The sequence below is a fragment of the Azotobacter bryophylli genome (genome assembly GCF_042643485.1).
GTDB classification, from domain to species: Bacteria; Pseudomonadota; Gammaproteobacteria; order Pseudomonadales; family Pseudomonadaceae; genus Azotobacter; species Azotobacter bryophylli.
Window position 1 is genome coordinate 111,476 of sequence record NZ_JBHRSJ010000031.1, and the last position, 101,670, is coordinate 213,145.

A 101,670-nucleotide genomic window follows, 5' to 3' on the forward strand; every position below is an offset into this window, starting at 1 on the left:
GCGCCGATCAGGTCCTGCAGGTCGGCCAGGGCGATATCCACTCCGGCCACGCCGAGAATCCGACCGCCTACCTGGATCGGCACGGCCAGGGTGGTGATCAGCATGTCCTTGCCGGCGACCGGGTAGATATAGGGCTCGATCAGCGCCGGCTTGCCGCTCTGCTTGGCCAGCAGGTAATAGTCGCCGGCGCCGGGCTTATCGTAGTCGACCAGTGGCTCCACGGTGATAGTGCCGGAGCCGCGGTTCCAGTAGGGGACGAAGCGGCCGCTGGAGTCGTGGCCCGGCTGGCCGACGTACTGGCCGTCCTGGCCGTCGAAGGCGTTGGGTTCCCAGGCGGTCCAGGTCGCGAGAAGGCCTGGGTTGCCGGCCAGCACGCCCTTGAGCAGGGCATTGGCGGCGGCACGATCGATCATGCCGTCGGCCCGCATGTTGCCCAGGGCATCGCCCATCACCCGGGCCGCATTCAGGGCTTCCTCGATCCGCGCGGTGACCTTGGCGCCGTTGTTCTCGGCCAGTTGCCGGGTGAAGGCCATGGCCGTTTCGTTCTGCATCGACGCGGCCTGCCGGCTCAGTACCGTGACCGTGACCGCCGATCCCACCACCACGATGGAGATCACCCACAACAGCAACCTGGTCCTCAGGCTGATTTTCTTCCGTTCCAATTCCTACCCCTTGGTTGATTGGTCCTCGAAATGTCGGATCGGAAGCCGGGCTGCGGGAGCGCCGTGTTCCAGTACGGGGCATCTGAGACTGCCGTGCCAGCTTCCTTTTTCCTGACTGAAAGCACAAAACATGCCGATGCACCAGGACAGGGCGAGGTGCCCGTGCCGTCTGGGCTTGAGGGAGAGGGGACGGTTCGCCTTCCGGAGCAGTTGCCCCATCGTTGGCTGGCATAATGCCATCTTGGGGCGTCCCGCGAGGTCGACTGTCCATAAACGGTGCATGGAGGCGACGCTGGCTTGCACCGTATCGGTCAGCCGGTTCGGGCGCTCTGGGACGGGTGTGAATGGTTCGCGGACAGGCGCTCTGAAAAGAGGAAGCCCGCGCGAGGCGGGCTTCGGAGGGGCCGAACTGGCGGTAGACCGACCGGAATCGACTGGTCGGGCTCAGGCGACCTTGAACACGGCGACCGCCTGGACCAGCTCCTCGGCCTGGCCCTTGAGGCTTTCCGCAGCGGCGGCCATCTCCTCGACCAGCGCGGCGTTCTGCTGGGTGGCCTGGTCCATCTGGGTCACCGCCAGGCTGACCTGCTCCACCCCGGTGCTCTGCTCGCGACTGGCATCGCTGATCTCGCCCATGATGCCGGTCACCCGCTGGATGGCGGTGACCACTTCCTTCATGGTGGTGCCGGCCTGGTCCACCAGCTCGCCGCCGGCGGTGACGCTGTGGACGTTGGCCTCGATCAGGCGCTTGATCTCGTTGGCCGCCTCGGCCGAGCGCTGGGCGAGGGCGCGCACCTCGCCGGCGACCACGGCGAAGCCGCGGCCCTGCTCGCCGGCGCGGGCCGCCTCCACCGAGGCGTTGAGGGCGAGGATGTTGGTCTGGAAGGCGATGCCGTCGATCACGCCGATGATGTCGGCGATCTTGCTGGAGCTGCCGTGGATGTCGCGCATGGTCTCGACCACCCGCCCGACGACCTCGCCGCCGCGCAGCGCCACCTGGGAGGCGTTCAGCGCCAGCTGGTTGGTCTGGCTGGCGCTGTCGGCGTTCTGCCGGACGGTGCCGCCGAGCTGCTCCATGGAGGCCGAGGTCTGCTCCAGGGCGCTGGCCTGGCTTTCGGTGCGCGAGGAGAGGTCCTGGTTGGCCTGGGAGATCTGCGCGCTGGCCACGGCCACGCTCTGGGCACCCTGGCGGACATGGGTGACCACGCCGAGCAGGCTGTCCTGCATGTGCTTGAGCTGGGCCATCAGGCTGCCGTCGTCGCCGCGGCGCAGGCGGATCGGCTCGCTCAGATCGCCCTGGGCGACGCGGTTGGCGATGGCGGCGGCGTCTTCCGGATCGCCGCCGATCGGGCGCAGCACCAGGCGTTCCAGGGCCAGGCTGAGGCCGAGGGAGACCACCACGATGCTGATCAGGGTGAGGATCGTGGCCACGGTGTTCAGCCGGGCGAGACCGGCCATGATCTCGTCCTCCGGCACGCTGGCGACCAGCGACCAGGGGGTGGTGGTGGCGCCGACCTTGACCGGCATGAACAGGCGGCGGACCTCGACGCCGAGCCGCGGGTCGGTGACGAAGTCGGCGTAGGGCTCGCCCTGCTGCAGGCGGGCGAGGATCGCCGGGGGCAGGCCGATCTTGTCCATGCCCTGGCCGACGTTGGCCGCGTCGCGGTCGCCGACGATCAGGCCGCCGTGGGACAGCAGGGTGGCGTAGCCGCTGTCGTAGATGCGAATGGCACCGATCAGGTCCTGCAGGTCGGCCAGGGCGATATCCACTCCGGCCACGCCGAGGAACTGGCCGTTAGCCATGATCGGCACGACCAGGGAGGTGATCAGCATGTCCTTGCCGGCGACCGGGTAGATATAGGGCTCGATCAGCACCGGCTTGCCGGTCTGCTTGGGCAACTGGTAGTAGTCGCCGGCGCCGGGCTTGTCGTAGTCGAGCAGGGCCTCCTGCACGATGCTTCCGGAGCCGCGGTTCCAGTAGGGAATGAAACGGCCGCTGGTGTCGTGGCCCGGCTGGCCGACGTACTGGCCGTCCTGGCCGTCGAAGGCGTTGGGCTCCCAGCCGGTCCAGGTCCCGAGGAGATCCGGGTTGCCGGCCAGCACGCCCTCGAGCAGGGCATTGGCGGCGGCGCGGTCGGCCTTGCCCTTGGCTCGCATGCTGCCCAGGGCATCGCCCATCACCCGGGCCGCATCCAGGCCCTTCTCGATCCGTGCGGTGACCTTGGCGCCGTTGTTCTCGGCCAGTTGCCGGGTGAAGGCCATGGCCGTTTCGTGCTGCATCGACGCGGCCTGCCGGCTCAGCACCGTGACCGTGACCGCCGATCCCACCACTACGATGGAGATCACCCACAACAGTAACCTGGTCCTCAGGCTGATTTTCTTCCGTTCCAATTCCTACCCCTTGGCTGATTGGCCCTCGACATGTTCGGACGGGAGGCTGGGCGATACCGGCTTCGGCCAGGCCGCCAGCGAAGGCTTGCTGGCGCGTCTTGTTCCTGTGCGGGGCGTTTGAGACGACCGTACCGGCCTCCTGTCCCTCTCCGGAAAAGCACAAAGCATGCCGCTGCACCAGGAGAGGGCGGAGAAGCCCGTATTCATTGGGTTAGAGAAAGGCGATCCGCTCGGAAAAGGGGAAATGCGCCCCGTTTTGGATAGCTAAATGCCATTATCGAGCAGCCTGAAAATTCCATGTCCATGAAGCGTGCATGGGCATGGGTAGTGGTCCGTTCGGGGAATATTCCGCCTCTGCGGAGTAGAGCCTCATGCCCGCCAGCGGCTCGGGCCGATCGCGAGCTGGACGCCGGAGGACCGAGGGCGAAGAAAAAAGTTTCGCCGCGAAGTTTTAATTCCTTACATGCAGCATGGACTCTGCCTTAATATCGCGCCGGCATCACCGGCGCAGTTCGACCGGAACATTTACAAAACGGAGTTTGTCATGTTCGAGAAGTCTATTTTCGCTGCACTTTTCGCCCTCACTTCCACCTGTTGCCTTGCCGATCCCGGCGGAGGCGACGTCGGCGTGCGCAACGTGCGTCTGGTCGACACCATGCACGAGCAGTGGATCAGCGCGACCGGCTACAACAAGACCGGCAGGACGCTGCCGGTCGTCACCGTCACCTTCCAGCTGTTCAGGAACGGCCAGGTGATCGGCACCCAGATCAGCGAATTCAGGAACATCGGCCCCGGCGATGCCTGGAGGATCTGGCAGCCCGTTTCCAGCAAGCGCGTGGATGGTCTGGCCGCCATCGATGCCCGCTCCTTCGGGGAGCAGACCGCCTCGGGCCTGACGGCCAGCGCCGCGCCCCAGTAGTTTCCGCACAGCTCATCCCTCCTGGCGTCTTCCTTCGGTTGACGCCAAGGCCCGTCCTTGCGCGCGCGAGTGCCCCGAACCCTCCGGCCTGCCCCTGACAGCGCTCATTTCCGGCTGCGGGCGGCGTCCCGGTAGGTTTTCGGCAGTTCGCCGGTCCACTGGCGGAACGCGCGGGTGAAGGCGGAAGGCTCGGAGAAGCCCAGTTGCCGGGAGATCTGGCTGATCGGCATGGACGGCTGGCTCAGATAGTGGATCGCCATGTCGCGGCGCAGGCCGTCCTTGAGGCCCTGGAAGCTGCTGCCTTCGGCGTCGAGCTTGCGTCTCAGGGTCCGCTCGGTGAGGTGCAGCGCGGCGGCGGTGTTCTGGATGGTGGCGCCGCCCAAGTCGTCGGATCGTTCCAGATGATCCAACACGCGCCGGGTGTAGACTGGGTAGTAGGCCGGGCGGGTGACCCAGTCGAAGGGCGCGCGCCGCAGGTGGTTGGCCAGAGCCTCGGGAGTCTGCACCACCGGAGCGGCGAGCATTGCGGCGTCGAACACCAGGCAATTGCTCGGCTGTTCGAACTTCGCCGGGCAGGGGAACATCAGCCGGTACTCGGCCAGGTGCTCGGGCGCCGCATGGTCGAAGGCGACGTGCTTCAGGGGGATGCGCTGGCCGATCAGCCAACTGGGAAAACGGTGCCAGAGCAGCAGGAGGAATTCCCGCAGCAGGAAGTCGGGATCCTGGGCCGGGTCGGTGAGGATCATCGAGAAGCACGCCTCGTCGCCCTCGACCTTCAGCTCCAGACGCAGCGAGTCGTTCACCAGGTTGTAGAAGTGGCCGAGCTTGTAATAGACCGAGCGCAGGCTGCGCGAGTGGATCACCTGCTTGGCCATCAGCGCGAAGAGGCCCTGCCGGCAGCGCTGCGCGCCCATGCCGAGGAACTCGTCGTCGCCCAGGCGCCAGATCGCCCGCATCAGCCGGCTGAACTGGTCGGGAGTGATGCGCAGGTGCGGGTTGTCCAGGAGCCGGCGGCTGATGCCCGCCTCGCCGAGCAGCACGTCCTCGTCGAGCCCGCGGCGGCGGGCGGCGTTCATCAGCACGCGGGCGAAATGCATGGAGATGGAATAGCGCTTGATGCTCATGGGCTCCGTCCGGCTGGAGAGGGGAGTCGGCAGTCTATCCGCAATGCCGCTGTCCGTTAATGTCAAGTTTGAGGCTGGATTCGTTATTGCCGGCTTTCGCTGGCGGAAGGAAGCTAACCGCCATTCGTGGACACCCGTCCGACACCCTCGGAAGGGCGTCTGTCCCAGGCATTCACAAGGAAGCCCATCCATGCGTGCACAAGTACAAGAAGTGGTCATCGTGAGCGGCGTCCGTACCGCCATCGGCGATTACGGCGGCAGCCTCAAGGGGCACCGGCCCACCGAACTGGCCGGCCTGGTGGTCGCCGAGGCGGTGCGCCGGGCCGGAGTCGACGCCGCCGGTGTCGGCCACTGCGTATTCGGCAACGTCATCCACAGCGAGCCGGCCGACATGTACCTGAGCCGGGTGGCGGCGATCCGCGGCGGGCTTCCCGAGCAGACCCCGGCACTGACCCTCAACCGTCTCTGCGGTAGCGGCCTGCAGGCGGTGGTCAGCGCCGCCCAGCAGATCCAGCTCGGCCTGTGCGACACCGCGGTGGCCGGCGGCGCCGAGTCGATGAGCCTCGCACCCTACCACCTGCCCACGGCGCGCTTCGGCCAGCGCATGGGCGACGGCGTGACCGTCGACCCCGTGGTCGGCGCCCTGCAGTGCCCGTTCAACCACTACCACATGGGCGTGACCGCGGAGAACGCCGCCGAGAAGTACGGCGTCACCCGCGCGCAGCAGGACGAGCTGGCCCTGGAAAGCCATCGGCGCGCCCAGCACGCCGTCGAGCAGGGCTATTTCAAGGAACAGATCCTGCCGATCGAACTGAAGAGCCGCAAGGGCTCGACCCTGTTCGATACCGACGAGCACATCCGCTTCGACTGCCGTCTCGCCGATCTCGAATCGCTGCGCCCGGTGTTCAAGCAGGGCGGTACGGTCACCGCGGGCAACGCCTCCGGCCTCAACGACGCCGCCGCCGCCCTGGTGCTGATGGAGCGCGGCAAGGCCGAGGCCGAGGGGCGCTCGATCATGGCCAGATTGGTCGATTACGCGGTGGTGGGCGTCGATCCCCGCATCATGGGCATCGGCCCGGTGCCGGCCATCCGCCAGTTGCTCGAACGCAACGGCCTGGGCGCCGACGACATCGACGTCTACGAGGTCAACGAAGCCTTCGCCGCCCAAGCCCTGGCCGTCGCCGGGCAACTGGACCTGCCCCGCGAGCGCCTCAATCCCAACGGCAGCGGCATCTCCCTGGGACATCCGATCGGCGCCACCGGTGCCATCGTCACGGTGAAGGCGATCTACGAGCTGGCCCGCATTCAGGGCCGTTACGCCATCGTCAGCCTGTGCATCGGCGGCGGGCAGGGCATCGCGGTGCTGCTTCAGCGCCCCTGATCCCGCTCCATCCCATCTTTCCGACCCGGTCGTCGCCCCGCGTGGCGACGGCAAGGATGCGCGTGGCCTGCACGGCCCGAATCACAAGGAGTATCACGGTATGTACAGCGGCAAGGCGATGAGCCTGCGGGCACTGGAAGCGGGACTGGTCGAGCTGACCCTCGACCTGCAGGACTCCTCGGTCAACAAGCTGAACCGGCAGACCCTCGACGAGTTGGCCGAGGTCATCCGGTTGCTCGAGAGTCACACCCACGAGATCGAGGGGCTGCTGATCGTCAGCGCCAAGCCGGCGTTCGTCGTCGGCGCCGACATCACCGAATTCACCGCGGCCTTCTCCCGCAGCGAGAGCGAGCTGCGCGACTGGATCCGCCAGGTGCACGCGCTGTTCGGCGCGCTGGAGGCCCTGCCGTTCCCGAGCGTCACCGCGATCAACGGGCTGGCCCTGGGCGGCGGCTTCGAGCTGGCCCTGGCGGCGGATTTCCGCGTCCTGGCCGCGGACGCCCGGGTCGGCCTGCCGGAAGTGACCCTGGGCATCTGCCCGGGCTGGGGCGGCACCGTGCGCCTGAGCCGGCTGATCGGCGCCGAGGCGGCGCTGGGGTGGATGCTTTCCGGCAAGCCCCAGGCCGCGGCCAAGGCGCTGGAGCTGGGCGCGGTCGACCGGGTGGTCGCCCCCGACGAGCTGCGCGGTGCCGCCCTGAACCTGTTGCGCATGGCCGCCGGCGGCGAGCTATCGCTCATCGGCAACCGCGCCCGCAAGCAGCAGCCCCTCGGCGACAGCCCGGAGGCGCGCGAGCGGCTGGCCATTCTGCAGCAGCACTACGGCAGCAAGCTGGACTCCCACTATCCGGCGCCGGCGGCGATCCTCGCGACCGTGCTGGAGCACGCCACGCTGCCGCTGGGCGAGGCGCTGGCGATCGAGGCGCGCACCTTCTCGGCCCTGGCCAAGTCGGACGTCGCCCGCGCCCTGGTCGGGGTCTTCCTCGGCGACCAGCTGGTCAAGAAGAAGGCCCGGGCCTGGAGCGGCAAGGCCGAGCCGGTGCGCCGCAGCGCGGTGCTCGGCGCCGGCATCATGGGCGGCGGCGTGGCCTTCCAGTCGGCTTCCTCGGGCATTCCCATCGTCATGAAGGATATCCGCGGCGAGGCGCTGGAGCTGGGCCTTAAGACCGCCGGCCAGCTGCTCGACCGGCAGGTCGACAAGGGCCGGCTGGATGCGGCCGGCAAGCAGCGGGTGCTGGACAACATCAAGCCGGCACTGGACTACCGTGATTTCGCCGAGGTCGATCTGGTGGTCGAGGCGGTGGTGGAGAATCCCAAGATCAAGGCAGCCGTGCTGGCCGAGGTGGAGAGCAAGGTGCCGGCGACCGCGGTGCTGACTTCCAACACCTCGACCATTTCCATCGATCTGCTGGCACAGAGCCTCAAGTATCCGGAGTCCTTCTGCGGCATGCACTTCTTCAACCCGGTGCACCAGATGCCGCTGGTGGAGGTGATCCGCGGCAGCCGTAGTAGCGAGGCGACCATCGCCCGCACCGTCGCCTACGCCAGCGCCATGGGCAAGACCCCCATCGTGGTCGGCGACTGCCCGGGCTTCCTGGTCAACCGCGTGCTCTTTCCCTACTTCAACGGCTTCAACCGGCTGCTCAAGGACGGCGTCGACTTCGAGCGCATCGACCGGGTCATGGAAGCCTTCGGCTGGCCGATGGGGCCGGCCTACCTGGCCGACGTGGTGGGCATCGACACCATGGTCCACGCCGACCACGTGCTCCAGGAGGGCTTCCCGGAGCGCATGGGCCACGACGGCGAGCCGATCATGGACGCGCTCCTGGCCAGCGGCGCGCTCGGCCAGAAGAACGGCCGGGGTTTCTACGAGTACACCGTGGATGCCTCCGGCCGGCGCAGCAAGCGCCCGGCGCCGGCGGCCCGCGCGCTGATCGCCGGGCGGGCGGCACAGACCGCGGAGGTCTCCGACGAGGAGATCGTCGACCGGCTGATGATCCCCCTGTGCCTGGAAGCGGTGCGCTGCCTGGAGGACGGCATCGTCGAGACGCCCGAGGAAATCGACATGGGGCTGCTGCTCGGCATCGGCTTCCCGCGCTTTCGCGGCGGCGCCCTGCGCTACATCGACACCCTGGGGCTGGACGCCTTCGCCCGCAAGGCCGAGGCCCACGCCCGGCAGGGCGCGCTCTACCGACTGACCGATGATTTCCGCGCTCGCCAGCAGGCGGGCCGCGGCTACTTCTGAGCCTGTGTGCCGAGGACGGCGCTCACCCGACAATAAGAGGAAACGACCATGAGTGACTACGTTCATCCCTACCGCGACACGGAATTCGTCCTGGGCGAGCTGGTCGAGCTGGAGCGCTTCTGCGCCGAAGCCGGTCTGCAAGACGTCAACGGTGAACTGGTTTCCGCCATTCTGGCCGAGGCCGGCCGGCTCGGCTCCGAGGTACTGGCGCCGCTCAACGCGGTCGGCGATGCCCAGGGCGCGAGCCTGGGCGAGCAGCACGTTGAGGAGACTCCGGGCTTCGCCGATGCCTACCGGCAGTTCAGGGAAAGCGGCTGGACCTCGCTGACCGCCGCCGAAGCCTGGGGCGGACAGAACCTGCCGAACGTGGTAGGTACCGCGGTCAACGAGATTTGGCACTCGGCGAACATGGCCTTCGCCCTCTGCCCGATGCTCACCCAGGGCGCCATCGAAGCCATCGCCCATCACGGTTCGGCCGAGCTGCAGGCGGCCTATCTGCCGCAGCTGGTCAGCGGCGAGTGGACCGGCACCATGAACCTCACCGAGCCGGATGCCGGTTCGGACCTGGCGGCGATCAAGACCAAGGCCGTGCCCAATGGCGACCACTATCTGATCAGCGGACAGAAGATCTTCATCACCTGGGGCGACCACCGGATGACCGATAACGTCGTCCACCTGGTCCTGGCGCGGCTGCCGGACGCGCCCGCCGGGGTCAAGGGCATCTCCCTGTTCATCGTGCCCAAGTACCTGCTCGACGCCCAGGGCCGGCCGGGGGCGCGCAACGACGTGCGCTGCGTCTCCTTGGAGCACAAGCTGGGCATCCACGGCAGCCCGACCTGCGTGATGAGCTTCGGCGACAAGGAGGGTGCGGTCGGCTATCTGGTCGGCGAGCCGCACAAGGGCCTGGCCTGCATGTTCACCATGATGAACCACGCCCGCCAGAGCGTCGGTCTGCAGGGCCTGTCGATCTCCGAGCGGGCTTACCAGCAGGCCCTCCAGTACGCCAGGGAGCGCCTGCAGGGCACCCGCAAGGACGGCAGCCGCTTCCCGATCATTGAATACCCCGACGTGCGTCGCATGCTGCTGACGATGAAGGCGTCCATCGAGGCGATGCGCGCCCTGGCGCTGGTCGCCGCCGCCGAGGTCGACCGTGTCGCCCATGCCCAGGACCCGACCGCCGCCGCCCGTCACCAGGGCCGCGTGGATCTGCTGACGCCGATCGTCAAAGGCTGGCTCACCGAGATGGCCCAGGAGGTGACCTCCCTCGGCGTGCAGATCCACGGCGGCATGGGCTTCATCGAGGAGACCGGCGCCGCCCGCCATTACCGCGACGCGCGCATCCTGACCATCTACGAGGGCACCACCGGCATCCAGGCGCTCGACCTGGTGGGGCGCAAGATCCTCTCGAACAAGGGCGAGTTGCTCGCCGACCTGCTCGACGAAATCGGCGAAACCGTCACCCGCTTGGAAAGCACCGGCCCGCTGGTGGCCCTCGGCCTGGCCCTCAGCGACGCCCTCGAGAACGGGCGCGAGGCGCGCCGTCTGCTGCTGGCCAACGCCGAGGCCGATCCGGCCCTGGCCGGTAGCATCAGCGTGAACTTCCTGATGCTGTTCGGCTACCTGTGCGGCGGCTGGCTCCTGGCCCGCTCGGCCCTGCGCGCCCAGGCCCTGCTCGAAGCCGGCAGCGGCGATCCGCAGTTCCTCGAGGCCAAGCTGGTCACCGCACGCTTCTTCGGCGAGCAGCTGCTGCCGCGCACCCAGGCCCTGCTGGCGGCGATCCGTGCCGGCAGCGGCAGCATCATGGCGCTGGCCGACGAGCAGTTCTGATTCCGGTACGCGGCTCCCGCCCGCCGGGGGCCGACAAAGACGACAACAAGGATGGCGGCCCGGCATGGCGCCGCCGCAACAGGAAATTGCACGATGAAGATACTGGTAACCGTCAAGCGGGTGATCGACTACAACGTCAAGGTGCGGGTGAAGGCCGACCAGAGCGACGTCGATCTGGCCAACGTCAAGATGGCCATGAACCCCTTCTGTGAAATCGCCGTGGAAGCGGCCGTGCGCCTCAAGGAAGCGGGCCTAGCGAGCGAGATCGTCGCCGTCTCGGTGGGCCCCTCGGCCTGCCAGGAGCAGATCCGTACCGCCCTGGCCCTGGGCGCCGATCGTGGCATCCAGATCGACACCGCCGAGCAGCCCGAACCCCTCATCGTGGCCAAGCTACTCGCCGCCGTGGTCGCGGCGGAGAAGCCCGACCTGGTGATCCTCGGCAAGCAGGCCATCGACGGCGACAACAACCAGACCGGGCAGATGCTCGCCGCCCTGCTGGACTGGCCGCAAGCCACCTTCGCCTCGGCCATCGCCGTGGAGGAGGGGCGCCTCAAGGTCACCCGCGAGATCGACGGCGGCCTGCAGACCCTGTCGCTGGCCCTGCCGGCCATCGTCACCACCGACCTGCGCCTGAACGAACCGCGCTACGCCTCGCTGCCCAACATCATGAAGGCGAAGAAGAAGCCGCTGGAGGTGAAGAGCCCCGCCGAACTCGGCGTGGCGCTGAAGGCCCACACCCGTCTGCTCAAGGTCGAGGCTCCGGCCGAGCGCCAAGGCGGGATCAAGGTCGCCAGCGTCGGGGAACTGGTGGAAAAACTGAAGCGCGAAGCGAAGGTGATCTGATGAACACTCTTGTCATTGCCGAACACGACAACCGCAGCCTCAAGGGCTCCACCCTGAACACCCTGGGCGCCGCGGCGCAGCTGGGCGGGGAGGTGCATCTGCTGGTCGCCGGCCTGGATTGCGGCGGCGCCGTCGCCGAGGCCGCCGCGCTGCCCGGCGTGAGCAAGGTGCTGGTGGCCGATGCCGACGCCTACCAGCACCAGTTGGCGGAAAGCCTCTCCCGGCTGGTCGCCGACCTGGGGAAAAACTACACCCATATCCTCGCGCCGGCCGGCTCGGCCGGCAAGAACCTGATGCCGCGGGTCGCCGCGCTGCTCGACGTGGCTCAGCTCTCCGACATCGTCGGCGTCGTCTCGCCGAGCACCTTCCGCCGGCCGATCTACGCCGGCAACGCCATCGCCACCGTGCAGTCCCTCGACCCGGTGGTGGTCGCCACGGTGCGCGTCAGCGCCTTCGACCCGCAGCCGGCCCAGGGCGGCGACGCCACCATCCAGACCCTGGATGTCGTCCACGAGACCGGCACGGTGCGCTTCGTCGGCGAGGAGCTGGCAGTCTCGGACCGTCCCGACCTCGGCAGCGCCCGCATCGTGGTTTCCGGCGGCCGCGGCCTGGGCAGCGGCGAGAACTTCGCCCTGATCGAATCCCTCGCCGACAAGCTTGGCGCGGCGGTGGGCGCTTCGCGCGCAGCGGTGGACGCGGGCTTCGTCGCCAACGACCGGCAGGTCGGCCAGACCGGCAAGATCGTGGCGCCGGAGCTGTACGTCGCGGTGGGCATCAGCGGGGCGATCCAGCACCTGGCAGGGATGAAGGACTCCAAGGTGATCGTCGCGATCAACAAGGACGAGGAGGCGCCGATCTTCCAGGTGGCCGACTACGGGCTGGTTGCCGATCTGTTCGAGGCCGTGCCCGAGCTGGAACGGGCTCTCTGAGTGGCCGGGCGGTAGCCCGCGGGACGGGAGCGGCACGTGCCCTTTCCCGCCGCGGGCAATAGCCACGGTGGAGGAGCGCAGCGCGCGTCTTCCACCCTACGAGAACAACAAGCCTTTTGGCCTTTGAGATGGAGGAACGCGCCATGCGCGAAGCCATGGAATTCGACGTGGTCATCGTCGGCGCCGGGCCGGCGGGCCTGTCCGCGGCCTGCCGGCTGATGCAGCTGGCGGCCGAGCGGAACCGGCCCCTGGAAGTCTGCGTGGTGGAGAAGGGCTCCGAGGTGGGGGCGCACATCCTGTCCGGGGCGGTGTTCGAATCGCGTGCCCTGGACGAGCTGTTTCCCGACTGGAAGGAGCGCGGCGCGCCGCTGAACACGCCGGTGGTCACGGACGAGGTCTACCTGCTGAAGGACGCCGAGCAGGCCGTGAAGCTGCCCGACGCGCTGCTGCCCAGGAGCCTGCACAACACCGGCAACCACATCGTCAGCCTCGGCAATCTGGTGCGCTGGCTCGGCGAGCAGGCCGAAGCGCTGGGCGTGCAGATCTTCCCGGGCTTCGCCGCCGCGGAAGTGATCTACGACGACGATGGCCGGGTCAAGGGCGTGGCCACCGGCGACATGGGGCTGGCGGCCGACGGCTCGCAGAAGGACGGCTACATGCCGGGCATGGAGCTGCACGCCCGCTACACCCTGTTCGCCGAAGGCTGCCGCGGGCATCTGGGCAAGCAGTTGAGCCGCCGCTACGGCCTGGCGCGCAACGCCGATCCCCAGCATTACGGCCTCGGTATCAAGGAGCTGTGGGACATCGATCCGGCCCTCCATCGGCCCGGACTGGTGATCCACGGCTCCGGCTGGCCGCTGGAGCGGGACACCGGCGGCGGCTTCTTCCTCTACCACGGGGACAATCACCAGGTGGCGGTCGGCCTGATCGTCGATCTGAACTACGCCAACCCCTATCTCAGCCCCTTCGACGAGTTCCAGCGTCTCAAGCACCACCCTGTGCTGAGGCAGTACCTGGAGGGCGGCAAGCGCGTCGCCTACGGCGCTCGGGCCATCGCCAAGGGCGGCTACAACGCCCTGCCGGAGATGGCCTTCCCCGGCGGCCTGTTGCTCGGCTGCGATGCCGGCACCCTCAACGTCGCCAAGATCAAGGGCAGCCACACGGCGATGAAATCGGGAATGCTCGCCGCCGAGACGGTGTTCGCCGCCCTTGGCGAGGAGGTCTCGGACGCCGCCTGGTCGCAGCGCTGGAAGGCCGCCTTCGAGGACTCCTGGCTGTACGAGGAACTGTACCGCTCGCGCAACTTCGGCCCGGCGCTGCACCGCTTCGGCACCCTGGCCGGCGGCGCCTTCAACTATCTGGAGCAGAACCTGCTCGCCGGGCGGTTGCCGATCACCCTGCACGACCGTCATTTCGACCATGCCCGGCTGCGTCCCGCCGCGGACTTCGAGCCCATCGTCTACCCCAAGCCCGACGGCCGCCTGAGCTACGACAAGTCCGCCTCGGTGTTCCTCTCCAACACCAACCACGAGGAAAACCAGCCGTGCCATCTGGTCCTCAAGGACGATGCGCTGCCGCTGAACAAGCACCTGCCGCTCTACGCCGAACCGGCGCAGCGCTACTGCCCGGCCGGGGTGTACGAGGTGCTCGGGACCGAGCAGGGCAAGCCGCGGCTGCAGATCAACGCGCAGAACTGCCTGCACTGCAAGACCTGCGACATCAAGGACCCGTCGCAGAACATCGTCTGGGTGACCCCCGAAGGCGGTGGCGGTCCCAACTACCCGAACATGTAGGCGCGAAGCGCCTCGCGGATGTATTCCCGGCTCCGATCGAGAGCCGGGTTCCAGCGTTCCTCCCACAACAATCAGAATTTAGAGGTACCGAGCTATGCATTCCGAGCGTATCCGGCTGGCTTCCCTGCTCGACAGGATCGTGAGCGCCGCACAGGCGGTGGAGCTGATCGAGGACGGCATGACCGTCGGCATGAGCGGTTTCGGCGGATCGGGCGACGCCAAGGCCATTCCCCTGGCGCTGGTCGAGCGCGCGAAGCGGGAGCCCCTCAAGATCAACCTGATCACCGGCGCCAGTCTCGGCAAGGGCCTCGACGGGCTGATGACCGAGGCCGGCGTGCTCGCCCGGCGCATGCCGTTCCAGGGCGATCCCATCCTGCGCCGAGCCATCAACGCCGGCGAGGTCATGTTCATCGACCAGCATCTGTCGGATGTCGTCGAGCAGATGCGCGACGGCCATATCCCGACGCCGGATGTCGCGGTGATCGAGGCGGTGGCCATCACCGAGCGGGGGCACATCGTGCCGACCTCCTCGGTCGGCAATTCGGCCAGCCTGGCCCTGGCGGCCAAGCGGGTGATCGTCGAACTCAACCTCGGCTGCAATCCGCTGCTGGAGGGGATGCACGACATCCACATTCCGAGGGAGCGGCCGGATCGCCAGCCGATCCCGCTCGTCCGGCCCGACGACCGCATCGGCAGCCCGACCATCGAGATCGACCCCGAAAAGATCGCCGCCATCGTCGTCTGCGATACTCCCGAAACGGCCTATCCGATCCTGCCGCCGGACGACGAGACCCAGGCCATCGCCAACCATCTGATCGGATTCTTCGAGCGGGAAGTGGCGAGCGGCCGGCTGGCCAGCAATCTGGCACCGCTGCAGGTCGGCGTCGGTACCATCGCCAATGCGGTGATGTACGGTCTGGTCGATTCGCCGTTCAGCGATCTGGTGCTGTATTCCGAAGTGCTGCAGGACTCGGCCTTCGCGCTGTTCGACGCCGGCCGGCTGAAGTTCGCCTCCGGCTGCTCGATCACCCTGTCGGGGGACTGCGGTCGGCGCGTCTTCGCCGATCTGGGCAAGTACCGCGACCGCGTGGTGCTGCGCCCGCAGGAGATCTCCAACCATCCGGAGGTCGCCCGCCGGCTCGGTATCATCGGCATCAACACGGCGCTGGAGTTCGACATCTACGGCAACGTGAACTCGTCCCACGTGGGCGGCACCCACATGATGAACGGCATCGGCGGTTCCGGCGATTTCACCCGCAACGCCCGTCTGGCGATCTTCGTCAGCAAGTCCATCGCCAAGGACGGTGCCATCTCCAGCGTGGTGCCGATGGTCAGCCACGTGGACCATACCGAGCACGACGTGGACATCCTGGTCACCGAGCAGGGGCTCGCCGACCTGCGCGGCCTGGCGCCCCGCGAGCGGGCGCGCCGGATCATCGACAACTGCGTGCATCCGTCCTACCGCGCGGCGCTGAACGGCTACTTCGAGCGTGCCTGCGCCCGCGGCGGCCAGACCCCGCACCTGCTCGAGGAAGCTCTCGCTTGGCACATCAACCAGCAACGGCGCGGACACATGCTGGCGGACGGCTGAGCGGCGGTGCCCGGCGCTCGCCGCCGGGCATCCTCAGTCGAGGCCCTTGAACCAGCGTGGGGAGAGGGCGAACCAGGCCGTGACCGGGTAGCAGGCGTAGTGCAGGAAGAACAGCAGCAAGCCCATGCTCCCGGGGCCGTCGCGGCTTTCCATCAGCGCCAGCAAACCGAGATAGAGCACGCCGAGCCCCAGTCCGTAGAGAGCGACCAGGCCGATGCGCTCGCCCGGGTAGGGGGCACGACGCACCCGCCAGCGGAAGGCGAGGGCCAGGCCGGCGGCGATCAGTGCGGAGATCAGCAGGGTGGCGAACGGGCCGCCGAGCTTGACGAAAGTGCGCAGCAGGAAGTTCAGCAGGATGCTGGCGACGATGCCGCCGAGGGCGTAGTGGCCGAGTCTTGGCGCGTCCGACATGCGGGTCTCCTGATGCGATGGGACGGCGTCCCCGGTACGAGCGTCCGCCTGTACGGTTTTATCCCTGATATCGCTTCGCTACGCCAGCCCCGGAGGACTCTCGCGAGGGAGCGGGGAAGGGGAAAGGCGGAAAAACGAAAAAGCCCGCACTAGGCGGGCTTTTTCTTACTCACTCTTTAGGTGAGCGGGATATGGTCGGAGCGACTGGATTCGAACCAGCGACCTTCTCGTCCCGAACGAGACGCGCTACCAAGCTGCGCTACGCTCCGAAGATGGCGCGCATTCTACCGAAAAACTTCGCTTGCACAAGGGGTTAGAAGAAAAAAATTCTAGGGGGTGGAGATGGAGGGAGTTCGGAGGAGGAATCGCCACATCCCTGTGGCGGGTGGTCAGAGTTCCTTGATGGACTGCACCTGATCTCTGTTGACTTGGGTGCGAGAGCCATCCCACTGCTTGTATTCATAGAACCCGGATTGAATGTCGTACCACGGTACATCCACTGCTTGTATTTCACGACCGTCTTTCAGGGTGATGATTGCGGGTGTTGAACAGCCAGCCAGGGAAAACAGGCCTAAAGCAAGCAAGCCGGCGATTAGGTAGCGTTGCAGCATCATTGGCAGGTCTCCTTGTGAGGCAGCAGGGGTATGCCGCTTGGGTTGGATTCTGCACTGGAGTCTCAAGTTCGCTTCCGTTCGTCGATTCCGGCTTCTGTCAACAGGGTAGGAGTGTTCAGGTTGGCCAGGCGGGGATCGTCCGGCGGGCACTGCAGCACGCTTACGGCATCGGCCAGGAGAATTTTCCGCGGGCTGCGCTCGCCGGCCTGCCAGGCCTGTTCCAGAGTCGGCAGCAGGCTTTTCGGCAGCAAGCAGAACAGCGGCTCCCACTGCTCCCCCTGGCGCACCAGCAGGGGGCGGTCCGGGTGGCGGGCGGCGATCCGGCGCATGCTCTGTAGCAGCTCGGCATCGAGCCGGGGGCAGTCGCAGGGCAGTACCAGCAGCCAGGCGTGACGGGCGGCCTGCAATCCGGCGCGGACGCCGGCCAGCGGGCCGGGGAAGTCGGAGCTGTCGTCCTGCACCAGACGATCGGCATAGGCTGTATAGCGGTCGAGGTTGCGGTTGCAGGAAATGATCAGGTCGTCGGTCAGCGGGCGGGTCAGGGCATGCAGATGGGCGATCAGCGGCTTGCCGCGCCATTCCAGCAGCCCCTTGTCCTGGCCGCCCATGCGCTGACCGCGGCCGCCGGCGAGCAGCAGGATGGAGCAGGCGGGCAGGGAGTCGTCGTCTCGCATGGGGCGCTCCGGCGGGAAAGCGCTGTGATATAACACCGCTCCCAGCGCTGCTACAACTTTGGATTGGTCATATGAGCCATAAGGCCGAAGCGGCTTTCGTGCCGCTGAACATCGCTGTCCTGACCGTCAGCGACACCCGTACCCTGGAATCCGACACCTCCGGCCAACTGCTGGTCGACCGCCTGACCGCCGCCGGTCACCGGCTGGCGGCGCGGGTGCTACTCAAGGATGACCTGTACCGGATTCGCGCCCAGGTCGCCGCCTGGATCGCCGAAGAAGAAGCGCAGGTCGTGCTGATTACCGGCGGCACCGGCTTCACCGCCCGCGACAGCACGCCGGAGGCAGTCGCCTGCCTGCTGGACAAGCAGGTCGACGGGTTCGGCGAGCTGTTCCGGCAGATCTCCGTGCCCGACATCGGCACCTCCACGGTCCAGTCCCGCGCCCTCGCCGGGCTGGCCAACGGCACCCTGGTGTGCTGCCTGCCCGGCTCCACCAACGCCTGCCGCACCGCCTGGGACGGCATCCTCGCCGAGCAGCTGGACGCCCGCCACCGCCCGTGCAACTTCGTGCCCCATCTGAAGCAGGCGCCGCTCTGCGCCAGCCGCGGGTGAATCCATGAGCCCGCCTGCGCTGATGCCGGTCGAGGCCGCCCTCGAACGGCTCTTGCGGCTGGCCGAAGCCGCCCCCATCGAAGACTCCGAACGGGTCGCCCTGGAGGCCGCCGACGGGCGGGTCCTGGCCGAGCCGCTGGTCGCCGGCCTGGACCTGCCGCCCTGGCCTAACAGCGCCATGGACGGCTACGCCCTGCGCCTGGCCGACTGGACCGGCGAGCCGCTGGCGGTCAGCCAGCGCATCTTCGCCGGGCAGGCTCCCGGCCCCCTGCAGCCCGGCACATGTGCGCGGATCTTCACCGGCGCGCCGCTGCCGGAGGGCGCCGATTGCGTCGAGATGCAGGAGAACGCCGAGGTGCTGGCCGACGGCCGGGTACGCTTCACCGAGGCTCTGCGCCCGCGGCGGAACATCCGCGAGCAGGGCCACGAAGTCCGCCGCGGAGAAACCGTGCTCGCCGTCGGCACCCGGCTCGGCCCCATCGAGCTGGGCCTGGCCGCCTCGCTGGGCGCGGCCGAGCTGCCGTTGCGCCGGCGGCCGCGGGTGGCGCTGCTGTCCACCGGCGACGAGCTGATCGAGCCGGGCCGGCCGCTCGGCCCGGGGCAGATCTACAACAGCAACCGCACGCTGCTGAAGGCCTGGCTGGAACGCGCGGGCTGCGTGGTCACGGATGCCGGCATCCTGCCCGACGATCTGGAGCTGACCCGTGCCCGCCTGGGCGAGCTGGATGCGGTGGATCTGATCCTCTCGACCGGCGGGGTCTCGGTGGGCGAGGCCGACTTCCTCGGTCAGGTTCTGCGCGAGGCTGGGGAGCTGGCGCTGTGGAAGCTGGCGATCAAGCCGGGCAAGCCGCTGACCGTCGGTCATTTTCGTGGTGTGCCGGTGATCGGCCTGCCGGGCAATCCGGCGGCGACGCTGGTGACCTTCGCCCTCTTGGTCCGCCCCTATCTGCTGCGCCGGCTCGGCGTGGCCGAGGTCGAGCCGCTGGCCTTCGCGGTGCCGGCCGGCTTCGCCTGGAACAAGCCCGGCGAGCGCCGCCAGTACCTGCGCGCCCGGTTGGATCAAGGCCGGGCGATGCCTCATCCCGACCAGAGTTCCGCCGTGCTGCGCAGCGCGGCCTGGGCCGAGGGGCTGGTCGAGGTGCGCGAAGGCGCGACCCTGGCCGAGGGCGATCCGGTGCGCTTCATCCCGCTGAGCGAAATGCTCGGCTGAGTCGTCGATGCAGCCGCACGCTGCGCTCCGTTGTCCAACGGGAAAGGGCATCCCTGTGACGAGGTGAGCGATGGGCAGACCCAAGGCATGGCTGATCCTGCATGGCAAGCAGGCGGAGAACGACGAGCTGCGCACCGCCATCGAAGCCCGGCGCGAGGACGGTTGGGAACTGGCGGTGCGCCTGACCTGGGAGGCGGGCGATGTCCGCCGGTTGGTCGAGGAGGGGCTGGCGGCCGGGTTTCCCGCGATCGTCGCCGGTGGCGGCGACGGCACCTTGCGCGAGGTGGCCGAGGCCCTGGCGCTGGCCGGCGGCGGCGCCAGCCTGGCGATCCTGCCCCTGGGCACGGCCAACGACTTCGTCCGGGCGGCCGGGGTGCCGCTGCTGCCGGTGGAGGCCCTGGGGCTGCTCGACCTTCCGCCCGTTCCGGTCGACCTCGGCGAGGTGGACGGCCGGCTGTTCCTCAACATGGCCACCGGCGGCTTCGGCTCCAGGGTCACGGCCAGCACGCCGGAGGAGCTGAAGAAGGCCCTCGGCGGCGCCGCCTACCTGCTCGCCGGCCTGAGCCGTTTCTCCGAACTGAAAGCCACCTTCGCCCGCTTCCGCGGTCCAGACTTCCGCTGGGAGGGCGAGTTCCTCGCCTTCGGCATCGGCAACGGCCGCCAGGCCGGCGGCGGCTACCCGCTGTGTCCCGAGGCGCTGGCCGACGACGGGCTGCTCGACCTCTGCATCCTGCCCGCCGCCGAGGATGCGGTGGGCGCGCTGGGCACGCTGATCTCCGGCCGTCTGCGCGGGGTGGAGAGCGTCGCGGTCGGGGCGCGGCTGCCGTGGGTCGAGATTGAGGCGCCACAGGGGCTGGATCTGAACCTGGACGGCGAACCGCTTGAACTCCGGGCCCTGCGCTTCACGACGCGACCGGCGGCCCTGCGCGTGCACCTGCCGACGGATTCGCCCGTGCTGCGTGGCAACGCGCCGCCCTCGGCGGTCTGAGCGGTCCGCGCCGGAGCTGTCATTCGCCCGCGTGGCGTTGGTAAGCTCCTGCGAACCTTTTCCCGTACCGATTCAAGGAAGCTGGCCCATGCATCTCTCCGCTCTCTATCGCTACCCCCTCAAGTCCGCCCGCGGCGAGTCGCTGCAGCGGGCGCAACTGGACGCCCTGGGGCTGGCCGGCGACCGGCGCTGGATGGTGGTCGACGCGCCGCGGGGGCGTTTCCTCAGCCAGCGGCAACTGCCGCAGATGGCCCGGCTGCAGGCGCGCTGGCAGGGTTCCGACCTCGTCCTCGACGCGCCCGGCATGTCCGAGCTGACGGTCGCGATGCCGGCAGTCGATGCGCCGCTGCGGGAGGTCAGCGTGTGGGACGACAGCCTGTCGGTGCCGGATGCCGGGGAGGCGGCGGCCAACTGGCTGAGCGAGTGGCTCGGCCGGCCGTGCCGGCTGGTGCAGGTGCCGGAGCAGCGGGCCCGGCAGGTGGATACCGAATACGCGCAGCCGGGCGACAAGGTCGGCTTCGCCGACGGCTTTCCCTTCCTGCTGATCGGCCAGGGTTCCCTAGACGATCTCTGCGCCCGGGTCGGCCGGCCGCTGGAGATGGAGCGCTTTCGGCCGAACCTGGTGGTGACCGGCAGCGAGCCCTACGCCGAGGACGGCTGGAAGCGGATCCGCATCGGCAGCGTGGAGTTCCGGGTGGCCAAGCCCTGTTCGCGCTGCGCGATCCCCACCCTCGATCCGCTGACCGGCGAGCGCAGCCCGGACCACGAGCCCATCGCCACGCTCAAGACCTACCGCAAGGGCGAGGGCGGGGTGTTCTTCGGCCAGAACCTGATCGCCGACGGAGTCGGCGAGCTGGCCGTGGGGATGCCGGTCGAGGTGCTGGAGTAGCTCTCCGGCCGGGCCGACCGGGCCGTGCGGCCCGGCCGGCTCTCGCTCACTGGTCGTCGAAATAGCGCTCGTGCCATTCCACCAGGGGCTGCGGGGCGTTGAGCTTGTGCCCGTAGATCACCGAGTAGGACAGCACGTTCTGCACGTACTGGCGGGTCTCGTCGAAGGGGATGGTCTCCACCCAGACGTCGAAGGCCAGGTGGTCGGCGCCGCGCAGCCACTGGCGGACGCGGCCGGGACCGGCGTTGTAGGCGGCGGAGGCGAGCACCCGGTTGCCGTTGAACTGGGCGTGCACCTGGCTCAGGTAGGCGGCGCCGAGCTGGATGTTGGTGTCCGGCTCGAAGACCTGGTTCGGCGAGCGCAACTGGATGCCGAACTTGCGCGCGGTCTCCTTGGCGGTGCCTGGCATCAGCTGCATCAGGCCGCCGGCGCCGACCCCGGAGCGGGCGTCGCTCATGAAGGCGCTTTCCTGGCGGGTGATGGCGAACACCCAGCTCGAATGCAGGCCGCGGGTCCGCGCGGCGCGGGTCAGGCTGTTCTGGTGGGCCATCGGGAAGCGGATGTCCAGATCGTCCCAGTACTGGGCCTGGCTGATGGTGCGGATGGCCGGGAAGTACCAGCCCATGTCGTAGGCGATCCTGGCCTGGGCGACCAGTTCTTCGCGGCTGAACAGGCGGCTGACGTGGTACCACTCGCGGCGCCCGTCGACGATCTGGCCGCGGGCGTGCAGCTCCAGAGCGCGGCGGACGCCGGCGGTGTTGCGCACCTTCTGCACAATCTTGGGATCAAGGGCCAAGGGCTTGTGGTTGAGCTGGTAGGGCACCTGCAGGCGGTCGGCGGAGAGGAAGCCGTAGAAGTCGCGTTCGCGGGCGACCGGCTGGTACAGGGCGACCGGCTGCTTGCTCTGCGGCTGGGCCAGTTGCAGGCTGCGCGCCTGCCAGTAGCGCCAGCGGTTGCTGGTGGCCAGCTCCTCGGGCAACTGGCGGGTCAGTTGGTAGGCCTCGTCCCAGCGGCCCAGGCGCAGCAGCAGGCGGGTGCGCCATTCGGCCACGGTCTTGTCGCGCAGCTCCGGGTCGTACTCGGCCATCACCTGCAGGGCGCGGCTGTCGAAGCGCTTGGCCAGGGTCAGGCCGATCTCCCGGGCGATCGCCACCTTCTCGTCGGCGGAGAACTTCATGCGCCGGGCGTAATCCTCCAGCAGGTCGAGGGCCTGGTCCGGATTCTCCCGGGCCAGGCGCCGCAGGCCGAGGCCGACCACGTCGGCCATGGCCGGGCTGGCGGGGTAGAAGCGGCCGGTCTGGATGATCAGGTTCGGCTTCTGCGCCACGTCCAGCATCAGCATGCCTTCGTTGCGCAGGCCGGAGAGGCTTTGCACCAGATGGGCGGCCAGGCCGTAGTTGCGTGCCTCGGCGGCCAGCTTGAGGCGCTTCCAGCGCAGCTCCTCGCTCAGCTGTCCGGCTGTCGCCCAGCGCTCGAAGAGGGCGTCGCAGGCCTCTGGCTGCGACTTGCCGACCAGCCAGAGCTTCTCGATGTGCGCATTGGCCTTGGTCCGGTCGGCGTGGCCGAGCTGGTACTGGCCGTAGAGGCAGTCCAGTTCGGTGAACTTCAGCGCCGGGTCGTAATACTTGAGGAAGGTCTGCCAGTCGCCGCGGTCGGCCAACTGGCGCAGCCAGCGCAGCTTCATCCAGCCGATCTGCGGCAGGTCGCCATGCTCGGTGAGGAATTCCTCGACCTCCCGGTTGTCGGCGCTTTTCAGACGGGCGGTCAGCTCGTCGTAGGCCAGGTAGGGCTCCAGCGGATAGTCGCGCAGGGCCTGACGGGTGCGCAGGTAGGGGCCGGAGTCGCCCTTGGCCAGGGCCCGCTTGGCCTGATCGTAGAGGGCGCGCTGCTCGCTGAGCGAGGCGGCGAGGGCGTCGGTGACGGCCAGGGTGGTCAGGGACAGGCAGCAAAACAGGGTCAGGAGACGACTGCGCATGATTCGTCCAGGGAAGGAGTACAAGGGGGTGTTCCCATGCCTAGGGAACTTATCGCTAGTTTAGCTGTAGCCCCCTCTTCATGACAGGTGGCGGAAAAGATATCCGTCGCTCGATCGGCGGGCGGTCCTCCCGTCGCGGCCTGCTAGAATGCGCGCCGATTCCCTGGAGGCTGCGATCCCATGACCCTGCTCAAGTTCACCGACGTTTCCCTGGCCTACGGCGCCATGCCGCTGCTCGACCACGTGTCCTGGCAGATCGAGCGGGGCGAGCGGGTCTGCATCATCGGCCGCAACGGCACCGGCAAGTCGAGCATGCTACGCCTGGTCAAGGGCGATCAGCACGCCGACGACGGCGAAATCTGGCGCGCGCCGGGGCTGAAGATAGGCGAACTGCCCCAGGAACTGCCGCGGGCCGACGAGCGGACGGTGTTCGACGTGGTCGCCGAGGGGCTGGCCGGGGTCGGCGCGCTGCTCGCCCAGTACCACCACCTGAGCCAGAACATCCACAGCGACGCCGACCTGGAGAAGCTCACCCGCGTCCAGCAGGAGCTGGAAGCGAAGGACGGCTGGCGCCTGCAGCAACTGGTCGACAGCACCCTGAGCCGCCTGCAGTTGCCGGCCGACAAGACCCTCGCCGAACTCTCCGGCGGCTGGCGCCGGCGCGTGCTGCTGGCCCAGGCGCTGGTCTCCGAGCCCGACCTGCTGCTGCTCGACGAGCCGACCAACCACCTGGACATCGGCGCCATCGCCTGGCTGGAGGAGGCGCTCTCCGGCTTCAACGGCGCCGTGCTGTTCATCACCCACGACCGCGCCTTCCTGCAGAACCTGGCCACCCGCATCCTCGAACTGGACCGCGGCCACCTGATCGACTGGCACGGCAACTACGCCAGCTTCCTAGTGCACAAGGAACAGCAGCTGGCCGCCGAGGAGACGGCCAACGCCCTGTTCGACAAGCGCCTGGCCCAGGAGGAGGTATGGATCCGCCAGGGCATCAAGGCCCGCCGCACCCGTAACGAGGGCCGCGTGCGCGCGCTCAAGGCGATGCGCGCCGAGCGCTCCGAGCGCCGCGAGCGGCAGGGCAAGGCCAGCTTCCAGGTGGAGACGGCGGAGAAGTCCGGCAAGCAGGTGATAGTCGCCGAGCACGTCGGCTTCGCCTATCCGGGCGAGGCGCCGCTGATCCGCGACTTCTCCATGGTCCTGCAGCGCGGCGACCGCATCGGCCTGCTCGGCGCCAACGGCACCGGCAAGACCACCCTGCTCAAGCTGTTGCTCGGCGAGCTCGAGCCCACCAGCGGCAGCATCAAGATCGGCACCAAGCTGGAAGTGGCCTACTTCGACCAGCTGCGCAACCAGCTGGAGCCGGAGAAGACGGTGATCGACAACATCTCCGAGGGGCGCGAGTTCATCACCATCAACGGGCAGAACCGCCACGTGCTGAGCTACCTCGGCGACTTCCTGTTCAGCCCGCAACGGGCGCGGACCCCGGTCAAGGCCCTGTCCGGCGGCGAGCGGGCGCGTCTGCTGCTGGCCAAGCTGTTCAGCAAGCCGGCCAACCTGCTGGTGCTGGACGAACCGACCAACGACCTGGACGTGGAAACCCTGGAGCTGCTGGAGGAGATCCTGCTGGACTTCCCCGGCACCGTGCTGATGGTCAGCCACGACCGGGCCTTCCTCGACAACGTGGTGACCAGCACCCTGGTGTTCGAGGGCGACGGCCGCGTGCGCGAGTACGTCGGCGGCTACCAGGACTGGCTGCGCCAGGGCGGCTCGCCGCGCCTGCTCGGCGTCGGCGAGGACAAGCCGGCGAAGAAGGAGGCGCCGGCCCCTGTCGCGGATGCTTCCGCGAGCGCCGGCAAGAAGAAACTGAGCTACAAGCTGCAGCGCGAGCTGGAGGCGATCCCCGGACAGATCGACGCCGTGGAGGCGGAGCTGGCCGAGCTGCACGAGCGGATAGGCGATCCGGCCTTCTATCAGCAGCCGGCGGCGCAGTCCGGCCCCGTGCTGGCGCGCATCGAAGCACTGCAGCAGGAACTGGACCGCCTGCTGGAGCGCTGGGCCGAGCTGGAAGCGTGACGGGGCGCACGGTGGGCGGAATTCATCGTTGTTTCAATGGCCTGCGATTGCCAGTTGGAGATTCGAATGGCCATTGAGTACCAGATCCGTCTGGATGACGAGCACGAGTTCAGCTATCGCATCGAGCTGGACCGACAGTACGACCCCGAGCAGACCCGCCAGGCGGCCAAGTGGACCCGCCTGGAGCACCAGCAGTGCAGCAACTGTCCGCTCAGCCGCGATCAGTACAGCCATTGCCCGGCGGCGCTGGACCTGCAGGGGGTGATCGAGGACTTCCACGGGTTGCCGGCGTTCCAGAAGGCGCTGGTCTGGGTGCGCATGCCGGAGCGGGAATACCGCAAGCAGGTCAGCCTGGAGGAGGGCGTGCGCTCGCTGCTGGGCGTGATCATGGCCACCAGCGCCTGTCCGCGGCTGGCGCGGCTGAAGCCGATGGCGCAGCAGCACCTGCCGTTCGCCAGCCAGCAGGAGTTCGCCCTGCGCGCGGTTTCGCTCTACCTCACCCGGCAGTACTTCAACTTCCGCGAGCAGCGCCATGCCGACTGGGAGCTGAAGGGCCTGGTGCGCCTGTTCCAGCAGCTGCAACTGGTGAATCAGGCGTTCTGGCAGCGCATCCACGACACCTGCAACGGCGATTCCAATTTGAAGGCCTTCCTGACCTTCTTCTCCATGGCGTCCAGCATGAGCTATTCGCTGGAAACCCAGCTGCAGAAGATCCGCCCGCTGGTCATGAGCGCCGGCGAGTCCTGCGACTGACCCGCCGTCCCATGCGCCACCCGCCGAGGGTGGCGCTCCCCTGTCACTTGCTCGGCTGCTTGTTCAGATGCACGGCCAGCACGTCGCAGAACGCGCCGTGCAGGACGTCGTTGGAAGTGGAGCCCAGCAGCAGGGACAGACCGTGACGGCCATGGCTGCCGACGACGATCAGATCGCATCCCAGTTCCGAAGCCAGGCGATGGATCTCCTGACGCGGCTGGCCGTAGGCGATATGCCGGCGGTCCTGCGTCAGCTCCGGATAGCCCACGCAGAAGTGGTCGATCCTCTGGTGCGCCTGCTCGAGCTGCTGCTCCTGCAGGGCCGACAGATCCATCGGCACGTCGCCGCCGAAGGCCATGGCCATCGGTTCGACGGTGTGGGTCAGCGACAGTTGGGCCTGGAAGCACTGGGCCAGATCCCGTGCGCGCTGTATGACCGCGTGGCAATCCTCGGTGAGATCCACGGCGATGAGAATGTGTTTGTAGGGCATGGTCGTATCCTGAGTAGTGAGCCTGCGCCAAGTATGACGCGCCCGTGTGAACAGGGAAGTCTCCGACGGTACTAACGTGCGATTCCTTGCGCCAGCGCAACCCCCTACGGGGCGGGTCGGACGTCATGCTCCAGCGCTGCGGGCGCTTGAATATTATGTTTTTTAACTATTAGCCGCCCGCTCCCTATAATCCCATGGTCGTTGACGCTGCCGGGAGCCTCTGCTGAAATGCGCCTGCCTCATGGTTAATGAAATTAACTAATCTGGCTTCCGTATAACAATCGATAAGAAAGGAAACGACCATGACGAAGCTGGCTTTGCTTGCCTGGCGCCTGCCGTGCGCCGCCTCCCTCCCTCTCCGCCTCCCCGGCACGGCTCGACTCGGGGCTGCTCCCTTTCCGCTACCCAATCCGTAACCCGGCGATCACGCCTCGCGATCACGCCTCGCGATAGCGGCGGTCGACGCGGTAATCCTTGATCTTCCCGGGTGCCGGCATGGCCCGGGCGGACGGCCGCCTGTCCGAATCCTGCAAAAGGTGGTTTTCGATGAAAACGGTAGGGAAAGAGTCCTCTCGTACTTACACGACCATTGCCTTGTGTTTCGTCGTCGCGCTCCTCGAGGGCATGGATCTGCAATCGGCCGGCATCGCCGCGCCCGGTATCGCCGCCCGGTTCGGCCTGAGTTCGACGATGATGGGCGCGGTGTTCAGCGCCAGCATCCTCGGTCTGCTGCCCGGCGCCCTGGGCGGCGGCTGGCTGGCCGATCGCGTCGGCCGCAAGCGCGTGCTGATCGGCGCGGTGGCGCTGTTCGGCCTGTTCTCCATCGCCACCGCCCAGGTCTGGGATCTGAACAGCCTGCTGGCGGCGCGTTTTCTGACCGGCGTCGGCCTGGGCGCGGCGCTGCCCAATCTGATCGCCCTGTCCTCGGAGGCGGCGGACGCCCGTTCCCGCGGCATCGCGGTCAGCCTGATGTACTGCGGCGTGCCGCTGGGCGGGGCGCTGGCGGCGCTGGTCGGCATGGCCGGCTTCGCCAGCGGTTGGCAATCGGTGTTCTACGTCGGCGGGATGGCGCCGCTCTTGGTCGCGCCGCTGCTGGCCCTGTGCCTGCCCGAGTCGGCGGCCTTCCGCGAGCAGCAGAACGCCGGGGGCGGCGGGGCTTCGTCAATGCGCGTCTCCCTCCGGCAGGGGCTGTTCCAGGAGGGTGCGGCCACGCCGACCCTGCTGCTGTGGATCAGCTACTTCTTCACCCTGATGGTCGTCTACATGCTGCTCAACTGGCTGCCCACGTTGCTGGTCGGCCAGGGCTTCACGCGTCCCCAGGCCGGTGTGGTGCAGATCCTCTTCAACCTCGGCGGCGCCACCGGCTCGCTGCTGCTCGGGTTGCTGCTGGACCGCTGGCGGCCGCCGGCGCTGGTGGCGCTGACCTACGCCGGCATCCTCGCCGCCCTGGCCGGACTGGGCCTGTCCGAGACGGTCGGCAGCATGCGGCTGGCCGGGTTCGCCGCCGGCTTCTTCGCCATCGGCGGGCAACTGGTGCTCTATGCGCTGGCGCCGCTGTTCTATCCCACCTCAGTGCGCGCCACCGGTGTCGGCGCCGCGGTGGCGATCGGCCGCCTGGGCTCGATGAGCGGGCCGCTGGTGGCCGGGCAGATGCTGGCGATGGGCACCGGCGCCACCGGCCTGCTGCTGGCTTCCGCGCCCGGCATCGTAGTGGCCGCGGCGGCGGTGTTCTACCTGCTCGGCCAGCGTCGCGCCGAGGGCGTGCCTGTCTGAGTGCGAGGACATCGGTTCGGCAAGATAATTAATTGACATAACTAATTTGCTGGCGCTAGCTTAGGCCTCACACCAATAACAACTCGAAGGTGAACCGCATGAACAAGTACGAAGGCCGCTGGAAGACCGTGCTGGTGGAGATCGAGGGCGGTATCGCCTGGGTCACCCTGAACCGTCCGGAAAAGCGCAATGCCATGAGCCCGACGCTCAACCGCGAGATGCGCGACGTGCTGGAAACCCTGGAGCAGGACGCCGACGCCCGGGTGCTGGTGCTGACCGGCGCCGGCAGCGCCTGGACCGCCGGCATGGACCTCAAGGAATACTTCCGCGAGGTCGACGCCGGTCCCGAGATCCTCCAGGAGAAGATCCGCCGCGAGGCCTCCGAGTGGCAGTGGAAGCTGCTACGCATGTACGCCAAGCCGACCATCGCCATGGTCAACGGCTGGTGCTTCGGCGGCGGCTTCAGCCCGCTGGTGGCCTGCGACCTGGCGGTCTGCGCCGACGAGGCGACCTTCGGCCTGTCGGAGATCAACTGGGGCATCCCGCCCGGCAACCTGGTCAGCAAGGCCATGGCCGATACCGTCGGCCACCGCCAGGCGCTCTACTACATCATGACCGGCAAGACCTTCGACGGCCGCAAGGCGGCGGAGATGGGCCTGGTTAACCAGAGCGTGCCGCTGGCCCAGCTGCGCGAGACGGTGGTCACCCTCTGCCAGGACCTGCTGGACAAGAACCCGGTCGTGCTGCGCGCGGCGAAGAACGGCTTCAAGCGCTGCCGCGAGCTGACCTGGGAGCAGAACGAGGACTACCTGTACGCCAAGCTCGACCAGTCGCGCCTGCTGGATACGGAGGGCGGACGCGAGGAGGGCATGCGCCAGTTCCTCGACGAGAAGAGCATCAAGCCGGGCCTGCAGGCCTACAAGCGCTGACCGCGGCAGGACGGGGAGGGCGCCTGCCGCCCGCCCGTCCGGGGCGACAAGAACAATAATGACGAGACAAGGATTTCCCCATGCTTGACGTGCCCTTGCTGATCGACGGGCTGGCCAGGCCGGCCAGCGACGGACGGACCTTCGTGCGACGCAATCCGCTGAGCGGCGAGATCGTCTCGACCGCCGCCGCGGCCACCCCGGAAGACGCTGATGCCGGGGTCGCCGCGGCGCAGCGCGCCTTTCCGGCCTGGGCCGCGCTGGCGCCGAGCGAGCGCCGCGCGCGCCTGACGAAAGCCGCGGACCTGCTGGAGAGCCGCACGGCCGATTTCATCGCCCTCGCCGGCGAAACCGGCGCCATGGCCAACTGGTACGGCTTCAACGTGCAGCTGGCCGCCGCTGTCCTGCGCGAGGCGGCGGCCATGACCACGCAGATCGTCGGCGAGGTCATTCCTTCCGACATCCCCGGCAGCTTCGCCATGGCGCTGCGCCAGCCCTGCGGCGTGGTGCTCGGCATCGCGCCCTGGAACGCGCCGGTCATCCTCGCCGCGCGCGCCGTGGCCATGCCGCTGGCCTGCGGCAATACCGTGGTGCTCAAGGCCTCGGAGAACAGTCCCGCGATCCACCGCCTGCTCGGCCAGGCGCTGCAGGACGCAGGTCTGGGCGACGGCGTGGTCAACGTGCTCGGCAACGCGCCGGAGGACGCCCCGGCCATCGTCGAGCGGCTGATCGCCAACCCGGCGGTGCGCCGGGTCAACTTCACCGGCTCGACCCACGTCGGGCGGATCGTCGGCGAGCTGGCGGCGCGCTACCTGAAGCCGGCGGTGCTGGAGCTGGGTGGCAAGGCGCCGTTCCTGGTGCTGGACGACGCCGACCTGGACACCGCGGTCGCGGCGGCGGCCTTCGGCGCCTACTTCAACCAGGGACAGATCTGCATGTCCACCGAGCGGCTGATCGTCGATGCCAGGGTGGCCGACGCCTTCGTCGACAAGCTGACGCAGAAGGTCGCCACGCTGCGGGTCGGCGATCCGGCCAGCGCCGAGGCGGTGCTCGGCTCGCTGATCGACGAGGGCGCGGCACGGCGCATCCAGGCCCTGGTGGACGACGCCCTGGCCAAGGGCGCGCGGCTGCTCTGCGGCGGCCGTAGCGACGGCAGCCTGATGCAGGCCACCCTGCTCGACAACGTCACCGCCGACATGCGCCTGTACCGCGAGGAGTCCTTCGGTCCGCTGGCGGTGGTGCTGCGCGCCGAGGGCGACGAGGAACTGCTGCGCCTGGCCAACGATTCCGAGTTCGGCCTCTCCGCGGCGATCTTCAGCCGCGACGTCTCCCGCGCCCTGGCGCTGGCCCAGCGCATCGACTCGGGGATCTGCCACATCAACGGACCGACGGTGCAGGACGAGCCGCAGATGCCCTTCGGCGGCGTCAAGGCCAGCGGCTACGGCAGCTTCGGCGCCCGTGCCGCGATCGAGCAGTTCACCCAGCTGCGCTGGATCACCCTGCAGAACGGGCCGCGCCACTACCCGATCTGAGCACCATCCCCGGCCGGCGTGCGCCGGGGCGAGCGATCTTCCGGAACAACAAGAACAACACAGGGCCGGCCACGGCCGGTCCGCGCCCCGCACCTGCGGCGGCGTCCTGCGGGAGGAGTGCAATGAACAGCAAGGTCTGCGAGTCCCCTTTCCCTGTGGCGCAGCCGCGCCTGCGTCCAGTGGCGATCGGCCAGCCGGGCGTCGCCTTCGACACGGCGAACGGCTGCCTCTACCTGCGTCCCCTGGAACCCCTGGCGCCCTTGCCGGTGCGCCTGCTCGACCGCCTGCGGCACTGGGCGCGGCTGACCCCCGAGCAGACCCTGGTCGCCCGGCGCGGCGCCGACGGGGCCTGGCAGCGCCTCGGCTACGCGCAGATGCTGGACAGCGCCCGGACCATCGGCCAGCACCTGCTGGAGTACGGGCTGAGCGCCGAGCGGCCGCTCTTGATCCTCTCCGGCAACGGCCTGGACCACCTGAAGCTGGCGACCGCCTGCCTCTACGTGGGCATTCCCTACTGCCCGGTGTCGCCGGCCTATTCCACCCTGTCGCAGGATCTGGCCAAGCTGCGCCACATCGTCGAGCGCCTGCGCCCCGGCCTGGTCTTCGCCGCGGACAGCGCGACCTATGCCCGTGCCATCGGGAGCGTGATCCCGCCAGACGTGCCGCTGCTGTTCAGCGAAGGCGCGCTGCCCGGTCGGCCCTGCCGTACCTTCGCCGAGCTGGAGCGGCCGACCGACACCGCCGCGGCGGATGCTGCCTTCGTCCGGGTCGGGCCGGAGAGCATCGCCAAGTTCCTCTTCACCTCGGGCTCGACCAAGCTGCCCAAGGCGGTGCCGACCACCCAGCGTATGCTCTGCGCCAACCAGCAGATGCTGCTGCAGACCTTCCCGGCGTTCGCCGAGGAGCCGCCGGTGCTGGTCGACTGGCTGCCCTGGAACCACACCTTCGGCGGCAGCCACAACGTCGGCATCGCCCTCTACAACGGCGGCACCCTCTACATCGACGACGGCAAGCCGACGCCCGAGGGCTTCGCCGAGACCCTGCGCAACCTGCGCGAAATCTCGCCGACCGCCTACCTGACCGTACCCAAGGGCTGGGAAGAGCTGGCCGGCGCCCTGGAGCAGGACGCCGGGCTGCGCGAGCGCTTCTTCGCCCAGGTCCGGCTGTTCTTCTTCGCCGGCGCCGGGCTGTCGCAGTCGGTGCGCGAGCGGCTGGACCGGGTGGCCGAGGCGCATTGCGGCGAGTGCATTCGCACGATGGCCGGGCTGGGCATGACCGAGACGGCGCCGTCCTGCACCTTCAGTACCGGGCCGGTGGACCTGCCCGGCTACGTCGGCGTGCCGGCGCCGGGCTGCGAGCTGAAGCTGGCGCCGGTGGGCGGCAAGCTGGAGGCGCGCTTTCGCGGCCCGCACGTGATGGCCGGCTACTGGCGCGAGCCCGAGCTCAGCGCCGAGGCCTTCGACGAGGAGGGCTACTACCGCTCCGGCGACGCCCTCCGGCTGGTCGACCCCGACCGTCCCGAGCTGGGCCTGCTGTTCGACGGGCGCATCGCCGAGGACTTCAAGCTGTCCTCCGGGGTCTTCGTCAGCGTCGGGCCGCTGCGCGCCCGCATCATCCTGGCCGGCGCGCCCTATATCCAGGACGTGGTGGTGACCGGGCCGAACCGCCCCGAGCTGGCCCTGCTGATCTTCCCGCGCCTGCCCGAGTGCCGGGCCCTGGCCGGCCTGCCGGAGTCGGCGCCGGCCGCCGAGGTGCTGGCAGCGCCGGTGGTGCGCACCTGGCTGAGAGCACTGCTGGACGAGCTCAACCGCACCGCGACCGGCAACGCCAGCCGCCTGGCCTGGGCCTGCCTGCTCGCCGAGCCGCCGTGCATCGACCGCGGCGAAGTGACCGACAAGGGCTCGATCAACCAGCGCGCGGTGTTGCAGCAGCGCGAGGCGCTGATCGACGCCCTGTACGCCGGTGAGGATACCGGGCGGGTGCTCGCATGAGTCGCGCGGCCGGACTGTATTCGGCGTTCGACGAGGTCTGCCTGGTGGATGCCCTGCGCACTCCCTGGGTCGATCTGGGCGGCGCGCTGGCGCAGGTCTCGCCCATCGACCTGGGGATCGCCGTCGCCCGCGGGCTGTTCGCCCGCAGCGGCATCGAGGCGGCGGCGGTGGATTCGGTGATCGCCGGCTCCATGGCCCAGGCCAGCTTCGACGCCTATTTCCTGCCGCGCCACATCGGCCTCTACAGCGGCGTGCCGCAGGCGGTGCCGGCGCTGGCGGTGCAGCGCATCTGCGGCACCGGCTTCGAGATTCTCCGGCAGGCCGGCGAACAGATCGCCCGCGGCAGCGCCGCGCTGGCGCTGTGCGTGGCCAGCGAGTCGATGTCGCGCAACCCGATCGCCGCCTACACGCATCGCGGCGGCTTCCGCCTCGGCGTGCCGGTGGAGTTCAAGGACTTCCTCTGGGAGGCGCTGTTCGATCCGGCGGCCGGCATCGACATGCTGCAGACGGCGGAAAACCTCGCGCGTATCCACGGACTCGAGCGGGAGACGGTCGACCGCTTCGCCGCCCGGAGCTTCGCGCGCGCCCTGGCCGCGCAGGAGGCCGGCTGGTTCGCCGGCGAGATCCTGCCGCTCGAACGCGCCCGCTTCTCCCTGGAGGGCGGCCGCGAGCGCGCCCTCGACCTGCCGCGTGGCGTCGAGACGGTGGAGCGCGACAGCCATGTGCGCGCCTCCTCGTTCGAGGCCCTGCAGCGCCTGCGTCCGGTACATGCCGGCGGCGTGCAGACCGCCGGCAACAGCTGCGCGGTGGTGGACGGCGCGGCCGCCGCGCTGGTCGGCGCCTGCCGCGACTTCCCCGGCGCCCGCCCGCTGGCCTGGCTGCGCGCGGTCAGCGCCTGCGGGGTGGCCCCGGAGCGGATGGGCATCGGCCCGGTGGCGGCGATCCGCCTGCTGCTCGAACGCAGCGCCCTGACGCTGGCCGACATCGGCCGCTTCGAGATCAACGAGGCCCAGAGCGCGCAGGTGCTCGCCGTGCAGCGCGAGCTGGAGATCGACACGGAATGCCTGAACGTCCACGGCGGGGCCATCGCCCTCGGCCATCCGCTGGTCGCCACCGGCCTGCGCCTGACCCTGACCCTGGCGCGCCAGCTGCGCACCGCCAAGCTGCGCTACGGCGTGGCGGCGGCCTGCATCGGCGGCGGCCAGGGCATGGCCATGCTGATCGAGAACCCCGACTACCGGGGTTGAGCATTCACTGGAGGATTTGCCATGTGGCACTACCAAGCCCCGCTGCGCGACATGCGCTTCGTCATCGAGGAATGGCTGGCGGCGCCGGCCGACTGGCGGCGGATGCCGGCCTTCGAGAGTCTGGATAGCGAACTGGCCGCCCAGGTGGTCGAGGAGGCGGGACGCTTCGCCAGCGGCGTGCTGGCGCCGCTGAACGCGCCCGGCGACCGCCAGGGCTGCCGCTTCGACGACGGCCGGGTCAGCACCCCGGACGGCTTTCCCGCCGCCTACCGGGCCTTCGTCGACGGCGGCTGGGCGGCGCTGGCCTGCGCCGCGGAGGACGGCGGCCAGGGCCTGCCGCAACTGCTCAACGCCGCGCTCTTGGAGATGATCTATTCGACCAACCATGCCTGGGCGATGTACCCGGGCATCGCCCACGGCGCCTACGAATGCCTGCGCGCCCACGGCTCGCCCGAGCTGCGCGAGCGCTACCTGGCGGCCATCGTCAGCGGCGAGATCCTGCCGACCATGTGCCTGACCGAGCCGCAGGCCGGCAGTGACGTGGGCCTGCTGCGCAGCCGCGCCGAGCCGGCCGCGGACGGCAGCTACCGGATCAGCGGCAGCAAGCTGTTCGCTTCCGGCGGCGAGCACGACCTGACCGAGAACATCCTGCATCTGGTGCTCGCCCGCCTGCCCGACGCGCCGCCCGGCAGCCGCGGCATCTCGCTGTTCCTGGTGCCCAAGCGCTTGCCCGACGGCCGCCGCAACGCGGTGCGCTGCGACGGCATTGAGCACAAGCTGGGCATCCGCGGCAGCGCCACCTGCACCCTGAGCTTCGAGCAGGCCGAGGGCTGGCTGCTCGGCGAGCCGCACAAGGGCCTGGCGGCGATGTTCGTGATGATGAACTCGGCGCGCCTGCACGTCGGCCTGCAGGGCCTGGGGCATGCCGAGGCGGCCTGGCAGAACGCCGCGCAATACGCCGCCGAGCGCCGCCAGATGCGCGCCGTGCGTCGTCCGGAGGGACGCGCCGAGGCGCCGGCCGACCCGATCCATTACCACCCGGCGATGCGCCGCACCCTGCTCGAACTGCGCACCCTCACCGAGGGCATGCGCGCCCTGGGCTACTGGACCGCGCACCTGCTCGATGAGGCCGAGCAGGGCGCCGATCCGGCGCTGCGCGCCCGGGCGCAGGGCCGGGCCATGCTGCTGACCCCGCTGGTCAAGGCTTTCTTCACCGAGCAGGGGTTCCGTCTGGCCAGCGCGGCGCTGCAGGTGTTCGGCGGCTACGGTTACGTGCAGGAGTACGCCATCGAACAGACCCTGCGCGACAGTCGCATCGCCATGATCTACGAGGGCAGCAACGAGATTCAGGCCAACGACCTGCTGCTGCGCAAGGTGCTGGGCGACGGCGGCACCGTGCTGTGCGATCTGCTGGAGGACTTCCGCGCCGAGGCGGAGATCGCGGCGGTCAGCCCGGAGTGCGGTGCCTTCGCCGCCGCCCTGGGGCAGTACTGCGACCGCCTGACCACCGCAACCGAAGGGCTGGCCGCCGCCGCGGCGCGGGACCCGGAGCGGCCCTACCGGGCGGCGGGCGACTTCCTGCGCCTGCTCGGCCTGGTCGCCCTGGCTTTCGCCTGGACGCGCAGCGCGCGCCTGGCCGCCGGGCGCACGGACGATCCCTTCTATGCCGGCAAGCTGGAATCGGCGGCCTTCTTCTTCGCCTACCTGCTGCCTGAGGCGGACCACCGCCTGGCGCTGATCGAAGCCAGCCGCCAGCCGCTGCCGTTCCTGCCCGAGTGAACCCCTTCTGCGAGATCGCCGTTGAAGAGGCGGTACGTCTGAAGGAGCAGGGCGTCGCCAGAGAGATCGTCGTCGTCTCCATCGGCCCAGGCCAAGCAGGTGTCTGACCCAGCAAGAGGCCCGCTCATCGAGCGGCTTCTTGCTACTGGGGGCCGGCATCCTTACCGGATCGCTGCGCCATTCCCCGCCGATTGCAGGGGGGAGCGGCGGGGCCTGGTCGTTGATAATCACCTCGCGATTCGTCGAATATGGCAACGGTAGACCTGTCGATCCAAGAGAGGGACGACGGATGACGGCGTTTGGCCCCGAGTGGACCACGCCCGCATGGCCGACGGCTTTTTCCTCCTGATGGCGAGCAGTCCATGACAGCGATGATCCCGATGAATGACTGGCGCAGACGGATGCTCTGCTGCGTCCTGGCCGGCCTGCTTGCGGCATGCTCGTCGACGGGGCCGGAGCGGACCCGGCAAGCCGGGGCTCCGCAACCGGCCGCCGCCGCCCTGGCGCCGTGGGAGGCCGAGATGTTGCCGGTGGTTTCCTGGAGCCTGTCGCCCGGTCCGGTCGAGAGCCGTGCGATCGATGTTCCAAGCCTGCGGCCGGTGTTCCTGGTCGGCGACGACAGCCTGTCCAGGAGCTGGCTGAGGCTGCAGCGGGACAAGCTGCGGCGGCTGAACGCGCTCGGTCTGGTGGTGAACGTCGCTTCGCCTGCGGGCCTTGCGGAATTGCGCCAGCTGGCGGAGGGGCTGCAGCTGATCCCGGTGACCGGCGACGATCTGGCGGCCCTGCTGGGGTTTTCCCACTACCCGGTGCTGGTCACCTCCAGCTTCCTCGAACAATGAGCATTGTCCCCGGCGCCCCGTCCGCCCGGGAAAGTCCTTTGCCGGGCGGGGCGGCTTATTCGATGCGCCGGGCTCAGGCGACCTCTTCGTAGGGCAGGCCGACGTAGTTCTCGGCGATGGTCACGCGCCCGGCCTCGGAGTCGAGGAAGTACTCGCGGTCGGCCAGCTGCATGCGCTTGTCGAAGGCGTCGCTGCCGGCGAAGTCGTGCAGCAGGTTGGTCATGAACCAGCTGAAGCGCTCGCCCTTCCAGACCCGGCGCAGGGCCAGCTCGGAGTACTTCTCCAGGAGGTCGGTGCGGCCTTCCCGGTAGACCTTGGCCAGGATGCGGAACAGGTAGCAGACGTCGCTGCCGGCCAGGTTGAGGCCCTTGGCGCCGGTCGGCGGGACGATGTGCGCGGCATCGCCGACCAGGAACAGCCGACCGTACTGCATGGGCTCGACCACGTAGCTGCGCAGCGGCGCGATGCTCTTCTCCAGCGCCGGCCCGGTGATCACCTTCGCCGCCACGTCGCCCGGCAGGCGGCGCTTGAGTTCGCTCCAGAAGCGCTCGTCGGACCAGTCCTCGACCTTCTCGCTCAGCGGCACCTGCAGGTAGTAGCGGCTGCGCGTCGTCGAGCGCTGGCTGCAGAGCACGAAGCCCTGGTCGGTGTGCGCGTAGATCAGCTCCTCGTGGACCGGCGGCGTGTCGGACAGCAGGCCGAGCCAGCCGAACGGGTAGACGCGCTCGTAGTGCGACAGCACCTCGGCCGGAATGCTCTTGCGCGACACGCCGTGGAAGCCGTCGCAGCCGGCGATGTAGTCGCAGTCGAGGCGGTGGGGCTGGCCGTCTTTCTCGTAGGTGACGTAGGGCGTTTCCTCCTTGAGGCCGAACAGCTGCACGTTCTGCGTCTCGTAGACGATCGGCGCGCCGCTGGCCCGGCGCGCGTCCATCAGGTCGCGGGTGACTTCGGTCTGGCCGTAGACCATCACCGTCTTGCCACCGGACAGCGCCTTGAGGTCCAGGCGGATGCGCCGGCCCGAGCAGACCAGCTCGATGCCCTCGTGGACCAGGCCTTCCCGGTCCATGCGCTCGGCCACGCCGGCCTCGCGCAGCAGGTCGACCACGCCCTGCTCGAGCACGCCGGCACGGATGCGGCCGAGCACGTAGTCGGGGCTCTGGCGTTCGAGGATCACGTTGTCGATGCCAGCCTGGTGCAGCAACTGGCCGAGGAGCAGGCCGGACGGGCCGGCGCCGATGATTGCCACTTGAGTCTTCATTCTTATTGTCTCTCCGGTTGGGACCGGCCCGCCTGCGCAGGGCCGGCTTCGCTGATGGCCTCTGCATTTTTGTTTGGCGGATTGGGGAAAATAAGGTGATTTAAGCGGTATTGCTGGTACTTTTGGATGATCCGTTCGCTTATCGAACCAGAGGAGGTCGCCCATGAGGCCGAGCGTACCCGAGGCCCCGGTGTTCAAGCTGTACGGGGAGCAACTGGCCTGGCCGACGCCGGACCTGCTGCACTGCGAGTCGATCGCGCAGCGCAGCAGCCTGCATCACTGGGAGATCAAGCCGCACCGCCATGCCGACCTGTTCCAGTTGCTCTACCTCCAGGAGGGCGAGGCGCTGGCCCAGGTGGAGAACCGGCAACTGCGCCTGACCGAGTCGGCGATCCAGGTGGTGCCGCCGCTCTGCGTGCACGGCTTCCGCTTCTCCGAGGACGTCCAGGGTTACGTGCTGACCCTGGCCGCGCCCCTGGTGGTGCATCTGGAAGAGCTTCTGGGGCATCACCTGGGCGTGCAGGGCGGATTCGCCTGCTACCCGGTCGGCACGGACCGCGCCTGGCTCGATCTGCTGTTCGGGACGCTGTTTCGCGAATACCAGGGGCACGAGCCGGGGCGCGAGCTGCAGCTGCAGTCGCTGGTCAACCTGCTGATGGTCTGGCTCGGTCGCCGCGAGCGCCAGCACGCCGCCTCGCTCGGCGCCAGCCAGCGCAACCGCCAGTACCTGATGCGCTTCATGCGACTGGTCGAGCAGCACTACCGCGAGCACCTGTCGGTGGACGAGTTCGCCCACCGCGTCGGGCTCTCCGGCGTCCACCTGAACAGCCTGTGCCGCCAACTGGTCGGGCAGAGCGCCCTGCAGGTGATCCACCAGCGTCTCTTGCTGGAGGCCAAGCGCAACCTGGTCTACACCACCATGACCGTCAACGAGCTCTCCGACGCGCTCGGCTTCAGCGACCCGGCCTACTTCTCGCGGTTCTTCCGTCGCCTCGCCGGGCAGTCGCCGAAGGCCTTCCGCCAGAGTGCCGCCGCGGGCGCCGGGGCGATGCCCGGTCAGGAGGACGAGGGTTTCGGCAAGGGCGAGTTCATCGGCGACGCTTCCGCCGATGAGCGCGGATGAGGCCGCTCACGGTCCGGCCGACACGGGGCAGGGTGGAGGAGCGGCGCGGCGGCCGGCGGCGGTTCAGCGGTAGATCTTGTGCAGCAGCCCGATCAGCTGCTGGCGCTCCTCGGCGCTGAGCGCGGCGGTGGCCTCCTGGTCGCTCTGCGCGGCCACCTCGTGCAGCTCCCGGAGCAGCGTCTCGCCGGCCTTGCTGAGGAAGATGCCGTAGGAGCGCTTGTCCGGCTTGCAGCGCACCCGCACCGCCAGCCCGCGGCTCTCCAGCTTGTTCAAAAGGACCACCGCCTGCGGCGGTTCGATGGCCAGCGCGCGGGCCAGGTCGGCCTGCATCAGGCCGGGGTTCTGCTGGATGATCGCCAGGGCGGTGAACTGCGCCGGCCGCAGGTCGAAGGCCACGAGGCGGCTGACCAGGTGCTGGAAGACCTTGAGCTGGGCGCGGCGCAGGGCATAGCCGAGCAGGTCGTCGAGGGAGCTGTCCAGCGGGCCGTCGGCCGGTTGGGCGATGGCCTGCGGAGCGACGGCCGGGGAGGGGCTGGACTTGCTGGACATGGGCGTGCGCTGCTTCCGATTAGTTAACCTGCATAAAAATTCTGCAGTGCCCGGCGCCCGGAGGCAATCTTTCGCCGCTGCCGGCCCTTGCCCGAGGGAGCGGGCAGGTGCCGGATGCGCGCATGAGCCGTTGTCGGACATTGCCCGGCGGCCATGCCCGATGGCCGGCCCCGTGCCGTGCAACTATCCTGAAACCGGCACTGGCCGAATCTGTCCGCAGAATGCGCGGCTACGGCGTCGGTTGGCGTAACGCGCGGCCGGTTCAGCTTCCACTGGGAGAATCAGTCGATGATCTATAAAGGGAAAGCCATCCGGGTCCAGGCCCTGGGGGATGGCATCGCCGAGATGCAGTTCGACCTCGAGGGCGATTCCGTCAACAAGTTCAACCGCCTCACCCTGAACGAATTCCGTCAGGCCGTCGACGCGCTGCGGGCGGAGACCTCGCTCAGAGGCGTGCTGGTCACCAGCGCCAAGGGCATGTTCATCGTCGGCGCCGACATCACCGAGTTCGTCGGCCTGTTCCGCGCCCCGGAAGAGCAGCTGATCGGCTGGTGCGGCGAGGTCAACCGGATGTTCTGCGATTTCGAGGACCTGCCGCTGCCCACAGTGGTCGCCATCAACGGCATGGCGTTGGGCGGCGGCTTCGAGATCTGCCTGGCCTGCGACTACCGGGTCGTGGCCGAATCGGCTCGGGTCGGTCAGCCGGAGGTCAAGCTGGGCATCATCCCGGGCTTCGGCGGCACCGTGCGCCTGCCGCGGCTGATCGGCAGCGACAACGCCATCGAGTGGATCGCCAGCGGCAAGGACTACGGCGCCCGGGATGCGCTGAAGTTCGGCGCGGTGGATGCCGTGGTCGCTGACGAGCGGCTGCGCGAGGCGGCCCTCGATCTGCTGAAGCGGGCGGCCGCCGGCGAGCTGGACTATCGCGCCCGCCGCCAGCCCAAGCTGGAGCCGCTCAAGCTCGACAACATCGAGCAGATGATGGCCTTCGAGAGCGCCAAGGGCCTGGTGGCCGCCCAGGCCGGGCCGCACTACCCGGCGCCGGTGGCGGCGGTGAGATGCATCCAGAAGGCGGCCAACGCCCGGCGCGACGAGGCGCTGAAGATCGAGAGCGCGACCTTCGCCAAGCTGGCCAGGACTCCGGTGACGGCCAGCCTGGTCGGGCTGTTCCTCAACGAGCAGGTGCTCAAGCACAAGGCCAGGCAGTACGAGAAGGCCGCCCGAGCGGTGAATCAGGCCGCGGTCCTCGGTGCCGGCATCATGGGCGGCGGCATCGCCTACCAGTCAGCGCTCAAGGGCACGCCGATCCTGATCAAGGACATCCGCGAGGAAGCCATCCAGCAGGGCCTCGCCGAAGCCGCCAAGCTGCTGGAGAAGCGCGTCGAGAAGGGCCGCCTGACCCCGGCGCAGATGGCCGAGGCGCTCAACGGCATCCGGCCGACCCTGTCCTACGGCGATTTCGGCCAGGTGGACCTGGTGGTCGAGGCGGTGGTGGAGAACCCCAAGGTCAAGCAGGCGGTGCTGGCCGAAGTGGAGGGGACGGTGAAGGACGACTGCATCCTCGCCACCAACACCTCGACCATCTCCATCGGTTTCCTCGCCCGTTCGCTGAAACGCCCGGAGAACTTCTGCGGCATGCATTTCTTCAACCCGGTGCCGGTGATGCCGCTGGTGGAGGTGATCCGCGGCGAGCAGAGCAGCGAGCGGACCATCGCCACCACTGTCGCCTTCGCCCGGAAGATGGGCAAGAACCCGATCGTGGTCCGCGATTGCCCGGGCTTTCTGGTCAACCGCGTGCTCTTTCCCTACTTCGACGGCTTCGCCCGGCTGCTCGGCGCCGGTATCGACTTCCAGCGCATCGACCGGGTGATGGAGGCCTTCGGCTGGCCCATGGGGCCGGCCTACCTGCTCGACGTGGTCGGCATCGACACCGCCCACCATGCCCGCGGCGTGCTGGCCGAGGGTTTCCCTGAGCGGATGAAGCAGGAGCGGCGCACCGCCATCGATGCGCTCTACGAGGCCGGGCGCCTGGGGCAGAAGAACGGCAAGGGCTTTTACCGCTACGAGTCGGACGCCGGCGGCAAGCCGAAGAAGCTGGCCGATCCGGAGGTCGCCGGGGTGCTCGCGCCGATCGTCTTCGAGCAGCGCGAGCTGAGCGACGAGGACATCGTCCACTCCCTGATGCTGCCACTGTGCCTGGAAAGCGTGCGCTGCCTGGAGGAGGGCATCGTCGGATCGGCCGCCGAGGTCGACATGGGACTGGTCTACGGCATCGGCTTCCCGCCGTTCCACGGCGGGGCGCTGCGCTACATCGATAACGTCGGGGTGGCCGAGTTCGTCGCCCTGACCGATCGCTATGCCGACCAGGGGGCGCTGTACCGGCCGACCGAGAAACTGCGGGAAATGGCCAGGAACGGCCAGACCTTCTTCGCCTGAGCCCAGGGGAACCATCCATGAGTCTGAATCCGAGAGATGCCGTCATCGTCGATGCCGGTCGCACCCCCATGGGCCGCTCCAAGGGCGGCATGCATCGCTCCACCCGGGCGGAGAACCTGTCGGCCCAGCTGATCACCGCGCTGCTGGCGCGCAACCCGCAGATCGATCCGGCGGAGGTCGAGGACGTCATCTGGGGCTGCGTCAACCAGACCCTGGAGCAGGGCTGGAACATCGCGCGCATGGCTGCCCTGCTGACGCCGATCCCCCACAGCAGCGGCGCGCAGACCGTCAGCCGCCTGTGCGGCTCCTCCATGAGTGCGCTGCACACCGCGGTGCAGGCGATCCAGACCGGCAACGGCGAGGTCTTCGTCGTCGGCGGCGTCGAGCACATGGGCCATCTGCCGATGACCCACGGGGTCGATCCCAATCCGCGGCTGTCCCTGCACGTGGCCAAGGCCGCGGGCATGATGGGGCTGACCGCGGAGATGCTCGGGCGCATGCACGGCATCAGCCGTCAGCAGCAGGACGCCTTCGCCGTGCGTTCCCACCGTCTGGCGCACCAGGCCACGGTGGAGGGTCGCTTCAGGGACGAGATCGTTCCCACCGAGGGCCATGACCAGGACGGATTTCTCCGGCTGTTCGATTACGACGAGACCATCCGCCCGGACACCACCCTGGAAAGCCTGGCCGCGCTCAAGCCGGTGTTCGATCCGAAGAACGGCAGCGTGACCGCCGGGACCTCCTCGCAGATCACCGACGGCGCTTCCTGCATGATCGTGATGTCCGCCCAGCGCGCCCGGGATCTCGGCATCCAGCCGCTGGCGGTGGTGCGGGCCATGGCGGTGGCCGGCGTCGATCCGTCGATCATGGGCTACGGTCCGGTGCCGGCGACCTGGAAGGTGCTGCAGCGTGCCGGCCTCACCATGGGCGACATGGACTACGTCGAACTCAACGAGGCCTTCGCCGCCCAGGCGCTGCCCGTGCTCAAGGATCTCGAACTGCTCGACAGACTCGACGAGAAGGTCAACCTGCACGGCGGCGCCATCGCCCTGGGCCATCCTTTCGGTTGCTCGGGCACGCGGATCTGCGGCACCCTGTTGCACATCATGCGGCAGCGGGGCGGCCGTTTCGGCCTGGCGACCATGTGCATCGGCCTCGGGCAGGGCATCAGCACCGTGTTCGAGCGGGTGTGAAGATCGCCCGGCCGGCGCAGGCCGGCCGGGCGATCGGTGTCCGCGGGTTTCGCCGCCGCACTCGTTGCCGCGTCATTTCGTCTCCCCCGGAGCGGGCGAGCTGAGCTTGTCCGCTGCCCTGCGTATTTCCCGTCCAGCCGAGAGAAAGATCATGACTGTACAACCCGGTCTCTACCGCCATTACAAGGGTGCCGAATACCGCGTGTTCGGGGTGGCGCGGCATTCCGAGACGGAGGAGGAGCTGGTGGTCTATCAGGCGCTTTACGGCGAATTCGGGCTGTGGGTCAGGCCGCTCTCGATGTTCGTCGAGAGCGTCGAGGTTGACGGACGGACGGTGCCGCGCTTTGCTTTGATCCGTGCCGAATCTCCGGTTTTCCCGCAACCCTGAATGGCGCTTGCGCTTGACCGCACGTCGGCCGCCACTATATATAGCGCCGGGTCAACAGGTCGCGAAACACTGCCGCGTAGCCGATAGCGCATGGAAAATGGCTTCAAAATGCCGATTTATAGTGCTTAAGCCGCATTTTTCAGCCATTTTTGCCTTGTCCTGGCGGCCTCTCCGGGTTTGTCGACGGCCTCTCGGACGTCTCCTGCCTCCCTTTTCTCGAATTAGGAACTAACCGATCCATGGGCAAATCGCTGGTCATCGTGGAATCCCCGGCCAAGGCCAAGACCATCAACAAGTACCTGGGCAACCAGTACGTGGTGAAGTCGAGCATCGGCCACATCCGTGACCTTCCCACCAGCGGCTCGGCCAGCACCGCCAAGGAACCGGCCAAGCGCGGCAAGAGCGCGGCGGAAGCGCCGGCGTTGTCGCCCAAGGAGAAGGCCAAGCGCCAGCTGTTCGCCCGCATGGGCGTCGATCCCGAGCACGGCTGGAAAGCCCATTACGAGGTCCTGCCGGGCAAGGAGAAGGTCGTCGAAGAGCTGCGCCGTCTGGCCAAGGAAGCCGACACCATCTATCTGGCCACCGACTTGGACCGCGAGGGGGAGGCCATCGCCTGGCACCTGCGCGAGTCCATCGGCGGCGACGACGATCGCTACAAGCGTGTGGTGTTCAACGAGATCACCAAGAAGGCGATCCAGGAAGCCTTCGCCCATCCCGGCGAGCTGGACATCAACCGGGTCAACGCCCAGCAGGCGCGGCGTTTTCTCGATCGCGTGGTCGGCTACATGGTTTCGCCGCTGCTCTGGCAGAAGATCGCCCGCGGCCTGTCCGCCGGCCGCGTGCAGTCGGTGGCGGTCAAGCTGATCGTCGAGCGCGAGCGCGAGATCCGTGCCTTCATCCCGGAAGAGTTCTGGGAGATTCACGCCGACCTGGCCACCACGAAGGGCGCCAAGGTCCGCTTCGAAGTGGCACGGGAGAACGGCGAGGCCTTCAAGCCGATCAACGAGGCCCAGGCCATGGCCGCGCTGGAGCGGCTCAAGTCTTCGAGCTACACCGTGGCCAAGCGCGAGGACAAGCCGACCCGCAGCAAGCCCACGGCGCCCTTCATCACCTCGACTCTGCAGCAGGCGGCGAGCAACCGGCTCGGCTTCTCGGTGAAGAAGACCATGATGATGGCCCAGCGCCTGTACGAGGCCGGCTACATCACCTACATGCGTACCGATTCGACCAACCTCTCGGCCGATGCCGTGGCCATGGCCCGTGGCTTCATCGAGAGCGAGTTCGGCGACAAGTATCTGCCGGCCGCGCCGAACGTCTACACCAGCAAGGAAGGCGCCCAGGAGGCGCACGAGGCGATCCGCCCCTCCGACGTCAACCTGCGCCCGGCCCAGCTGTCCGGCATGGAGCGCGACGCCGAGCGCCTCTACGACCTGATCTGGCGCCAGTTCGTCGCCTGCCAGATGCCGCCGGCGGAATACCTGTCGACCAGCGTCAGCGTCGCCGCGGGCGCCTTCGAGCTGCGCGCCAAGGGTCGCATCCTCAAGTTCGACGGCTACACCCGCGTGCTGCCGCAGCTGGCCAAGCCCGGCGAAGACGACGTGCTGCCGGACATGACCGAGGGCGATCTGCTCGAGCTGCTCAAGCTCGATCCCAGCCAGCACTTCACCAAGCCGCCGGCCCGCTACAGCGAAGCCAGCCTGGTCAAGGAGATGGAGAAGCGCGGGATCGGTCGTCCGTCCACCTACGCGGCGATCATCTCGACCATCCAGGAACGCGGCTACGTGACCCTGCACAACCGCCGCTTCTACTCGGAGAAGATGGGCGACATCGTCACCGAGCGTCTCTCGGAAAGCTTCGCCAACCTGATGGACTACGGGTTCACCGCCGGCATGGAGGAGAACCTGGACGACGTGGCCCAGGGCGAGCGCGACTGGAAGCACCTGCTCGACGAGTTCTATGGCGATTTCCGGAAGAAGCTCGAGGTCGCCGAGTCCAGCGAAGCGGGCATGCGCGCCAACCAGCCGACCCTGACCGACATTCCCTGCCGCGAATGCGGCCGTCCGATGATGATCCGCACCGCCTCGACCGGCGTGTTCCTCGGCTGTTCGGGCTATAGCCTGCCGCCCAAGGAGCGCTGCAAGTCGACCATCAACCTGATCCCCGGGGACGAGATCGCCGAGGACGACGAGGGCGAGTCGGAGTCCCGCCTGCTACGCAACAAGCGTCGCTGCGCGAAGTGCGGCACGGCGATGGATGCCTACCTGCTCGACGAGAAGCACAAGCTGCACATCTGCGGCAACAACCCGGACTGCTCCGGCTACGAGATCGAGGAAGGCCAGTTCCGCATCAAGGGCTACGAAGGACCGAGCCTGGAGTGCGACAAGTGCGGCAGCGAGATGCAACTGAAGACCGGCCGTTTCGGCAAGTTCTTCGGCTGCACCAATCCCGCCTGCAAGAACACCCGCAAGCTCTTGAAGAGCGGCGAGCCGGCGCCGCCGAAGATGGATGCGGTGAAGATGCCCGAGCTCCGGTGCGAGAAGGTCGACGACACCTACGTGCTGCGCGACGGCGCCTCGGGCCTGTTTCTCGCCGCCAGCCAGTTCCCGAAGAATCGGGAAACCCGCGCTCCCCTGGTGCTCGAACTGCTGCCGCACCGGGACGAGATCGATCCGAAGTACCACTTCCTGCTGGACGCGCCGACCAAGGACCCGGAAGGGCGCCCGGCGGTGATCCGCTTCAGCCGCAAGACCAAGGAGCAGTACGTGCAGAGCGAGGTGGAGGGCAAGCCCACCGGCTGGCGCGCCTTCTACAGCAACGGCGCGTGGCAGGTCGAGGACAAGCGCTGATCCCGGCCTCGGCCGGGCAGGGGGCGAGCGCTTCCGACTGCCCGGCCGGCTTCCATTCCCGAGACCTGTCCCGAAGGCGGCTCGTCCGCTCTCGGGCCGGGTTCGCCTTTCAGCTGTCCGTCGGCCCTGATCCCGTCGTCATGGGTATATAGTGGCCGCATTGATCCGGAGGGTGCCGTCATGGCTCATGAGCTCTATACCCGTACCAACCAGAAAATCCATTTCGCCGGCCTGGCCCTCAAGGCCTGGCGTCAGGCCGAGGCGAGCGGGGGCATGAACGCCCAGGCGCTCATCCAGGCGGAACGCGAGGCCGTGCTCTTCCATCTGTACGGGGCGCTGCTAGGGCTCTGCCATGAGATCGCCGGTTTCTACCGTCTGCCCGAGGCCAGGTCCCCGCGCGTGGAACAATTGCTCAGCTCCGCGGTGCTGGAGGCGGCTCCGAGTCCGGAGTTGGCCGAGCTGGTTGAACTGGCCCAGCAACCGGAAACCTGGCTGGCGCAACTGCTGGCCGAACATGCCCGTCTGTTCCTGCCGCCGCAGGCGCCGAGCAAGGCCAAGGTCGATCCCTCTCTGCCGTTGATCGAGGCGGTCAGCCTGGACGAGGAGGAAGAGCGGGCCCTGAAGCCCGAGCAACTGGAAGAGTGGCGCCAGCATCTGAAAGACATGGCCTTGCGCTTCCGTGGGTCTCTGACCGAGTGGTGAGCCGGCCCGGCCATTCTTCGGAGCGAGCCGGGGAGGGGCCTCGGCGCAGGCTTCTCGATCCTTCGCGCGAAGTGGGATTCTGTCGGGCGGCTTGGTCACCCCGGCATGAGGTATAGGGGCGAGCGGTTTCGACTGTTACAATGGCGGTCTTTTTTTGAAGAGCCGAGCCTTATGCCTACCTCCTTCCTGGAAATCGTCGAACTGCCCGATGGTCGCATAGCACTGCGTCGCGCGGATGACGAGGAGGAATTGGTGATTCTCGACTTTTCCGAAAGCGCCAAGGAATTTTTGCAGGGCTACCACATCGAGGTTGCCAAGGCCATGCTCAACGTCGGCGTGCAGATGGCCGGGCGCCTGGCCTCGGGCGATTTTGACGACGAAGAGCTGCCGCGGGTCCTGCACTGACCGGGGCTACCGATCGGGCTGCTCGCGGGCGAGCCTTCTTCCACGGTCCATGCATCCGATGCGATGCACGTCGTTTGCCCCCTCTCTCTTCCGCGCCCGGCAAGCCCTCGCTTCTCGGGGCGGAGCCGCTCACCCCAGACGGATATTCAGGCTCTGGGCATTGCCCAGGCTGGCCGCCTGCAGCAGCTTCCGGCGAGTCGCCTGATCCATCTGATTGAACCAGCTGATCACCGTGTGGCTGCGGCCCAGGCGCAGGGCCTCGCAGGTCAGTTCGGTGACGTCCTGCCCGGGGCGGGGTTGCAGCAGTAGGATGCGTTCGCGGTTCAGGCCTGCATCGCGCAACCAGCCCTGGGTCAGGCTGGCGGGAGGCGCGACCAGGGTGAGCCAGCGGCCGGCATCCCCCTGGCTCAGTTCGCGAAGGACGGGGGCCAGCAGAAACAGGCAATTTCCAGCGGCGCCGCGCAGGGTCAGTTCGCTGAAGGCATCCTGCTCCAGGATGCGAGAGGACTCCGTCTTCTCCTTCGCTCTCACCGCTCTCGGTTGAGCGATGAAGGCTTCGAACAGGGATAGTTGGGACTGGGACGCTTGCACGGGCTGCTGGAACTGCATATTGCCTCCTAGCGGCGAATCACGCCGACGCTCAAACCTTCGATGATGAGTTCCTGCTCTTTCAGATCGATTTCGATCGGTGCGAATTCGGGGTTCTCGGCGATCAGCCAGACCTTGTCGCCTTCGCGCTTGAAACGTTTGACGGTGACTTCGTCGTTCAGTCTGGCTACCACGATCTGCCCGTTGCGTGCTTCGCGGGTGGTGTGCACGGCCAGAAGGTCGCCGTCGTTGATCCCCACGTCCTTCATGCTGGTGCCGTGCACGCGCAGCAGGTAATCGGCGCGAGGATGGAAGAAGCCGGGATCGATCCGGCAGGCTTCCTCGATGTGCTGTTGTGCGAGGATGGGGGCGCCGGCAGCCACCCGGCCGACGATCGGCAGGCCATCGGTCGTCTCGCTGTCGACTTCGGCGCCGGGAATGCGTATTCCGCGTGAGGCGCCCGGCGTCATTTCGATCGCGCCCTTGCGGGCCATCGCTTTCAGATGTTCTTCGGCGGCATTGGGCGATTTGAAGCCGAGCGCCTTGGCGATTTCCGCCCGGGTCGGAGGGTAGCCATTGTCTTCGAGGCAACGCTTGATGAAAGCGAGGATTTCGACTTGGCGGGGCGTCAGTTTGGACATGGGGCGGTCCTGGTTTTTTATACAATGACTGGGATTATATACAGCCCCTGCCGATTGGCAACCGTTCGGCTCCTTCGCTGTCCCCTGGGCAACCGGTAGCGGACTCGCCGGTCAACATCCCTTGCAGCGAACAGCTCGAGCAAGCTGGAAGTCTTCAGTATCGTCGTTGGCTTGGAGTGAGTACGGCAGCAATAGCGTCTTCACATCGGTAAGCCAGGATGGGAGCATGGAGGGCGGCCAAGGACCGGTGCCTGAACAGGAACGATGCTCAGACAGGCGGAGGAAACATGACCTATTCGGAAACCGTCGAAAGGATCCTGGATACCGCGGAGAGGCTGTTCGCGGAGCGGGGGTTCAGCGAAACCTCGCTGCGCCTGATCACCAGCAGGGCCGGGGTCAATCTGGCTGCGGTCAACTATCACTTCGGCTCGAAGAAGGCGCTGATCCAGGCGGTCTTCTCGCGTTTTCTCGGCCCCTTCAGTCTCAGTCTGGAGCGGGAGCTGGATCGCCGCCAGGCCGGCCAGGAATACCATCCCGGGCTCGAGGAACTGCTGGACATGCTGGTGGATCGGGCGCTGGCGGTGAAGCCGCGCAGCGGGAACGACCTTGCCACCTTCATGCGGCTGGTCGGTCTGGCCTTCAGCCAGGGGCACGGATATCTGCGCAGTTACCTCGAGGACATGTACGGCAAGGTGTTCCGCCGCTACCTGCTGTTGCTGCAGCAGGCGGCTCCTGCCATTCCGCCCATCGAGCTATTCTGGCGGGCGCATTTCATGCTCGGCGCCGCCGTTTTCAGCATGTCCGGACTCAAGGCGCTGACCCTGATGGCCGAGGAAAATTTCGGCGTGCAGACCTCCACCGAACAGCTATTGCGCCTGCTGGTGCCCTTCCTGGCCGCCGGCTTGCGTGCGGAGAGCGCCGTCCATGACGAGATGCTGGCCAGTGCCCGTCTCAAGACGCGCGACAAGGAGGCGGCGCCGATCCGGCGCATGCCGGACCCGGGCCTGATGGCCGGAGGACGATAGGGAGCAAAGGAAACGGAGCGCCAGCCAGTGGGCGCCGCCGGTTCGATCGGCTAAGCTAGCCGCCCTATGCGATTTCTCGACCTTCTCCATATCTCCCTTGCCGATCAGGCCCTGTATGGGCTGACCGGCGGCTCGCTGGTCCTGCGTTTTCCCGTGTCTACGGCGCTGAACGGGCCGGGCGAGCGCTCCGGCTCCGGCTGCACGCCGCGCGGCCAGCACCGGGTGCGGGCGAAGATCGGCGAGGGTCTGCCGCAGGGGGCGGTTCTGCGGGGCAGACGCTGGACCGGCGAGGTCTGGTCACCGGCCCTGCACGAGCAATTTCCCGGTCGCGACTGGATCCTGACCCGCATTCTCTGGCTGAGCGGCTGCGAGCCGGGAGTCAACCGGCTCGGCGAGGTCGACACCTTCCGCCGCTACATCTATATCCATGGCACGCCGGACAGCGAACCCATGGGCGTACCGCTCTCTCATGGCTGCGTGCGCCTGCGCAATGCCGACCTGCTCGAACTCTATCCGCGGGTGCCGGTCGGCTGCCCGGTGCGCATCGACGAAGCGCCCTGTCCCGACTGGGCCGCGGCCCGGCTTGATTAAGGATCTCCCATGCAAGGCTCTCTGATGCTGGACATCGCCGGCACCTGGCTGACGGTCGAGGATCGTCGGCTGCTGCGTCAGCCCGAGGTGGGCGGGCTCATCCTGTTCGCCCGCAATATCGAACACCCCACCCAGGTTCGCGAGCTTTGCGCGGCGATCCGCCGGCTGCGCCCGGATCTGCTGCTCGCGGTGGACCAGGAGGGCGGTCGTGTACAGCGCCTGCGCCAGGGCTTCGTGCGACTGCCGGCGATGCGTACCTTCGCTGCCCATGAGGACGCCGAGCAACTGGCCGAGCACTGCGGCTGGCTGATGGCGACCGAGGTGCTGGCGGCCGGGCTGGACCTCAGTTTCGCCCCGGTGCTCGACCTCGATCATGGCCGCAGCGGAGTGATCGGCTCCCGTGCCTTCGAGGGCGATCCAGAAGCCGCCGCACGGCTGGCCGGCGCCTTCATCCGCGGCATGCACGCCGCCGGCATGGCCGCCACCGGCAAGCATTTTCCCGGACACGGCTGGGCCGAGGCCGACTCCCACGTGGCCATTCCCACCGACGATCGCGGCCTCGAGGAGATCCGCGAGCGGGACATGCTTCCCTTCCGGCAACTGAGGGGCGAGCTGGATGCTCTGATGCCGGCGCATGTCATCTATCCGAAGGTGGACGAGCGTCCGGCCGGCTTCTCCCGCCGCTGGCTGCAGGACATCCTGCGTGGCGAGCTCGGTTTCGACGGGGTCATCTTCAGCGACGACCTGTCCATGGCCGGCGCCCACGTGGCCGGCGACGCCGCGGCGCGCATCGAGGCGGCGCTGCGCGCCGGCTGCGACATGGGCCTGGTCTGCAACGACCGGGCGGCGGCGGAGCTGGCGCTTTCCGCCCTGCAGCGCCTGGGTGCCAGCCCCGCACCGCGGCTCGCGCGCATGCGTCGCCGGGCCTTTCCCGGCATCGAATACAAGCAACATCCACGCTGGCAGCGCGCGCTCGAGAGTCTGCGCCGCGCCCAGCTGATCGACTGAGGATAAAGATGACTGTCTACGCGATCATCGGCGGCACCGGCCTAACCCAGCTGGAGGGATTGACCATCCGCCAGGCCCTGCCGCTGGAGACCCCCTACGGCAAACCTTCCGCCGACGTCCTGCGCGGCGAATACGCCGGACGCGAGGTGCTGTTCCTGGCCCGGCACGGCCATCCGCACCGCATCCCGCCGCATCAGGTGAACTACCGGGCGAACCTGTGGGCATTGCGCGAGGCCGGAGCCGAAGCCTTCCTGGCGGTCAATGCCGTCGGCGGCATCCATGCCGCCATGGGCACCGGGCATCTGTGCGTGCCGCATCAGATCGTCGACTATACCTACGGCCGCGCTCACACCTACTTCGAAGGTGAGCTGGATGCGGTCACCCATGTGGACTTCAGCTATCCCTACGACGAGGCGCTGCGCCAGAAGCTGATCGCCGCGCTGGGCGCCGAGGGCTGTGCCTGGAGCGGGCACGGGGTCTATGGCTGCACCCAGGGGCCGCGTCTGGAGACGGCCGCCGAGATCACCCGTCTGGAGCGCGACGGCTGCGACATCGTCGGCATGACCGGCATGCCCGAAGCCGTGCTGGCGCGGGAGCTGGACCTGCCCTACGCCTGTCTGGCGCTGGTGGTGAACCCGGCGGCGGGCAAGAGCCACCAGCTCATCACCATGGCCGATATCGAGCGGGCCCTGAGCGAGGGCATGGGGAGAGTCAAGTCGGTATTGGGACGCCTGTTGGCATCTCACTGAGCGACGAACGAAAAAGACCGCCAGAGCGGTCTTTTTCGTTTCAGGGGCAGGGTCAGAGCGGATTCACGCGGATCAGCACGCCGAGGTTGCCGTGGTCGAGGAAGGTCAGCTCCCCGGCCTTGACCCGGGCGGCCTGCTGCAGGCGTTCGCTGCCGGTTACGAAACCCTCGGCGCTGAAGTGGTTGATCCAGAAGTCGGTCTGGACATCGACGAAGCGGGCCTGGGTCAGGGCCACGGTGCCTTCCACCGGGGAGTGGCCGAACTGCTGCTTGCCGGCGCTCAGGGACATCTTGCTCGGGCTTTCGCCCAGGCTCTGCTGCCAGGCCTGATGCAGCAGCACGCGGTAGCCGTCGGCTTGCGCCAGCTTGGCAGCCTGATCGTTCAGGGCGGGGGTCCGCTGGTTCTCGGCATTGATCTTCTGCGCCCCGGCAGCCCAGTCTTCCGGAACGGTCTTGCCTGCGAGCAGCGGGTCGCCGGGCTGGCGGAACAGGATCAGCTCGATCTGATACAGGCCCTCGGCGAACGCGGATGGGACGAGCAGAACGAACAGCAGGGGGAGCAGGCGTAGCGCACGCATTGGGGGTCTGTCCTTAAGCGGGTTGTGGGTGGAGGCGCTCGAGCAGCGCTTCCAGGGTGTTGAAGCGGTCTTCCGGGCGCTCCATCGGCACCTGGAACTTGAGCACGGTCGCGCCTTCGAACTTGTAGCGCTTGGGCTGGGACTGGATCAGCTTGATCAGCACCATGGGGTCGACGCTGGTGTGCGCGGCGAATTCGATGCGTCCGCCCTGGGGGCCGGCGTCGATCTTGGCGATGCCCAGCTCCTCCGCCTGCAGCTTGAGAAGGGTCAGGCGAATCAGGTGCTTGGTCGGCTCGGGCAGCAGGCCAAAGCGATCGATCATCTCCACCTGCAGTTCCTTGAGCTCCTCTTCGCTGGGCGCCGAGGCGATGCGCTTGTAGAGGATCAGGCGCGCGTGCACGTCCGGCAGGTAGTCCTCCGGGATCAGCGCCGGCACCCGCAGGTTGATGTCGATGCCGGTGCCCAGCGGTTGCTCGAGGTTCGGCTGTTCGCCCTTGCGGATGGCCTTCACCGCGCGCTCGAGCATCTCCATGTAGAGGGAGAAGCCGACCGCCTGGATCTGGCCGCTCTGCCCTTCGCCGAGCAGCTCGCCGGCACCGCGGATCTCCAGGTCGTGGGTGGCGATGACGAAGCCCGCGCCGAGGTCCTGGGCGCCGGCGATGGCTTCCAGGCGCTTCTGCGCGTCCTCGGTCATCTGCTTGCGCGGCGGCGTGAGCAGGTAGGCGTAGGCCTGGTGGTGGCTGCGGCCGACCCGGCCGCGCAGCTGGTGCAACTGGGCCAGGCCGAACTTGTCGGCGCGCTCGATGATGATGGTGTTGGCGCTCGGCACGTCGATGCCGGTCTCGATGATGGTCGAGGCCACCAGCACGTTGAAGCGCTTGTGGTAGAAGTCGCTCATCACCTGTTCCAGTTCGCGCTCGCGCATCTGCCCGTGGCCGATGCCGATGCGCGCCTCCGGGACCAGTTCGGCCAGGTCGCGGGCGCACTTCTCGATGGTCTTCACCTCGTTGTGCAGGTAGTAGACCTGGCCGCCGCGCAAGAGCTCGCGCAGCAGAGCCTCCTTGATCACCGCGTTCTGCTGCTCCATGACGAAGGTGCGCACCGACAGCCGGCGCGCCGGCGGGGTGGCGATGATCGACAGGTCGCGCATGCCCGCCACCGCCATGTTCAGGGTGCGCGGGATCGGCGTGGCGGTGAGGGTGAGGATGTCCACCTGGCTGCGCAGGGATTTGAGCTGCTCTTTCTGGCGTACGCCGAAGCGGTGCTCCTCGTCGATGATGACCAGGCCCAGGTTCTTGAAGCGGACATCGTCCTGCAGCAGCTTGTGGGTGCCGATGACGATGTCGACGTTGCCCTCGGCCAGCTGCTGGATCGCGCCTTCGACCTCCTTGGCCGATTTGAAGCGGCTCATCACTTCGACCTTCACCGGCCAGTCGGCGAAACGGTCGCGGAAGCTGTTGTAGTGCTGCTGGGCGAGCAGGGTGGTGGGCACCAGCACCGCCACCTGCCTGCCGCTGTGCACGGCGATGAAGGCCGCGCGCATCGCCACCTCGGTCTTGCCGAAGCCGACGTCGCCGCAGATCAGGCGATCCATGGGCTTGGGCGCCAGCATGTCGGCGCGCACGGCGTCGATGGCGGTCTGCTGGTCCGGCGTCTCCTCGAAGGGGAAACCGGCGCTGAAGGTCTCGTAGTCGGCGGCCGGGTCAGTGAAGGCGAAGCCTTCGCGGGCGGCGCGACGGGCGTAGATGTCGAGCAGCTCGGCGGCGACGTCGCGGACCTGTTCGGCGGCCTTGCGCTTGGCCTTCTGCCATTGTTCAGAGCCGAGCCGGTGCAGCGGCGCCAGGGCATCGTCGCTGCCGGTGTAGCGAGCGATCAGATGCAGGTTGGCCACCGGCACGTAGAGCTTGGCCTGGTCGGCGTATTCCAGGGCGAGGAACTCGGCGCTCTGGCCCTCGATCTCCAGGGTGATCAGCCCGAGATAGCGGCCGACCCCGTGGTCGATGTGCACCACTGGGGCGCCTTCGTGGAGTTCGGTGAGGTTCTTGATGACATTGTCGGCAGCGCTGTCGCGGGCTTTTTCCCGCCGACGCCGCTGCAGTACCCGCTGACCGAACAGCTGGCTTTCCGCAATCAGGGCAAGATCGTCGACGAACAGGCCCTCATCCAGGGGGGCGACGGTGATGCCGAGGCGCTCGGAGCCGGCGACGAATGTCGGCCAGCCCTCGACCTCGGCGGGCTTGAGCTTGAGCCGGGCGAGCATTTCCAGCAGCACTTCGCGGCGCCCGGCGGATTCGGCGCTGAACAGCACCCGGCCCGGATATTCCTCGATGAAGCGGCGCAGGGCGGCCATGGGTTCGGCGGTCTTGGCTTGGACCGCCAAGTCCGGCAGGGGCCGGGTGTCGAAGCGCGTGCGGCCGACGCCAGGCTCGATGTCCTGCTGGCTGACGATCACCCGCGGCCAGCCCTTGAGACGGGCGAAGCAGTCCTCGACCGGCAGGAACAGTTCGGTCGGCGGCAACAGCGGTCGCTCCGGATCGTAGCGGCGATCCTCGTAGCGATTGCGCACGTCGCTCCAGAACTGCTCGGCGGCCTGCTCGATACCGGGCAGGGAAAACACCTGGGTGCGTTCCGGCAGATAGTCGAACAGGGTGGCGGTCTCGTCGAAGAACAGCGGCAGGTAGTATTCGATGCCGGCCGGGGTGATGCCGCTGGACAGGTCCTGATAGATCGGGCAGCGGCGGAAGTCCACGTCGAAGCGCTCGCGGAAGCGGGCGCGGAAGCCGGTGACCGCTTCCTTCTGCAGCGGGAATTCGCGGGCCGGCAGCAGGCGGATCGATTCCACCTTGTCGATCGAGCGCTGGGTTTCCGGATCGAAGGTGCGCAGCGTCTCGATCTCGTCGTCGAACAGATCGATGCGATAGGGCAGGTCGCTGCCCATCGGGAAAAGGTCGATCAGGGCGCCGCGCACGGCGAACTCGCCATGCTCGTAGACGGTCTCGACGCAGCGGTAGCCGGCTGCCTCCAGGCGCAGGCGCATCTGCTCCACGTCGAGACGCTGGCCGACGTCCAGCACCAGGCTGCTGCCGAGCAGGAAGCTCGTCGGCGCCAGGCGATGCAGGGCCGTGGTGATCGGCACCACCAGCACGCCGTGGCTCAGTTCCGGCAGGCGGTAGAGGCTGGCGATGCGCTGGGAGATGATGTCCTGGTGCGGTGAGAAGAGGTCGTAGGGCAGGGTTTCCCAATCGGGGAACTGCAGCACCGGCAGCGACGGGGCGAAAAAGGCGAGCTCCTGCTCCAGCCGTTCGGCGCTCTGGCTGTCGGCGGTCAGGAGCAGAGTGAAGTTTCGGGCGGCACTGGCGGCTTCGGCGATCGCCAGGGAAAGCGTGGCGCCCTGCAGGTTGCCCCAATGCTGTTTGCCGGCGGCAGCCGGAAGGGTCGGAAGACGCAGTACGGACACGAGGCGGCACGGCTCCGGTCGGATGGATGGATCGGCGGATTGTAACTATCCGTGCGCTTCGCTGTCAGTGTTTAGTCTGCTGCAGATTGCCGGCGAATAGCCGCGCCGTCATAATGTAGCCCTTTTTTTCAGCCTCTACATGTGGAAGGTATACTCCGTGAATCAGAAGCTCGACCAGTGTCTTGGTGAATGGATCGATCGTGAAGCGCTCGCGGAGGCGATGATTCCGCTGATTGGCCAGCTCTACCGCAACAACAACGTGGTGACTTCGATCTACGGCCGCAGCCTGATCAACCGCTCCGTCATCGCGATCATCAAGGCCCACCGTTTCGCCCGTTATCGTCAGGACGATGAAACCGAGCTCTCCGTGCATGACACCTTCCCGATCCTCAAGGCGATGAGCGAGCTGAAGCTCGGTGCCGCCTCGGTCGACCTCGGCAAGATGGTCATCAAGTACAAGGCAGAGGGTGCCGGCCGCTCCATCGAGCAGTTCGTTGCCGAAGAGCTGGCCGACATCGCCGGCAAGCAGAACAGCGCACCGCGCAAGAGCACCGATGTGGTGTTGTATGGTTTCGGCCGTATCGGCCGCCTGGTCGCGCGCATCCTGATCGAGAAGACCGGCGGTGGCGACGGCCTGCGCCTGCGCGCGATCGTCGTGCGCAAGGGCGCCGAGAACGACCTGGCCAAGCGGGCCAGCCTGCTGCGTCGTGACTCCGTGCATGGCACCTTCGATGGAACCATCACGGTCGACGAGGAGAACAACACCATCCTCGCCAACGGCAACCTGATCCAGGTGATCTACTCCAACGATCCGGCCGGCATCGACTACACCCAGTACGGCATCGAGAACGCCATCGTGGTGGACAACACCGGCAAATGGCGCGACGCCGAAGGTCTCGGCCAGCACCTGCGGTGCCCGGGCGTGGGTCGCGTGGTGCTGACCGCACCGGGCAAGGGCAAGCTGAAGAACATCGTGCATGGCATCAACCATCGCGACATCACCGACGAAGACAAGATCATCTCCGCGGCTTCCTGCACCACCAACGCCATCGTGCCGGTGCTCAAGGCGGTCAACGACCAGTTCGGCATCGTCAATGGTCACGTGGAGACCGTGCACTCCTATACCAACGACCAGAACCTGATCGACAACTTCCACAAGGGCAACCGCCGTGGCCGCAGCGCTCCGCTGAACATGGTGATCACCGAGACCGGCGCAGCGACCGCCGCCGCCAAGGCTCTGCCGGAACTGGCCGGCAAGCTGACCGGCAACGCGATCCGTGTGCCGACCCCGGATGTGTCCATGGCCATCCTCAGCCTGAACCTGGAGAAGTCCACCAGCCGCGACGAGATCAACGAGTATCTGCGTCAGGTGGCCATGTTCTCGGAACTGCACAAGCAGATCGACTTCACCAACTCGCAGGAAGTGGTGTCCACCGATTTCGTCGGTTCCCGTCATGCCGGCATCGTGGATTCCGAGGCGACCATCTGCAACGATAACCGCGTGATTCTCTATGTCTGGTACGACAACGAATTCGGTTACAGCTGCCAGGTCGTACGCGTTCTGGAAGACATGTCGGGCGTCAACCCGCCGGCCTTTCCGCGCTGAGCATAGCGATTAATCGCAAGTCGACCGAACGGGAGCCAATGGCTCCCGTTTTTGTTTGTTCTTGTGGCTTTTGCTACAGGATAGTTTCGCGATTGTTGCTTGTGGTCTGTTGGATGACTTCCGGCCTCACAAATAATTTCTTTAGAAATCAATGGCCTGAATACCCGTCAGGGCTGGCCTGAGTTGTGCTTTCGAAGGGGCAGTCTTTTTATGCGGCATTGGCGTCATGCAGGAAAAGTCTCTGGGTAGCTAGTAATTGGAAGGGATCTTTATAATCCTGCGGCTCTATTTACTTATCCCCGCTCTTGTGTGAGCCGATCGATTCGGTCTGCTCCAGCATCCGCAACGTCAAGTTTCAAAGTCAGTGATGGGTTTGACCCTATGATCAAAATCAAACGTGGGCTCGACTTGCCTATAACGGGCGCGCCTACGCCACGCATCGAACCGGCGAGGGCGGTGCTCAGCGTCGCCGTCATAGGCTTCGATTATCACGGCATGAAGCCGACCATGAATGTTCAGGTCGGCGACAGGGTCCGGCTCGGTCAGGTCCTCTTCACCGATAAGAAGTCTCCCGGGGTGCAGTACACCGCGCCGGGAGCCGGTGTGGTCAGTGCCATCCATCGCGGCGAGAAGCGGGCCCTGCAAGCCTTGGTCATCGACCTTGAAGGGGACGAGCAGGAGACCTTCGCCCAGTACCCCAGCGGGCAACTTGAGGGGCTGGCCGACGCACAGGTGCGCGACAACCTGCAGCGCTCCGGGTTGTGGACGGCGCTGCGCACCCGCCCATTCAGCCGGGTGCCGGCCATCGAGGCGACCCCCAGCTCCATTTTTGTCACCGCCATCGATACCCATCCGCTGGCTGCGGATCCCGCGATGATCATCGGCGAATATGCCGCCGACTTCGAGAACGGTCTCAAGGTGCTCGGCAATCTGGCCAGGATCTACCTGTGCAAGGCCGAGGGGGCCGTTCTGCCGGGCGAGCAGCTGGCCAAGGTGCGGACCGAGTCCTTTTCCGGACCGCATCCGGCCGGGCTGGCGGGGACCCACATCCATTTTCTCGATCCGGTCAGCGCCTCCAGGCACGTCTGGACCATCAACTACCAGGACGTGATCGCGATCGGCAAACTGTTCACCACCGGCAAGCTCTGGGTCGAGCGGATCGTCTCCCTGGCAGGGCCGGTGGTCGAACGTCCACGCCTGCTGCGTACCCGCCTGGGGGCCAATCTGGACGAGCTGACGGCCGGCGAGCTGCAGCCCGGCAACAACCGGGTAGTTTCCGGCTCGCTGCTCGGCGGACGTACTGCCCGCGGCGCTTTCGCCTATCTGGGGCGTTATCACCTGCAGGTCTCCTGCCTGCGCGAGGGGAATGACCGAGAGATGCTGCATTACCTGCGCCCCGGGGTGGATAAATATTCGGTGCTCAACGTCTTCGTTTCCCGGCTGATGGGGGAGAAGAAATTCCCTTTCACCACCACTACCAACGGCAGTCCGCGCGCCATGGTGCCCGTCGGCAACTACGAACAGGTGATGCCGCTGGACATCCTGCCGACCCAGTTGCTGCGCTACTTGATCGTGGGCGATACCGAGATGGCTCAGAAGCTCGGCGCCCTGGAACTGGACGAGGAGGATCTGGCACTGTGCAGCTACGTCTGCGCCGGCAAGTACGAATATGGCCCGATCCTGCGGGACAACCTCACCCGTATCGAGAAGGAGGGCTGACCCATGGGGCTGCGTGCGTTTTTCGACAAGATCGAGCCTCATTTCGAGAAGGGCGGCCGCTACGAGAAGTGGCATGCCTTGTACGAGGCGGTCGATACCTTCCTCTACCGCCCGGCCAGCGTGACCAGGACAACCGCCCACGTGCGCGATGGCATCGACCTCAAGCGGATGATGATCATCGTCTGGCTCTGCACTTTTCCGGCGATGTTCTTCGGCATGTGGAACACCGGTCATCAGGCCAACCTGATCCTTTCCGCCAAGCCCGATCTGCTGGCGGCCCAGGATGGCTGGCGCTTCGCCCTGATCGGCGCGCTGGCAGGCTTCGATCCCAACAGTCTGTGGGACAACTTCGTCCAGGGCGCGGCCTATTTTCTGCCCATCTACGCGGTGACCTTCATCGTCGGCGGCTTCTGGGAAGTGCTCTTCGCCATGGTGCGCAAGCACGAGGTCAACGAAGGCTTCTTCGTCACCTCGGTGCTGTTTTCGCTGATTCTGCCGCCGAGCATTCCTCTCTGGCAGGTGGCGCTGGGCATCAGCTTCGGCGTGGTGATCGGCAAGGAGGTGTTCGGTGGCACCGGCAAGAACTTCCTCAACCCGGCGCTGGTCGGGCGCGCCTTCCTGTTCTTCGCCTATCCGGCACAGATGTCCGGGGATGCGGTATGGACCGCAGTGGACGGTTACAGCGGTGCCACCGCGCTGAGCCTGGCGGCGGCCGGCGGCATCGATAGCGTGGTGGGGCAGGGCGCGACATGGTTGGACGCCTTCCTCGGGTTCGAGCAGGGATCGATCGGCGAGACCAGCGCCCTGGCCATTTTCCTCGGCGGCGCCGTGCTGCTGCTCACCAGGATCGCGGCCTGGCGTATCGTCGCCGGAGTCATGCTGGGCATGATCGGTCTCAGTGTCCTGTTCAACCTGATCGGTTCGGCAACCAACCCGATGTTCGCCATACCTTGGTACTGGCACCTGGTACTGGGCGGTTTCGCCTTCGGCATGATCTTCATGGCTACCGATCCGGTATCCGCGTCCATGACCGACACCGGCAAGTGGGTGTACGGCTGCGTCATCGGCATCATGGTGGTGCTGATCCGGGTCATCAATCCGGCCTTCCCCGAGGGAATGATGCTGGCGATTCTCTTCGCGAACCTGTGTGCACCGCTGATCGACCACTTCGTCGTTCAGGCCAACATCAAGCGGAGGCTGGCACGCAATGTCTAACCAGAAAGAGTCCACCGCCCGCACGCTGACCGTGGCACTGCTGGTTTGCCTGGTCTGCTCGGTGTTCGTCGCCGGAGCCGCCGTGGCGCTGAAGCCGATCCAGGTCGACAACCGTCTGCTGGACAAGCAGCGCAGCATCCTCGCGATCGCCGGGCTGGGCGATCCGGGGATGTCCGCCAGCCAGGTCAAGGCTCTGTTCGACGAGCGCATCGTCGCCCGGGTGGTGGATCTGCAGAGCGGTACCTTCACCGATGCCCAGGACCCGCGAACCTTCGATCCGCTCAGGGCAGCCAAGGATCCCAAGTTGTCCGATAGCCTGCCCAGCGAACAGGACATCGCCTCGATCAAGCGTCGCGAGCGTTTCAGTACCGTCTATCTGGTCGAGCGGAACGGCCGGCTGGACACCCTGATCCTGCCGGTGCGCGGCTACGGTCTGTGGTCGACTCTCTACGGCTTCATGGCGATCAAGGGGGACCTGAATACCGTGGCCGGCATGGGCTTCTACCAGCATGCCGAGACCCCTGGTCTCGGCGGCGAGGTGGACAACCCGAAATGGAAAGCCCTGTGGCGCGGCAAGACCCTGTTCGATGACCACGGCAGCCTGGCCGTGAAAGTCGTCAAGGGGGGCGTCGATCCGCAGAATCCCAACGCAGGGCACCAAGTCGATGCCCTGGCCGGTGCGACCCTGACCAGCAATGGGGTGAACAACCTGCTGCATTTCTGGCTGGGCGAGCAGGGTTTCGGTCCTTTCATCGCTAAATTGCGCGCAGGGGAGGCTTGAGGATGTCGCAACCGACCATCAAGGAAGTCCTGTTCAATCCGGTTCTGAACAATAACCCCATCGGTCTGCAGATCCTCGGCATCTGCTCGGCCCTGGCGGTCACCTCGAATCTGAAGACCGCTCTGGTGATGTCCGTCGCCCTGACCCTGGTGACGGCGTTCTCCAGCATGTTCATCTCGATGATCCGCAGCCAGATCCCCAGTTCGATCCGCATGATCGTGCAGATGGTGATCATCGCTTCGCTGGTCATTGTGGTGGATCAGTTGCTCAAGGCCTACGCCTTCGCGCTCTCCAAGCAGCTCTCGGTGTTCGTCGGCCTGATCATCACCAACTGCATCGTCATGGGGCGTGCCGAAGCATTCGCCATGGCCAATCCGCCGGTTCTGTCGTTCTTCGACGGTATCGGCAACGGCCTGGGCTACAGCGCGATGCTGATCGTCCTCGGCGTCATCCGCGAGCTGTTTGGCGCCGGCAAGCTACTGGGCTATCCCGTCATTCCGGTGGTCAATGATGGCGGCTGGTACCAGCCCAACGGTCTGCTGTTGCTGCCGCCCTCGGCCTTCTTTCTGATAGGTCTGATCGTCTGGGCGTTGCGCAGCGTCAAGCGGGAGCAGGTGGAAAAACCGAGCTATCGGATGGCGCCGCAGGTATCCAGCGAGGAGGCCTACTGATGGAGCACTACATCAGCCTGTTCGTCCGCTCCGTGTTCGTCGAGAACATGGCCCTGGCGTTCTTTCTCGGCATGTGCACCTTCATCGCCATTTCCAAGAAGGTGGAAACCGCACTCGGCCTCGGCGTCGCCGTGATTGTGGTGCAGGCGATCACCGTGCCGGCCAACAACCTGCTGTTCGCCTACCTGCTCAAGGACGGCGCGTTGGCCTGGGCCGGACTGCCCGAAGTCGATCTGAGCTTCCTCGGCCTGCTCAGCTATATCGGGGTGATCGCTGCCATCGTGCAGATTCTCGAGATGCTGCTCGACAAGTATGTGCCCTCGCTCTACAACGCCCTTGGCGTGTACCTGCCGCTGATCACGGTGAACTGCGCCATCATGGCTGGCTCCCTGTTCATGGTCGAGCGCGACTACAACTTGGCGGAGAGCACCGTCTACGGCGTCGGCTCCGGCCTGTCCTGGGCGCTGGCCATCGCCCTGCTGGCCGCGATCCGCGAGAAGCTGAAGTACAGCGACGTCCCCGAGGGTCTGCAGGGGCTAGGTATCACCTTCATCACGATCGGTCTGATGTCCCTGGGCTTCATGTCGTTTTCCGGCGTGCAGTTGTAAGGAGAAGACAGCATGAGTTTCGAGATTTTTCTCGCCATCGGCATGTTCACCGCCATCGTTCTGGCGCTGGTGATCCTGATCCTGGTGGCGCGCGCCAAGCTGGTTTCGACCGGCGATGTGAACATCGACATCAATGGCGAGAAGACCATCGCCGTGCCGGCCGGCGGCAAGTTGCTACAGACCCTGGCGGCGAACAACATCTTCCTGTCGTCCGCCTGCGGCGGTGGCGGCACCTGCGGGCAATGCAAGTGCATCGTCGAGAGCGGTGGCGGCGAGATGCTGCCTACCGAGGAACCGCACTTCACCCGGCGCCAAGCCAAGGAGGGATGGCGCCTGTCCTGCCAGACCCCGGTCAAGCAGGACATGAAGATCGAGGTAGCGGAAGAAGTCTTCGGGGTGAAGAAGTGGGAGTGCACGGTGGAGTCCAATCCCAACGTCGCGACCTTCATCAAGGAGCTGACCTTGCGCCTGCCGGAGGGCGAGAGCGTCAATTTCCGCGCCGGCGGTTACGTGCAACTGGAGTGCCCGCCGCATACGGTCAACTACAAGGATTTCGATATCCAGCCGGAATTCCGCGGTGACTGGGACAGGTTCGACATGTGGCGCTATGTATCGAAGGTGGATGAAACCACCATCCGCGCCTACTCCATGGCGAACTACCCGGAAGAGACGGGCATCGTCAAGTTCAACATCCGCATCGCGTCTCCGCCACCGGGGCGGGAGGACATCCCGCCGGGCAAGATGTCCTCCTATGTGTTCAGCCTCAAGCCGGGCGACAAGATCACCGTCTACGGTCCGTTCGGCGAGTTCTTCGCCAAGGACACCGATGCCGAGATGGTCTTCATCGGCGGCGGTGCCGGCATGGCACCGATGCGCTCGCACATTCTCGACCAGCTCAAGCGCATCAAGACCAAGCGCAAGATCAGTTTCTGGTATGGTGCACGCTCGCTGCGTGAAGCCTTCTACGTCGAGGAGTACAATCGCCTGCAGGCCGAGAACGCCAACTTCGTCTGGCATTTGGCGTTGTCCGACCCCCTACCAGAGGATAACTGGTCTGGTCCGACGGGTTTCATTCACAATGTGCTGTACGAAAACTACCTGAAGAATCATTCGGCCCCGGAAGATTGCGAGTATTACATGTGTGGCCCGCCAATGATGAACGCCTCGGTGATCAAGATGCTGACTGACCTTGGCGTCGAACCGGAGAATATCCTGCTTGATGATTTCGGCGGATAACTATGCGTCTTGCAGTATTCAAGCCCGTTCTCGCGGTTGCCTTGGCGACCGTGTTGACGGGCTGTTTCGTTTCTGAACGGGTCGAGAGTTTCGGCGGACCCACCATGGGCAGTACCTATTCGGTGAAGTTCGTGTCCGGGAAGGGCGTGCCCGCCAAGGAAGTGCTGCAACACGAGACCGAGGCCATTCTGGCCGAGCTCGACCAGCAGCTCTCTACCTATCGCAGCGACTCCGACATCGCTCGCTTCAACGACTTGCCAGCAGGCCGCTGTGAAACCGTGCCTGCCACAATCCGGGAGCTGGTAGCGGCGGGCGAGCGACTCTCCAACGAAAGCGACGGTGCGCTGGATCTGACCGTCGAGCCTCTGCTCGATCTGTGGGGCTTCGGCCCCCATGGCCAGGGCGAGCGGGTTCCTGACGCCGGGGAGATCGCCACGACGCGTCAGCGGATCGGCCATCAACACTTGCGAATCGAGGGCGAGCGCTTGTGCAAGGACGTTCCTCTGCAGGTGGATTTCAACAGCATCGCTGCCGGACATGCGGTCGACCTCGTCTCGGCTCGTCTCGAGTCGCTGGGTGTCGGCAGTTATCTGGTGGAAATCACTGGTGAACTCAAGGCCAAGGGACGGAAGCCGGATGGTGCTCCCTGGCGCATAGCCATCGAGGCGCCGCGGGAGGATGAGAGAGCTGCCCAGAAGGTCATCGACCTCGACGGCTATGCGATATCCACCTCGGGGGACTACCGCAACTATTTCGAGCGCGACGGCAAGCGCTATTCCCATACCATCGACCCGCAGACTGGCGCTCCCATCGATCACCGGCTGGCCGAGGCGACGGTCGCCGATCGCTCCGGACTGAGAGCTGATGGCCTCTCGACCGTATTGATGGTCATGGGAGAGGAGCGGGGGCTGGCCTTCGCCGAACAGCAGGGCATCCCCGCATTCCTGGTGATCCGCCAGGGGACCGAATTCATCACGAAGAGCACCTCGGCCTTCGATCGGTTGTTCGGCAAGGGAGAAGGGCATTGACCTGGCTACTGGTTTTTCTGGTGATGCTGACGGTGGTATTCGGCATGGCGATCGGCGTGATCATGGGGCGCAAGCCCATTGCCGGCTCCTGCGGTGGAATCGCCAATCTGGGGATAGAAAAGGATGACTGCCCGATCTGTGGCGGCAGTCGGGAGAAGTGCGAGGAAGCCAACGCCAAGACCGGCAAGGGCTCCCTCGCGTACGATGCGACCGGAGGCTAGCCATTCCGATGCTTGGCGGGCTGTCATGGCATCGGCATCCGCACCATGGGGATGTGGCGTACCTCACGAATTCGTTAACGACGCGGTGGATCGATTTCCTCCGCGTTTTTAGGAGTACATATGGCTGTCTATAACTACGATGTGGTGGTAATCGGCACAGGGCCTGCCGGAGAGGGTGCGGCGATGAACGCCGTGAAGGCCGGGCGCAAGGTCGCCGTGGTGGATGACCGCCCGCTGGTCGGGGGCAACTGTACCCACCTGGGGACCATTCCTTCCAAGGCGCTGCGCCATTCGGTGCGCCAGATCATGCAGTACAACAACAACCCGCTGTTCCGCCAGATCGGCGAGCCGCGCTGGTTCTCCTTCCCCGATGTGCTGAAGAGCGCCGAGAAGGTCATCGAGAAGCAGGTCACTTCGCGCACTGGCTACTATGCCCGCAACCGCATCGATACCTTCTTCGGTACCGCCAGCTTCTGCGACGAGCAGAGCATCGAAGTGGTCTGCCTCAACGGCATGGTCGAGAAGCTGGTGGCCAAGCAGTTCGTCATCGCCACCGGCTCGCGTCCGTATCGCCCGGCTGACGTCGACTTCACCCATCCGCGGATTTACGACAGCGATACCATCCTGCACCTGAGCCATACCCCGCGCAAACTGATCATCTATGGCGCAGGCGTTATCGGTTGCGAATATGCATCCATCTTCAGCGGTCTGGGCGTGATGGTCGATCTCATCGACAACCGTGACCAGTTGCTCAGCTTCCTCGACGACGAGATCTCTGACGCCCTCAGCTATCACCTGCGCAACAACAACGTGCTCATTCGTCACAACGAGGAGTACGAGCGGGTCGAGGGGCTGGACAACGGCGTGATCCTGCACCTGAAGTCCGGCAAGAAGATCAAGGCCGACGCCTTCCTCTGGAGCAACGGCCGCACCGGCAACACCGACAAGCTGGGGCTGGAGAACATCGGCCTCAAGGCCAACAGCCGCGGTCAGATCCATGTCGACGAGCATTACCGTACCGATGTCGGCAACATCTATGCGGCAGGGGACGTGATCGGCTGGCCGAGCCTGGCCAGTGCCGCCTACGATCAGGGCCGCTCGGCAGCCGGCAGTATCACCGAGAACGACAGCTGGCGCTTCGTCGATGACGTTCCGACCGGCATCTACACCATTCCGGAGATCAGTTCGGTCGGCAAGACCGAGCGCGAACTGACCCAGGCGAAGGTTCCCTACGAAGTCGGCAAGGCCTTCTTCAAGGGAATGGCCCGTGCCCAGATCGCCGTCGAGCCGGTGGGGATGCTGAAGATCCTGTTCCATCGCGAGACCCTGGAAGTGCTGGGCGTGCACTGCTTCGGTTACCAGGCTTCGGAGATCGTCCACATCGGCCAGGCGATCATGAACCAGAAGGGCGAGGCGAATAGCCTCAAGTACTTCATCAACACCACCTTCAACTACCCGACCATGGCCGAGGCCTATCGGGTGGCGGCGTACGACGGCCTCAATCGGCTTTTTTGAAGGGCTCCGATCGGTGGCCTGAGCCGGTCGGAGAGGATGAATTCAGCCTTTCCCGAGAGTGGCAATGGCCAAACCGGGAAAGTCTGTGATCAGGCTGTCTACGCCGAAATCGGCGAGCCGGCGCATCAGCGCCGGCTCGTTCACTGTCCATACCGAGACGTGCAGTCCCTGTTGCTGGGCCTTCAGCAGGCGTTCCGGGGTGCAGAGCGTCCAGTTCAGCGCAAGCAGATCGCAGCCGTAATTCTTGGCCACCTTCAACGGATCGAGCCAGGCATATTCGGCCACCAGTCCGCGTGACAGATCCGGGGTCAGCTGTTCAAGGGCGCGTAGCACCGTCCGCGAACTGGAGGTGACGGTGATCTTTCGCAGCAGCTCATAGCGTTCCGCCAGTTCCCGGATGGCCAGTACCATGCGTTCGGCACGCACCCGTGATGCGCTTTTGACTTCCAGTTGCCAATGCTCGAAGTCGCATTTCTCGAACAGCTCCGCCAGGCGTGGAATGGGACAGGACTGGACCCAGCCGGGACCGCCGAGGCGCGCGTCATAAGTCATCAGCTCCTGCGCATCGTGTTCGGAGACCTTGCCGCGGCGGCCGGTCGTGCGCTTCAGGGTGGGGTCGTGGATGACCATCAGTTCTCCATCTTGGGACAGATGCAAATCCAGTTCGCAGCGACGTACCCCGCGTTCGAGGCAGCGCCGAAAGCTGGTCAAGGTGTTTTCCGGTGCTTCGCCCTTGGCGCCGCGATGGCCATAGATGAGGGTCACTATCGTTCCTTCCTGGATGAATTGCCCGGCTGATGACGGTGAGCGTGTCGATGATCCGGGAATCTGCAATGAATCGCTCGAGCCGGCAAGGGGGATGAGAGCCGGCTCTTGAAAGAGGATGCGTACGTCGTATCCCCAAACGATGGAGAAGAGGCGATGCGCCGTATGAACTTCTTTTTCCAGGGGGCATGCGCCGCCAGTCCTTCGCGCCGGCGACGAAGCCTTTTCTGTGAGCTGCATCGGACAATGTGGCTTGCTCTGGCGCCCGCCAAGGGCGGGAATTCCAGTGTCATCCCGTCCTCGATAGGGTAGTATGCCCGACGATTTTCACCTCTCGCGGCGTGTTCCGGTACGGCCGACCGGTTCGCTCGCAGGTTGTCCGCCAAGGCCGGCCTTCGAGGTGTTCTCCTTTTGCCGACGGTAACAATCCTTTTTTATGTATAGACCGCTGTCCGTCTTTCTCGGCATGCGTTACACGGGTGCCAAACGTCGCAGCCATTTCGTTTCGTTCATTTCACTGACCTCGATGATCGGACTGGCGCTGGGCGTGCTGGTGATGATCGTGGTGCTGTCGGTGATGAATGGTTTCGACCACGAAATGCGCACTCGGGTGTTGGGCATGGTGCCCCATGCGACCATCGAGAGCCCGGTGCCGATAGACGACTGGCCCGGTCTGGCCGTACGGGTGGAACAGCATCCGGGGGTTGTCGCGGTAGCGCCCTTCACCCAGATGCAGGGTTTGCTGACGCACGACGGCCAGGTGCAGAAGGTGTTGATCAACGCCATCGAACCGCAACTGGAGCCGAGCGTGTCGATCATTGGCGACTTCTTTCGCGAAGGAGGGCTGACATCCCTCGAGCCCGGCGGATTCGGCATCCTCATCGGGGACAAGGCGGCAGCCAAGCTGGGCGTGGGCGTCGGCGACAGGGTCACCTTCGTCGCACCGGAGGTGACGGTCACTCCCGCGGGCATGTTCCCGCGCATGAAGCGCTTTACCGTGAAGGGCATTTTCCATGTCGGTGCCGGTGAGCTGGATGGCTATGTGGCGATGGTGCACCTCGACGACCTGGCGCGCCTGCACCGCTGGAAGAGCGGGCAGGTCCAGGGGCTGAGACTCAAGCTCGCCGATCTGTTCCAGGCGCCGCAGACGGCCTGGGACATCGCCGACGATCTGGGCCGCGAGGATTTCTACGCCCGCGACTGGACCCGCACCCACGGGAACCTGTACCAGGCGATCCGCATGGAGAAGACCATGATCGGTCTGCTCCTGCTGCTGATCGTCGCGGTGGCGGCTTTCAACATCATTTCCACCCTGGTCATGGTGGTGACCGACAAGAAGGGCGATATCGCCATCCTGCGCACCCTGGGGGCCACGCCGGGGCAGATCATGGCGACCTTCATGGTTCAGGGCACGGTGATCGGCGTGATCGGGACTTTGGTTGGCGGCGCTCTCGGCATTCTCGCCGCACTCAACGTCAGCGACGGGATCGCCGCCCTCGAAGGGCTACTCGGGCACAAGTTCCTCAGCGCCGACGTTTACTTCATCGACTACCTGCCTTCGCAACTGATGAGCGAGGACGTCGTGCTCGTTTGCGGCGCGGCGTTGTTGCTGAGTTTCTTTGCCACCCTGTACCCGGCCTGGCGTGCGGCGCGTACCCAGCCCGCGGAGGCCCTGCGTTATGAGTGAGATCGCTATGAAAGATCGGGCCGTGCTCAGTTGCCGCAATCTGGGCAAGTGTTACGAGGAGGGGCCGCAGTCGGTGGTGGTGCTCTCCGGTCTGGAGCTGGAGCTGCACCCGGGCGAGCGGGTGGCCATCGTCGGCAGTTCCGGCTCCGGCAAAAGTACCCTGCTGAACCTGCTCGGCGGTCTGGATACGCCGAGCGAGGGCAGCGTCTGGCTGGCCGGTGAGGAGCTCTCGGCGCTCAACGAGAAGGAGCGGGGCCTGCTGCGCAACCGTGCGCTCGGTTTCGTCTACCAGTTCCACCATCTGCTGCCCGAATTCACCGCCATGGAGAATGTCTGCATGCCTCTGCTGATCGGCCGCACGCCGATCGCCGAGGCCCGCCAGCGTGCCGGCGAACTGCTCCAGCGGGTCGGTCTGGGGCATCGCATGAACCACAAGCCGGCGGAGCTCTCGGGCGGTGAGCGTCAGCGGGTAGCCATTGCCCGCGCGCTGGCCAACCGGCCCGGATTGGTGTTGCTCGACGAACCGACCGGCAACCTCGATCAGCACACGGCGCAGAGCATCCAGGAGCTGATGCTGGAGCTCAGTGTGTCGCTGCGCACGGCCTTTCTGGTGGTGACTCACGATCCCCAGTTGGCCCGGCAGATGGATCGGGTATTGCGTCTGGAAGATGGTCGACTGATAGCGGAGTGAGCATGTTTCGTCCCCTGGCGGTCTTCATCGGTGCCCGATATACCCGGGCCAAGCGGCGCAACCACTATATTTCCTTCATTTCCCTGACCTCGATGCTCGGGCTCGCTCTTGGCGTTCTGGCGATGATCGTGGTGCTCTCGGTCATGAACGGCTTCCAGAAGGAGATGCGCGTCCGCATCCTGGGGCTGGTGCCCCATGCCGGTATCGCGGGCCTCCAGCCCCTCGACGACTGGCGTCCCCTGGCCGAGGCTGCGCTAAGGCATCCCGAGGTGCAGGCGGTAGCCCCGCTCACCGAACTGGAGGGAATGCTGTCCTACAAGGGCAGCATGCAGCCTATCCAGGTCCAGGGCATCGATCCGCAAGAGGAGCCCAAAGTATCCATCGTCGGCGAGCACATGCAGCAGGGGCACCTGGATGCGCTGATCCCCGGCGAGTTCGGTGTCGTCATCGGCGAGATAACGGCCCGGCGCTTCTCCCTGCAGGTCGGCGACAGGCTGACCCTGATCGTGCCCGAGCTGAGCGACACCCCGGGCGGCATCACTCCGCGTATGCAGCGCCTGACGGTGGTGGGGATATTCAAGGTCGGTGCCGAGCTGGATGGTTCGCTGGCATTGATTCACATGGCCGATGCCGCGCACCTCCAGCACTGGCAGTCCGGCCAGGTGCAGGGGATACGGCTGGCCATGAAGGATCTCTACCAGGCGCCCCAGGTCGCGGCGCGCATCGCTGCGGAGCTGGGCTCGGGATATAGGGCTAGCGACTGGACCCAGACCCAGGGAAGCCTGTTCAGCGCCATGAAGATGGAGAAGACCATGATCGGTCTGCTCCTGCTGCTGATCGTCGCGGTGGCGGCTTTCAATATCATCGCGACACTGATCATGGTGGTCGCCGACAAGGGGGCCGATATCGCCATTCTGCGTACGCTGGGGGCGACGCCCAGGCAGATCATGGCCATCTTCATGGTCCAGGGCACGGTGATCGGCTCGGTCGGTACATTGGTCGGAGCGGTGCTGGGAGTGCTCGCCGCGCTCAACGTGAGTGAGCTGGTCGGCTGGTTGGAGCGCTTCAGCGGTCAACGGATACTGAGTTCCGATGTCTACTTCGTCAGCTATCTACCGTCCGATCTGCAGGCGCTGGATGTGCTGCTGATTTGCACGGCGGCCTTCGTCCTGAGTTTCCTTGCCACGCTCTATCCATCCTGGCGCGCCGCGCAGATCGAACCGGCCGAGGCCTTGCGGTACGAATAGATCAGAGCACCGGTTTGCGCCGGCGCTGCTGGCGCTTCAGCCAAGCGCGCCGGACCCACCAGCGCCAATAGATCATGGTCGCGAAGTAACCGACGATCCCGAGGACGATGCCGGTGACGATCGATCCGACCAGCATCGGCTCCCAGAGTGTGGTAAGCCGTTCTGTGATCCAGTCCATGGTTATTTCACTGGGCAGATGCAGCGGCGGGGTATCCAGCACCCAAGAGCCTACTTTGTAGGTACAGTAGAAAACCGGAGGCATGGTCAGGGGGTTGGTCAGCCAGACCAGGCCGATGGAGATCGGTAGATTGGCACGAACCGGAATGGCCAGGCTGGCGGCGAGCAGCATCTGCATCGGCAGCGGGATGAAGGCGCTGAACAGACCCACGGCCATGGCGCGTGCCACCGAGTGGCGATTCAGGTGCCAGAGGTTGGGATCGTGGATCAAGCTACCGAGAAAGCGCAGGGATTTGTGCTCCCTGATGCTATCCGGATGCGGCATATAGCGCTTGAAGATACGACGAGGCATGACGGGGCTCATAAGATCTGAAGCGTCGCTATTATGCACCGATTGGTGACAAGATGCCTGCCGTCCGGCTCTGTTTCGCCTCGGATTCCCCGTGCCCCTCGGGAGACGACGGGCGGTAGTTGAGGGCATGCCATGCGCACAAGGATGTTGGCGCTCGCTGCAGGACTGCTCGTCCTGCGTTTCCTTCCGGCTTTGCCACCCACATGGCTATGGCTGCTGTTGCTGCTGGTCGGATTTGCGTGTCTGTTCTTTCGTCGTGTCTTGCCTGCCCTGTTCCTGCTGGGGGTGGGCTGGGCCTGCCTGTCCGCCCAGTGGGCGCTGGAAGATCGCCTGGCGGTCGATCTGGATGGCCGCACCCTGTGGCTGGAGGGGCGGGTGGTCGGACTGCCCGAGGTGCGCGACGGTACGGTACGCTTCCAGTTGGAGGATGCGCGTTCGCGCCGTGCCGATTTGCCGCAGCGTCTGCGCCTGACTTGGCGCTCCGGGCCACCGCTGCACGCCGGAGAGCGATGGCGTCTGGCGGTCGCTCTTGAGCGACCGCGGGGACTGGTCAACCCTCATACCTTCGATTATGAAGCCTGGCTTCTGGCACGGCGCGTCGGTGCGACCGGAACGATCAAGGCTGGCGAGTTGCTGAGTCCGGCGCAGGGCGCGGGCAGTTGGCGGGATGAGATCCGTCGGCGGCTGCATGGAGTCGAAGCATTCGGGCGCGAGGGGGCCATCTCTGCCCTGGTGGTGGGAGATGGTTCCGGGTTGTCCACGGCGGACTGGCGGCTGTTGCAGGACACCGGCACGGTGCACCTCATGGTCATCTCCGGGCAGCATGTGGCCCTGCTCGCCGGCGTGCTCTACGGCCTGGTCGCTTGCCTGGCGCGTCTTGGCCTATGGCCGCGGCGCTTGCCATGGTTGCCCTGGGCCTGCGGTCTGGCCTTCGCCGGCGCATTGGGCTACGGCTGGCTCGCGGGGTTCGAGGTGCCGGTGAGGCGCGCCTGCGTGATGCTCGGCATGGTTCTGATCTGGCGTCTGCGCTTTCGTCATCTTGGCGTCTGGCTGCCCTTTCTCCTGGCCCTGGATACGGTATTGCTGCTCGAGCCGCTGGCCAGTTTGCAGCCGGGGTTTTGGCTGTCCTTCGCCGCAGTGGCGATTCTCGTCTTGGCCTTTGGCGGGCGCCTGGGCGTTTGGCCATGGGCACAGGCCCTCTGGCGCGCCCAGTGGGCAACCGCGCTCGGCCTGCTGCCACTGTTGCTGGCACTGGGACTGCCGATCAGCGCCAGTGGCCCCCTGGCCAATCTAATCGCGGTGCCCTGGGTCAGCGTCGGCGTGGTACCGCTGGCTCTACTCGGCACCCTGTTACTGCCGGTACCCGTTGTCGGGGAGAGCATGCTGTGGCTGGCTGGAGCACAGCTCGAGGGGGTGTTCCGGCTGCTGGGGATGATCGCCGAAGCCTCGCCGGCCTGGTTGCCACATGCCGTACCGCTCTGGGGCTGGCTGCTCGCCGCGCTCGGCACGCTGCTGCTCCTGCTTCCGGCAGGATTGCCCCTGCGGGCATTGGGGCTGGCTCTGCTTCTGCCCTTGGCCTTTCCGCCCGTGGATCGGGTGCCTCGCGCCCGCGTCGAGGTATGGCTGCTGGATGTGGGGCAGGGCTTGTCCGTACTGCTGCGCACCCGTAACCATGCCTTGCTCTACGATGCGGCTTCGCGCTTCGGCGAGTTCGATCTGGGCGAGCGGGTCGTAGTGCCCGCGCTGCGTGGTCTCGGGGTAAGGAGTCTTGACCTTCTGCTGCTCAGCCACGCCGACGGGGATCACGCCGGAGGCTCCCTGGCCGTGCAGCGCGGACTCCGGGTAGGCGAGGTGCTTGCCGGGGAGGCCGCCGCATTACCCGCATCGCTGGCCGCTCAGCCCTGTACCGCTCGGCAATGGCGATGGGATGAGGTAAGTTTTTCCATATGGCACTGGCCACAGGCGGGAAATGGCAATCAGGCCTCGTGCGTGCTGCTGGTCGAGGCCAACGGCGAGCGTTTGCTACTGACCGGCGATATCGACACCGCTGCCGAGCGGGTATTGGTCTACAGCCGATTTTCTCCACCGGTCGACTGGTTGCTGGCGCCACATCATGGCAGTCGCAGCTCTTCCTCCATGGACCTGTTGCAGGCGCTGGCGCCGCGTGCGGTGCTGATCTCCCGCGGTTGGCACAACGCTTTCGGGCACCCTCATCCGACCGTTCTGGCCCGTTATCGCAGCCTCCCGGCGGAGGTCTACGACACCGCCCGCCTGGGGGCCGTGCATTTGCGTCTGGGGGATCGGGGAGCGGCTATCGGTTTGCGCGAGCAACCCCGCTTCTGGCGGGAAAAATGAGAACGGCGGCCGTCGGCGGTAGGGTAGGCCTGTGCTAGAGTTGCGCCACTTTTTCCAGGGGGATCTGCCACGTGTGGGAGCTTGTTAAAGCCGGCGGTATCATGATGCTGCCGATCATTCTCTGTTCCATCGTTGCTGTGGGCATCATCGCCGAGCGCTTGTGGACCTTGCGGCCAAGCCGCATCACGCCGCCGCATCTGCTCGGTCAGGTTTGGCGCTGGATCAAGGACAAACAGCTGACCAACAGCAAACTGAAGGAGCTGCGGGCGAATTCCCCGCTGGGGCAGATCCTCGCTGCCGGCCTGGCCAACTCCAAGCATGGCCGCGAGGTCATGAAGGAGTGCATCGAGGAGGCCGCCGCCCGGGTCATCCACGATCTCGAGCGTTATCTCAATGCTCTGGGCACCATCGCCGGCATCGCTCCCTTGCTCGGCCTGCTCGGTACCGTGCTAGGAATGATCGAGATCTTCGGCAGCTTCATGGGGTCCGGTATGGCCAACGCCTCGCAGCTCGCCGGCGGCATCTCCACCGCTCTGATCACTACCGCCGCCGGCCTGTTCGTGGCCATCCCGTCGTTGTTCTTCCATCGCTATCTGCAGCGCCGCGTCGATGAGTTGGTGGTCGGCATGGAGCAGGAAGCGATCAAGCTGGTGGAAGTGCTACAAGGGGATCGCGAGGTCGATCTCAGCGAGGGCAAGGCGTGAAATTCCGGCGCAAACCGCGGGAGAACGTCGAGATCAATCTGGCATCCCTGATCGATGTCGTGTTCATCCTGCTGCTGTTCTTCGTGGTCAGTACCACCTTCAACCGCGAAACCCAGCTCAAGGTCGATCTGCCTGAGGCGGCCAGCGGTACGCCGCCCGAGCAGAGCGAGCAGAAGCAGCTGGAGGTGCTGATCGATGCCAATGGCGGCTACTCGGTGAACGGGCAGGCGCTGCACGAAAGCAATCTGGACAACCTGATGCGTGCCTTGCAGAAGGAGTCGGCGGGCGACAGCCATCTGCCGCTGATCATCAGTGCCGATGCCAAGACTCCGCACCAGGCGGTCATCACCGCCATGGACGCTGCCGGCAAGCTCGGCTTCGCCCATCTGCGTATCACCACAGTCGAGGCCCAGGCGGCGCCCTGATGGCTTTTTCCGACCGACTGGTCGATGCCTGGTATCGGGGGCATCCATCCCTGATCCTGCTGCGTCCGCTGGAGGCGCTCTACCGGCAAGTGGTGCGAGGTCGGCGCGAGCGTTTCCTGCGAGGCCAAGGCGACATCTATCGCGCGCCGGTGCCAGTGCTGGTGGTGGGTAATATCACCGTCGGCGGCACCGGAAAAACCCCGTTGATCCTCTGGCTGATCGAGCATTGCCGTCGCCGTGGACTCAGGGTTGGTGTGGTCAGTCGTGGTTACGGGGCCAGGCCGCCGCGCCTGCCCTGGCGAGTAACCGCCGAGCAGTCGGCCGAGCAGGCCGGCGACGAGCCTCTACTGATCGTTCGGCGCAGCGGCGCCCCCCTGGTGATAGATCCGGACCGGGCGCGCGCCGTACGGGCACTACTTGCGGAAGAGCCGCTCGATCTCATCCTCTGCGACGACGGTCTGCAGCATTACCGGCTAGCCCGCGACCTGGAGCTGGCGCTCGTCGATGCGGAGCGCGGCTTCGGCAATCGTCGCTGCTTGCCGGCGGGGCCTTTGCGCGAGCCGATCGAGCGGCTCGACGGCGTGGATGCCGTACTCTTCAATGGTGTCGGTGAAGCTCTGCCAGGGAGCTACGCTTTCCGCCTGCAGCCGACAGCCCTGGTTCATCTCTCCAGCGGTGAGCGCAGGTCCCTCGAGCATTTCCCTGCCGGTCAAGTGCTTCATGCAGTAGCCGGTATCGGCCATCCCCGGCGTTTCTTCGCGACGCTCGAGGCGCTACACTGGCGCCCGATTCCGCATGCCTTCGCCGACCATGCCCGCTATAGCGCCGAGCTGCTGCATTTCAGTCCCGCGCTGCCGATCGTCATGACGGAGAAGGATGCGGTGAAGTGCCATAGTTTCGCCACCGACGATTGCTGGTATCTGGCGGTCGATGCGCTCCCCTCGCCAGTCTTCGTCGACTGGCTCGATACCGCGCTGATCCGTCTGCTGCCAGCGCGCTGAGCCTGCTGCGTGCCGGGTTCGTAGCAGCCGTCGTTGCCTACTCTCCATCGCCTTCAAGGATTCCTCATGGACCCCAAACTTCTCGACATTCTCGCCTGCCCGCTCTGCAAGGGGCCGCTGAAGCTGGCCGATGACAAATCCGAGCTGATCTGCAAGGCCGATGGCTTGGCTTTCCCGGTGCGTGACGGCATCCCGGTGATGCTGGAGGGGGAGGCGCGCACCCTGAGCGTCGACGAGCGCCTGGACAAATGAGCACTGTCTTCAGCGTGGTGATTCCGGCTCGCTTCGCCTCCAGCCGATTGCCGGGTAAGCCGCTTCAGACCATTGCCGGCAAGCCGATGATCCAGCACGTCTGGGAGCAGGCTTGCCAGAGTGCGGCGCAACAAGTGGTCGTCGCCACCGACGATGCGCGTATCGTTGAGGCTTGCCGTGCGTTCGGAGCCGAAGTGCTGCTGACCAAGAGTGAGCACAATTCCGGCACCGACCGCCTGGCGGAAGTGGCCGGTCAGTTGGGCCTGGCCAGTAATGCCATCGTGGTCAACGTGCAAGGGGACGAGCCGCTGATCCCGCCGGCGATCATCGATCAGGTTGCGGCCAATCTCGCGGCTCATCCGGAGGCTGCTATCGCCACCTTGGCCGAGCCTATCATCGATGTCGAGACGCTCTTCAATCCCAACGTGGTGAAGGTGGTGTCCGATCTGAACGGGTTGGCCCTGACCTTCAGTCGGGCGCCCCTGCCCTGGGCGCGGGATGACTTCGCGAGCGGGCGCGCGCTGCTGCCGACCGGCGTGCCATACCGCCGGCACATCGGAATCTATGCCTATCGGGCGGGTTTTCTCCACGACTTCGTCGCCTGGGGGCCATGCTGGCTGGAAAATACCGAGTGCCTGGAGCAGTTGCGTGCGCTCTGGCACGGCGTGCGCATTCACGTGGCCGACGCCCTGCAAGCGCCGCCGGCCGGGGTCGATACGCCGGAAGATCTGGAGCGCGTGCGGCGCCTGCTGGAGGCCTGATGCGCATCCTCTTCGTTTGTCTCGGCAATATCTGCCGTTCGCCAACTGCCGAAGGGGTTTTCCGCCAGCGGGTGAGGGCGGCGGGACTCGAGCAGCGTGTCCTCGTCGACTCGGCTGGCACCGGTGACTGGCATGTCGGCAAGGCACCGGACAACCGGACCCGGCGGGCCGCCCTACGGCGTGGTTACGATCTGTCGGGCCAACGTGCCCGTCAGGTCTGCCGGGAGGACTTCTCCCGTTTCGACCTGATCCTGGCCATGGACCGTGCCAATCTGGGCGATCTGCGGGCGCTGCGTCCGCAAGGGGCATCGGCCGAACTGGATCTCTACCTGCGTCGTTATGCCTTGGAGCGGGATGAGGTGCCGGATCCCTACTACGGCGGGGAGGACGGTTTCGAGCAAGTGCTGGACCTGATCGAGCAGGCCAGCGACCGGTTGCTGGCGGAAGTCCGGGGGTGTCTGTGACGCTGCTGGTGCAGGAAAAGATTTCCCTCAAACCCTTCAATACGTTCGGAATCGATGCGCAGGCACGCTTGTTCGCCGAAGCGCATGACGACGATGACGTGCGTACCGCGCTGAGGTTGGCAAAGGAGTACCGGCTTCCGCTGCTGGCGATCGGAGGTGGCAGCAATCTGCTGCTCACCGGCGATGTCGAGGCTTTGGTGCTACGCATGGCCGGCCGCGGTATCCGTGTTCTGCATGATCGGGACGAGCAGGTGATCATTGAGGCGGAGGCAGGTGAGCCCTGGCATCCCTTCGTACTGCGTACCCTGGGGATGGGTTTGGCAGGGTTGGAGAACCTCAGCCTGATCCCGGGCACGGTCGGGGCGGCGCCGGTGCAGAACATCGGGGCCTATGGCGTGGAACTGAAGGATCGTTTCGCCGGACTCACGGCGCTGGATCGCCAGACGGGCGAGTTGTGCGAGTTCATTCCGCAGAACTGTGCCTTCGGTTATCGCGACAGCCTGTTCAAGCGCGAAGGCGGGCGCTGGCTGATCCTGCGCGTGCGCTTTTCTCTGCAGCGTACGGCGCGGCTGCACCTGGAATACGGCCCCGTGCGCCAGATGCTGCTGGAGCAGGGCATCCAGTCGCCGACGCCAGCCGATGTGAGCCGGGTGATTTGTGCCATTCGCCAAGCGAAGCTGCCCGCCCCCTCGGTGCTGGGCAATGCTGGCAGCTTCTTCAAGAATCCCGTGGTCGACGCAGAACAGGCCTCGCGCTTGCGCGGCGATTACCCGGGTCTGGTGACTTATCCCCAGGCCGATGGCCGGTTCAAGCTAGCTGCCGGTTGGCTGATCGAGCGGGCCGGCTGGAAAGGTTATCGGGATGGTGACGCCGGTGTTCACGGCCTGCAGGCGCTGGTGCTGGTCAACTATGGCCAGGCAAGCGGCCGGCAAGTGCTGGAGCTGGCCGAGCGCATTCGTGCAGATATAAGAGACCGCTTCGGCGTCTGGCTGGAAATCGAGCCTAACGTTATTTGAGCCTGTTCCCAGTCTGTTCTTTGCTTCAACCTCTCATCCTGTTTCCATATCGCTGAAACTGCCTCGTTTCGCGGCCAACAGATTTCATTCGGTAACGATTTCTCAGGCAAATAAAAAAGGGGATGCTCTCGCATCCCCTTTTCTGGAGCCTGGTCTCTATCAGGCGTGCGGCTTTGCCTCTACCTTGGCCGGCTGTTCGTCGGCGTCGAGTCCAGGCTGTACAGCTTCTTTGCTTTCACCTTGCGGCTCGCTCTTCACCTCGGCAGGCTGCTCGGGTTCGATAACGGGCATGACTTCAGCCTTGGGTGCCTCGTCTTCAGCGACCGTTTCCGGTTGTTCCTCCCGCGGGAGCGGTGCCTGAGTAAGCGGCTCGACCTCTGCCGCCTGAGTGGTCTGGATCGGCTGCTCGATGGTTGCCATCTTGGCACCGGTTTCGGGTTCCGGCTGCTCAGCTGACTCTTGGATCGCTGCCTGCTCTACGGCCGCAATCGGCTCGGGAGTGGTTACCCGCTCTGCCTCGGCGATCTTCGCGGCTTCGGCCGCCTCGCGGGCCAGGCGCTCGGCCTCGCGCCTGCGACGGCGCACTTCACGCGGATCATTGGCGGCACGTCCGCTGCTCGGTTGTTCCTGCGGAGCCGGTTCAGCCGCTTGAGGGGGCGTTGCGGCTTCCTCTACTGCAGGTGCAGGTTGGGGAGCTGGCTGTTCGATCACAACGGGCGCTATTTCAGCCGGTGGGGCCGGCTGTTCCCCGGAAACCTCCAGCTCGGCAGTCTGGGACTCAGCCGAAGCTTGTTCTGCCGAGGCTGCAGGTGCCTGGGTGGTCTCCGCTGCCACTGCGATTTCGTGGGCGATACTCGGCTCAATGGCCACTGCTTCCGCTTCCTGAGGCTTGGCGATATCGGTTTCCGCGGCTGCCGTGGTGGCTTGCTCGGCCTCGGTCGACAGGCTCTCGACGGCGACGGCGGTTACCATGGCTGCGGCCGGCTCGACGACGGTCGGCGCTTCCTCGCCAACTTCGATCTCGTTGCCCAGGCTGTCGCGCTGGCGTTCGCGACGGTTGCTGCGACGGCGCTGGCCGCGCGAGCGACGGCGCGGACGCTCTTCTTCGCCGGCCTCCTGGTCCGCAGTTTCCAGAGTTTCCTCAACAGCGGGTTGGGCTTCCTCTTCGGTCAGCTCTGCAGTTCTCTGCAGGCGCTCTTCGCGTGGCGGGCGCGGCTGGCGTTCTTCGCGGGGGGGGCGCTGTGGGCGCTCTTCCGTCGAGGTCTCCTGAGTGTCCAGCGGCTCGCGCAGTTCGCGCTTGCGCTCTTCGCGACCGGGCCGAGGTTGACGCTCTTCGCGTGGAGGACGCTCGCGACGCGGTTCCTGGGGCTCCCGGGCCTCGACGGCTTCGCGCGGTTGGCGCTCCTCGCGGAACTGGCGTTCGCGGCGTGGCTCCTGGGTTTCGCGGGCTTCGATGGTTTCGCGCGGTTGGCGTTCTTCACGCACTTGACGCGGCAGGCGCTCCTCGCGAGTCGGGCGCTCCTCCCTCGGCTTGCGTTCCTCTTCCCGGCCTGCGCGGCCTTCACGGCGGCGGTTCTGCTGGCGGGAGCTGCGGCGCTCCTCGCTGCGTGCCTGACGCTCGACCTCGGCTGCCGGTTTTTCGATGATGGCAGGTTTGGCTGCTTCCTTGCCGGCGAACAGGCTGACCAGGGACTTCACCAAGCCTCGGAACAGGCTCGGCTCGGGCGCACGTTGCGGGACTGCAGGGGCCGGGGCGGGGATCGGAGCAGGGGCCGCTTCGACTGGAGTCGGAGCCGGTGCGGTGCGCTGCGGGGCGGTCTTCACAGCGGCCTCTTGGCGCACCAGCGTGCGGGTGGCGCTGATTGGCTGGGTTTCTTCCACCTCGGACGGCGTCATCTCGTAGCTGGACTGGCCGCTCAGGACTTCTGGGCTATCGTCGCGCAGGCGCTGCACTTCGAAGTGCGGGGTTTCCAGGTGGTCGTTGGGCAGGATGACGATGCGTGCGCGGGTGCGCAGTTCGATCTTGGTGATCGCGTTGCGCTTCTCGTTGAGCAGGAAGGCGGCAACCGGGATCGGTACTTGGGCGCGCACCTCGGCGGTACGGTCCTTCAGGGCCTCCTCCTCGATTAGGCGCAGGATGGCCAGGGAGAGGGATTCGACATCGCGGATGATGCCTTGGCCGTTACAGCGTGGGCAGACGATGCCGCTGGTCTCGCCGAGGGATGGACGCAGGCGCTGGCGGGACATTTCCAGCAGGCCGAAGCGCGAGATGCGACCGACCTGCACGCGGGCACGGTCGGCCTCCAGGCACTCGCGTACGCGGTCTTCCACGGCACGCTGGTTCTTCGCCGGGGTCATATCGATGAAGTCGATGACGATCAGGCCGCCGATGTCGCGAAGGCGCAGTTGGCGGGCGATCTCTTCGGCCGCTTCCAGGTTGGTCTGCAGCGCCGTTTCTTCGATGTCGCCGCCCTTGGTGGCGCGCGCCGAGTTGATATCGATGGAGACCAGAGCCTCGGTCGGATCGATGACGATCGAGCCGCCGGATGGCAGTTTCACTTCACGCTGGAAGGCGGTTTCGATCTGGCTCTCGATTTGGAACCGGTTGAACAGCGGTACGCTGTCCTCGTACAGCTTGATCTTGCTGGCATACTGCGGCATCACCTGGCGGATGAAGCTCAGGGCTTCTTCCTGGGCCTCGACGCTATCGATCAGCACCTCACCGATGTCCTGGCGCAGATAGTCGCGAATCGCGCGGATAATGACGTTGGATTCCTGGTAGATCAGGAAAGGGGCAGAGCGGTCGAGGGAGGCTTCCTTGATCGCGGTCCACAACTGTACCAGGTAGTCGAGGTCCCACTGCAGCTCCTCACTGGAGCGTCCGAGGCCTGCAGTGCGCACGATCAGGCCCATGTCGGCAGGGGCGTTGAGGCCGTTCAGCGCCTCGCGCAGCTCGTTGCGCTCTTCGCCCTCGATGCGACGGGAAATGCCGCCGGCTCTCGGGTTGTTCGGCATCAGCACCAAGTAGCGGCCGGCGAGGCTGATGAAGGTGGTTAGGGCCGCGCCCTTGTTTCCGCGCTCTTCCTTCTCGACCTGGACAATGACTTCCTGGCCCTCGCGTAGCACTTCCTTGATGTTGACGCGCCCTTCCGGGGTCTTGGTGAAGTACTCGCGGGAGATTTCCTTGAGGGGCAGAAAGCCGTGACGCTCTGCGCCGAAGTCCACGAAGGCGGCTTCCAGGCTTGGCTCGATACGCGTAATGCGGCCCTTGTAGATGTTGGCCTTCTTCTGCTCACGCGCGCCCGACTCGATATCTAGGTCGTACAGGCGTTGGCCGTCGACCAGGGCAACACGCAACTCTTCGGGCTGAGTCGCGTTAATCAGCATTCTTTTCATGTAGTACCGTTCGGTTTCCGGGCTGCCGGAAACGGCGACAGGCACACACGACTCTCGCGGTCGGTGACAGGGGCGTTCAGGAAAGGCTGTCAACCATTCCCGTGTCTAGCAACGCACGGCTGGTGGCCGGGTCGCGACTACGTCTCCTGCTTTACTGTTGTGGCAGAAAGCAATCTATCAGGAGGAGGAATCGATCATCGGCAGCGGACGCCTGAGTGCGTCTTGAATCAAGCTTGCAGCTACGCAATCCGATGACTGTGCATCTCCACCCTGCACGTATCCTTTGAAAATCGGGTGCCGTTCGCAGAATCCGCAGCGAGTTGGCATTTACGCAGGCTCCTTGGAGCGTGCGCTTTAGCTCGGGCTATTTTTGGGGCTTCGCGAGCATGCGGCGATGGCCCTTTGGACGGCCTTACGTCCTGGATCGGGTAGCATGCGGCTGGGATGGCTGTCTTGCTTTCCGCCCATCCACTGGCCTGGCCGCTTCTTGGCGGCGTTCGCGACTATAGCAGTAATCAATAAGTGCTTCAATTCCATTAAAAATTGCTATGATATTCGGATGACTAATCCCATCTCTCCGATCTCTGGCGTTCAATTGCTTGAGGTTGCGCCGGAGTTTGCCGGCCAGCGTATCGATAATTTCCTCCGTACCCAGCTCAAAGGAGCGCCCAAGACCCTGATCTACCGCATTCTGCGCAAGGGCGAAGTGCGCGTGAACAAAGGTCGGGTCAAGCCTGAATACAAGTTGCAGGCCGGGGACGTCGTGCGTGTTCCGCCTCTGCGCCTGGCGGAGCGCGACGAGCCGGCGCCGGTGGCGCAGGGATTGCTGGAGCGGCTTGATGCATCCATCGTCTACGAGGACAAGGCGCTGATCGTGCTGAACAAGCCGGCCGGCATCGCTGTCCATGGCGGCAGCGGGCTTAATTATGGCGTGATTGAAGCATTCCGCCAGTTGCGTCCCGAGGCGAAGGATCTGGAGTTGGTGCATCGTCTCGATCGAGATACTTCCGGGCTGTTGATGATCGCGAAGAAGCGCAGCATGTTGCGTCACTTGCACCAGGCTTTGCGTGGGGATGGCGTCGACAAGCGCTATATGGCGTTGGTGCGCGGGGCGTGGCCGTCTGCCAAGAAACAGGTCAGTGCGCCGCTGCGGAAGAACAATCTACGCTCTGGTGAGCGTATGGTTGAGGTCAGTGACGAGGGTAAGGAGGCGCTGACAGTCTTTCGTGTTCTACGTCGTTTCGGTGATTTCGCCACGCTGGTGGAGGCTCGCCCGGTGACCGGCAGGACGCACCAGATTCGTGTGCATGCCAAGTATGCGGGGCATTCCATCGCTGGTGATGCCAAATATGGCGATGATGAATTTACTCGCGAGATTCGTGTGTTGGGCGGCAAGCGTCTGTTCCTCCATGCCTACTCGTTGGTCGTGCCGCTGCCTGATGGGGGCGAGCTTCGACTTGAGGCGCCTGTGGATGAAATGTGGGAGCAGGCCTTGGAGCGTCTGAGTGTCTGATTACCAACTGCTGATTTTCGATTGGGATGGCACCCTGGCCGACTCCATCGGTCGCATTGTCGAGTCTATGCGTTTGGCTGCGCGAGCTTGCGATCTGGAGCTGCGTACTGACGAAGAGATAAAAGGCATCATCGGGCTGGGACTGCCCGAGGCAATTCGCGCCCTGTATCCGGAGACGTGTGATCCGCAGGTGCTGCGGCGTGTCCAGTTGCTGTACGGCGAGCATTATCTGTCTCTGGAAGGTCAGCCTTCGGCGTTATTCCCTGGGGTGGTCGAGTCCCTGGAGGCATTCCGCTCAGCGGGCTATCGCCTGGCGGTCGCGACCGGTAAGACCCGGCGCGGGCTCGACAGGGTTCTGGCGAACTACGGCTGGCTGGATTACTTCGATGTGACCCGCTGTGCGGACGAAACCGCGAGTAAGCCGGATCCGCGCATGTTGCACGAGATTCTTGCTCATTGCCGGGTGTCACCTGGAGGCGCCCTGATGGTGGGGGATTCCGCTTTCGATCTGCAGATGGCTCGACAAGCCGGTATGGGGGCGGTGGCAGTAGGGTATGGGGCGCAGCCCCTGGATATGTTGCGTTTGTATGAGCCATGCCTGGCTATCGAGAGCTTTCTGGAGTTGCGGGCCTGGCTTGAGGTTCAGCAATTGGGTGTCGACGTTGGAGTGAGCTGAGTATGGCGGACGAGTGGAAGGCGCCGAAGGATGATGGCGATGGCAAGAGCTGGAGGCTTCTCGAGAAGACCCTGCTGGCGGGAATTCAGGAGCAGCGGCGATCGCGGCGCTGGGGGATCTTCTTCAAGCTGCTGGCTTTTGTCTATCTGTTCGTTGCGTTGGTGCTGTTTGCTCCGGTGCCTACCCTCAGGGAGGCTGCGCACGGTGGTGCTCACACGGCGCTGATCGAAATTCGCGGCATGATCGCCGATGAGGAGCCGGCTGGTGCCGACAATATCGTCACTAGCCTGCGGGCGGCCTTCAAGGATAAGCAGACCAAGGGGGTGGTGCTGCGTATCAACAGCCCTGGCGGCAGCCCCGTGCAGTCGGGCTATATCTATGACGAAATTCACCGTCTGCGCGGCAAGTATCCGGAAGTCAAGGTCTATGCGGTGATTTCGGATCTCGGGGCTTCCGGGGCCTACTATATCGCCAGTGCGGCTGACGCCATCTATGCCGACAAGGCTAGTCTGGTCGGGTCGATCGGCGTTACCGCTGCTAGCTTCGGTTTCGTCGAGACGATGGGCAAGCTGGGGGTCGAGCGTCGCGTCTATACGGCCGGCGAGCACAAGGCCTTCCTCGATCCGTTCCAGCCGCAGAAGGAAGATGAGGTGCGCTTCTGGCGTGGGGTGCTGGATGTCACCCATCGGCAGTTCATCGAAAGCGTCAAGCGAGGGCGGGGGGATCGCTTGAAGGATGCTGAGTATCCCGAACTGTTTTCCGGGTTGGTCTGGTCCGGTGAGCAGGCTGTGCAGTTGGGGTTGGTCGATGGGTTGGGGAGTGCCAGTTATGTGGCTCGCGAGGTGATCGGGGAGGAGGAGCTGGTCGATTTCACCGTGCATGAGAGCCCGTTCGATCGCTTTGCCAAGAAGATCGGTACCAGTGTGGCGGAGCGGCTTGCGCTGTGGATGGGCTTCCAGGGGCCTGTATTGCGCTAGTTCTGGATTGATTCTGAGGAGGCCTGGTTAATCCGGGCCTTTTGCGTTTGTCGGCTATTGGCGGTTCAGGGGATCTGGATGCCTTCGGCGAGTAGCATGTCTACTAGGCGAATCAATGGCAGTCCTATGAGGCTGGTTGCGTCCTCACCCTCCGTGCTGCGGAATAGGCTGACCCCCAGTCCTTCGGACTTGAAACTGCCGGCGCAGTCGAAAGGCTGTTCCGCCTTCAGGTATCGCTCAATGCGTCTCTCGTCCAGTTGGCGGAAGTTCACTCTGAATGGGATGCTGTCAACCTGTAATCTGCCGCTGGCGCTGTTCAGCAAGGCTAGTCCTGTTAGGAAGGTTACGCTGCTGCCGCTGGCGGCCGTCAGTTGAGCTTTCGCTCTCTGGAAATCATGAGGCTTGCCGAGAATCTGTTCGTTCAATACCGCTACCTGGTCCGAGCCGATGATCAGGTGCCGTGGATAGCGCTCAGCGAGAGCCTGGGTCTTTTCGATGGAGAGCCTTCTGACTAGTCTCTCTGCGCTTTCTCCTGGGTGTGGCATCTCGTTGATGGAGGGGGTGGCGTGGGCGAAGGGGATGCGGAGGCGAGCGAGCAACTCCCGGCGATAGCTTGAGCTGGAGGCGAGCACGAGGGGTGGCATGTTGTTCTCCTTCAAAAGGCCTAATTCTAACTGTGTCGCCAGTTGGCGGGCAGGACGGAAATTTCTTTGACAGCGCCTCGGGGCATCCCTAGAATGCCGCCCCTATGTTGAATGGGCCGATTCCACCTCACGTTGATCCTCGCAAGCTGGCTGATCGTGGCGTAACTCTTAGGGGTGAGCTACAGCTGGCTGATTTGCCGCGTCTCTGCGATCCGCTCGCGGAGCATGCAGGTGTTGTTCGCGCACAGATTCACTTTGAGCGTGACGAGCGCATGACAGCGGTGATTCACAGCGAGCTCGACGTGGAGGTCAAAATGGTTTGCCAGCGCTGTCTGGAGCTGGTCGCCCTGCCGATCCACAGCGAATGCGACTATGCCGTGGTGAGGGAGGGGGCGAACACTCAGTCGCTTCCCAAGGACTACGACGTGCTGGAGGTTGGGGAAGATCCCTTGGATCTGCTGGCGTTGGTCGAGGATGAGCTGTTGCTTGCCTTGCCCATCGTTCCTCTCCATGACCCTGATGTTTGCCAGCCGCCGGCTGGGCTTGAAGAGCCCTCGCCGAGTGAGGACGAGGTATCTCGGTCCAACCCGTTCAGCGTACTGGCGCAGTTAAAGCGTGATCCAAACGTTTAGGAGTTAATCAGTTATGGCTGTTCAGCAGAACAAAAAATCCCGTTCCGCACGCGACATGCGTCGCTCCCACGACGCTCTCGAAGCCAATGCTCTGTCTGTCGAGAAGAGCACTGGCGAAGTGCATCTGCGCCACCACGTGTCTCCGGACGGTTTCTATCGTGGTCGCAAAGTCATCGACAAGGGCTCCGACGAGTAATCCTTGTCCGCTTTGGTCGTTGCTATAGATGCCATGAGTGGGGACTTCGGTCCCCACTGCATTGTTCCGGCCTGCGTCTCCTCCTTGGCCGAAATCCCCTCGCTGCATTTGGTTCTCGTTGGTCAGGCTCCCCTTCTCGAAGAATTGATCGCCCGTCATCCTTCAGTGGATCGTGCGCGTTTACGGATCGAGCATGCCAGTGACGTAATCGCCATGGGCGAGCGGCCTGCGCAGACTCTACGCAACAAGCCGGACGCTTCCATGCGAGTGGCGTTGGAATTGCTCCAGGAGGGGCGAGTTCAGGCCTGTGTCAGTGCCGGTAATACTGGCGCATTAATGGCTCTTTCCCGGCATATTCTGAAAACCCTGCCTGGCATCGATCGTCCGGCAATGGTTGCTACCATTCCTACCTCGCGTGGCATCTGTCAGTTGTTGGACGTAGGGGCCAACGTGGATTGCACTGCCGAGCAGCTTTACCAGTTTGCGGTTATGGGCTCGGTGGCCGCGCAAGCTCTTGGTATGTCGCGCCCTCGAGTGGCTCTGTTGAACGTCGGTACCGAAGACATCAAGGGCAATCAGCGGGTCAGGATGGCTGCTTCGCTGCTTCAGCGAGCTACAGCGCTGAACTACATCGGCTTCATTGAGGGTGATGGGGTCTATCGTGGCCTGGCCGATGTGGTCGTCTGCGATGGTTTCGTCGGTAACGTCCTGGTGAAGTCCAGCGAGGGGTTGGTGGCTATGATCAACGGAGAGATCAAGGCGCAGTTCGGGAGGAATATCGGAGCGCGATTGGTCGGCGCTTTGGCTTTGCCGTTTTTTCGGCGGCTGAAAACCGAGTTGCGCTCAGGTGCATATAACGGCGCCAGCTTTTTAGGGCTGCAGGGGATAGTAGTGAAGTGCCATGGGGCATCCGGTCCCAAGGAGTTCCAAGGGGCGATTCGGCGCGCCTTGGCTGAGATCCAGCAGAACATGCCGCAGCGATTGCATGGTCGGCTCGAAGGCTTTTTAACCAATCATTGATGTGACCGCTCTGGGCGTGTTGTCATCCAACGGGTACATGTGTCCGGTTATGCCGGATGTTTCCCCGACGATAGATCATTAGGGATCCGTTACATATGTCTGCCTCCCTCGCATTCGTTTTTCCTGGCCAAGGTTCCCAATCGCTTGGCATGCTGGCCGGTTTGGGCGAGCAGCAGAAGCTGGTCATCGACACCTTTGCCGAGGCTTCGGACGCCCTCGACTACGATCTCTGGGCGTTGGCTCAGCAAGGTCCGGAAGAGCGGCTCAATCAAACCGACAAGACCCAGCCGGCGATCTTGGTTGCTTCGATCGCTCTCTGGCGTCTCTGGCAGGCGGAGGGTGGCCCCCGTCCGGCCTTCGTCGCTGGTCACAGTCTCGGCGAGTATTCGGCGTTGGTGGCCGCGGGCAGTCTCGGCTTTGTCGATGCGGTGCGGTTGGTCGAGCGCCGTGGACAGTTGATGCAGGAAGCCGTGCCTGCAGGGCAGGGCGGCATGGCAGCGGTCCTTGGTCTCGAGGATGCCGATGTACTGGCGGCTTGTGCCGAAGCCGCTGAGGGAGAGGTCGTCAGTGCGGTGAACTTCAACGCGCCTGGCCAGGTGGTGATCGCTGGCGCCGCTGGGGCGGTCGGTCGGGCCATCGAAGCGTGTAAGGCGCGGGGTGCCAAGCGTGCCATGGCGCTGCCGGTCAGTGTGCCTTCGCATTGCGCTCTGATGCGTCCTGCTGCGGAGCGCTTTGCGGCTGCGGTCGAGGGGGTCAAGTGGCAAGCGCCGCAGATTCCGCTGGTGCAGAATGCCAGCGCATCGGTGGTGGCGGATCTGGAAACTCTCAAGTGCGATCTGCTGGCGCAGCTCTACAGCCCGGTGCGCTGGGTGGAGTCGATGGTCTGTCTGGCCAGTCAGGGTATCACCGATCTGGTCGAATGCGGTCCGGGTAAGGTGCTCTCGGGACTCAACAAGCGTTGTGTCAAGGGCATTAATACTCACAATCTGGATACCCCCGAGGCTTTCGCTGCCGCTCGTGCCGCGTTGGCCTGAACAGGAGATTGAAGATGAGTTTGCAAGGTAAAGTGGCGCTGGTGACCGGTGCCAGTCGTGGCATCGGTCAGGCGATCGCTCTGGAGCTCGGGCGCCAGGGTGTCGTCGTGATCGGCACTGCCACTTCTGCGGGTGGTGCCGAGCGTATTGCCGAAACCCTGAAGAGCCATGGCGTCGAAGGGGCCGGTCTGGTACTGGACGTATCCAGCGACGAATCCGTAGCCAGTACGCTGGAGCATATCCATCAGCATCTTGGGCAGCCGGCAATCCTCGTAAATAACGCCGGTATCACGCGCGATAATTTGATGCTGCGTATGAAAGATGACGAGTGGAGCGATGTCATCAATACCAACCTGAGCAGTCTCTATCGTTTGTCCAAGGCTGTCCTTCGTAGCATGACCAAGGCTCGCTGGGGGCGTATCATCAATATCGGCTCCGTGGTCGGTGCTATGGGGAATGTCGGTCAGGTCAACTACGCCGCGGCGAAGGCCGGGGTAGAGGGTTTCAGCCGCGCTCTCGCTCGCGAGGTCGGTTCGAGGGGGATTACCGTCAATACGGTGGCGCCTGGCTTCATCGATACGGATATGACTCGTGAGCTGCCGGAAGCCCATCGCAATGCGCTCTTGGCTCAGATCCCTCTCGCTCGTCTGGGGCAGGCCGAGGAGATCGCTCAGGTGGTCGCGTTCCTCGCTTCGGATGGTGCGGCCTATGTCACTGGAGCTACCATCCCGGTGAATGGTGGAATGTACATGAGTTGATGTGACCGGCGCCTTCCGGGCGCAGTCAAAGAGATAGTCTAAAGCCGGAATCGAGCTGCAACGATCGATAGACAGATCGTCGGGGCAGTCCGAACGCGCACGGCTTCAGCTTGAAAAGCAGAAATGCCTTTCTATAAACTAAGCCGCTGTTCATCTGCCTGATTTGTCCATAGGAGTGAAAACAAGGTATGAGCACCATCGAAGAACGCGTCAAGAAAATCGTTGCTGAGCAACTTGGCGTCAAAGAAGAGGAAGTTACCAACAGCGCTTCCTTTGTCGAAGACCTGGGCGCCGACTCTCTTGACACCGTTGAACTGGTGATGGCTCTCGAGGAAGAGTTCGAAACCGAGATCCCGGACGAGCAGGCCGAGAAGATCACCACTGTTCAGGAAGCCATCGATTACATCAATGCGCACGCGCAATAAGTAATCGTCGACTCCCGACCTGGAAAAGCCGCACTGCCCACAAGGCGTGCGGCTTTTCTTTAAAGGCTGCGAATGTTTCACCGCTGCAATCCGTGGACACGTGGCAGGATTTTCATTGGGCGCCGATCGCGCCAGCATGCCTTCAGGCATGCGAAGTAACGAAGTAAAGAGGAGATTGCTGTGTCGCGTAGACGCGTCGTGGTCACCGGTCTGGGTATGTTGACGCCCTTGGGCACCGATGTACCGAGCAGCTGGCAGGGCATTCTTGCTGGTCGTAGCGGCATCGCTCCGCTCGAGCACATGGATCTGTCTGCCTATGCCACCCGTTTTGGCGGCTCGGTAAAGGGCTTCAACGTCGAGGAATACCTGACGCTCAAGGAGGCCCGCAAGCTTGACCTGTTCATTCAATACGGGCTGGCGGCCAGCTTCCAGGCGGTACGTGACTCCGGTCTGGAAATCACCGATGCCAATCGTGAGCGTATCGGCGTTGCCATGGGCTCCGGTATCGGCGGCCTGACCAATATCGAGAACAACTGCAGGGCGCTGATCGAGCAAGGGCCTCGGCGCATTTCGCCATTCTTTGTGCCCGGCTCGATCATCAACATGATTTCCGGCTTCCTGTCCATCCATCTGGGCGTTCAGGGGCCTAATTACGCCATGGCCACGGCTTGTAGCACTGGCACCCATTGCATCGGCATGGCTGCCCGCAACATCGCCTATGGCGAGGCCGACGTCATGGTTGCCGGTGGTGCCGAGATGGCGGCTTGCGGTCTGGGGATCGGTGGCTTCGCTGCTGCCCGTGCCCTGTCCACCCGCAACGACGACCCGGTGCACGCCAGCCGGCCCTGGGACAAGGGGCGTGATGGCTTCGTGCTGTCCGATGGTGCCGGTACGTTGGTTCTGGAGGAGCTGGAGCACGCCAAGGCGCGTGGCGCGCATATCTATGCCGAAGTGGTCGGTTTCGGTATGAGCGGCGATGCCTTCCACATGACTGCGACGCCGGAGGACGGTGCGGGTGCGGCTCGATGCATGGCCAGTGCCTTGCGCGATGCCGGTTTGAATGTCGACCAGATACAGTACGTCAATGCTCATGGCACTTCGACGCCGGTCGGTGATCTTGCCGAAGTGGCGGCGCTGAAGAGGGTGTTCGGCGACCACGCCTACCGGCTATCGGTAAGTTCTACCAAGTCCATGACCGGGCATCTGCTGGGGGCTGCGGGAGCGGTCGAGGCTATATTCAGCATACTGGCAATCCGCGATCAGGTCGCTCCGCCGACCATCAATCTGGAAGAGCCTGATGAGGGCTGCGACCTGGACTTCGTTGCGCACCAAGCGAAAGCCATGTCGATCGATGTGGTGCTATCCAACTCGTTCGGTTTTGGCGGTACCAACAGCTCGCTGGTGTTCCGTCGGTTCGTTGGTTGATGCTCAGCTGGGTTGATGGCCTGCCTTGCGATTTCTTGTCCCTCAGGGATCGTGGGCTTGCTTATGGCGATGGTCTGTTCGAGACCGTCGCCGTCCGACAGGGGCGGCCGCTCCTGCTGGATCGTCACATGGCGCGCCTGGCTGAGGGCTGTTCGCGCCTGTCCATGCCCTTGGACGGGTCGCTGATTCGCGCTGAACTGCAAGCCTTCGCGCTCGAGCTCGGTGAGGGCGTTGCCAAGCTGATAGTGACTCGTGGCGACGGTCTGCGGGGCTATGCGCCGCCGCAACCCACGCTGCCGCGCCGCATTCTGCAGGGCAGCCCATGGCCTGCTTATCCTCCGGCGAGTGCGGAGCTAGGCGTTGAGCTCTTTCCTTGCCGCACCCGTTTGGCTGAACAGCCCCTGCTGGCGGGACTCAAGCATCTGAATCGATTGGAGCAGGTACTCGCCCGCGCCGAATGGCAGGGAGGCGAGTATGCCGAGGGTCTGATGCGAGACGTTTCCGGTCGGGTGATCGAAGGTGTGTTCAGCAATCTGTTCCTGGTGAAATCCTCTCAACTACTGACCGCAGATCTGAGCCGTTGCGGTGTCGCCGGTGTGATGCGCGCTGAGATTCTGACTCTAGCTGCGGGGAATGGGCTTGCCGTAAAGGTGCGCGACATTGCTTATGACGAATTTCTCGGTGCCGACGAGGTATTCCTCTGCAATAGCCTTTATGGGATCTGGCCGGTGCGCAGGTTCGATGGGCACGACTGGCCGGTCGGCCCGCTCACTCGTAAACTGCAAGCACTTGTCCACCACTTGCAGGATTCCTGAAACGTGAGACGAAAATGGCTGCTGGTAGTCAGTGTGGGTCTGTTGCTGACCGGCCTGGGCCTGCTTTCTGCTGTTTGGCAGCAACAGTCCGCCCTCGATCAGCCCCTCAACCTGAGTGAGGAGCGTCTGCTGGAGGTCCCGGCAGGGGCGACTCCTGGCGGTCTGCTGAACCGTCTGGAGGGCGAGGGTGTACTGCGCAAGGCCCGCTGGCTGCGTCTGTACTGGCGCTTCAATCTGGCGGACAAGACCCTGCATAGCGGCGAGTATCGTCTGGCTCCGGGGATGACCGTGGCCGACCTGCTCGGTCATTGGCAACGTGGCGATGTGGTGCAGTACAGCCTGACCTTGGTCGAAGGCTGGAACTTTCGCCAGGTACGTGCCGCCCTTGCCGCTGCGGGAAAGCTGGAGCAGACCCTGACCGGAGTGTCCGATGCCGAGCTCATGGCTCGTCTCGGTCAGCCGGATGCGCACCCTGAAGGGCGCTTCTTTCCCGATACCTATCGTTATGTCCGTGGCATGAGCGACTTCGAACTGCTCAAGCAGGCCCATACGCGCCTGGAGCAGGTGCTGGCCGACGAGTGGGCGCAGCGTGCGGAGGCGCTGCCCTACAAGGATCCCTACCAGGCGCTGATCATGGCCTCAATCATCGAGAAGGAAACCGGCGTTCCCCAGGAGCGGGAGCAGATCGCCGGTGTCTTCGTGCGCCGACTGGAGCAGGGCATGCTGCTGCAGACCGATCCTTCGGTCATCTACGGCCTAGGCGAGCGTTATACTGGCAAGATCGCCCGTGCCCATCTGCTCGAGGAAACGCCTTACAACACCTACGTCAGGCCCGGTCTGCCGCCGACGCCCATCGCGCTGGTCGGGCGCGACGCGATTCATGCGGCGCTGCACCCGGCAGCTGGGCAAAATCTTTATTTCGTCGCCCGTGGCGACGGCAGTCACGTCTTTTCCGCCACTCTCGAAGAGCACAATCGGGCGGTACGCGAATACCAGCTCAAGCGGCGTGCTGACTATCGCTCCAGCCCATCCCCGGAAGTGCTCGAGCGAAGCGCGGCGGACAGCAAGGAGAATCCGTGAGCGGCCTGTTCATTACCCTGGAGGGTCCCGAAGGGGCCGGCAAGAGTACCAATCGCGAATACCTGGCGGAGCGCTTGCGCGAGCACGGCGTCGACGTGGTGCTGACCCGCGAGCCGGGCGGAACGCCTCTGGCAGAGCGTATCCGAGCGCTGCTGCTCGATCCGACTGCCGAGCCGATGGCCACTGATACCGAGCTGTTGCTAGTCTTCGCGGCCCGTGCCCAGCATCTGGCACAGGTCATTCGCCCCGCCCTGGCGCGAGGGGCTGTGGTCCTCTGCGATCGTTTCACCGATGCCACCTATGCCTATCAGGGCGGTGGGCGGGGAGTATCCGAGTCGCGCATCGCGCAATTGGAAAGCTTCGTGCAGGGCGATCTGCGACCCGATCTGACGCTGGTCTTCGATCTGCCGGTCGAAGTCGGTCTCGCCCGCGCCGCTGCTCGGGGCCGCCTGGATCGATTCGAGCAGGAGGGCAGGATGTTCTTCGAGGCGGTGCGCCAGACCTACCTACACCGTGCCGCCCGCGAACCTGTGCGTTACCGGGTGGTGGATGCGGCACAGCCCCTGGATCAGGTCCAGCGAAGCCTCGACTCCTTGCTTCCGCACTTGCTGGGGGCGTGTCTTGGCTGACTGCTATCCCTGGCAGCAGGGCCTCTGGCAGCGGCTGGCTGGCCGCGAACAGCATGCCCATGCTTATCTGCTGCACGGGCCGGCCGGGATCGGCAAACGGGCTTTGGCCGAGCGCCTGGTTTCCCGCCTGTTGTGCCAGAGTCCACGGGGACTGGAGGCCTGCGGCCAGTGCAAGTCCTGCCATCTGCTGCAGGCCGGTACTCATCCGGATCATTTCGTGCTGGAGCCGGAGGAAGCGGATAAGGCGATCCGCGTCGACCAGGTGCGCGAGTTGGTCAATTTCGTGGCGCAGACGGCCCAGTTGGGGGGGCGCAAGGTCGTCCTGCTGGAGCCGGCCGAAGCGATGAATCTCAATGCGGCTAACGCGCTGCTCAAGAGTCTGGAGGAGCCCTCTGGAGATACCGTGCTGCTGCTGATCAGCCATCAGCCCAGCCGGCTTTTGCCAACCATCAGGAGCCGCTGCGTGCAGCAGGCATGCCCCTTGCCCGGCAGCGGCGAGAGCCGGGCATGGCTGCATCAGGCGCTGCCAGGGGTTGCCGAAGAGGAGCGGGTCGAACTGCTGATGCTCGCTGGCGGTTCGCCGCTGACCGCAGTGCGACTGCATGCCGAAGGCGTGCGCGAGCAGCGGGCGCTGGTGGTGGATGGCATCAAGAAGCTGCTCAAGCAGCAGGCCGGCGCCAGCCAACTGGCCGAGTCCTGGAGTGACGTTCCGTTGTTGCTGCTGTTCGACTGGTTCTGCGATTGGATTCAGCTGATCCTGCGCTACCAGTTGACCCTCGATGAGCAGGGGCTGGGTTTGGCGGACATGGCCAAGGTCGTCCGTTATCTGGCGGACAAGAGCGGGCAGTCCAGCGTGCTGGCCATGCAGGATTGGCTGCTGGAGCAACGGCAGAAAGTACTCGGCAAGGCCAATCTCAATCGTGTTTTGCTTCTCGAAGCCCTGCTCGTCAAGTGGGCAAGCCTGCCCGGGCCAGGCTAGAATCCGGCGCTGGATCAGCATGTCGGGAGTGAGTCTATGAACATGCCAACTAATCTCGGAGCTCGAAGCGGCATCCTGCCCCTGTCCATCAAGGACAAGTCGGTTCTGTACGCTTCCTACATGCCCTTTCTGAAGAATGGCGGTCTGTTCATTCCCACCAGCAAGCCCTACAAGCTCGGCGACGAAATCTTCATTCTGCTCACCCTGATGGACGAGCCGGAGAAGATCCCGGTTCCCGGCAAGGTCGTCTGGATCACGCCGACCGGCGCCCAGGGCAACCGCGCCGCCGGCATCGGCGTGCAATTCGGCGATGGCGACAACGTCGCCCGCAACAAGATCGAAACCTACCTGGCCGGTGCCCTCAAGTCCGATCGGCCGACCCATACGATGTAACCATTCCTCATGCTCGTCGATTCCCACTGTCATCTCGATCGTCTCGACCTGTCCGCCCACGGCGGCTCCCTGGATGCAGCATTGGCCGCGGCCCGGGCCCGGGGCGTCGGACATTTTCTCTGCATCGGCGTCAGCGCCGATAACGCCGCGGCAGTGAAAAGCCTCGCCGAACGCTATGCCGACGTCGATTGCTCGGTGGGCGTGCACCCGCTGGATATCGAGCCCGGGTCTGCTCCCGCGCTCGACTGGCTGCTCGGCGAACTGGATCATCCGCGCGTGGTCGCCATCGGCGAGACCGGCCTCGACTATCACTACCAGCCGGAGGCCGCGGCTTTGCAGCAGCAGGCTTTCCGTCTGCATCTGGAGGCGGCGCGTATAAGCGGCAAGCCGGTCATCGTGCATACCCGCGAGGCACGGGCCGATACCCTACGCCTGCTGCGCGAGGCGGCCCTGCCACAGGCCGGCGTGCTGCACTGCTTCACTGAGGACTGGGAGATGGCGAAGGCGGCCCTGGATCTGGGCTTCTACATTTCCCTTTCCGGCATCGTCACCTTCCGGAATGCCGCAGCGCTGCGCGAGGTGGCCAGGCAGGTTCCGGCGGATCGGCTGCTGGTGGAGACCGATTCGCCCTATCTAGCTCCTGTTCCTCATCGCGGCAAGGCCAATCTGCCGGAGTACGTTCGAGAGGTCGCCGAGTTCCTGGCCGAGCTGCGGGGTGTCGCGTACGAGTCCCTGGCCGAGCAGACGACCGACAACTTCAGAAGGCTGTTTCCCTTGGCGCATGTCCGGGGTTGAATGGGGCTGTCATCCCTTGAGGCTGGCGCAAAACAAAAAAAACCCGGAATCTGGGGGAGGAGTCCGGGTCAAGAACATTAGGAGCAAAACGAAGGTACGCTCTCCGCGAGTACCTTCGGCCGGCGAGGTACTTGGGGGAAATACCCCGCCAGTACTTGGAAGTATTGGTCAGGATTGGTTCTCGTCCAGCGCCGGCCACTCTCCTTTTTAAACGGTTTTGGAATACCTGTGCCGCTGCTGAGCACTTAGCCAGCAGCTATCTGACGCAGTACCGATAATGTCTCGTCGATCACCGAGACCGGCGTATAGAAGTGGGGCGAGAGACGGATGCCAGGACCCCGCTGGGCACAGACGATCTGTTCCCGCTTGAGGATTTCGAAGAGCGAGGGGTGGTCGTATCCAGCGAGGCTGAAGGTCAGGATACCTGCACGCCGGGCCGGGGCGGACGGGCTGTGCAGACTGATGCCGGCAATCGACCTGAGACCGTTCTCCAGCCAGCCCATGCGCTCCTCTAGCGCCGAGGCCACGTTCTCCATGCCGACCTGCTCCAGCAGGGACAGGCTGCTCTCCAGGGCCACGCAGCCGAGCATGTTCGGGCTGCCGCATTCGAAGCGCCTGGCGCTGCGAGCCGGCTGCCACTCCGCTTCATCGTAGTCGCCGACGTTCTCGACCATGTGCCAGCCGTACTCGTGCAGCCTCAGTTGCTCGCGCAGGTCGCTGCGGCAATAGAAGACGCCGAGGCCTTCGGGGCCCATGAGCCATTTGTGTCCATCGGCCATGGCGAAGGCGCAGTCGCTGGCCCGCACGTCGAAGGGCAGGGCGCCGAGGTGCTGGATCGCATCCACGCACAGCAGCACGCCGCGCTGCCGGCAGCCCTGACCGAGCCGCTCCAGATCCAGGCGCAGGCCGCTGGCGTATTGCACGGCGCTGATCGACAGCAGGCGAGTGCGCGGGCCGCAGGCGGCTAGCAGATCGGCTTCCGGGTCCTTGCCCTTGAGATTGACCTGGATGACCTCGACCCCCAGCGGCTCGAGTGCCTCCCAGACGATCCGGTTGGAAGGGAATTCCTCGTCGCTGATGACGATCTGCTCGCCGGCCTGCCAGTTCAGGCCGAAAGCGACGAAGGACAGCGCCTCGGAAGTATTCTTCACCAAGGCGATATCCGCCGTGGAGGGGGCGTTGAGCAGACGTGCCAGTCGCTCCCGCAGGCGCCGTTCGATCCCCATCCACAGCGGATAGTCGCGTGCGCCGATGTGCACGTTCTGCTCGGCGAAGGCCGCGACCGCTTTGCCGGTCCGTTTTGGCCAAGGAGCGACGGCAGCGTGGTTCAGATAGCGCAGCCCGGCCAGCTGCGGAAATTCATCGTGAATGGCAAGCATGGGTGCTCCTTGCAATCGTGTGGTCAGGCATCATATTCGATACCAGTCAGGGGCGCCGCCACCACCGAGGAGATTATATGAGCGAATCAGGCAAGGCCGACGACCTGTTGGCGCAGATTCCCGCGGGCGAAAGGAAGGGGCCTCCCCCTGTGCACCTGTGGAACCCGCCGTTCTGCGGCGACATCGACATGCGCATCGCTCGGGATGGCAGCTGGTACTACCTGGGCTCGCCGATCGGACGCAAGCCGTTGGTTCGGTTGTTCTCCGGCATCATCCGCCGGGATGGGGACCGGTACTTCCTGGTGACCCCGGTCGAGAAAGTCGGGATACGGGTCGATGACGCGCCTTTCGTAGCCACCGCCCTGGAGGCCGAGGGGGAGGGCGAAAGCCAGCTGCTGCGCTTCACGACCAACGTCGAGGACAAGGTCGAGGCCGGAGTCGAGCACCCCCTGCGTTTCGTGCTCGACCCGGTCACCCAGGAGCCGGCTCCTTACGTCCTCGTGCGGGACAATCTGGAGGCGCTGATCGGCAGGAGCGTGTTCTATCAGTTGGTGGAGCTGGCGGTGCCGCGACAGATCGAGGGGCGCGGCTGGCTGGGTGTCTGGAGCGGCGGGGTGTTCTTCCCCATCGGGTCGCAGGAGTAGCGGGCCGAAAGCAGCGGGGCTCCCGAAGGAGCCCCGCTGGAGTGCGCTTACATGTTGGGGTAGTTCGGGCCGCCGGAGCCTTCCGGTGCCACCCAGGTGATGTTCTGGGCCGGGTCCTTGATATCGCAGGTCTTGCAGTGCACGCAGTTCTGCGCGTTGATCTGGAAGCGCTTGCTGCCGTCCTCCTGGGTCATCACCTCGTAGACGCCGGCTGGGCAGTAACGCTGCGCCGGTTCGTCGTAGATCGGCAGGTTTCTCAGGATCGGAATGGACGGATCGGCCAGTTTCAGGTGGCAGGGCTGGTCCTCTTCATGGTTGGTATTGGAGAGGAACACCGAGCTCAGCTTGTCGAAGCTGATCTGGCCATCAGGCTTGGGATAGTCGATCCACTCGGACTCTTCCGCCGGCTTCAGGCAGGCGTAATCCGGCTTGTTGTCGTGCAGGGTGAAGGGCAGCTTGCCGTCGAACAGGTTCTGATCGACGAAGTTGAAGGCACCGCCCAGGAGAGAGCCGAACTTGTGGATCGCCGCGCCGAAATTGCGGCTGCGGAACAGCTCGTCGTACAGCCAGCTGGACTTGAAGGAGGCGACGTATTCGGTCAGTTCGTCACCGCCCGCACGGCCCGCCGCCAGGGCATCGGCGATGGCGTCGGCGGCCAGCATGCCGGACTTCATGGCCGTGTGGCTGCCCTTGATCTTGGCGAAGTTCAGGGTGCCGAGGTCGCAGCCGATCAGCGCAGCGCCGGGCACCACCATCTTCGGCAGCGAGTTCAGGCCGCCCTTGCAGATCGCGCGCGCGCCGTAGGAGATGCGCTTGCCGCCTTCCAGGTATTGGCGGATCACCGGATGGTGCTTGTAGCGTTGGAACTCGTCGAACGGCGAGAGGAAGGGGTTGCTGTAGGACAGGTCGACGATCAGGCCGACCACCACCTGGTTGTTCTCCAGGTGATAGAGGAAGGAGCCACCCGGGTTCTCGTCGTCCAGCGGCCAGCCGGCGGTGTGCACCACCAGACCCTGCTCGTGCCGGAGCGGATCGATTTCCCAGAGCTCCTTGATGCCGATCCCGTAATGCTGGGCATCGGCTTCGGCGTCGAGACCGTACTTCTTGATCAGCTGCTTGCCGATATGGCCGCGGCAGCCTTCGGCGAACAGGGTGTACTTGGCGCGCAGCTCCATGCCCGGGGTGTACACGCCATCCTTCGGCTTGCCTTCGTGATCGACGCCGAGATCGCCGGTGATGATGCCGCGCACTACGCCGCTCTCGTCGATCAGGGCCTCCTGAGCGGCGAAGCCCGGATAGATCTCGACGCCCAGAGCCTCGGCCTGCTGCGCCAGCCAGCGGCAAAGGTTACCCAGGGAGATGACGTAGTTGCCTTCGTTGTGCATGGTCTTCGGCACAAGGAAGTCGGGAATCTTGCGGGCGGCCTCGCCGCTCTGGAACAGGTAGATGTCGTCGCGCTTGACCGGCGTATTGAGCGGGGCGCCGAGCTCCCGCCAGTCGGGGAATAGTTCGTTGAGCGCGCGCGGCTCGAAGACGGCGCCGGAGAGGATATGGGCGCCGACCTCGGAACCTTTTTCGACCACGCACACGCTGATTTCCTGTCCAGCGGCCGTGGCCTTCTGCTTCAAGCGGCAGGCGGCTGACAGACCTGCGGGGCCGGCACCGACGATGACGACGTCGAATTCCATGTATTCGCGTTCCACAAACTATCTCCTACTCAAGGCACGCTTCGTGTGACTGTTGATGGGAGCTAGGCTCATCCCTGGCCTGAGCGGGCGGGCATTATATCTGGCCTGGCCAGTCGGACCAACGGTAACGCTCTCTGGCATGGATGGCCCGGAAAATGGGGTGTTGCGAGGCCTTCTTATTGACCGGGAGGGGGGCTGCAGTCAAGATACGGCCTATTTTCGCTCGCCGCACGGGCTGGCGTCGGCTCCGGCCGTCAACACAAGCCAAGCTTGCCTTGGCGACATTCTATTTACCGGAGAGTACGAGGAATCATGAAGGTTCTTGTAGCTGTCAAACGAGTGGTCGATTACAACGTCAAGGTCCGCGTCAAGGCGGACCACTCCGGCGTCGATCTCGCCAACGTGAAAATGTCGATGAACCCTTTCTGCGAGATCGCCGTTGAAGAGGCGGTGCGTCTGAAAGAGAAGGGCGTCGCCAGCGAGATCGTCGTCGTCTCCATCGGCCCGGCCCAGGCCCAGGAGCAGCTGCGCACCGCCCTGGCTCTCGGCGCCGACCGCGCCGTGCTGGTCGAAACCGCCGAGGAGCTGAATTCCCTGGCCGTGGCCAAGTTGCTGAAGGCCGTGGTGGACAAGGAGCAGCCGCAACTGGTCCTGCTCGGCAAGCAGGCCATCGACAGCGACAACAACCAGACTGGCCAGATGCTCGCCGCCCTAACCGGCTACGCCCAGGGCACCTTCGCCTCCAAGCTGGAGCTGGAAGGCAGCAAGGCCAAGGTCACCCGTGAGATCGACGGTGGCCTGCAGACCGTGGAGCTGGCCCTGCCGGCCATCGTCACCACCGACCTGCGCCTGAACGAGCCGCGCTACGCCTCCCTGCCCAATATCATGAAGGCCAAGAAGAAGCCGCTGGAGACCGTCATTCCGGACGCCCTCGGCGTGTCCACCGCCTCCACCATGAAGACCGTCAAGGTTGAGGCCCCGGCAGGGCGCCAGGCCGGCATCAAGGTCAAGTCCGTGGCCGAACTGGTCGAGAAACTGAAGAACGAAGCGAAGGTGATCTGACAATGGCAATCCTGGTTATCGCTGAGCACAACAATGCGGTCCTGGGTGCCGCGACCCTGAATACCGTGGCCGCCGCCCAGGCCATCGGCGGCGACATCCACGTGCTGGTCGCCGGACAGAACTGCGCCGCGGTCGCCGAGGCCGCCGCCAAGGTCGCCGGGGTGAGCAAGGTGCTGGTGGCCGACGAGGCCGCCTACGCCCACCAGCTGCCGGAAAACGTCGCGCCGCTGATCGTCGGGCTGGCCAAGTCCTACAGCCACGTGCTGGCCCCGGCCACCACCAACGGCAAGAACTACCTGCCGCGCGTGGCGGCCCTGCTGGATGTGGACCAGATCTCCGAGATCGTTGCGGTGGAAAGCGCCGACACCTTCAAGCGGCCGATCTACGCCGGCAACGCCATCGCCACCGTGCAGTCGAGCGCTCCGGTCAAGGTGATCACCGTGCGCACCACCGCCTTCGACGCCGTGCCGGCCGAAGGCGGCGCCGCAGCCATCGAAGCGGTGGCGGGCCAGGGCGATGCGGGCAAGTCCGCCTTCGTCGGCGAGGAGCTGGCCCAGTCCGACCGTCCCGAGCTGAGCGCGGCGCGGGTGGTGGTCTCCGGCGGTCGCGGCATGCAGAGCGCCGAGAACTTCCAACTGCTGTACCAACTGGCGGACAAGCTGGGTGCCGCGGTGGGCGCTTCGCGCGCGGCGGTGGACGCGGGCTTCGCGCCCAACGACATGCAGGTCGGCCAGACCGGCAAGATCGTGGCGCCGGAGCTGTACGTCGCGGTGGGTATCAGCGGGGCGATCCAGCACCTGGCGGGGATGAAGGACTCCAAGGTGATCGTCGCGATCAACAAGGACGAGGAGGCGCCGATCTTCCAGGTGGCCGACTACGGCCTGGTCGCCGACCTGTTCGAAGCGGTGCCGGAACTGGCCAAGCAGGTCTGACCCGGTAGTCGCCTAGCAGCAAGAAGCCCGCTCGCTCCAGCCGCTATCACGTGGCTGTTGGCGAGCGT

At 65.6% G+C, this 101,670-nt stretch carries 92 protein-coding genes, 1 tRNA gene and 1 pseudogene (1 of these 94 running past the window's edge); 73 read left to right on the top strand and 21 right to left on the bottom strand.

Annotated elements, in window-relative coordinates:
* Both ACFOJE_RS15385 and ACFOJE_RS15390 read right to left on the bottom strand, forming a co-directional pair.
* A protein-coding gene (locus tag ACFOJE_RS15385) for a methyl-accepting chemotaxis protein (protein ID WP_377815356.1) crosses the window boundary here: on the bottom strand, positions 1-662 show its 5' portion. 1,285 nt of this gene lie to the left of the window's left edge; only the first 662 of its 1,947 coding nucleotides appear in the window; it begins with the start codon at positions 660-662; the stop codon falls past the left edge of the window.
* Between the two features lie 444 nt (positions 663-1,106).
* Positions 1,107-3,053, bottom strand: a complete 1,947-nt coding sequence (locus ACFOJE_RS15390) for a methyl-accepting chemotaxis protein (protein ID WP_377815357.1) — start codon at positions 3,051-3,053, stop codon at positions 1,107-1,109.
* Between the two features lie 544 nt (positions 3,054-3,597).
* On the opposite strand from ACFOJE_RS15390, the gene ACFOJE_RS15395 reads away from it, so the two are divergent.
* Positions 3,598-3,972 (top strand): FxLYD domain-containing protein, encoded by a 375-nt coding sequence (locus ACFOJE_RS15395; RefSeq protein ID WP_377815358.1) that lies wholly within the window; start codon positions 3,598-3,600, stop codon positions 3,970-3,972.
* A gap of 104 nt (positions 3,973-4,076) precedes the next feature.
* On the opposite strand, the gene ACFOJE_RS15400 is transcribed toward ACFOJE_RS15395, so the two are convergent.
* On the bottom strand, positions 4,077-5,096 hold the full coding sequence (locus ACFOJE_RS15400; protein WP_377815359.1) for an AraC family transcriptional regulator: 1,020 nt from the start codon (positions 5,094-5,096) through the stop codon (positions 4,077-4,079).
* 190 nt (positions 5,097-5,286) lie between these two features.
* On the opposite strand from ACFOJE_RS15400, the gene bktB reads away from it, so the two are divergent.
* The 7 genes from bktB to ACFOJE_RS15435 all read left to right on the top strand — a co-directional run bounded on the left by bktB (position 5,287) and on the right by ACFOJE_RS15435 (position 15,702).
* Positions 5,287-6,477, top strand: a complete 1,191-nt coding sequence (bktB, locus tag ACFOJE_RS15405; protein ID WP_377815360.1) for a beta-ketothiolase BktB — start codon at positions 5,287-5,289, stop codon at positions 6,475-6,477.
* A gap of 100 nt (positions 6,478-6,577) precedes the next feature.
* Positions 6,578-8,719, top strand: a complete 2,142-nt coding sequence (fadB, locus tag ACFOJE_RS15410; RefSeq protein ID WP_377815361.1) for a fatty acid oxidation complex subunit alpha FadB — start codon at positions 6,578-6,580, stop codon at positions 8,717-8,719.
* Between the two features lie 48 nt (positions 8,720-8,767).
* Positions 8,768-10,546 carry an acyl-CoA dehydrogenase C-terminal domain-containing protein gene (locus ACFOJE_RS15415; protein ID WP_377815362.1) on the top strand — a complete coding sequence of 593 codons (1,779 nt, stop codon included), beginning with the start codon at positions 8,768-8,770 and terminating at the stop codon, positions 10,544-10,546.
* 93 nt (positions 10,547-10,639) lie between these two features.
* Positions 10,640-11,389, top strand: coding sequence for an electron transfer flavoprotein subunit beta/FixA family protein (locus ACFOJE_RS15420; RefSeq protein WP_377815363.1), 750 nt, complete (start codon positions 10,640-10,642; stop codon positions 11,387-11,389).
* Positions 11,389-12,318 carry an electron transfer flavoprotein subunit alpha/FixB family protein gene (locus ACFOJE_RS15425; RefSeq protein ID WP_377815364.1) on the top strand — a complete coding sequence of 310 codons (930 nt, stop codon included), beginning with the start codon at positions 11,389-11,391 and terminating at the stop codon, positions 12,316-12,318. The genes ACFOJE_RS15420 and ACFOJE_RS15425 overlap by 1 nt, the downstream gene beginning before the upstream one ends.
* A 143-nt stretch (positions 12,319-12,461) precedes the next feature.
* A complete protein-coding gene (locus tag ACFOJE_RS15430; protein ID WP_377815365.1) occupies positions 12,462-14,111 on the top strand; it encodes an electron transfer flavoprotein-ubiquinone oxidoreductase in 1,650 nt (549 codons plus the stop codon).
* Positions 14,112-14,205: 94 nt separating this feature from the next.
* Positions 14,206-15,702, top strand: a complete 1,497-nt coding sequence (locus ACFOJE_RS15435) for an acetyl-CoA hydrolase/transferase family protein (RefSeq protein WP_377815366.1) — start codon at positions 14,206-14,208, stop codon at positions 15,700-15,702.
* Between the two features lie 33 nt (positions 15,703-15,735).
* On the opposite strand, the gene ACFOJE_RS15440 is transcribed toward ACFOJE_RS15435, so the two are convergent.
* The 4 genes from ACFOJE_RS15440 to mobA form a co-directional block, all read right to left on the bottom strand.
* A complete protein-coding gene (locus ACFOJE_RS15440; RefSeq protein WP_377815368.1) occupies positions 15,736-16,113 on the bottom strand; it encodes a hypothetical protein in 378 nt (125 codons plus the stop codon).
* A 192-nt stretch (positions 16,114-16,305) separates the two neighbouring features.
* Positions 16,306-16,382 (bottom strand) — tRNA-Pro (locus ACFOJE_RS15445).
* A 120-nt stretch (positions 16,383-16,502) separates the two neighbouring features.
* A complete protein-coding gene (locus tag ACFOJE_RS15450) occupies positions 16,503-16,724 on the bottom strand; it encodes a YgdI/YgdR family lipoprotein (RefSeq protein WP_377815503.1) in 222 nt (73 codons plus the stop codon).
* Positions 16,725-16,789: 65 nt separating this feature from the next.
* The gene (gene mobA, locus ACFOJE_RS15455) at positions 16,790-17,401 is read right to left on the bottom strand and encodes a molybdenum cofactor guanylyltransferase MobA (RefSeq protein WP_377815369.1); all 612 of its coding nucleotides are present in this window, start codon (positions 17,399-17,401) and stop codon (positions 16,790-16,792) included.
* Between the two features lie 71 nt (positions 17,402-17,472).
* Between mobA and moaB the strand changes: the two genes are divergently transcribed.
* From moaB to ACFOJE_RS15475, 4 genes are all read left to right on the top strand, one after another.
* Entirely contained in the window at positions 17,473-18,012 is a 540-nt protein-coding gene (moaB, locus tag ACFOJE_RS15460) for a molybdenum cofactor biosynthesis protein B (protein WP_377815370.1), read from the top strand.
* Positions 18,013-18,016: 4 nt separating this feature from the next.
* Positions 18,017-19,222: a molybdopterin molybdotransferase MoeA gene (locus tag ACFOJE_RS15465; protein WP_377815371.1), complete on the top strand. Its 1,206-nt coding sequence runs from the start codon at positions 18,017-18,019 to the stop codon at positions 19,220-19,222.
* A gap of 70 nt (positions 19,223-19,292) precedes the next feature.
* Positions 19,293-20,210 carry a lipid kinase YegS gene (gene yegS / locus ACFOJE_RS15470; protein WP_377815372.1) on the top strand — a complete coding sequence of 306 codons (918 nt, stop codon included), beginning with the start codon at positions 19,293-19,295 and terminating at the stop codon, positions 20,208-20,210.
* A gap of 88 nt (positions 20,211-20,298) precedes the next feature.
* Complete coding sequence (locus tag ACFOJE_RS15475) at positions 20,299-21,099, top strand: MOSC domain-containing protein (protein WP_377815373.1); 801 nt, start codon at positions 20,299-20,301, stop codon at positions 21,097-21,099.
* Positions 21,100-21,145: 46 nt separating this feature from the next.
* Here ACFOJE_RS15475 and ACFOJE_RS15480 read toward each other — a convergent pair whose 3' ends face one another.
* Positions 21,146-23,074, bottom strand: a complete 1,929-nt coding sequence (locus ACFOJE_RS15480) for a transglycosylase SLT domain-containing protein (protein WP_377815374.1) — start codon at positions 23,072-23,074, stop codon at positions 21,146-21,148.
* A gap of 180 nt (positions 23,075-23,254) precedes the next feature.
* Here ACFOJE_RS15480 and ACFOJE_RS15485 point away from each other — a divergent pair, with 180 nt between their 5' ends.
* Complete coding sequence (locus tag ACFOJE_RS15485; RefSeq protein ID WP_377815375.1) at positions 23,255-25,147, top strand: ATP-binding cassette domain-containing protein; 1,893 nt, start codon at positions 23,255-23,257, stop codon at positions 25,145-25,147.
* 66 nt (positions 25,148-25,213) lie between these two features.
* Entirely contained in the window at positions 25,214-25,900 is a 687-nt protein-coding gene (locus ACFOJE_RS15490) for a DUF6901 family protein (RefSeq protein WP_377815376.1), read from the top strand.
* Positions 25,901-25,943: 43 nt separating this feature from the next.
* On the opposite strand, the gene ACFOJE_RS15495 is transcribed toward ACFOJE_RS15490, so the two are convergent.
* Positions 25,944-26,390, bottom strand: a complete 447-nt coding sequence (locus ACFOJE_RS15495; protein WP_377815377.1) for a universal stress protein — start codon at positions 26,388-26,390, stop codon at positions 25,944-25,946.
* Between the two features lie 546 nt (positions 26,391-26,936).
* Between ACFOJE_RS15495 and mhpT the strand changes: the two genes are divergently transcribed.
* From mhpT to ACFOJE_RS15535, 8 genes and pseudogenes are all read left to right on the top strand, one after another.
* A complete protein-coding gene (gene mhpT / locus ACFOJE_RS15500) occupies positions 26,937-28,163 on the top strand; it encodes a 3-(3-hydroxy-phenyl)propionate transporter MhpT (RefSeq protein WP_377815378.1) in 1,227 nt (408 codons plus the stop codon).
* Positions 28,164-28,261: 98 nt separating this feature from the next.
* Positions 28,262-29,092 carry a p-hydroxycinnamoyl CoA hydratase/lyase gene (locus ACFOJE_RS15505; RefSeq protein WP_377815380.1) on the top strand — a complete coding sequence of 277 codons (831 nt, stop codon included), beginning with the start codon at positions 28,262-28,264 and terminating at the stop codon, positions 29,090-29,092.
* Positions 29,093-29,172: 80 nt separating this feature from the next.
* Positions 29,173-30,621: an aldehyde dehydrogenase gene (locus ACFOJE_RS15510; protein ID WP_377815381.1), complete on the top strand. Its 1,449-nt coding sequence runs from the start codon at positions 29,173-29,175 to the stop codon at positions 30,619-30,621.
* Positions 30,622-30,743: 122 nt separating this feature from the next.
* Entirely contained in the window at positions 30,744-32,612 is a 1,869-nt protein-coding gene (locus ACFOJE_RS15515; RefSeq protein WP_377815382.1) for a feruloyl-CoA synthase, read from the top strand.
* Positions 32,609-33,859: a thiolase family protein gene (locus tag ACFOJE_RS15520; protein WP_377815383.1), complete on the top strand. Its 1,251-nt coding sequence runs from the start codon at positions 32,609-32,611 to the stop codon at positions 33,857-33,859. The genes ACFOJE_RS15515 and ACFOJE_RS15520 overlap by 4 nt, the downstream gene beginning before the upstream one ends.
* A 21-nt stretch (positions 33,860-33,880) precedes the next feature.
* Positions 33,881-35,638 carry an acyl-CoA dehydrogenase C-terminal domain-containing protein gene (locus ACFOJE_RS15525; protein ID WP_377815384.1) on the top strand — a complete coding sequence of 586 codons (1,758 nt, stop codon included), beginning with the start codon at positions 33,881-33,883 and terminating at the stop codon, positions 35,636-35,638.
* Positions 35,632-35,736: pseudogene (locus ACFOJE_RS15530) on the top strand (electron transfer flavoprotein subunit beta/FixA family protein); the annotation flags it as partial. The gene ACFOJE_RS15525 and the pseudogene ACFOJE_RS15530, both read left to right, overlap by 7 nt.
* A 264-nt stretch (positions 35,737-36,000) precedes the next feature.
* Positions 36,001-36,477: an integrating conjugative element protein gene (locus ACFOJE_RS15535; protein WP_377815386.1), complete on the top strand. Its 477-nt coding sequence runs from the start codon at positions 36,001-36,003 to the stop codon at positions 36,475-36,477.
* Between the two features lie 73 nt (positions 36,478-36,550).
* Here ACFOJE_RS15535 and pobA read toward each other — a convergent pair whose 3' ends face one another.
* Positions 36,551-37,735: a 4-hydroxybenzoate 3-monooxygenase gene (gene pobA, locus ACFOJE_RS15540; RefSeq protein WP_377815387.1), complete on the bottom strand. Its 1,185-nt coding sequence runs from the start codon at positions 37,733-37,735 to the stop codon at positions 36,551-36,553.
* A 163-nt stretch (positions 37,736-37,898) separates the two neighbouring features.
* On the opposite strand from pobA, the gene ACFOJE_RS15545 reads away from it, so the two are divergent.
* Positions 37,899-38,858 (top strand): helix-turn-helix domain-containing protein, encoded by a 960-nt coding sequence (locus ACFOJE_RS15545; protein ID WP_377815388.1) that lies wholly within the window; start codon positions 37,899-37,901, stop codon positions 38,856-38,858.
* Between the two features lie 63 nt (positions 38,859-38,921).
* On the opposite strand, the gene ACFOJE_RS15550 is transcribed toward ACFOJE_RS15545, so the two are convergent.
* Positions 38,922-39,407 (bottom strand): MarR family winged helix-turn-helix transcriptional regulator, encoded by a 486-nt coding sequence (locus tag ACFOJE_RS15550; RefSeq protein WP_377815389.1) that lies wholly within the window; start codon positions 39,405-39,407, stop codon positions 38,922-38,924.
* A 288-nt stretch (positions 39,408-39,695) separates the two neighbouring features.
* Between ACFOJE_RS15550 and fadB (ACFOJE_RS15555) the strand changes: the two genes are divergently transcribed.
* The 6 genes from fadB (ACFOJE_RS15555) (at position 39,696) to ACFOJE_RS15580 (ending at position 47,377) form a co-directional block, all read left to right on the top strand.
* Positions 39,696-41,843: a fatty acid oxidation complex subunit alpha FadB gene (gene fadB / locus ACFOJE_RS15555; RefSeq protein WP_377815390.1), complete on the top strand. Its 2,148-nt coding sequence runs from the start codon at positions 39,696-39,698 to the stop codon at positions 41,841-41,843.
* Between the two features lie 17 nt (positions 41,844-41,860).
* Positions 41,861-43,036, top strand: coding sequence for an acetyl-CoA C-acyltransferase FadA (gene fadA / locus ACFOJE_RS15560; protein ID WP_377815392.1), 1,176 nt, complete (start codon positions 41,861-41,863; stop codon positions 43,034-43,036).
* Positions 43,037-43,187: 151 nt separating this feature from the next.
* Positions 43,188-43,424, top strand: coding sequence for a DUF1653 domain-containing protein (locus tag ACFOJE_RS15565; protein ID WP_377815393.1), 237 nt, complete (start codon positions 43,188-43,190; stop codon positions 43,422-43,424).
* 239 nt (positions 43,425-43,663) lie between these two features.
* Positions 43,664-46,270, top strand: coding sequence for a type I DNA topoisomerase (topA, locus tag ACFOJE_RS15570; RefSeq protein WP_377815394.1), 2,607 nt, complete (start codon positions 43,664-43,666; stop codon positions 46,268-46,270).
* A gap of 180 nt (positions 46,271-46,450) precedes the next feature.
* On the top strand, positions 46,451-46,972 hold the full coding sequence (locus ACFOJE_RS15575; protein ID WP_377815395.1) for a DUF6586 family protein: 522 nt from the start codon (positions 46,451-46,453) through the stop codon (positions 46,970-46,972).
* 171 nt (positions 46,973-47,143) lie between these two features.
* On the top strand, positions 47,144-47,377 hold the full coding sequence (locus ACFOJE_RS15580) for a hypothetical protein (RefSeq protein ID WP_377815396.1): 234 nt from the start codon (positions 47,144-47,146) through the stop codon (positions 47,375-47,377).
* A gap of 129 nt (positions 47,378-47,506) precedes the next feature.
* On the opposite strand, the gene sulA is transcribed toward ACFOJE_RS15580, so the two are convergent.
* Together sulA and lexA are read right to left on the bottom strand one after the other, a co-directional pair.
* Positions 47,507-47,986: an SOS-induced cell division inhibitor SulA gene (gene sulA / locus ACFOJE_RS15585; RefSeq protein ID WP_377815397.1), complete on the bottom strand. Its 480-nt coding sequence runs from the start codon at positions 47,984-47,986 to the stop codon at positions 47,507-47,509.
* A gap of 8 nt (positions 47,987-47,994) precedes the next feature.
* Positions 47,995-48,606 (bottom strand): transcriptional repressor LexA, encoded by a 612-nt coding sequence (lexA, locus tag ACFOJE_RS15590; RefSeq protein ID WP_377815398.1) that lies wholly within the window; start codon positions 48,604-48,606, stop codon positions 47,995-47,997.
* A gap of 287 nt (positions 48,607-48,893) precedes the next feature.
* Here lexA and ACFOJE_RS15595 point away from each other — a divergent pair, with 287 nt between their 5' ends.
* The 4 genes from ACFOJE_RS15595 (at position 48,894) to ACFOJE_RS15610 (ending at position 51,979) form a co-directional block, all read left to right on the top strand.
* Positions 48,894-49,631 carry a TetR/AcrR family transcriptional regulator gene (locus tag ACFOJE_RS15595; RefSeq protein ID WP_377815399.1) on the top strand — a complete coding sequence of 246 codons (738 nt, stop codon included), beginning with the start codon at positions 48,894-48,896 and terminating at the stop codon, positions 49,629-49,631.
* A 66-nt stretch (positions 49,632-49,697) separates the two neighbouring features.
* Positions 49,698-50,222: a L,D-transpeptidase family protein gene (locus ACFOJE_RS15600; RefSeq protein ID WP_377815400.1), complete on the top strand. Its 525-nt coding sequence runs from the start codon at positions 49,698-49,700 to the stop codon at positions 50,220-50,222.
* A gap of 9 nt (positions 50,223-50,231) precedes the next feature.
* On the top strand, positions 50,232-51,230 hold the full coding sequence (gene nagZ, locus ACFOJE_RS15605; protein WP_377815402.1) for a beta-N-acetylhexosaminidase: 999 nt from the start codon (positions 50,232-50,234) through the stop codon (positions 51,228-51,230).
* 8 nt (positions 51,231-51,238) lie between these two features.
* Positions 51,239-51,979 (top strand): S-methyl-5'-thioinosine phosphorylase, encoded by a 741-nt coding sequence (locus ACFOJE_RS15610; RefSeq protein ID WP_377815403.1) that lies wholly within the window; start codon positions 51,239-51,241, stop codon positions 51,977-51,979.
* Between the two features lie 52 nt (positions 51,980-52,031).
* On the opposite strand, the gene ACFOJE_RS15615 is transcribed toward ACFOJE_RS15610, so the two are convergent.
* Positions 52,032-52,556: a CsiV family protein gene (locus ACFOJE_RS15615; RefSeq protein WP_377815405.1), complete on the bottom strand. Its 525-nt coding sequence runs from the start codon at positions 52,554-52,556 to the stop codon at positions 52,032-52,034.
* 13 nt (positions 52,557-52,569) lie between these two features.
* On the bottom strand, positions 52,570-56,013 hold the full coding sequence (gene mfd / locus ACFOJE_RS15620) for a transcription-repair coupling factor (protein ID WP_377815406.1): 3,444 nt from the start codon (positions 56,011-56,013) through the stop codon (positions 52,570-52,572).
* 139 nt (positions 56,014-56,152) lie between these two features.
* Between mfd and ACFOJE_RS15625 the strand changes: the two genes are divergently transcribed.
* From ACFOJE_RS15625 to sthA, 10 genes are all read left to right on the top strand, one after another.
* A complete protein-coding gene (locus ACFOJE_RS15625) occupies positions 56,153-57,619 on the top strand; it encodes a glyceraldehyde-3-phosphate dehydrogenase (protein WP_377815407.1) in 1,467 nt (488 codons plus the stop codon).
* 381 nt (positions 57,620-58,000) lie between these two features.
* Positions 58,001-59,338 carry a Na(+)-translocating NADH-quinone reductase subunit A gene (locus ACFOJE_RS15630; RefSeq protein WP_377815408.1) on the top strand — a complete coding sequence of 446 codons (1,338 nt, stop codon included), beginning with the start codon at positions 58,001-58,003 and terminating at the stop codon, positions 59,336-59,338.
* Positions 59,339-59,341: 3 nt separating this feature from the next.
* Positions 59,342-60,553 carry an NADH:ubiquinone reductase (Na(+)-transporting) subunit B gene (locus ACFOJE_RS15635; protein ID WP_377815410.1) on the top strand — a complete coding sequence of 404 codons (1,212 nt, stop codon included), beginning with the start codon at positions 59,342-59,344 and terminating at the stop codon, positions 60,551-60,553.
* Complete coding sequence (locus ACFOJE_RS15640; protein WP_377815411.1) at positions 60,546-61,334, top strand: Na(+)-translocating NADH-quinone reductase subunit C; 789 nt, start codon at positions 60,546-60,548, stop codon at positions 61,332-61,334. Before ACFOJE_RS15635 ends, ACFOJE_RS15640 begins: the two co-directional genes overlap by 8 nt.
* Positions 61,331-62,005 carry an NADH:ubiquinone reductase (Na(+)-transporting) subunit D gene (locus tag ACFOJE_RS15645; protein ID WP_377815412.1) on the top strand — a complete coding sequence of 225 codons (675 nt, stop codon included), beginning with the start codon at positions 61,331-61,333 and terminating at the stop codon, positions 62,003-62,005. Before ACFOJE_RS15640 ends, ACFOJE_RS15645 begins: the two co-directional genes overlap by 4 nt.
* A complete protein-coding gene (gene nqrE / locus ACFOJE_RS15650; protein WP_377815413.1) occupies positions 62,005-62,613 on the top strand; it encodes an NADH:ubiquinone reductase (Na(+)-transporting) subunit E in 609 nt (202 codons plus the stop codon). Before ACFOJE_RS15645 ends, nqrE begins: the two co-directional genes overlap by 1 nt.
* 12 nt (positions 62,614-62,625) lie before the next feature.
* The gene (nqrF, locus tag ACFOJE_RS15655) at positions 62,626-63,849 is read left to right on the top strand and encodes an NADH:ubiquinone reductase (Na(+)-transporting) subunit F (RefSeq protein ID WP_377815414.1); all 1,224 of its coding nucleotides are present in this window, start codon (positions 62,626-62,628) and stop codon (positions 63,847-63,849) included.
* A gap of 2 nt (positions 63,850-63,851) precedes the next feature.
* On the top strand, positions 63,852-64,877 hold the full coding sequence (locus tag ACFOJE_RS15660) for an FAD:protein FMN transferase (protein ID WP_377815415.1): 1,026 nt from the start codon (positions 63,852-63,854) through the stop codon (positions 64,875-64,877).
* The gene (nqrM, locus tag ACFOJE_RS15665; protein ID WP_377815417.1) at positions 64,874-65,098 is read left to right on the top strand and encodes a (Na+)-NQR maturation NqrM; all 225 of its coding nucleotides are present in this window, start codon (positions 64,874-64,876) and stop codon (positions 65,096-65,098) included. The genes ACFOJE_RS15660 and nqrM overlap by 4 nt, the downstream gene beginning before the upstream one ends.
* 120 nt (positions 65,099-65,218) lie before the next feature.
* The gene (sthA, locus tag ACFOJE_RS15670) at positions 65,219-66,613 is read left to right on the top strand and encodes a Si-specific NAD(P)(+) transhydrogenase (protein WP_377815418.1); all 1,395 of its coding nucleotides are present in this window, start codon (positions 65,219-65,221) and stop codon (positions 66,611-66,613) included.
* Positions 66,614-66,655: 42 nt separating this feature from the next.
* Here the strand turns inward: sthA and ACFOJE_RS15675 are convergent, their stop codons facing one another.
* A complete protein-coding gene (locus ACFOJE_RS15675) occupies positions 66,656-67,378 on the bottom strand; it encodes a glycerophosphodiester phosphodiesterase (protein WP_377815419.1) in 723 nt (240 codons plus the stop codon).
* A 436-nt stretch (positions 67,379-67,814) separates the two neighbouring features.
* Between ACFOJE_RS15675 and ACFOJE_RS15680 the strand changes: the two genes are divergently transcribed.
* The 3 genes from ACFOJE_RS15680 to ACFOJE_RS15690 are packed head-to-tail and all read left to right on the top strand — an operon-like array spanning position 67,815 to position 71,003.
* Entirely contained in the window at positions 67,815-69,065 is a 1,251-nt protein-coding gene (locus tag ACFOJE_RS15680; protein ID WP_377815421.1) for a lipoprotein-releasing ABC transporter permease subunit, read from the top strand.
* On the top strand, positions 69,058-69,756 hold the full coding sequence (gene lolD, locus ACFOJE_RS15685; RefSeq protein WP_377815422.1) for a lipoprotein-releasing ABC transporter ATP-binding protein LolD: 699 nt from the start codon (positions 69,058-69,060) through the stop codon (positions 69,754-69,756). Before ACFOJE_RS15680 ends, lolD begins: the two co-directional genes overlap by 8 nt.
* A 2-nt stretch (positions 69,757-69,758) precedes the next feature.
* A complete protein-coding gene (locus ACFOJE_RS15690) occupies positions 69,759-71,003 on the top strand; it encodes a lipoprotein-releasing ABC transporter permease subunit (protein ID WP_377815424.1) in 1,245 nt (414 codons plus the stop codon).
* 1 nt (position 71,004) lies between these two features.
* On the opposite strand, the gene ACFOJE_RS15695 is transcribed toward ACFOJE_RS15690, so the two are convergent.
* Positions 71,005-71,532: a DUF2062 domain-containing protein gene (locus ACFOJE_RS15695; RefSeq protein WP_377815426.1), complete on the bottom strand. Its 528-nt coding sequence runs from the start codon at positions 71,530-71,532 to the stop codon at positions 71,005-71,007.
* Positions 71,533-71,676: 144 nt separating this feature from the next.
* On the opposite strand from ACFOJE_RS15695, the gene ACFOJE_RS15700 reads away from it, so the two are divergent.
* The 8 genes from ACFOJE_RS15700 to murB all read left to right on the top strand — a co-directional run bounded on the left by ACFOJE_RS15700 (position 71,677) and on the right by murB (position 78,510).
* Entirely contained in the window at positions 71,677-73,887 is a 2,211-nt protein-coding gene (locus tag ACFOJE_RS15700) for a DNA internalization-related competence protein ComEC/Rec2 (RefSeq protein WP_377815428.1), read from the top strand.
* A gap of 71 nt (positions 73,888-73,958) precedes the next feature.
* A complete protein-coding gene (locus ACFOJE_RS15705; RefSeq protein ID WP_377815429.1) occupies positions 73,959-74,591 on the top strand; it encodes a MotA/TolQ/ExbB proton channel family protein in 633 nt (210 codons plus the stop codon).
* Entirely contained in the window at positions 74,588-75,016 is a 429-nt protein-coding gene (locus tag ACFOJE_RS15710; RefSeq protein WP_377815430.1) for an ExbD/TolR family protein, read from the top strand. The genes ACFOJE_RS15705 and ACFOJE_RS15710 overlap by 4 nt, the downstream gene beginning before the upstream one ends.
* Entirely contained in the window at positions 75,016-76,017 is a 1,002-nt protein-coding gene (gene lpxK / locus ACFOJE_RS15715) for a tetraacyldisaccharide 4'-kinase (RefSeq protein WP_377815431.1), read from the top strand. The genes ACFOJE_RS15710 and lpxK overlap by 1 nt, the downstream gene beginning before the upstream one ends.
* Positions 76,018-76,083: 66 nt before the next feature.
* Positions 76,084-76,269 (top strand): Trm112 family protein, encoded by a 186-nt coding sequence (locus ACFOJE_RS15720; protein WP_377815432.1) that lies wholly within the window; start codon positions 76,084-76,086, stop codon positions 76,267-76,269.
* Positions 76,266-77,030, top strand: coding sequence for a 3-deoxy-manno-octulosonate cytidylyltransferase (gene kdsB, locus ACFOJE_RS15725; protein WP_377815433.1), 765 nt, complete (start codon positions 76,266-76,268; stop codon positions 77,028-77,030). Before ACFOJE_RS15720 ends, kdsB begins: the two co-directional genes overlap by 4 nt.
* Entirely contained in the window at positions 77,030-77,494 is a 465-nt protein-coding gene (locus ACFOJE_RS15730; RefSeq protein ID WP_377815435.1) for a low molecular weight protein-tyrosine-phosphatase, read from the top strand. The genes kdsB and ACFOJE_RS15730 overlap by 1 nt, the downstream gene beginning before the upstream one ends.
* Positions 77,491-78,510 carry a UDP-N-acetylmuramate dehydrogenase gene (murB, locus tag ACFOJE_RS15735; protein ID WP_377815436.1) on the top strand — a complete coding sequence of 340 codons (1,020 nt, stop codon included), beginning with the start codon at positions 77,491-77,493 and terminating at the stop codon, positions 78,508-78,510. Before ACFOJE_RS15730 ends, murB begins: the two co-directional genes overlap by 4 nt.
* Before the next feature lie 159 nt (positions 78,511-78,669).
* Here murB and rne read toward each other — a convergent pair whose 3' ends face one another.
* Positions 78,670-81,906, bottom strand: coding sequence for a ribonuclease E (rne, locus tag ACFOJE_RS15740; protein WP_377815437.1), 3,237 nt, complete (start codon positions 81,904-81,906; stop codon positions 78,670-78,672).
* A 559-nt stretch (positions 81,907-82,465) separates the two neighbouring features.
* Between rne and rluC the strand changes: the two genes are divergently transcribed.
* From rluC to ACFOJE_RS15755, 3 genes are read left to right on the top strand one after another with little or no spacing between them, the layout of a single operon-like run.
* A complete protein-coding gene (gene rluC, locus ACFOJE_RS15745) occupies positions 82,466-83,419 on the top strand; it encodes a 23S rRNA pseudouridine(955/2504/2580) synthase RluC (protein ID WP_377815438.1) in 954 nt (317 codons plus the stop codon).
* Positions 83,412-84,095 (top strand): HAD-IA family hydrolase, encoded by a 684-nt coding sequence (locus tag ACFOJE_RS15750; RefSeq protein WP_377815439.1) that lies wholly within the window; start codon positions 83,412-83,414, stop codon positions 84,093-84,095. The genes rluC and ACFOJE_RS15750 overlap by 8 nt, the downstream gene beginning before the upstream one ends.
* A 2-nt stretch (positions 84,096-84,097) precedes the next feature.
* Positions 84,098-85,072 (top strand): S49 family peptidase, encoded by a 975-nt coding sequence (locus ACFOJE_RS15755; RefSeq protein ID WP_377815440.1) that lies wholly within the window; start codon positions 84,098-84,100, stop codon positions 85,070-85,072.
* A 65-nt stretch (positions 85,073-85,137) separates the two neighbouring features.
* Here ACFOJE_RS15755 and ACFOJE_RS15760 read toward each other — a convergent pair whose 3' ends face one another.
* Positions 85,138-85,716 (bottom strand): Maf family protein, encoded by a 579-nt coding sequence (locus tag ACFOJE_RS15760; protein WP_377815441.1) that lies wholly within the window; start codon positions 85,714-85,716, stop codon positions 85,138-85,140.
* Between the two features lie 104 nt (positions 85,717-85,820).
* On the opposite strand from ACFOJE_RS15760, the gene ACFOJE_RS15765 reads away from it, so the two are divergent.
* The 13 genes from ACFOJE_RS15765 to ACFOJE_RS15825 all read left to right on the top strand — a co-directional run bounded on the left by ACFOJE_RS15765 (position 85,821) and on the right by ACFOJE_RS15825 (position 95,897).
* On the top strand, positions 85,821-86,348 hold the full coding sequence (locus tag ACFOJE_RS15765) for a YceD family protein (protein WP_377815443.1): 528 nt from the start codon (positions 85,821-85,823) through the stop codon (positions 86,346-86,348).
* Positions 86,349-86,361: 13 nt separating this feature from the next.
* Positions 86,362-86,544, top strand: coding sequence for a 50S ribosomal protein L32 (gene rpmF / locus ACFOJE_RS15770; RefSeq protein WP_007160601.1), 183 nt, complete (start codon positions 86,362-86,364; stop codon positions 86,542-86,544).
* A 3-nt stretch (positions 86,545-86,547) separates the two neighbouring features.
* Entirely contained in the window at positions 86,548-87,564 is a 1,017-nt protein-coding gene (plsX, locus tag ACFOJE_RS15775) for a phosphate acyltransferase PlsX (RefSeq protein ID WP_377815444.1), read from the top strand.
* Between the two features lie 95 nt (positions 87,565-87,659).
* Positions 87,660-88,598: an ACP S-malonyltransferase gene (fabD, locus tag ACFOJE_RS15780; RefSeq protein ID WP_377815445.1), complete on the top strand. Its 939-nt coding sequence runs from the start codon at positions 87,660-87,662 to the stop codon at positions 88,596-88,598.
* Between the two features lie 14 nt (positions 88,599-88,612).
* The gene (fabG, locus tag ACFOJE_RS15785) at positions 88,613-89,356 is read left to right on the top strand and encodes a 3-oxoacyl-ACP reductase FabG (protein ID WP_377815446.1); all 744 of its coding nucleotides are present in this window, start codon (positions 88,613-88,615) and stop codon (positions 89,354-89,356) included.
* A gap of 188 nt (positions 89,357-89,544) precedes the next feature.
* Positions 89,545-89,781, top strand: coding sequence for an acyl carrier protein (acpP, locus tag ACFOJE_RS15790; protein ID WP_003283670.1), 237 nt, complete (start codon positions 89,545-89,547; stop codon positions 89,779-89,781).
* 180 nt (positions 89,782-89,961) lie between these two features.
* Complete coding sequence (gene fabF / locus ACFOJE_RS15795) at positions 89,962-91,206, top strand: beta-ketoacyl-ACP synthase II (RefSeq protein WP_377815447.1); 1,245 nt, start codon at positions 89,962-89,964, stop codon at positions 91,204-91,206.
* Positions 91,206-92,021, top strand: a complete 816-nt coding sequence (gene pabC / locus ACFOJE_RS15800) for an aminodeoxychorismate lyase (protein ID WP_377815448.1) — start codon at positions 91,206-91,208, stop codon at positions 92,019-92,021. Before fabF ends, pabC begins: the two co-directional genes overlap by 1 nt.
* A 3-nt stretch (positions 92,022-92,024) precedes the next feature.
* Complete coding sequence (gene mltG, locus ACFOJE_RS15805) at positions 92,025-93,101, top strand: endolytic transglycosylase MltG (protein ID WP_377815450.1); 1,077 nt, start codon at positions 92,025-92,027, stop codon at positions 93,099-93,101.
* Entirely contained in the window at positions 93,098-93,730 is a 633-nt protein-coding gene (gene tmk / locus ACFOJE_RS15810; protein WP_377815451.1) for a dTMP kinase, read from the top strand. The genes mltG and tmk overlap by 4 nt, the downstream gene beginning before the upstream one ends.
* Positions 93,723-94,709: a DNA polymerase III subunit delta' gene (locus tag ACFOJE_RS15815; RefSeq protein WP_377815452.1), complete on the top strand. Its 987-nt coding sequence runs from the start codon at positions 93,723-93,725 to the stop codon at positions 94,707-94,709. The genes tmk and ACFOJE_RS15815 overlap by 8 nt, the downstream gene beginning before the upstream one ends.
* A gap of 36 nt (positions 94,710-94,745) precedes the next feature.
* On the top strand, positions 94,746-95,102 hold the full coding sequence (locus tag ACFOJE_RS15820; RefSeq protein WP_377815454.1) for a PilZ domain-containing protein: 357 nt from the start codon (positions 94,746-94,748) through the stop codon (positions 95,100-95,102).
* Positions 95,103-95,111: 9 nt separating this feature from the next.
* Entirely contained in the window at positions 95,112-95,897 is a 786-nt protein-coding gene (locus ACFOJE_RS15825) for a TatD family hydrolase (protein ID WP_377815456.1), read from the top strand.
* Positions 95,898-96,142: 245 nt separating this feature from the next.
* Here ACFOJE_RS15825 and ACFOJE_RS15830 read toward each other — a convergent pair whose 3' ends face one another.
* A complete protein-coding gene (locus ACFOJE_RS15830) occupies positions 96,143-97,276 on the bottom strand; it encodes an aminotransferase class V-fold PLP-dependent enzyme (protein WP_377815458.1) in 1,134 nt (377 codons plus the stop codon).
* Positions 97,277-97,353: 77 nt separating this feature from the next.
* On the opposite strand from ACFOJE_RS15830, the gene ACFOJE_RS15835 reads away from it, so the two are divergent.
* Positions 97,354-97,920 carry a DUF1285 domain-containing protein gene (locus ACFOJE_RS15835; RefSeq protein WP_377815460.1) on the top strand — a complete coding sequence of 189 codons (567 nt, stop codon included), beginning with the start codon at positions 97,354-97,356 and terminating at the stop codon, positions 97,918-97,920.
* 47 nt (positions 97,921-97,967) lie between these two features.
* On the opposite strand, the gene ACFOJE_RS15840 is transcribed toward ACFOJE_RS15835, so the two are convergent.
* Positions 97,968-99,623, bottom strand: coding sequence for an electron transfer flavoprotein-ubiquinone oxidoreductase (locus ACFOJE_RS15840; RefSeq protein WP_377815462.1), 1,656 nt, complete (start codon positions 99,621-99,623; stop codon positions 97,968-97,970).
* A 297-nt stretch (positions 99,624-99,920) separates the two neighbouring features.
* On the opposite strand from ACFOJE_RS15840, the gene ACFOJE_RS15845 reads away from it, so the two are divergent.
* Together ACFOJE_RS15845 and ACFOJE_RS15850 are read left to right on the top strand one after the other, a co-directional pair.
* Complete coding sequence (locus ACFOJE_RS15845) at positions 99,921-100,670, top strand: electron transfer flavoprotein subunit beta/FixA family protein (protein ID WP_377815464.1); 750 nt, start codon at positions 99,921-99,923, stop codon at positions 100,668-100,670.
* A 2-nt stretch (positions 100,671-100,672) separates the two neighbouring features.
* On the top strand, positions 100,673-101,602 hold the full coding sequence (locus ACFOJE_RS15850; RefSeq protein ID WP_377815465.1) for an electron transfer flavoprotein subunit alpha/FixB family protein: 930 nt from the start codon (positions 100,673-100,675) through the stop codon (positions 101,600-101,602).
* Positions 101,603-101,670: the final 68 nt, after the last annotated feature.

Excerpts from the sequence above, each read along its gene's own strand:
- ACFOJE_RS15395 (WP_377815358.1), top strand. The coding sequence starts at position 3,598 with ATGTTCGAGAAGTCTATTTTCGCTGCACTTTTCGCCCTCACTTCCACC.
- ACFOJE_RS15400 (WP_377815359.1), bottom strand. The coding sequence starts at position 5,096 with ATGAGCATCAAGCGCTATTCCATCTCCATGCATTTCGCCCGCGTGCTG.
- bktB (WP_377815360.1), top strand. The coding sequence starts at position 5,287 with ATGCGTGCACAAGTACAAGAAGTGGTCATCGTGAGCGGCGTCCGTACC.
- fadB (WP_377815361.1), top strand. The coding sequence starts at position 6,578 with ATGTACAGCGGCAAGGCGATGAGCCTGCGGGCACTGGAAGCGGGACTG.
- ACFOJE_RS15415 (WP_377815362.1), top strand. The coding sequence starts at position 8,768 with ATGAGTGACTACGTTCATCCCTACCGCGACACGGAATTCGTCCTGGGC.
- ACFOJE_RS15420 (WP_377815363.1), top strand. The coding sequence starts at position 10,640 with ATGAAGATACTGGTAACCGTCAAGCGGGTGATCGACTACAACGTCAAG.
- ACFOJE_RS15425 (WP_377815364.1), top strand. The coding sequence starts at position 11,389 with ATGAACACTCTTGTCATTGCCGAACACGACAACCGCAGCCTCAAGGGC.
- ACFOJE_RS15430 (WP_377815365.1), top strand. The coding sequence starts at position 12,462 with ATGCGCGAAGCCATGGAATTCGACGTGGTCATCGTCGGCGCCGGGCCG.
- ACFOJE_RS15435 (WP_377815366.1), top strand. The coding sequence starts at position 14,206 with ATGCATTCCGAGCGTATCCGGCTGGCTTCCCTGCTCGACAGGATCGTG.
- ACFOJE_RS15440 (WP_377815368.1), bottom strand. The coding sequence starts at position 16,113 with ATGTCGGACGCGCCAAGACTCGGCCACTACGCCCTCGGCGGCATCGTC.
- ACFOJE_RS15450 (WP_377815503.1), bottom strand. The coding sequence starts at position 16,724 with ATGCTGCAACGCTACCTAATCGCCGGCTTGCTTGCTTTAGGCCTGTTT.
- mobA (WP_377815369.1), bottom strand. The coding sequence starts at position 17,401 with ATGCGAGACGACGACTCCCTGCCCGCCTGCTCCATCCTGCTGCTCGCC.
- moaB (WP_377815370.1), top strand. The coding sequence starts at position 17,473 with ATGAGCCATAAGGCCGAAGCGGCTTTCGTGCCGCTGAACATCGCTGTC.
- ACFOJE_RS15465 (WP_377815371.1), top strand. The coding sequence starts at position 18,017 with ATGAGCCCGCCTGCGCTGATGCCGGTCGAGGCCGCCCTCGAACGGCTC.
- yegS (WP_377815372.1), top strand. The coding sequence starts at position 19,293 with ATGGGCAGACCCAAGGCATGGCTGATCCTGCATGGCAAGCAGGCGGAG.
- ACFOJE_RS15475 (WP_377815373.1), top strand. The coding sequence starts at position 20,299 with ATGCATCTCTCCGCTCTCTATCGCTACCCCCTCAAGTCCGCCCGCGGC.
- ACFOJE_RS15480 (WP_377815374.1), bottom strand. The coding sequence starts at position 23,074 with ATGCGCAGTCGTCTCCTGACCCTGTTTTGCTGCCTGTCCCTGACCACC.
- ACFOJE_RS15485 (WP_377815375.1), top strand. The coding sequence starts at position 23,255 with ATGACCCTGCTCAAGTTCACCGACGTTTCCCTGGCCTACGGCGCCATG.
- ACFOJE_RS15490 (WP_377815376.1), top strand. The coding sequence starts at position 25,214 with ATGGCCATTGAGTACCAGATCCGTCTGGATGACGAGCACGAGTTCAGC.
- ACFOJE_RS15495 (WP_377815377.1), bottom strand. The coding sequence starts at position 26,390 with ATGCCCTACAAACACATTCTCATCGCCGTGGATCTCACCGAGGATTGC.
- mhpT (WP_377815378.1), top strand. The coding sequence starts at position 26,937 with ATGAAAACGGTAGGGAAAGAGTCCTCTCGTACTTACACGACCATTGCC.
- ACFOJE_RS15505 (WP_377815380.1), top strand. The coding sequence starts at position 28,262 with ATGAACAAGTACGAAGGCCGCTGGAAGACCGTGCTGGTGGAGATCGAG.
- ACFOJE_RS15510 (WP_377815381.1), top strand. The coding sequence starts at position 29,173 with ATGCTTGACGTGCCCTTGCTGATCGACGGGCTGGCCAGGCCGGCCAGC.
- ACFOJE_RS15515 (WP_377815382.1), top strand. The coding sequence starts at position 30,744 with ATGAACAGCAAGGTCTGCGAGTCCCCTTTCCCTGTGGCGCAGCCGCGC.
- ACFOJE_RS15520 (WP_377815383.1), top strand. The coding sequence starts at position 32,609 with ATGAGTCGCGCGGCCGGACTGTATTCGGCGTTCGACGAGGTCTGCCTG.
- ACFOJE_RS15525 (WP_377815384.1), top strand. The coding sequence starts at position 33,881 with ATGTGGCACTACCAAGCCCCGCTGCGCGACATGCGCTTCGTCATCGAG.
- ACFOJE_RS15535 (WP_377815386.1), top strand. The coding sequence starts at position 36,001 with ATGACAGCGATGATCCCGATGAATGACTGGCGCAGACGGATGCTCTGC.
- pobA (WP_377815387.1), bottom strand. The coding sequence starts at position 37,735 with ATGAAGACTCAAGTGGCAATCATCGGCGCCGGCCCGTCCGGCCTGCTC.
- ACFOJE_RS15545 (WP_377815388.1), top strand. The coding sequence starts at position 37,899 with ATGAGGCCGAGCGTACCCGAGGCCCCGGTGTTCAAGCTGTACGGGGAG.
- ACFOJE_RS15550 (WP_377815389.1), bottom strand. The coding sequence starts at position 39,407 with ATGTCCAGCAAGTCCAGCCCCTCCCCGGCCGTCGCTCCGCAGGCCATC.
- fadB (WP_377815390.1), top strand. The coding sequence starts at position 39,696 with ATGATCTATAAAGGGAAAGCCATCCGGGTCCAGGCCCTGGGGGATGGC.
- fadA (WP_377815392.1), top strand. The coding sequence starts at position 41,861 with ATGAGTCTGAATCCGAGAGATGCCGTCATCGTCGATGCCGGTCGCACC.
- ACFOJE_RS15565 (WP_377815393.1), top strand. The coding sequence starts at position 43,188 with ATGACTGTACAACCCGGTCTCTACCGCCATTACAAGGGTGCCGAATAC.
- topA (WP_377815394.1), top strand. The coding sequence starts at position 43,664 with ATGGGCAAATCGCTGGTCATCGTGGAATCCCCGGCCAAGGCCAAGACC.
- ACFOJE_RS15575 (WP_377815395.1), top strand. The coding sequence starts at position 46,451 with ATGGCTCATGAGCTCTATACCCGTACCAACCAGAAAATCCATTTCGCC.
- ACFOJE_RS15580 (WP_377815396.1), top strand. The coding sequence starts at position 47,144 with ATGCCTACCTCCTTCCTGGAAATCGTCGAACTGCCCGATGGTCGCATA.
- sulA (WP_377815397.1), bottom strand. The coding sequence starts at position 47,986 with ATGCAGTTCCAGCAGCCCGTGCAAGCGTCCCAGTCCCAACTATCCCTG.
- lexA (WP_377815398.1), bottom strand. The coding sequence starts at position 48,606 with ATGTCCAAACTGACGCCCCGCCAAGTCGAAATCCTCGCTTTCATCAAG.
- ACFOJE_RS15595 (WP_377815399.1), top strand. The coding sequence starts at position 48,894 with ATGACCTATTCGGAAACCGTCGAAAGGATCCTGGATACCGCGGAGAGG.
- ACFOJE_RS15600 (WP_377815400.1), top strand. The coding sequence starts at position 49,698 with ATGCGATTTCTCGACCTTCTCCATATCTCCCTTGCCGATCAGGCCCTG.
- nagZ (WP_377815402.1), top strand. The coding sequence starts at position 50,232 with ATGCAAGGCTCTCTGATGCTGGACATCGCCGGCACCTGGCTGACGGTC.
- ACFOJE_RS15610 (WP_377815403.1), top strand. The coding sequence starts at position 51,239 with ATGACTGTCTACGCGATCATCGGCGGCACCGGCCTAACCCAGCTGGAG.
- ACFOJE_RS15615 (WP_377815405.1), bottom strand. The coding sequence starts at position 52,556 with ATGCGTGCGCTACGCCTGCTCCCCCTGCTGTTCGTTCTGCTCGTCCCA.
- ACFOJE_RS15625 (WP_377815407.1), top strand. The coding sequence starts at position 56,153 with ATGTGGAAGGTATACTCCGTGAATCAGAAGCTCGACCAGTGTCTTGGT.
- ACFOJE_RS15630 (WP_377815408.1), top strand. The coding sequence starts at position 58,001 with ATGATCAAAATCAAACGTGGGCTCGACTTGCCTATAACGGGCGCGCCT.
- ACFOJE_RS15635 (WP_377815410.1), top strand. The coding sequence starts at position 59,342 with ATGGGGCTGCGTGCGTTTTTCGACAAGATCGAGCCTCATTTCGAGAAG.
- ACFOJE_RS15640 (WP_377815411.1), top strand. The coding sequence starts at position 60,546 with ATGTCTAACCAGAAAGAGTCCACCGCCCGCACGCTGACCGTGGCACTG.
- nqrE (WP_377815413.1), top strand. The coding sequence starts at position 62,005 with ATGGAGCACTACATCAGCCTGTTCGTCCGCTCCGTGTTCGTCGAGAAC.
- nqrF (WP_377815414.1), top strand. The coding sequence starts at position 62,626 with ATGAGTTTCGAGATTTTTCTCGCCATCGGCATGTTCACCGCCATCGTT.
- ACFOJE_RS15660 (WP_377815415.1), top strand. The coding sequence starts at position 63,852 with ATGCGTCTTGCAGTATTCAAGCCCGTTCTCGCGGTTGCCTTGGCGACC.
- sthA (WP_377815418.1), top strand. The coding sequence starts at position 65,219 with ATGGCTGTCTATAACTACGATGTGGTGGTAATCGGCACAGGGCCTGCC.
- ACFOJE_RS15680 (WP_377815421.1), top strand. The coding sequence starts at position 67,815 with ATGTATAGACCGCTGTCCGTCTTTCTCGGCATGCGTTACACGGGTGCC.
- lolD (WP_377815422.1), top strand. The coding sequence starts at position 69,058 with ATGAGTGAGATCGCTATGAAAGATCGGGCCGTGCTCAGTTGCCGCAAT.
- ACFOJE_RS15690 (WP_377815424.1), top strand. The coding sequence starts at position 69,759 with ATGTTTCGTCCCCTGGCGGTCTTCATCGGTGCCCGATATACCCGGGCC.
- ACFOJE_RS15695 (WP_377815426.1), bottom strand. The coding sequence starts at position 71,532 with ATGCCTCGTCGTATCTTCAAGCGCTATATGCCGCATCCGGATAGCATC.
- ACFOJE_RS15700 (WP_377815428.1), top strand. The coding sequence starts at position 71,677 with ATGTTGGCGCTCGCTGCAGGACTGCTCGTCCTGCGTTTCCTTCCGGCT.
- lpxK (WP_377815431.1), top strand. The coding sequence starts at position 75,016 with ATGGCTTTTTCCGACCGACTGGTCGATGCCTGGTATCGGGGGCATCCA.
- ACFOJE_RS15720 (WP_377815432.1), top strand. The coding sequence starts at position 76,084 with ATGGACCCCAAACTTCTCGACATTCTCGCCTGCCCGCTCTGCAAGGGG.
- kdsB (WP_377815433.1), top strand. The coding sequence starts at position 76,266 with ATGAGCACTGTCTTCAGCGTGGTGATTCCGGCTCGCTTCGCCTCCAGC.
- ACFOJE_RS15730 (WP_377815435.1), top strand. The coding sequence starts at position 77,030 with ATGCGCATCCTCTTCGTTTGTCTCGGCAATATCTGCCGTTCGCCAACT.
- rne (WP_377815437.1), bottom strand. The coding sequence starts at position 81,906 with ATGAAAAGAATGCTGATTAACGCGACTCAGCCCGAAGAGTTGCGTGTT.
- rluC (WP_377815438.1), top strand. The coding sequence starts at position 82,466 with ATGACTAATCCCATCTCTCCGATCTCTGGCGTTCAATTGCTTGAGGTT.
- ACFOJE_RS15755 (WP_377815440.1), top strand. The coding sequence starts at position 84,098 with ATGGCGGACGAGTGGAAGGCGCCGAAGGATGATGGCGATGGCAAGAGC.
- ACFOJE_RS15760 (WP_377815441.1), bottom strand. The coding sequence starts at position 85,716 with ATGCCACCCCTCGTGCTCGCCTCCAGCTCAAGCTATCGCCGGGAGTTG.
- ACFOJE_RS15765 (WP_377815443.1), top strand. The coding sequence starts at position 85,821 with ATGTTGAATGGGCCGATTCCACCTCACGTTGATCCTCGCAAGCTGGCT.
- rpmF (WP_007160601.1), top strand. The coding sequence starts at position 86,362 with ATGGCTGTTCAGCAGAACAAAAAATCCCGTTCCGCACGCGACATGCGT.
- fabD (WP_377815445.1), top strand. The coding sequence starts at position 87,660 with ATGTCTGCCTCCCTCGCATTCGTTTTTCCTGGCCAAGGTTCCCAATCG.
- fabG (WP_377815446.1), top strand. The coding sequence starts at position 88,613 with ATGAGTTTGCAAGGTAAAGTGGCGCTGGTGACCGGTGCCAGTCGTGGC.
- acpP (WP_003283670.1), top strand. The coding sequence starts at position 89,545 with ATGAGCACCATCGAAGAACGCGTCAAGAAAATCGTTGCTGAGCAACTT.
- pabC (WP_377815448.1), top strand. The coding sequence starts at position 91,206 with ATGCTCAGCTGGGTTGATGGCCTGCCTTGCGATTTCTTGTCCCTCAGG.
- ACFOJE_RS15820 (WP_377815454.1), top strand. The coding sequence starts at position 94,746 with ATGAACATGCCAACTAATCTCGGAGCTCGAAGCGGCATCCTGCCCCTG.
- ACFOJE_RS15825 (WP_377815456.1), top strand. The coding sequence starts at position 95,112 with ATGCTCGTCGATTCCCACTGTCATCTCGATCGTCTCGACCTGTCCGCC.
- ACFOJE_RS15830 (WP_377815458.1), bottom strand. The coding sequence starts at position 97,276 with ATGCTTGCCATTCACGATGAATTTCCGCAGCTGGCCGGGCTGCGCTAT.
- ACFOJE_RS15835 (WP_377815460.1), top strand. The coding sequence starts at position 97,354 with ATGAGCGAATCAGGCAAGGCCGACGACCTGTTGGCGCAGATTCCCGCG.
- ACFOJE_RS15845 (WP_377815464.1), top strand. The coding sequence starts at position 99,921 with ATGAAGGTTCTTGTAGCTGTCAAACGAGTGGTCGATTACAACGTCAAG.
- ACFOJE_RS15850 (WP_377815465.1), top strand. The coding sequence starts at position 100,673 with ATGGCAATCCTGGTTATCGCTGAGCACAACAATGCGGTCCTGGGTGCC.